General features: G+C 27.6%; 92 protein-coding genes, 3 tRNA genes and 1 other RNA gene (1 of these 96 running past the window's edge). 40 read left to right on the plus strand and 56 right to left on the minus strand.

The genetic code is table 4. The features are described 5' to 3' along the window. Window positions 1-54 precede the first annotated feature (54 nt). The 5 genes from dnaA (at window position 55) to AB5V95_RS00025 (ending at window position 3,731) form a co-directional block, all read left to right on the plus strand. A complete protein-coding gene (dnaA, locus tag AB5V95_RS00005; RefSeq protein ID WP_369085892.1) occupies window positions 55-1,410 on the plus strand; it encodes a chromosomal replication initiator protein DnaA in 1,356 nt (451 codons plus the stop codon). Window positions 1,411-1,426: 16 nt separating this feature from the next. Then, a complete protein-coding gene (gene dnaN / locus AB5V95_RS00010) occupies window positions 1,427-2,524 on the plus strand; it encodes a DNA polymerase III subunit beta (RefSeq protein WP_027123028.1) in 1,098 nt (365 codons plus the stop codon). Then, complete coding sequence (locus AB5V95_RS00015) at window positions 2,525-2,740, plus strand: RNA-binding S4 domain-containing protein (RefSeq protein WP_369085893.1); 216 nt, start codon at window positions 2,525-2,527, stop codon at window positions 2,738-2,740. A 74-nt stretch (window positions 2,741-2,814) separates the two neighbouring features. Continuing rightward, entirely contained in the window at window positions 2,815-3,012 is a 198-nt protein-coding gene (rpmB, locus tag AB5V95_RS00020; RefSeq protein ID WP_027122583.1) for a 50S ribosomal protein L28, read from the plus strand. Window positions 3,013-3,092: 80 nt separating this feature from the next. Continuing rightward, window positions 3,093-3,731, plus strand: coding sequence for a nitroreductase (locus AB5V95_RS00025; RefSeq protein ID WP_369085894.1), 639 nt, complete (start codon window positions 3,093-3,095; stop codon window positions 3,729-3,731). Between the two features lie 93 nt (window positions 3,732-3,824). Here the strand turns inward: AB5V95_RS00025 and AB5V95_RS00030 are convergent, their stop codons facing one another. The 8 genes from AB5V95_RS00030 to AB5V95_RS00065 form a co-directional block, all read right to left on the minus strand. Next, window positions 3,825-4,661: a hypothetical protein gene (locus AB5V95_RS00030; protein ID WP_369085895.1), complete on the minus strand. Its 837-nt coding sequence runs from the start codon at window positions 4,659-4,661 to the stop codon at window positions 3,825-3,827. A 1-nt stretch (window position 4,662) separates the two neighbouring features. Further along, window positions 4,663-6,150, minus strand: coding sequence for a hypothetical protein (locus tag AB5V95_RS00035; protein ID WP_369085896.1), 1,488 nt, complete (start codon window positions 6,148-6,150; stop codon window positions 4,663-4,665). Window positions 6,151-6,152: 2 nt separating this feature from the next. After that, complete coding sequence (locus AB5V95_RS00040; protein WP_369085897.1) at window positions 6,153-6,902, minus strand: phosphotransferase; 750 nt, start codon at window positions 6,900-6,902, stop codon at window positions 6,153-6,155. An 11-nt stretch (window positions 6,903-6,913) separates the two neighbouring features. After that, the gene (gene gyrB, locus AB5V95_RS00045) at window positions 6,914-8,878 is read right to left on the minus strand and encodes a DNA topoisomerase (ATP-hydrolyzing) subunit B (protein WP_027122578.1); all 1,965 of its coding nucleotides are present in this window, start codon (window positions 8,876-8,878) and stop codon (window positions 6,914-6,916) included. 129 nt (window positions 8,879-9,007) lie between these two features. Continuing rightward, window positions 9,008-9,670 carry a LemA family protein gene (locus tag AB5V95_RS00050; protein ID WP_027122577.1) on the minus strand — a complete coding sequence of 221 codons (663 nt, stop codon included), beginning with the start codon at window positions 9,668-9,670 and terminating at the stop codon, window positions 9,008-9,010. Window positions 9,671-9,731: 61 nt separating this feature from the next. Further along, entirely contained in the window at window positions 9,732-11,606 is a 1,875-nt protein-coding gene (locus AB5V95_RS00055) for a hypothetical protein (RefSeq protein WP_369085898.1), read from the minus strand. 40 nt (window positions 11,607-11,646) lie between these two features. Next, window positions 11,647-12,876, minus strand: coding sequence for a hypothetical protein (locus AB5V95_RS00060; RefSeq protein WP_369085899.1), 1,230 nt, complete (start codon window positions 12,874-12,876; stop codon window positions 11,647-11,649). A gap of 14 nt (window positions 12,877-12,890) precedes the next feature. Beyond that, window positions 12,891-14,552, minus strand: coding sequence for a ribonuclease J (locus tag AB5V95_RS00065; protein ID WP_369085900.1), 1,662 nt, complete (start codon window positions 14,550-14,552; stop codon window positions 12,891-12,893). Between the two features lie 149 nt (window positions 14,553-14,701). On the opposite strand from AB5V95_RS00065, the gene AB5V95_RS00070 reads away from it, so the two are divergent. The 4 genes from AB5V95_RS00070 to AB5V95_RS00085 all read left to right on the plus strand — a co-directional run bounded on the left by AB5V95_RS00070 (window position 14,702) and on the right by AB5V95_RS00085 (window position 18,343). Next, window positions 14,702-15,220 (plus strand): adenine phosphoribosyltransferase, encoded by a 519-nt coding sequence (locus AB5V95_RS00070; RefSeq protein WP_027122573.1) that lies wholly within the window; start codon window positions 14,702-14,704, stop codon window positions 15,218-15,220. Beyond that, complete coding sequence (pepF, locus tag AB5V95_RS00075; RefSeq protein ID WP_369085901.1) at window positions 15,220-17,055, plus strand: oligoendopeptidase F; 1,836 nt, start codon at window positions 15,220-15,222, stop codon at window positions 17,053-17,055. The genes AB5V95_RS00070 and pepF overlap by 1 nt, the downstream gene beginning before the upstream one ends. An 8-nt stretch (window positions 17,056-17,063) precedes the next feature. After that, window positions 17,064-17,252 carry a hypothetical protein gene (locus AB5V95_RS00080; RefSeq protein ID WP_027122571.1) on the plus strand — a complete coding sequence of 63 codons (189 nt, stop codon included), beginning with the start codon at window positions 17,064-17,066 and terminating at the stop codon, window positions 17,250-17,252. Between the two features lie 191 nt (window positions 17,253-17,443). Further along, entirely contained in the window at window positions 17,444-18,343 is a 900-nt protein-coding gene (locus tag AB5V95_RS00085; RefSeq protein ID WP_369085902.1) for a hypothetical protein, read from the plus strand. A gap of 60 nt (window positions 18,344-18,403) precedes the next feature. On the opposite strand, the gene AB5V95_RS00090 is transcribed toward AB5V95_RS00085, so the two are convergent. After that, window positions 18,404-18,931: an isochorismatase family cysteine hydrolase gene (locus AB5V95_RS00090; protein ID WP_369085903.1), complete on the minus strand. Its 528-nt coding sequence runs from the start codon at window positions 18,929-18,931 to the stop codon at window positions 18,404-18,406. A gap of 176 nt (window positions 18,932-19,107) precedes the next feature. On the opposite strand from AB5V95_RS00090, the gene AB5V95_RS00095 reads away from it, so the two are divergent. Further along, window positions 19,108-20,811, plus strand: coding sequence for an APC family permease (locus tag AB5V95_RS00095; RefSeq protein ID WP_369085904.1), 1,704 nt, complete (start codon window positions 19,108-19,110; stop codon window positions 20,809-20,811). A 111-nt stretch (window positions 20,812-20,922) separates the two neighbouring features. Beyond that, a complete protein-coding gene (locus AB5V95_RS00100; RefSeq protein WP_369085905.1) occupies window positions 20,923-23,814 on the plus strand; it encodes a cation-translocating P-type ATPase in 2,892 nt (963 codons plus the stop codon). 3 nt (window positions 23,815-23,817) lie between these two features. Here the strand turns inward: AB5V95_RS00100 and AB5V95_RS00105 are convergent, their stop codons facing one another. From AB5V95_RS00105 to AB5V95_RS00205, 21 genes are all read right to left on the minus strand, one after another. Beyond that, entirely contained in the window at window positions 23,818-24,696 is an 879-nt protein-coding gene (locus AB5V95_RS00105; protein ID WP_369085906.1) for a diacylglycerol kinase family protein, read from the minus strand. Window positions 24,697-24,786: 90 nt separating this feature from the next. Further along, window positions 24,787-25,497, minus strand: a complete 711-nt coding sequence (locus AB5V95_RS00110; protein WP_369085907.1) for a pseudouridine synthase — start codon at window positions 25,495-25,497, stop codon at window positions 24,787-24,789. Between the two features lie 49 nt (window positions 25,498-25,546). Beyond that, entirely contained in the window at window positions 25,547-26,863 is a 1,317-nt protein-coding gene (locus AB5V95_RS00115) for a M20/M25/M40 family metallo-hydrolase (protein WP_369085908.1), read from the minus strand. Between the two features lie 136 nt (window positions 26,864-26,999). Beyond that, complete coding sequence (locus AB5V95_RS00120; RefSeq protein ID WP_369085909.1) at window positions 27,000-28,493, minus strand: endonuclease; 1,494 nt, start codon at window positions 28,491-28,493, stop codon at window positions 27,000-27,002. Window positions 28,494-28,607: 114 nt separating this feature from the next. Beyond that, window positions 28,608-28,736, minus strand: a complete 129-nt coding sequence (locus AB5V95_RS00125; RefSeq protein WP_369085910.1) for a hypothetical protein — start codon at window positions 28,734-28,736, stop codon at window positions 28,608-28,610. A 52-nt stretch (window positions 28,737-28,788) separates the two neighbouring features. Continuing rightward, on the minus strand, window positions 28,789-31,596 hold the full coding sequence (locus AB5V95_RS00130) for a DNA topoisomerase (ATP-hydrolyzing) (protein ID WP_369085911.1): 2,808 nt from the start codon (window positions 31,594-31,596) through the stop codon (window positions 28,789-28,791). A gap of 6 nt (window positions 31,597-31,602) precedes the next feature. Beyond that, on the minus strand, window positions 31,603-33,525 hold the full coding sequence (locus AB5V95_RS00135; protein ID WP_369085912.1) for a type IIA DNA topoisomerase subunit B: 1,923 nt from the start codon (window positions 33,523-33,525) through the stop codon (window positions 31,603-31,605). Between the two features lie 103 nt (window positions 33,526-33,628). Then, window positions 33,629-33,787, minus strand: a complete 159-nt coding sequence (locus AB5V95_RS00140) for a hypothetical protein (protein WP_369085913.1) — start codon at window positions 33,785-33,787, stop codon at window positions 33,629-33,631. 84 nt (window positions 33,788-33,871) lie between these two features. Beyond that, on the minus strand, window positions 33,872-38,746 hold the full coding sequence (locus tag AB5V95_RS00145) for a valine--tRNA ligase (RefSeq protein WP_369085914.1): 4,875 nt from the start codon (window positions 38,744-38,746) through the stop codon (window positions 33,872-33,874). A 2-nt stretch (window positions 38,747-38,748) separates the two neighbouring features. Beyond that, window positions 38,749-39,756, minus strand: coding sequence for a hypothetical protein (locus AB5V95_RS00150; RefSeq protein WP_027122559.1), 1,008 nt, complete (start codon window positions 39,754-39,756; stop codon window positions 38,749-38,751). A 50-nt stretch (window positions 39,757-39,806) separates the two neighbouring features. Beyond that, window positions 39,807-40,931 carry a YhjD/YihY/BrkB family envelope integrity protein gene (locus tag AB5V95_RS00155; protein WP_369085915.1) on the minus strand — a complete coding sequence of 375 codons (1,125 nt, stop codon included), beginning with the start codon at window positions 40,929-40,931 and terminating at the stop codon, window positions 39,807-39,809. Then, window positions 40,931-42,343 carry an Asp-tRNA(Asn)/Glu-tRNA(Gln) amidotransferase subunit GatB gene (gene gatB / locus AB5V95_RS00160; RefSeq protein ID WP_369085916.1) on the minus strand — a complete coding sequence of 471 codons (1,413 nt, stop codon included), beginning with the start codon at window positions 42,341-42,343 and terminating at the stop codon, window positions 40,931-40,933. The genes AB5V95_RS00155 and gatB overlap by 1 nt, the downstream gene beginning before the upstream one ends. Beyond that, on the minus strand, window positions 42,336-43,658 hold the full coding sequence (locus AB5V95_RS00165; RefSeq protein ID WP_369085917.1) for an amidase family protein: 1,323 nt from the start codon (window positions 43,656-43,658) through the stop codon (window positions 42,336-42,338). Before AB5V95_RS00165 ends, gatB begins: the two co-directional genes overlap by 8 nt. Then, entirely contained in the window at window positions 43,648-43,950 is a 303-nt protein-coding gene (locus AB5V95_RS00170) for a glutamyl-tRNA amidotransferase (RefSeq protein ID WP_027122555.1), read from the minus strand. The genes AB5V95_RS00165 and AB5V95_RS00170 overlap by 11 nt, the downstream gene beginning before the upstream one ends. A gap of 7 nt (window positions 43,951-43,957) precedes the next feature. Next, on the minus strand, window positions 43,958-44,791 hold the full coding sequence (locus tag AB5V95_RS00175; RefSeq protein ID WP_027122554.1) for an RluA family pseudouridine synthase: 834 nt from the start codon (window positions 44,789-44,791) through the stop codon (window positions 43,958-43,960). Then, complete coding sequence (scpB, locus tag AB5V95_RS00180) at window positions 44,784-45,407, minus strand: SMC-Scp complex subunit ScpB (RefSeq protein WP_027122553.1); 624 nt, start codon at window positions 45,405-45,407, stop codon at window positions 44,784-44,786. The genes AB5V95_RS00175 and scpB overlap by 8 nt, the downstream gene beginning before the upstream one ends. After that, window positions 45,397-46,215 carry a segregation/condensation protein A gene (locus AB5V95_RS00185; RefSeq protein ID WP_036475900.1) on the minus strand — a complete coding sequence of 273 codons (819 nt, stop codon included), beginning with the start codon at window positions 46,213-46,215 and terminating at the stop codon, window positions 45,397-45,399. Before AB5V95_RS00185 ends, scpB begins: the two co-directional genes overlap by 11 nt. A 23-nt stretch (window positions 46,216-46,238) precedes the next feature. Continuing rightward, window positions 46,239-47,033 (minus strand): lysophospholipid acyltransferase family protein, encoded by a 795-nt coding sequence (locus AB5V95_RS00190; protein ID WP_369085918.1) that lies wholly within the window; start codon window positions 47,031-47,033, stop codon window positions 46,239-46,241. A gap of 9 nt (window positions 47,034-47,042) precedes the next feature. Next, a complete protein-coding gene (locus AB5V95_RS00195) occupies window positions 47,043-47,345 on the minus strand; it encodes a 4'-phosphopantetheinyl transferase superfamily protein (RefSeq protein ID WP_369085919.1) in 303 nt (100 codons plus the stop codon). Between the two features lie 153 nt (window positions 47,346-47,498). Next, a complete protein-coding gene (locus tag AB5V95_RS00200; protein ID WP_369085920.1) occupies window positions 47,499-48,827 on the minus strand; it encodes an aminopeptidase C in 1,329 nt (442 codons plus the stop codon). A 98-nt stretch (window positions 48,828-48,925) separates the two neighbouring features. Further along, entirely contained in the window at window positions 48,926-49,630 is a 705-nt protein-coding gene (locus AB5V95_RS00205; protein WP_027122548.1) for a TrkA family potassium uptake protein, read from the minus strand. 182 nt (window positions 49,631-49,812) lie between these two features. Here AB5V95_RS00205 and AB5V95_RS00210 point away from each other — a divergent pair, with 182 nt between their 5' ends. Then, window positions 49,813-51,381 carry a TrkH family potassium uptake protein gene (locus AB5V95_RS00210; RefSeq protein WP_369085921.1) on the plus strand — a complete coding sequence of 523 codons (1,569 nt, stop codon included), beginning with the start codon at window positions 49,813-49,815 and terminating at the stop codon, window positions 51,379-51,381. A gap of 9 nt (window positions 51,382-51,390) precedes the next feature. Continuing rightward, window positions 51,391-59,559 carry a hypothetical protein gene (locus AB5V95_RS00215; RefSeq protein WP_369085922.1) on the plus strand — a complete coding sequence of 2,723 codons (8,169 nt, stop codon included), beginning with the start codon at window positions 51,391-51,393 and terminating at the stop codon, window positions 59,557-59,559. A 53-nt stretch (window positions 59,560-59,612) separates the two neighbouring features. Here the strand turns inward: AB5V95_RS00215 and AB5V95_RS00220 are convergent, their stop codons facing one another. From AB5V95_RS00220 to AB5V95_RS00270, 11 genes are all read right to left on the minus strand, one after another. Beyond that, complete coding sequence (locus tag AB5V95_RS00220) at window positions 59,613-61,667, minus strand: Vmc-like lipoprotein signal peptide domain-containing protein (protein ID WP_369085923.1); 2,055 nt, start codon at window positions 61,665-61,667, stop codon at window positions 59,613-59,615. A gap of 258 nt (window positions 61,668-61,925) precedes the next feature. Further along, a complete protein-coding gene (locus tag AB5V95_RS00225) occupies window positions 61,926-62,762 on the minus strand; it encodes a hypothetical protein (RefSeq protein WP_369085924.1) in 837 nt (278 codons plus the stop codon). A gap of 197 nt (window positions 62,763-62,959) precedes the next feature. Further along, window positions 62,960-63,328: an ATP synthase subunit epsilon gene (locus AB5V95_RS00230; RefSeq protein WP_027122543.1), complete on the minus strand. Its 369-nt coding sequence runs from the start codon at window positions 63,326-63,328 to the stop codon at window positions 62,960-62,962. 4 nt (window positions 63,329-63,332) lie between these two features. Further along, complete coding sequence (gene atpD, locus AB5V95_RS00235; protein WP_369085925.1) at window positions 63,333-64,892, minus strand: F0F1 ATP synthase subunit beta; 1,560 nt, start codon at window positions 64,890-64,892, stop codon at window positions 63,333-63,335. 10 nt (window positions 64,893-64,902) lie between these two features. Then, window positions 64,903-65,778, minus strand: a complete 876-nt coding sequence (gene atpG / locus AB5V95_RS00240) for an ATP synthase F1 subunit gamma (RefSeq protein ID WP_027122541.1) — start codon at window positions 65,776-65,778, stop codon at window positions 64,903-64,905. Further along, on the minus strand, window positions 65,757-67,340 hold the full coding sequence (atpA, locus tag AB5V95_RS00245) for a F0F1 ATP synthase subunit alpha (RefSeq protein WP_027122540.1): 1,584 nt from the start codon (window positions 67,338-67,340) through the stop codon (window positions 65,757-65,759). The genes atpG and atpA overlap by 22 nt, the downstream gene beginning before the upstream one ends. A gap of 16 nt (window positions 67,341-67,356) precedes the next feature. Beyond that, window positions 67,357-67,896, minus strand: a complete 540-nt coding sequence (locus AB5V95_RS00250; protein ID WP_027122539.1) for a F0F1 ATP synthase subunit delta — start codon at window positions 67,894-67,896, stop codon at window positions 67,357-67,359. Beyond that, window positions 67,896-68,450, minus strand: a complete 555-nt coding sequence (locus AB5V95_RS00255) for a hypothetical protein (protein ID WP_369085926.1) — start codon at window positions 68,448-68,450, stop codon at window positions 67,896-67,898. Before AB5V95_RS00255 ends, AB5V95_RS00250 begins: the two co-directional genes overlap by 1 nt. Window positions 68,451-68,454: 4 nt before the next feature. Continuing rightward, on the minus strand, window positions 68,455-68,676 hold the full coding sequence (locus AB5V95_RS00260; protein WP_369086106.1) for a F0F1 ATP synthase subunit C: 222 nt from the start codon (window positions 68,674-68,676) through the stop codon (window positions 68,455-68,457). 94 nt (window positions 68,677-68,770) lie between these two features. Next, window positions 68,771-69,634, minus strand: coding sequence for a F0F1 ATP synthase subunit A (locus AB5V95_RS00265; protein ID WP_369085927.1), 864 nt, complete (start codon window positions 69,632-69,634; stop codon window positions 68,771-68,773). Next, window positions 69,612-70,031, minus strand: coding sequence for a hypothetical protein (locus tag AB5V95_RS00270; protein ID WP_245579824.1), 420 nt, complete (start codon window positions 70,029-70,031; stop codon window positions 69,612-69,614). Before AB5V95_RS00270 ends, AB5V95_RS00265 begins: the two co-directional genes overlap by 23 nt. A gap of 339 nt (window positions 70,032-70,370) precedes the next feature. On the opposite strand from AB5V95_RS00270, the gene AB5V95_RS00275 reads away from it, so the two are divergent. Both AB5V95_RS00275 and AB5V95_RS00280 read left to right on the plus strand, forming a co-directional pair. Beyond that, entirely contained in the window at window positions 70,371-72,521 is a 2,151-nt protein-coding gene (locus AB5V95_RS00275) for an ATP-dependent Clp protease ATP-binding subunit (RefSeq protein WP_369085928.1), read from the plus strand. Between the two features lie 68 nt (window positions 72,522-72,589). Continuing rightward, the gene (locus tag AB5V95_RS00280) at window positions 72,590-73,306 is read left to right on the plus strand and encodes a hypothetical protein (RefSeq protein ID WP_369085929.1); all 717 of its coding nucleotides are present in this window, start codon (window positions 72,590-72,592) and stop codon (window positions 73,304-73,306) included. A gap of 45 nt (window positions 73,307-73,351) precedes the next feature. Here the strand turns inward: AB5V95_RS00280 and AB5V95_RS00285 are convergent. After that, window positions 73,352-73,427, minus strand: a tRNA-Lys gene (locus tag AB5V95_RS00285). Between the two features lie 144 nt (window positions 73,428-73,571). Here AB5V95_RS00285 and AB5V95_RS00290 point away from each other — a divergent pair. Together AB5V95_RS00290 and AB5V95_RS00295 are read left to right on the plus strand one after the other, a co-directional pair. Continuing rightward, window positions 73,572-74,285, plus strand: coding sequence for a variable surface lipoprotein (locus tag AB5V95_RS00290; protein ID WP_369085930.1), 714 nt, complete (start codon window positions 73,572-73,574; stop codon window positions 74,283-74,285). Window positions 74,286-74,417: 132 nt separating this feature from the next. Beyond that, the gene (locus tag AB5V95_RS00295) at window positions 74,418-76,031 is read left to right on the plus strand and encodes an ABC-F family ATP-binding cassette domain-containing protein (protein WP_027122533.1); all 1,614 of its coding nucleotides are present in this window, start codon (window positions 74,418-74,420) and stop codon (window positions 76,029-76,031) included. Window positions 76,032-76,067: 36 nt separating this feature from the next. Here AB5V95_RS00295 and AB5V95_RS00300 read toward each other — a convergent pair whose 3' ends face one another. The 8 genes from AB5V95_RS00300 to rnpB form a co-directional block, all read right to left on the minus strand. After that, window positions 76,068-76,772 (minus strand): ribonuclease HIII, encoded by a 705-nt coding sequence (locus AB5V95_RS00300; RefSeq protein WP_369085931.1) that lies wholly within the window; start codon window positions 76,770-76,772, stop codon window positions 76,068-76,070. Window positions 76,773-76,786: 14 nt separating this feature from the next. After that, a complete protein-coding gene (locus AB5V95_RS00305) occupies window positions 76,787-77,758 on the minus strand; it encodes a Cof-type HAD-IIB family hydrolase (protein ID WP_369085932.1) in 972 nt (323 codons plus the stop codon). Between the two features lie 169 nt (window positions 77,759-77,927). Then, a complete protein-coding gene (gene upp, locus AB5V95_RS00310; RefSeq protein WP_027122531.1) occupies window positions 77,928-78,557 on the minus strand; it encodes a uracil phosphoribosyltransferase in 630 nt (209 codons plus the stop codon). Further along, window positions 78,526-79,215 carry a deoxyribose-phosphate aldolase gene (gene deoC / locus AB5V95_RS00315; RefSeq protein ID WP_369085933.1) on the minus strand — a complete coding sequence of 230 codons (690 nt, stop codon included), beginning with the start codon at window positions 79,213-79,215 and terminating at the stop codon, window positions 78,526-78,528. Before deoC ends, upp begins: the two co-directional genes overlap by 32 nt. A gap of 13 nt (window positions 79,216-79,228) precedes the next feature. Then, window positions 79,229-80,524, minus strand: a complete 1,296-nt coding sequence (locus AB5V95_RS00320) for a thymidine phosphorylase (protein ID WP_369085934.1) — start codon at window positions 80,522-80,524, stop codon at window positions 79,229-79,231. Window positions 80,525-80,533: 9 nt separating this feature from the next. Beyond that, a complete protein-coding gene (deoD, locus tag AB5V95_RS00325) occupies window positions 80,534-81,250 on the minus strand; it encodes a purine-nucleoside phosphorylase (RefSeq protein WP_369085935.1) in 717 nt (238 codons plus the stop codon). 82 nt (window positions 81,251-81,332) lie between these two features. After that, window positions 81,333-82,070, minus strand: a complete 738-nt coding sequence (locus AB5V95_RS00330; protein ID WP_369085936.1) for a DNA-processing protein DprA — start codon at window positions 82,068-82,070, stop codon at window positions 81,333-81,335. 147 nt (window positions 82,071-82,217) lie between these two features. Further along, window positions 82,218-82,525: RNase P RNA component class B (rnpB, locus tag AB5V95_RS00335), an RNA gene on the minus strand. 737 nt (window positions 82,526-83,262) lie between these two features. Here rnpB and tuf point away from each other — a divergent pair. The 6 genes from tuf (at window position 83,263) to rplA (ending at window position 86,879) form a co-directional block, all read left to right on the plus strand. Beyond that, window positions 83,263-84,456: an elongation factor Tu gene (gene tuf, locus AB5V95_RS00340; RefSeq protein ID WP_027122526.1), complete on the plus strand. Its 1,194-nt coding sequence runs from the start codon at window positions 83,263-83,265 to the stop codon at window positions 84,454-84,456. 120 nt (window positions 84,457-84,576) lie between these two features. Continuing rightward, the gene (locus AB5V95_RS00345) at window positions 84,577-85,281 is read left to right on the plus strand and encodes a hypothetical protein (RefSeq protein WP_369085937.1); all 705 of its coding nucleotides are present in this window, start codon (window positions 84,577-84,579) and stop codon (window positions 85,279-85,281) included. Window positions 85,282-85,417: 136 nt separating this feature from the next. Continuing rightward, window positions 85,418-85,491 (plus strand) — tRNA-Gly (locus tag AB5V95_RS00350). A 1-nt stretch (window position 85,492) separates the two neighbouring features. After that, a tRNA-Gly gene (locus AB5V95_RS00355) sits at window positions 85,493-85,566 on the plus strand. A 177-nt stretch (window positions 85,567-85,743) separates the two neighbouring features. Beyond that, the gene (rplK, locus tag AB5V95_RS00360; RefSeq protein WP_027122523.1) at window positions 85,744-86,187 is read left to right on the plus strand and encodes a 50S ribosomal protein L11; all 444 of its coding nucleotides are present in this window, start codon (window positions 85,744-85,746) and stop codon (window positions 86,185-86,187) included. After that, complete coding sequence (rplA, locus tag AB5V95_RS00365; protein WP_369085938.1) at window positions 86,187-86,879, plus strand: 50S ribosomal protein L1; 693 nt, start codon at window positions 86,187-86,189, stop codon at window positions 86,877-86,879. The genes rplK and rplA overlap by 1 nt, the downstream gene beginning before the upstream one ends. Before the next feature lie 95 nt (window positions 86,880-86,974). Here the strand turns inward: rplA and eno are convergent, their stop codons facing one another. Beyond that, window positions 86,975-88,345, minus strand: coding sequence for a phosphopyruvate hydratase (gene eno / locus AB5V95_RS00370; protein ID WP_369085939.1), 1,371 nt, complete (start codon window positions 88,343-88,345; stop codon window positions 86,975-86,977). Window positions 88,346-88,505: 160 nt separating this feature from the next. Between eno and AB5V95_RS00375 the strand changes: the two genes are divergently transcribed. From AB5V95_RS00375 to secA, 3 genes are all read left to right on the plus strand, one after another. Further along, window positions 88,506-89,210, plus strand: coding sequence for a hypothetical protein (locus AB5V95_RS00375; protein ID WP_369085940.1), 705 nt, complete (start codon window positions 88,506-88,508; stop codon window positions 89,208-89,210). 53 nt (window positions 89,211-89,263) lie between these two features. After that, window positions 89,264-90,688 carry a trigger factor gene (gene tig, locus AB5V95_RS00380; RefSeq protein WP_369085941.1) on the plus strand — a complete coding sequence of 475 codons (1,425 nt, stop codon included), beginning with the start codon at window positions 89,264-89,266 and terminating at the stop codon, window positions 90,686-90,688. Window positions 90,689-90,843: 155 nt separating this feature from the next. After that, window positions 90,844-93,513, plus strand: coding sequence for a preprotein translocase subunit SecA (gene secA / locus AB5V95_RS00385; RefSeq protein ID WP_369085942.1), 2,670 nt, complete (start codon window positions 90,844-90,846; stop codon window positions 93,511-93,513). Between the two features lie 60 nt (window positions 93,514-93,573). Here the strand turns inward: secA and AB5V95_RS00390 are convergent, their stop codons facing one another. Further along, window positions 93,574-93,993, minus strand: coding sequence for an NUDIX domain-containing protein (locus AB5V95_RS00390; RefSeq protein WP_245579813.1), 420 nt, complete (start codon window positions 93,991-93,993; stop codon window positions 93,574-93,576). A 15-nt stretch (window positions 93,994-94,008) separates the two neighbouring features. After that, a complete protein-coding gene (locus AB5V95_RS00395; RefSeq protein WP_027122517.1) occupies window positions 94,009-94,497 on the minus strand; it encodes a hypothetical protein in 489 nt (162 codons plus the stop codon). An 86-nt stretch (window positions 94,498-94,583) separates the two neighbouring features. Here AB5V95_RS00395 and dnaX point away from each other — a divergent pair, with 86 nt between their 5' ends. From dnaX to AB5V95_RS00430, 7 genes are read left to right on the plus strand one after another with little or no spacing between them, the layout of a single operon-like run. Beyond that, window positions 94,584-96,551 (plus strand): DNA polymerase III subunit gamma/tau, encoded by a 1,968-nt coding sequence (gene dnaX / locus AB5V95_RS00400; RefSeq protein WP_369085943.1) that lies wholly within the window; start codon window positions 94,584-94,586, stop codon window positions 96,549-96,551. 11 nt (window positions 96,552-96,562) lie between these two features. After that, complete coding sequence (locus AB5V95_RS00405; protein ID WP_369085944.1) at window positions 96,563-96,856, plus strand: YbaB/EbfC family nucleoid-associated protein; 294 nt, start codon at window positions 96,563-96,565, stop codon at window positions 96,854-96,856. 5 nt (window positions 96,857-96,861) lie between these two features. Then, window positions 96,862-97,455: a toprim domain-containing protein gene (locus AB5V95_RS00410; protein ID WP_369085945.1), complete on the plus strand. Its 594-nt coding sequence runs from the start codon at window positions 96,862-96,864 to the stop codon at window positions 97,453-97,455. Window positions 97,456-97,464: 9 nt separating this feature from the next. Further along, window positions 97,465-98,109 carry a dTMP kinase gene (gene tmk / locus AB5V95_RS00415; protein ID WP_369085946.1) on the plus strand — a complete coding sequence of 215 codons (645 nt, stop codon included), beginning with the start codon at window positions 97,465-97,467 and terminating at the stop codon, window positions 98,107-98,109. Next, entirely contained in the window at window positions 98,109-98,990 is an 882-nt protein-coding gene (locus AB5V95_RS00420; protein WP_369085947.1) for a DNA polymerase III, read from the plus strand. Before tmk ends, AB5V95_RS00420 begins: the two co-directional genes overlap by 1 nt. Beyond that, window positions 98,980-99,696 carry a 16S rRNA (cytidine(1402)-2'-O)-methyltransferase gene (gene rsmI / locus AB5V95_RS00425; protein ID WP_369085948.1) on the plus strand — a complete coding sequence of 239 codons (717 nt, stop codon included), beginning with the start codon at window positions 98,980-98,982 and terminating at the stop codon, window positions 99,694-99,696. Before AB5V95_RS00420 ends, rsmI begins: the two co-directional genes overlap by 11 nt. A gap of 48 nt (window positions 99,697-99,744) precedes the next feature. Then, window positions 99,745-101,046, plus strand: coding sequence for an aldehyde dehydrogenase family protein (locus AB5V95_RS00430; protein WP_369085949.1), 1,302 nt, complete (start codon window positions 99,745-99,747; stop codon window positions 101,044-101,046). Between the two features lie 48 nt (window positions 101,047-101,094). Here the strand turns inward: AB5V95_RS00430 and rpsT are convergent, their stop codons facing one another. Then, window positions 101,095-101,358: a 30S ribosomal protein S20 gene (rpsT, locus tag AB5V95_RS00435; protein WP_027123023.1), complete on the minus strand. Its 264-nt coding sequence runs from the start codon at window positions 101,356-101,358 to the stop codon at window positions 101,095-101,097. 196 nt (window positions 101,359-101,554) lie between these two features. Between rpsT and AB5V95_RS00440 the strand changes: the two genes are divergently transcribed. The 5 genes from AB5V95_RS00440 to AB5V95_RS00460 all read left to right on the plus strand — a co-directional run bounded on the left by AB5V95_RS00440 (window position 101,555) and on the right by AB5V95_RS00460 (window position 108,547). Beyond that, entirely contained in the window at window positions 101,555-102,280 is a 726-nt protein-coding gene (locus tag AB5V95_RS00440; protein ID WP_369085950.1) for a YgjP-like metallopeptidase domain-containing protein, read from the plus strand. A gap of 1 nt (window position 102,281) precedes the next feature. After that, a complete protein-coding gene (locus AB5V95_RS00445; protein WP_369085951.1) occupies window positions 102,282-102,920 on the plus strand; it encodes a hypothetical protein in 639 nt (212 codons plus the stop codon). A gap of 273 nt (window positions 102,921-103,193) precedes the next feature. After that, window positions 103,194-103,934: a hypothetical protein gene (locus tag AB5V95_RS00450; RefSeq protein WP_369085952.1), complete on the plus strand. Its 741-nt coding sequence runs from the start codon at window positions 103,194-103,196 to the stop codon at window positions 103,932-103,934. Between the two features lie 238 nt (window positions 103,935-104,172). After that, window positions 104,173-107,709 carry a hypothetical protein gene (locus AB5V95_RS00455; protein WP_369085953.1) on the plus strand — a complete coding sequence of 1,179 codons (3,537 nt, stop codon included), beginning with the start codon at window positions 104,173-104,175 and terminating at the stop codon, window positions 107,707-107,709. Window positions 107,710-107,803: 94 nt separating this feature from the next. Continuing rightward, the gene (locus tag AB5V95_RS00460) at window positions 107,804-108,547 is read left to right on the plus strand and encodes a hypothetical protein (protein WP_369085954.1); all 744 of its coding nucleotides are present in this window, start codon (window positions 107,804-107,806) and stop codon (window positions 108,545-108,547) included. A gap of 44 nt (window positions 108,548-108,591) precedes the next feature. On the opposite strand, the gene thrS is transcribed toward AB5V95_RS00460, so the two are convergent. Together thrS and trpS are read right to left on the minus strand one after the other, a co-directional pair. Beyond that, the gene (gene thrS, locus AB5V95_RS00465; RefSeq protein ID WP_369085955.1) at window positions 108,592-110,331 is read right to left on the minus strand and encodes a threonine--tRNA ligase; all 1,740 of its coding nucleotides are present in this window, start codon (window positions 110,329-110,331) and stop codon (window positions 108,592-108,594) included. Next, the gene (gene trpS / locus AB5V95_RS00470; protein WP_369085956.1) at window positions 110,318-111,328 is read right to left on the minus strand and encodes a tryptophan--tRNA ligase; all 1,011 of its coding nucleotides are present in this window, start codon (window positions 111,326-111,328) and stop codon (window positions 110,318-110,320) included. Before trpS ends, thrS begins: the two co-directional genes overlap by 14 nt. 159 nt (window positions 111,329-111,487) lie before the next feature. Between trpS and AB5V95_RS00475 the strand changes: the two genes are divergently transcribed. Both AB5V95_RS00475 and AB5V95_RS00480 read left to right on the plus strand, forming a co-directional pair. Further along, on the plus strand, window positions 111,488-111,859 hold the full coding sequence (locus tag AB5V95_RS00475) for a PTS glucose transporter subunit IIB (RefSeq protein WP_369085957.1): 372 nt from the start codon (window positions 111,488-111,490) through the stop codon (window positions 111,857-111,859). Further along, window positions 111,852-115,343, plus strand: partial view of an AAA domain-containing protein gene (locus AB5V95_RS00480; protein ID WP_369085958.1) — the 5' portion only. 675 nt of this gene lie beyond the right edge of the window; the window shows 3,492 of its 4,167 coding nt (coding positions 1-3,492); it begins with the start codon at window positions 111,852-111,854; the stop codon falls past the right edge of the window. The genes AB5V95_RS00475 and AB5V95_RS00480 overlap by 8 nt, the downstream gene beginning before the upstream one ends.

Consider the following 115,343-nt stretch of genomic DNA (forward strand, 5'->3'; position numbering starts at 1 on the left):
AAATTTATGTTTATTAACCAATTATTGAACCTCATTATTTATAATTATAAGACTATGAAAACAATACTAGAAAAACCTGCCTCACTAAAGCTTATTAATACTTCATTTCAAAATGAGCTGAAAAATAATGCTGTCGATCAAATGACATATAACTCATTTTTATCAACAATATATATTATTGAAGAATTGAATGATACGGTTTTTATTTTTGCGCCTGAGCCTATTATGCATTATGTAAAAACTACACAAAGTTCAAATATCGAAAAGGTTATTAAGAATATTTACGATAGGCCTATGAACATTATTTTTATTACCGACGAAGCGGAAATAAAAAGATTGGGTCAACAAAAATCGGAAATAAAGAAACCGCAAGTTGATAATTTGAAGCATGACTTAACTTTTGAAAATTACGTTAAAGGCAAATTTAATCACGTCGTTTTAAAAGCGGCAAAAACAATTTGTGAATCTGAAAATGTAATTTATTCACCCTTGTTTATTTATTCACCAAGTGGATTGGGTAAAACTCATCTGTTAAATGCAATTGGCAATGAGCTTGCTTTAAAAAACAAGAAAAGTTTATACATTAATCCAGATTTACTTACAACTAGATTAGTCGAGCAATTGCGAAATAAAAATCAAGCTGAAATTAATAGAATTGTAGAAGAATTAACTAGTTATGACTGTTTGATGTTTGATGATGTACAACAGTATGGCAATCGCGATAGCACATTGAACGTTTTATTCAATATAATAAATAGAATGATAACAAGTGGCAAACAGATTATTATTGCTTGCGATAAAAAACCAAACGACTTGGGCGGGTTTGAAGAAAGGTTTATAACTAGATTCCAGGCTGGTTTAGTAGTAGAAATAACCTCACCAGATGTTAATGATGTTATATCAATACTAAAATTTAAATTAGTAGAAAATAATATTAATCCTGAATTGTGAGAAGATGAATCATTGAGATTCATTGCAAGAAATTTTGGATCTTCAATAAGAAGTATCGAAGGTGCTATTAACCGGGTTAAGTTATTTTCAGAAGACGATGATTTTTTTACCTATGACATAACAACAATTCAAACAATTTTTAAAAATATAACTCAGATAAAGGATAATATTACACCAGAGCGTATTATAGATGCGGTATCAAAATATTATCAAATTGATAGAAAAAAAATTACGAGTACATGTCGTACTGAAGATATAGTTATTGCCAGAAGAATATCAATATACTTAATTAGAAATAACTTTAATTATACATTAGTTGATATTGGAAAAATGTTGGGTAATCAATCACATTCAACTATTCTTGTTTCGTTAAAATGAATAGACAAAAATATACAAACAAATTCAACATTGAAAATTGCAATTGAAAAAATACAGGAAAATTTAAGAAAGATTATTTAATAGTAGAGGGAAAATTATGCAGTTAAAAATCAATAAATTATTATTAGAACATGCAATAGAAAGAGTTGCAAAAGCAATTGATTCAAATCCATTTATACCATCAATGAAGGGTGTTTTAATTAGTGCACAAGATAATAAAATAACTTTTATTGGATCAAATGGGGAAATTAGTATTAAACATGAAGTTGAAACATCACTTGATGCTGAAATTACTGTGCCTGGAATTTTCTTAGTAGAGTTGAGTTTGTTTAGAAATATTATTAAAAAATTAGATGGCGATGTTGTTTTAGACAGCGATGATAAAATTTTGAAAATCAGCACTGAAAACGATGAATATTGTTTGAATTTGTATCCAACAAATGAATATCCTGATATAGATTTTGAAGTTTATGGTGATACACTAAAAATTAAGTGAAATGATTTTAAAGAAATGATAAGAGACGTTATTTTTGCTGCATCAAATAACGAGACAACATTAATTTTATGTTGTGTTAATATAATGGCTCACAACAATAAATTAAAGCTAGTAACAACTGATAGACATCGTTACGCTGAAGTTATAAACGATACTGAAAGTCCAGCCGAGTTTAATATTTCAATACTTTCAAAAAACTTGCGTGATTTAATGAATTTTGAATATAGTTCAGATGTTATTTTGCACATTTCAGAACATAAAATTTTATTCCAAATTGACAATACAATTATTCAATCTAAAGTTATAGATCAACCATATCAAGATGTTTCTAAAATTGTTCCCAAAGAATTTGAAACTGAATTAAAAATATCTAAAAAAGAATTGAATAACTTACTAAATAAGGCTTCTGTTATAATCACTGAAAATTACAATAAAATAAGATTCCATATTTTGGATGATACTTTAACGATTAGTTCGACTCGAGATGAAATTGGAAATGCCAAAGTTAAAACTCAAAAATTCGAATATAACGGTCAAGAACTGAAATTAGCATTAAACGGAAAATATCTAAAAGAAGCTATTGCTGTTTATGATGATAATTTGGTTATTTCATTTACAAAAAATAACTTAAGAATTGTTATTACTTCACCTTCTAAACCTAATGTTTTACAACTAATTACTCCACAGAAAGGTTTTTAGATGAAAGTAGAAATAACCGGCGAATACATAATTCTGAGTCAATTTTTAAAGAAATTGGAATTATGTCAGACAGGTGGAATGGCAAAGTTTTTTGTAAAAATCCATAATATTAGAATTAACGACAGAATTGCAGAAGGCAGAAATGCTAAGATAAGAGTAGGCGACACAGTGTGAATTGATGATAATATTTACATAATTGTTGCTAAAAAACAATAATAAATATAAAAAAAATTAATATTTAATATAAAATATTTACATACTAATTTAATAATTAAAGGTAAAGGAGAATTATGCCAGGAAGAGATCAATTAACAGGTCAAAAAGCTTTAAGCGGCAATAAAAGATCACACGCTTTAAATACTTCAAAAAGAACTTTTGACTTAAATCTTCAAAAAGTTACAGTTTTTACAGAAAACGGATCTAAAAAAACAGTTCGTGTTACTGCTAAAAACGCAAGAACTTTAAAAAAATATGGATTAGTAGCTTAATATTATATTCAACAGTTATATATGGTTGCCTATGGCAACCTTTTAATTGCTTAATTTTGATAAAATTTATGGGTGATATTATGGAATTTGATAAAGTATTAAGAAATAGAAAATCAATCAGAGATTTTAAAGATATTGATATTAGCAATGAAATTATTATAGATATTTTAAAAGATGCTAAAAGAACTGCTTCGTGAGTTAATTCACAACCCTGAAGAGTATTTGTTATTAAAGGAGAAATGCTTAAACTAGTACGAAAAGAGCATCTTAAGTCAGTAAATAACAACGAACCAATTAGCTCCGATTATAATCATATTGATCGTAATGAATGACCACAATACATTAAAAATAATATTAATAAGAGTTGGAACGCAAAGCAAAATATCGACTGAAATAAATTTATATCTGCTAATAATAATTTATTCAATGCGCCAGTTTTAGTACTGTTGTGCTTGCCGAAAAATTCGGTTGCTTGAAATATTCTAGATTTGGGGGCATTTTCTTCGACTTTATTGCTTGCTGCGCAAAATAGGGGAATTGATTCAATTCACGCATATCAGATTGTAAAATATGGTAAGAATTTACATAAGATAGCTAATATTCCAAATGACTTTGATATTGTTACAGGAATAGCCCTTGGGTATAGAAGTTATGATAGTATTAATGAATATCAATCGGATCGTATTGATGTTGATGATTTCTTAACAATAATTGAATAATATTATTAAAATTTTTATGAGATAGAAAAAAGAAAAACTAGCTTCAGGCTAGTTTTATTTATTAAAAAATCGCCACTAATAGGCGATTAAACATTAGATATTTTGCGAATTTTCTTGGTTTTCCTGAAACTCGATAATTATTTGGTTACTAAAGTAAACCGAATCAATTTTTTTGAATGTTGAATTAAATTCAATTGAAGCATCGATGTTGGCTAGCTTAATTTCGTATTTGACTGGGTTTTGTAATTTCTTTTCTTTTCGATATTCCTCTAATCAATTTGAAATTGACCTAAAAAAGTTTACTGTTGAATAACCACGATATCCTGGTGAATTATCAAAATAATAAACAATATCATTTTCTTGATATGCATAAGTCATTGAGGTAATTACTCTGTCAATACTTTTTATAAAAAATTCAGGAGAAACTTGATTCTTGTTTGTTTGACTTTTGTTAAATTCGTTTAAAGCGTTTAATAAAGAAATACTGAATATTTTTTGATTAGTTTCTCTTATTTCTGATTGATTGATTTTGTTGTTACTTTTTGCAAAGTGGTTTGAAAAGTTGTACCCACTATTGTTAAAGAAAAGAATTGAATTTTGATATACAAGCACATGATTTGCGCTTAATTTTTCATTAATTATTCTGGGGTTATCATTAAAAATTTTTGATAGATTTTCAGTTTTTTGTTCGAAAATAACCCTGACTTTACCGTTTTCTAATTTTTCTACTTGCGGATTTTTAATTGATTCATTGCTATCAATAAAAAAATTAGTACTTCGGTAATTATTTTTTTTATTTAATGCCAAAGGAACAGCAATCACGCAAACGGTTGGAATTAAAATGCCAGACATCATTAAAAATGTCTTAAAATACTTCATTTTTTTACTATTCTTTTTTACTGCTTTATTATCTTTTTGTTGTACTTCCATTTTAATGACCTTTGTACTGTTTTCACAATTCTTTAATTCTAGTTAAATTTATTCCTGCGCCTGTGTAGTCACCATTTAAAATTCTGTTATATAAATATGCTGTAAAGTGAACAATTATTCTATATTTATAGAAATCTTTTGGAGGATTAATATCGTATGTTTTTCAAAAAATATTTTCAATTAATTTTGATGTATTTGTGTTTTCAAAAAGCAGAGCAATATCTAAAAATCTTGAACTTTTATAAGCAACAGCTCAATCTATAATGTATAAATTTAGATTATCTGTAAAAAATATACAATCTAAATTTAAATTATTATGGCAATTTGCATCAGGTTTAATTTGTCTTATTCATTTAATAATTTCTTCAACCATCTGTGGATTGTTAAAATCTTCATTAAATTGTTTTTTATCAATATTTTTTACATATCAGTCAATCTTTTCTTCAAGTATATAACTTGGAAATTCAATATCTGAGTCATGGTATGTTCTCATTGCTTTTGCCAACACTTTTATTTGGCGTGAGTTAATATTTGTAGTGCTTGGGCAATTTAATCATCTTCAAATAATTCTATCGTTGTCTTCATATACGCAAATTGGCACAAAATAGAAATTTTCAATAAGCTTTGTATCTAGACGATTATCAAAACGGTTATTAAATTTTTGCACTATAAATCTATTTGGAACTGAAAAATCTTTATTATTATATTGATTCAATGATTCGCTAACTTTGGAATTTGGAGCTTTTATATTTGAATATATTTCTTTATATGAAGTTTCATTATAAACCTTAAACATGTATACATAATCGTCGAAAACTGCAGGGTCTAAATTAAAGAATTTAATAATTACTTCTTTATCAATTCCTAGAAAAATATGTAAAGATACTGGATCGGTATAGCGAGAATTCAAAGTGGCAAATTCGAAATCAACCAACTTAATAAATCCGTATTTATTAACTAAAATATTTTGTCTTTTTAAATTATTATGACTTAGAACATACGGCTCATCTTTATATTTTTCAACCAGTTCTAAGTATTTTTTATCAGTAATGTTATATTTTAATCAATCGAAACGATTTAATTCTATATTTATATTTTGAAAGTTTTTAACACAATTTAAAATTGCATTGGAAACTTTGTCATCAATTTTTAGCTTGAATAAATCTACACCGGGGAATCATTTTTTAATTATTACACCATTTTTTACATATAAATAATCTTTAAATGGTTTAATGATTTTTTCCTCATTGCTATGATCTATTTTAATTATATTTTTAGGTATTCTTATTTGAACTCATGTTTCGTTTATTTTTCCGATATAACTTTTGTTATGAAAATCTTCATAATATGGTCTTATATTTGAAATATCTTCAAATACCTGTGAACCAAAATTATTTTTTATTGTTTCATATACTTCATATATTTCACTGTTGTTTTTTTTGTTTTTAAACTGCGTACTGAAAATATTTTTGTTGTGATTATTGTTCATAATTAAATTTTATAAATATCGTTATACAAGGACATATAATAATCAACTCTTTTTAGATATTTTGAATCATCAAAAGGTTTGATTTCATGTTTATTTATTCATAATACAACTAGTGCGTTTACAATAATTTTGTGAACTAATAAATATTTGGGTTCAAAATCATCTCCATAGGCGTCTAAAAATACTTTTTCCTGTCTTTCATTTAAGTCGCTTGACTCAATAAAATAAGCTAAGTCAAAATGAATATCGCCCATTGATGAATATTCTCAATCGGTAATATAAATTTTTTCATCACTTTGAATCATATTAAATAGTCATAAATCGTTATGAACTGGCGCCGATGTGTCGATGTTTTTGATGAATAAATTTAGTTTTTTATAATGTTTATCTAGAATAGGTATTTTTCTTCCTAGTTTAGATATCATTTCTCGATAAACTTTAAATCTTCTTGCTATTTGATTTTCTTTAGCAAATTTTAATTTCGAATTATGTAAGGTTATTAAGTCTCGTCCGATCTCAGCTAATTGACTGTCAGTGATGTTATTAGGATTTAGTATGTCTCCGTTAATTCATTCTGTAATTAATTTTTCGTCGGTTTCTTCAATTAATGAAGGTGCAAATAATAAAGAGCTAATAATTTTATAGTCAGTTTTGTGATTAAAACTGTCAAACGATTTAATTTTAATAAATTGCTTATTATCGTCGCTTTGATATGTTTTATTAGTAAATCCTTGATTTTGTATTAATTTCATAAATGCCATCCTTAAAAATCAATATTATTTGCGTATTTAGCATTTTCTTGAATAAAGTCGTGACGTGGTTCTATTTCTTCACCCATCAATGTTGAAAATACAGTATCACATATTGCAACGTCTTCAATTTGAACTTGAAGCATTTTTCTTCTTTCGGGGTCCATTGTTGTTTCTCAAAGTTGTTCAGGATCCATTTCCCCAAGCCCTTTGTAACGTTGGATCGAAATATTTCTTTTATCTTCAAGAGTAGCTAAAATTTCTTCTTTTTGAGCATCATTGTATGCATAAGCAACGGTTTTTCCGACACTAATTTTATATAGTGGTGGTTGAGCAATATAAACAAATCCATATTCAATTAATGGTCTCATAAAACGATAGAAGAATGTTAAAAGTAAGGTTGTAATGTGAGCTCCGTCTACGTCGGCGTCAGTCATAATTACAATTTTGTGGTATTTTAACTTATTTATATTAAATTCTTCACTGATTCCTGTACCTAGTGCATGAACCATTGTGGCGATTTCTTTATTTGATAAAACAGATTCAACAGAATTCTTTTCCGCATTAATTACTTTACCACGTAATGGTAAAATGGCTTGAATAGAACGATCTCTACCCATTTTAGCTGAACCGCCGGCAGAATTACCTTCGACGATAAATAATTCTCTAAGTTCGGCATTTTTGCTAGAACAGTCTGCTAATTTACCTGGTAGATTGCCAATATCAAATCCATCTTTTTTTCTTGAAGCTTCTCTTGCAAGGTTGGCGGCGATTCTAGAACGTTGAGCTAATAATAATTTATTAACGATAGCTTTAGCTTGTTCAGGATTTTCGCTCATAAATCTTTCGAAAACAGCTGAAAAAATTTTATTAGAAGCGATACGTGCGTCTTTATTTTCTAATTTTCCTTTTGTTTGACCTTCAAAAATTGGGTCTGGATGTTTAATTGAAATTATTGCAACAAGCCCGTCTTTAATATCTTCACGAGATATTTTTTCATTATTATTTTTAAACAGTTTGTTATCTTCTGCATATTTATTGCAAATTCTTGTAAGAGAATCATAAAAACCTAATTCGTGGGTTCCACCATCTGAAGTTTGAATATTATTAGCATATGAAACTACATTGGCAATGTAACTTTCGTTGTATTGCATTGCTATTTCTACTTTTATTTCATTTCCTTCGATGATTTGATTATCTTCTTCTTTATCTTTATCCTTGAATATACCTTCGGCATAGATTACTTCGGGATTAATTAATTTTTTGCTTTTGTTTAATTCTTTAACATAATCGATTAGTCCACCCTCAAAGTGATATGTACGTTTATCATTTTTAGCAACATCTTCAACAACTATTTTTAGTCCTTTGTTTAAGTATGCTATTTGCTTAGAGTGGTCTGTTATATTTCCGAAGTCAAAATTTAATTTATCCATTATTGTAAAGTCTGGATGGAATTTTACTCTTGTACCTGTATCTTGTAAATCAACTTCACCTATTACTTCAAGTTCTTTTTCAGGGAATCCACCGTTACTAAATTTTTGATAATGCAGTTTTCCTTCACGTTTAACTCAAACTTCAAATTGATCACTTAATGCATTAACTACTGATGCCCCAACACCGTGAAGACCACCAGATACTTTATATGTCGATTTATCGAATTTACCTCCGGCATGCAATACTGTTAAAATTGTTTCAACAGTAGATTTACCAGTTTTTTCGTGAATACCAGTCGGTATACCACGACCATTATCGGTTACTTCAATAACATTGTTTGGATAAAGTTTAATATTTATTTCATTTGCAAAACCTGCCATGGCTTCGTCAACAGAGTTATCAACAATTTCTCATATTAAGTGATGTAAACCTTTAATTCCAACTGAACCAATGTACATTCCTGGTCTTTTTCTAACGGCTTCTAATCCTTCTAAGACTTGAATATTGCTTGATTCGTATTTTTGTACTTCGTCTTGTTTATTCATAATTACCTCTTATATTTATTAATATATAAAATATATTAATATTATATCAAATAGTGAAATTTATACGTCTATAAACTTAAACTAAGGCATAATAATTAAAAAATTGGCCAATAGCCAACTTTTTAATTATTAATATTTTCCTCTTAAAATTGATGTATCAACATTTTTTCTTTCTTCTGCTGAAGCTTGAAATAGAGGTTGATTATATGCGTTAATTTTAGCCGCAACACAATTTGTTCAGAATGTATAAATCGAAGAATTGAAACGGTTAACTTTATTGTTATAAATTCTAACCATTGAATAAATTTCGTCTTGTTGCATTGAAATTTCTGAGTTAAATTGTAAGTATAAACGATCTGCTTTAAGATTTGGATATTGTTCAAATTGCAAACTTAGACCAGCTTGAATTGCATTTAGTTGAGCATCGTATTTAGTAACATCCTTTTCATCTTTTAAAGAAGCTAATTTTGAACGCAATTCCGCTACTTTTGTTTGTGTTTCTCTTTCGAAACCTGTATAACCAATTAAAGCATCCATTTGGTTTTGTAATGTGTCATGTCTTCTTCTTTCTGCAGCTTGAATTGAAGAAGATGCAGCCTGAATATCGTTAATTTGTGAAAATAGTAAATTTTTTCTTTTGTAGTATGCAATTCCAAAAAGCCCAAAAGTTATTATAAAAAGCATTACAAATAAAAACTTTTCAAATCCAGTAGGTTTTGGAACTGTTACTGTATTATCTACATTAGGATTAAATCCTTCTGAGGTTTGTTGTGTTCTTGAGTCAAATAACATTATTTCTCCATTCTTAATTTTCTTTATAATATTATATTCTTAAATAAGACTTTCATATTAATTATTCAATTGAAAAAAGTTTTTTGACTTCTCTTTCTAACATTTCTAAAGCATTCTCATTTTGTTTGTTTACTTCATTAATATAAATTGCAAGACCAGTATCATCAATTTCAATGATTGCTTTATTTTTTAAGAAGCTAAACTTTGTGAATATTCAATCAATTAAAATCAAAGCATCTTTTAATTCTTCTTGATTTTCAGTCGCTAGTTTGTTAAAACTTATTTTATTATTGAATTTTAAATCATTAATTTTTCCATTTTCATCTTCTGATATGGCAATATCATAAATAAGAGTTTTAGTATTGTTTGCTGCTATTTTGGCGCCAGGAGTACTTAACTTATAGTTTAGTGTATATATAGTTTTTTTAGTTTCTTCAAATTCATAAAATCTTCTAAATGGAACGTGAATTGCGTAACCATCAACATAAACAGTGTCAATTAAGTCTTCTCCATAATATGATTTCATTTGAATATCTTGTTCACCGAATAGTGACATTTTTTTGTTTTGACCAACTTTAAATATTGCTCTTTTTTCTGGGTTTTTAGACGTTAATGAAAAAACTCCATTGGCAATTATCCTGTTTAATAAGTAAATGATATTTGTATTTTTTGTGTTGTCAACCTCATTTAAATCTTGATAAGTAGAGGTATAACTATCACCTAATTTTTCATAGTTTTCAGATGCTATATATTTGTTTGCATAAGCCAATACGATAGGTTTAAATATTGGCATCAGATGATCTGTTAAAATTTTAACTAATCCATTTTTAATATCTTCAATTTTTAGTAATGTTTTAGTATTAAAAAACACATTTACTCAATTATTGTAATTTGAAAATAGTATTGAATTTCCTAAATAATACTCCGTACTATATAACGAGTTGTTTATTTTGTTAACATAAGGCGGATTCGTTAGTCTAAGTAAAAAGTATTTATAAATGTCAATATACTTATCTTGCGTTATTCCTTGAAAATATGTGAAATAATCAACTTTATTGTTATATATGTGAGAATAAAACTTGTAAAAATCTTTGTTTTCTAATAAGTCTTGACCCTTTTTAACCATCTTATCATATTCTTTTTCGCTTTTAAATTTATCCATAGTTTCACTAAAACTTAGTTTTGGTAAGTAGTTTGTTGGTATTACTGTTGAACGTTTTAATTCGATAAAAGGTGTTTTTTCGGTGTGGTAAGCGGTCAAGGTTCTTGTGTAAACATTACCATTGGAGTCTTTTTCTCTAACTCTTATTGATGCCGAAGTAACAACATTCCTTCATTCTAGTGTTGAATATAGAAGGTCATAAAAATATGAGTTTCTAATATCATATTTATTTACACTGTAAAGCGAAGCGAAACTTTTATCATTTTTAATAACAGGTTGAATTTCGCGATAGTCGATATTATTAGTTTTTGTTATTTTTAATTCTTTTAGCGCTCCATCACGTAATTCCAATGGTGATATTTTTGAAAATGAACGAGTTATAATATTTGAATTTATTTTAATTGCTCTTTGTTTTCTTTCAAAATTAGCTTCTACAAATTGTTTATATTCTTTAATAATCTTTTTATTTTTAAGATATATCGAAAGGAAAAATAAACCAATAACAAAGAAAAAAAGAACGAATATAAAACTGTTTATACCAGTTCTTAAAGCTATTTTATCGCGTTTCTCCCTTTCTTTTAAACCAATCTCAATAGCAAAAGCCTCATTATAATTTCTTCTATAAATATTCTCAAATTCCGATGAAATTTGCGATGTTACTTTTTCTTCAATAACATTTTCTATTGCAGTTGGAATATTTTTTTCAATTTGTTCGAAAAGTTCGACTTTTGGATCTCTTGCGACACCGTCGTAGTTAACTTCTATTTTATTCATATTTACTCCTTTATTTAAATTATAAATAAAAAGAAGAAGATTAAAACATGTCTTCTTCATCTTTGATTATCGAATATCTTTGTTCATTAGTTTTTTCTTCTTTTAAATCATTTTCTATATTAGAGTTTTCTAATACTGAGTCATCAATATGTGTATTCTCTTCGTCAACTTTAATAATATCAATAATTTCATCATCATTTTCTTCTATGTTTCTATTATCATAGTCATAGTCTTTTTTATTTATATTATTTTCTTCAGTTTCATTTTTTATAACAACTTCTTCTGTATTTTTCAGTTCAGAAACTTCATTGTCTTGTTTAAGGAATGTCTGCGCATAAATTTCTTGATGATCTTCTTCGCTTAATTCTATGTTATTTTCTAATTTATCTTCTTCAATTTCAAAATCTGACAAATCGGCAAAATCGTCTACATTTTGGTCAATGATTTCTTGGTTAAGATTTGCATTATTGTCTTGAACTTTTTGATCGTTATTATTTTCAATTTGTTTAGTTTCTTCGCTGATTAATGCGACTTGGTTATCGTGATTATCATTAATATTAATTTTATTATTTGAATTATTATTGATATTTTTATTATTTGTAGTGTTTTTAGCTCTTTTTTCTCTAAGGCTTTTAATAGCTTGTTGTCTTTTTTTCTTTGAAAAGCTAATTAAATTAAAGTAATCATTATCAATAAATAAAAATGATATTGAAATAACTATTAGAATAATTGCAACTAAAAATCCTATTGCAATGCCAATACGATTTCCGGCAAATGTTAGTATTGAAAAAATAAATGCATTAACAACGCCCGCAGTATAAATATTAGGTAACAAGTTGTTTTTGGTGTTTTTAAATGAATTAAATCAGTCTTTATATACTACACTGAAGACATTTGAAGGTCCGTAACTTAATTTTTGTGTATAAAAAATCATAGTTCCCAAAACTGCAAAGCTTATAAATAAAAATGATATTCTATATAAATTTAAATGAAAAACTTTAACTGAAAATGTATTTCTGAGTTTGAAAACCTTTCAAATAGAAATAAGTAAAACAAAAATATATAAAAACGGCGAAAACATACCAAACAAGACATTAATTGAGTACGAGTGTATAGTTGTTAAGTAAGCAATATCAAGATATGAAATAGCCAACATAAATATTGCAATAATTCCAGCAAAAAATCATAATATACGAGTTGATTTGCTTGAATATATATCAACTTCTCTTGCTCTTTTTTGAGTGTTATTTACCTTTTCTATATTTTTCATATTCCCTCATATATTTAAATTTCGTATAGTGTAATGACAATCATTGGTTCTTTTTCAATGACTTTTGATATTTTTCTTTTAATTGATTTTCTTAATTTTTCTTGGATTTCTTTTAAATCAATTTCTTTTGTTGTTTTATTTTCAAATTCTTTATTAAATAAGTCGTTTATAACTTTGTATACTGCCTCTTTGTTATCTTTTGTGATAATTCCGTACGAAGCAATCTGTAGTTCATTAATTGGTTTTTTCTTTTTATAGTCAATTAATGAACTTAATGCTATGACGCCATCTCTTGCTAAATTTTCTCTTTCATTGATTACTTCGTGTGAAATATCACCAATTCCAAAACCATCAATAACAACATCTCCGACATTTCTAATTCCATGTTTTTGATTGATTAGTTCAGTATCTTCAAATTCTGCAACACGGCCGTTTTGTAAAACTAAACAATTATTTAAGTTCATTCCTGCTTCTCTCGCAATTTGAGTTGCAACAACTAAATAACGATATAATCCTTGAATTGGAATAAAATACTTTGGTTTTAAGCTCTTAATAATATTTCTTATATCTTCTTTAGCAGGATTACATGAATAATATTGATCTGAACCTAATTCAATTAAGTTAGCAGTATTTCTTGCTATTTCATCTAAAGTTAAAGCATAATTTACTTCTAGTCCGTTAACTGGTGGTGCCACAATAATTACTGCGTCAGATTGCTTTAATTTTAGATAAACATCATTATTTGATGCAATTCTAATAAATCTTAAATATAGTCTTTCAATAGCTCCGGTTACTAATATTACTGCGTTTTTAACATCGTTTGCAGCACGATAATCTATAAACTCAGGCAATTTTAAATTTTTGTTAATTTTTTTAACTAAATTTATCAATTGCGAGTAAGTTCTACCATACGTAATTACAGGTCTGCCATAACGCAAGGCCAAGGCTAAAACTTCGTGAGCTGTAATCATGTCTTCGTCATATAACCCAACAATAATTCTGCTGTCTTGAGACGTTTCTTTAAATTTATATTCAATTTTCTTTGAAATTCATAATTTATCAATACTGTTTCCAGGGTAAGCTGAATGTCCTGAATCCATAATTAAAGCATGTAATTCTTTGCCATTGTTTACAATATTTTTGATTTCTTGAATATCGGTTGTTCCGTAAGGCCCTAAAACCCCATCAACAAAATTTGTCATAAACAATATATTACCTTTTTCATATTCAAAATTAAACCCTAATTGTCCTGGCAATCCTCCAGCTAAATCAAAAGCAGTAACTTTAACGTTGATCTTGTCAAAATTAACGATGTTTTTTATTGTAATAATTTCAAAATTTGAATTTTCTATATTGTATTTTGAAATACGTTCATTTAAAACGCTTTTGTTAAAAAAGCTTGTATAAATTTTTAAATTTTTAATTTTCATTAATAATCATGGAATTGCTGAAAAGCTTTCATTATGAACATCTGTTAAAAATAAACCGACAATATCCTTTTGTCTTTTTTCTAAAAATTCATAATTGCAAATTAATGTATCAATTCCGTTGTGTGAGTTAATGGGAACCTTTGTTCCTGAGTTAATAATAAAAAGTTTGCTATTAATTTCTAAAACATAAGCGTTTTTTCCATTCTCATCTAAGCCGCCTAATCCAAAAAAGTTAATTTTATTCATTTCTCCTCCAAATTATTTTTTGAAATGTAAGTTAATTATTATTAATAATTACGGTCTTATTTTATCAATAATCTTGCCTTTTTAACTAAAATTGATTAAAAAAATTACTTATATTTATTAATTTAATAAATAGACTATAATATTTTATTATGGAATTAAAAAGACTTATTAGAACTGTGGAAAATTTTCCTAAAGATGGAGTTAAATTTAAAGATATATCGCTACTATTGGCGGATGGTGAAGCGTTGCATTATACTATTGATAAAATGGCGCAATTGGCAGAAGATGCCGACATAATTGTTGGACCAGATGCACGTGGATTTTTATTTGGTACACCAGTAGCGGCTAAATTATCAAAGCCTTTTATTATGGTAAGGAAAAAAGGTAAATTACCTGGCGAAGTTATAAGCTACGATTATGGCCTTGAATATGGTAGAAATATTTTAGAAATACAGAAAGGATTGGTAAAACCTGGCCAAAAAGCAGTTATTATTGATGACGTTTTGGCTACAGGAGGAACACTTGAAGCAATTACAAAATTATTGCAAGATCAAGGTGTTATTGTTTCTAAAATTATTGTTTTAATGGAACTTGGGGGCTTTGAAGAAGCTAGAAAAAGATTACCATTTGAAATTAACAGCTTAATATATATAGAAGAGGAAAAATAATGGCAAAATTAAAAAAATTTAAATCGTATAATGAAGTTGATGAGAATTTGAAATTTGATTTAGAAAACATTTTAGGTTCAAAAACTTACCAACAATTAGAAGATGAGTATTTTGACTTATTTGAAGATGCTATTAAAGTAAAAGATAGCAAGTATGAAAATATCCAAAATTATCAAAAATATATTGAATTATCAGAGAGAATGTTGATTCTATCAAATAAAATTAACAACTATTTGTCAAATAAACTAAATACAAATATTGTTGATTTTGAATGTAATACTTTAATATCTAAATTTCAAGCCAAGGTTGCTGATTATTCAAAAAGATTAGGTTCTGAAACTAATCGTATTGCTAAATATAGAGAAAAAATTGAAAAATGATTAAATGATGAATCGCTTAAAGAAGTTAAAAAAGACCTTGAAGCTACATTGAATGAATTAGATCATAAATTAGAGGACTCTGTTGAAACATTTTTAAATGCAACTGCAAGTGGCAATCCTTCTCCTGAAGAATTATTTTCAGTTTTAACAGATAGTGAAATCGAATATGGTTATGCACTAGATTCAAAAGGTAAAAAGCACAAAATTACTGACGGTACACGTTTACAACTTCTTAAATCAAATGACAGCGTTTTAAGAAAAAATACATATTTGAATTACAATGGCGCTTATTTAAAGCATAAACAATCGTTAAGTAAAATGTTATATCAACACATTAAAGAAATATCAGTAAATTCTTTATACCGTAAATATCAGTCATCATTAGATTCAATTTTAAGCGCTGATCACGTAGATAAAAAGTTACTTGAAATTATTTATTCATCAGTGCAAGAAAATATGGGCGTATTTAGAAAATATCATTCAGCACACAAAAAATTCTTTAAAGCCAAATTTAATAAAGAAATGGAAAAATGAGACGGTGCTGTTGATTTGGTAAAAGTTAAATCTAATTATACTGTTGAAGAAGCCCAAAAAATTTTAATTGACATTACATCAGTTATGCCTTATGAATATCCTGAAGTTGTTAAAAAAGCTGTTGAAGAAAGATGAATCGATTATATGAACGTTCCTTCAAAACGTAGTGGCGCATATTCGATTGGCGAATCATATGGACTTGACAAAAAGTATATTTTAATGAATTTTGACGGTACAATCAACTCAGTTGGAACATTATGCCATGAAATGGGTCATTCAATGCACTCATATTATTCAGACAAAAATCAATCCGTATTTAGAAGTCAATATCCGATATTTTTAGCGGAGATTGCTTCAATATTTAATGAGTTATTGTTGAATGATTATTTAATCGAAAGAGCTAAAACTGACGAAGAAAAGTTCTGATTATTATCAGAAAGCATTGGAGATTTTATTGGTACAGTTTTAAGACAAACTCAATGATCTAACTATGAGTTTGATTTATATAACATGATTGACAAAGATGAACCATTAAACACATATGAGGCTTTAGAAAAATTATATGTTGACAACGCTCAAAAATATAACACGTCTAAAAAAGCAATAAAAATTGGAGAACCATCTAATGTTTATTCGGTAATGGTTCCTCACTACTACTATTATTTTTATGTATATAAATATGCATTAGGTTACATTGTTGCCAATGTATTTTTCCAAAAATATAAAGAAGAGGGCAAGATTGCTTTAGAAAACTATGTAAATAAATTCTTAAGTGCCGGAGACAGAGATTGACCAGCCCAAATTTTAAAAGATGCCGGAGTTGACATATACTCAAAAGATATATACTCAAAAGCTTTCAAAGTTTTAAATGAAAAAGTTAATAAATATATTAAACTAGGCAAAAAGATTTTTAAAAAATAGGATCAATTATGAATGAAATTGCTATTAGAGAAGTTTTTTATAAAATGGCAAAAGAAGAACTTGCTAAAAAAGGTATTGAAGACGAAAATGAAATTTTAAAATTGGTTGAAAAGTATTTTCAAGATATAAAAAACATTAGAGAGTCTAACATTAAAGACCAAAAAGCAAAAGAACATGAAAAATTTTTCGATTTATAAAAAATAGCCAGAATTAAATAAAAATTAAAATATTGCTAAATTGAAGGCAATATTTTAATTTTTATTTAGATTAAGATGTATTGATAACAGCTCCCAAACATATTATTAATATATATAAAGTTTTAAATCAGAAACTAATCAATAAATACATTTAAAGAGTGCTATACTTTTTATTATATAAAGAAGGGAAAATGAAATTAGAAGAGGCAAAAGCAAAGAATAAAAGATTCAACTTGATAGTTAATGTTATTTTTGGTTTATTCGTAGCGTTTTCAATAATTGGAACGTTTTCATTTATAGTTGTTAACTCAATTTCAAAAAATAAGCTTTCGTCATTTACTATTATTATTTATCTAATTGCGCTTATTTTATTTATATTGTTAATGGTTATAGTTAGACTATTCATTATTAATGCATACTCATTTTATTCAATAAAAACTGCCGAGACATTAGAAAAATTAGAATCAAGAAAAACGAACATAAAAACTGAAATAATAAATGAAGATCAAATTAAAGCTGAGCTTGAAAAAGCCCAAGTAATTGAAACGGTTAAAGTTAATCAATCTGCTAATGTAGTAAAAAATAACAATGGAAAAATTAAGAAAATACTTGAAGATATTTTAGAAGACGAAGATGATTTTGAAGATTATTATAATGGTGAAATAGAGATAGATGATCCATTTTATAATAACGATTCATACAATCTTGAAGACAATGAACCGACATTCAAATTTATTAAACTTCCAAGCGGAAATAAGTTTGAATATAATAGAGAAAATTCCTCTGTTGAATTAGTGTGTTTGGGGAGTCCAATATTTGGGTCGGATATTGATATTCATAAATCAATCTTTTTTGAGATTATGATATATGATAACGAAGATAATAGTCTATTAGAAAAGAAACTTATTGAAGGAATGTGAAATTTAACAAATAGCTCAAGTTCCTTAAAAAATTCTTATTGTAATATAGATATAGAAATAATAAGCAAGCTATTTAAATACAACAGAAATTATAAAATTGAAGTTAAATCAATTATTCATAACAGTAGAAAATACATTTTTGAAGAAACTTTTAATATTAAACCTAGATAGATAAAAAAACACAAGATGAAGCTTCATCTTGTTTTTAAATATATTTTTTACAATATTGAGTTACTTAACTAATATACCACTATTTTTCATTAGCTTTATTCCTATATTGTTGAACTCTATATAGTTATGATTTTCCAAATCGAAAGTAGCAATCATGTCTTTATAAACAATTACATTTTTGTCAAGCTTATTTTGATTTAAATATGTTTTTAAACTAAGTGCAAATTGTAAGACACAAATGTCACTACAACAACCAACAACTTCAAATTCGTCGTAACTATTTCATATTTCTTTAGGAACAACTAAAAATCCATTAGTTGATTGTTTTTCAATTTTCTTCTTAATAAAAGGTTTTAGTTCATCAACAACTTCTGCTTCTTCACTATTTTTTAAGCAATGAACAGGATAAGATTTCATTTCAACATCTTCTTCTGAATGGGCATCGCAAATAAAAATATTGTCTATATCCTGATTTTTGGCTAAATGTTTTTCAATGTTGGGAATAATATCTTTGATTTTATCGCTTGATAATGGTCCAAACTTAGTAAAACCATTTAACATATCTATTACAAACATAATTTTTTTCATAATTTCCTCCTTCATAATGCTAATTTCAAAGAAAAAAAGTGATAATAAATATTTATTTATTACATATATTATATAATTTTATCGGATACATCTTAGAGGGACATATTTTTTTTAAATTTGTTGGTGTATCTAAAGTTCGAATTTTATTTATATAAACATATTAGAAAGGAAATCATATGGCCGAAGAACAATTAGTTGTTACTTCTAGTCCAAAGAAAAAGATTGGCTTTTTCTCTGCAATATTGGTTGTTTTAGGTTCTACAATTGGTGTTGGTATCTTTTTAAGATCTAAATCAGTTTTAGAAAGTTCAGCAAACAATATCGTATGAGCAATCATTGTTTGATTAATCGCTGGTTTCACAGTTATTACTATGGCTCTAGCATTAGTTGAAGTTGCTTCAGGACGTAATGATAACTTAGGTATGATCGGTTGAACAAAAACCTTTAGTACATTGTACTTATACAAAGGTAACAAATTCTTCATGACTTACCTATATCTACCTTTAACATACTTCTTTATGCCTTACTACGTTATACTTCAATTCCAAGATGGTATTAGTGGTTTTGGTGGAAGTACAAACTTTGGTGGAACTACAGCTGCACCATGAATTTATTTCGCAATTGGTTTAGCTCTTACTGTATGAATGCTTTTCTCAGCAGGTATTAGTGGACGTGCTGGAAACATTCAAAACTGAATTATTACATCTGTAAAATTCATTCCAATCGTTGCAATCATCGTTATTGGTATTGTATTTACAGTAATTAATGCAAAAGCAGAAGGTGCTTCATCTCTATGAACACCAGTTACAGCTTCAAGCTTGTTCGATAAAACTAAAACACAATTCTTAGGACTATCACCATTCCTAGGTGTGTTCGCCGCTTTAGGTGGTATCTTCTTTGCATTTGACGGTTTCTACGTAACTGCAGGTATGCAAAGTGAAATGAAAAACCCAGAAAAAACCCCAGCTGCTTTAGTTATTGGTTTATTAAGCATGACCGTTTTATACGTAATCATTGCTACAACAATGACATTAGGTGGTAAAACAGGTGGTTTCTACGGTTTTGCTGACCAATTAGCTAATGTTAAAGCCGGATGAGTATTCGGTGTAATTAACATTATGATTTCAATTGGTGTTCTTGGAATTTTAAATGGTTTCTCAATCTGAGCAACAAGATTTGTTGAAGACTTAATTAAAGAAGGTGAAATTTTTGTACCTGTTAAAGCATACAGATACTTAAAACACGCTAAATTACCAATCGTTGGTGCTTTATTCTGTTTAATTCTTTCACTACCATTCATGATTTTATTTACCGCTATCGGTGCATACGCATACATCGATGCAACCGGATACGGAGACGGTTACGGTTACAAAATCGGTGAATTATTAAGCTTCTCAGACTTAATGGCTAACTGATTAGCAGTATTCGCATTCGCTTACATTTGTGCTGCTATTATCGGTGCTATCCAAAACAGAAAGAAACATTTCGTTGCCGTACAAGAAAACAAACACACAATCTGAGCAGGTTACACATCAGTTATTATTATCTTAGTAACAATGTTCTTCTTAGTAATCGACCCATTCATCTCAACTGGAATTGCCGCAGTTAGATATGCACAAGGTGATGACTCAGTTAAAGATGCATTAATCGGTTATGTATCAACATCAATACTATTTATTTTCTACTTGATTGTTATGTTCTTATCAACACCAATCGAAAAAGCTATTGCTGTTAATAACAAGAAGAAATACGACAGAATCCTATCAGGAAACATTTGTCTATGCGAAAGACCAGACTGATGCCCATGCAGACTAGCTGAATTAAGAGAAAAAGCTGAATTAAACGACTTAGTTTTAGCTACATATGCACAAGCTCGTTAATTATAAATTGTTAATATACTAATTTATATGCCAGTAGTTTTACTACTGGTTTTTAATTTATTTTAATGATTTAGTTTAAAATATTTAAATATGTTAGGAAAGGAGAAAAAAATGAAAAAAAATGTAATAGTAAATAATCGGCCAATAATTACTGATGATTTGCTACAAACAAATTTAAAATCAGGATTAAGTTCTCAAGAAGCAAAATCAAGATCTGAAAAATTTGGTTTGAATGAATTACAGTCAGCTAAAAAGACAAATCCATTTTTAGTTTATTTAAGTCAGTTTAAAGATTTATTAGTAATTATCTTATTATTTGCATCTTTATTATCTTATATTTTAGCCATCGTAAGCGGTGTGCAAACTCATTGAGATTTTAAACATGATAATTACAAACTATTGATTGAATTTATTGAACCTAGCATAATTTTATTTGTTGTTTTAACTAACTCTCTTGTCGGAGCGGTTCAAGAAATCAAAAGTGAACAAGCTATTAATGCATTGAAAAAACTTAGTCCATTACAAGCTAAAGTAATAAGGGACAATAATTTAATAACAATAAACGCATCTGATATAACAATAGGTGACGTTGTTTTAGTTGAAGCTGGTGACGTAGTACCTGCTGATGGTTATTTGTTATTTAGTTCTAATCTTTCGTCTATTGAAAGCTCTTTAACGGGTGAAAGTGAACCAACACAAAAAGATTACACAGTATCAAGGGACTTAACTTTACCTATTGCAGATCGTAAATTTATGTTATACTCTTCTTCGATAATAGCGACTGGTACTGGATATTTTATAGTATCAGCTATTGGACAAGATACAGAACTTGGTAAAATATCTGCACTAGTTAATAAACAAGAAGAAAATTTAAGTCCATTACAAATTAAAATAAATAAACTGGGAAAAATATTTGGTTATGGAGGACTTGCACTATTTATTACAAGTTTTTTAGTACAAATAATTTTCCAGGCTATTTCAAAAGGATCATTTGCCTCTACAGTATTTTGAAGCACAACAGTAGTTAATGCGATTTCTTTAGCTGTCGCAGCAATTCCTGAAGGATTGATTGCCTTTTCATCAATCATTTTAGCTATTGGAGTTCAAAGAATGGCTAAAAAACGTGCTATCGTTAAAGATTTAATGGCAGTTGAATCTTTAGGAAGTTGTGCGGTTATTTGTTCTGATAAAACTGGAACATTAACACAAAATAAAATGACTATCGTTAATATGTTTTCTGATTCATCTGAAATGCAAGATACTGGATATGATGAAAATAAATATTTAAAATTAATTGAATATGGTTCATTATGTTCAGAGGCAAATCTAATAAAAGAAGATGATAAATATAATTTGGCGGGCGACCCAACTGAAATATCGTTTTTATATTCATTAGAACAATATTCAGCTTATAAAACAAAATCAAATATTTTAGATAATAATCCAAGATTAATGGTTATACCATTCGATTCTGATCGCAAATTAATGTCAACAATTAATAGAATAAATAACAAGAATGTTGTTATTGTAAAAGGCGCTCCTGATGTTTTAATTAATCGTTGCATTAATCTTTCTGAAGACAAATTGAAAGAAGCTAATTTAGTAAATGATAAATGAGCATCGATGGCTTACCGTGTTTTGGCAATAGCATCAAAAGAAATATCTGATTCTGAACTAAAGAAATTAGAAGATATGCCATTAGAAGAATCTCAAAAATTAATTGAAAGTAATTTAGAGTTTAATGGACTTGTCGCCATGATTGACCCACCTAGAGAAACTGCTAAAGACGCTATTGAAATGTGTAAAAAAGCAGGTATTAAGCCAGTTATGATAACGGGTGATAATATTAATACAGCAAAAGCTATAGCATTATCATTAGGTATTTTAAATGAAGGCGATAGGGCAATTACAGGATTAGAATTAGATGAAATATCAGATGAAGAGCTAACAAATAATATTGAACATTATGCAGTTTATGCAAGGGTTAAACCAGAAGATAAATTGAGAATTGTCAGGGCATGACAAGCTAGAAAGCAAGTTGTGGCAATGACAGGAGATGGTGTTAATGACGCTCCTGCACTTAAAGCTTCTGACATCGGTTGTGCAATGGGAATAACCGGAACCGAAGCATCTAAACAAGCCGCCAACATGATTTTAGCTGACGATAATTTTTCAACTATCGTTAAGGCTGTAGATAACGGACGTTCAATATATCAAAAAATAAAAAATGTAATTCAAAACTTATTAATTACATCTATTGCAGAAATAATTTTAGTATTCTTAGGTCTATTCATTTTCAAAGCAATTTTTTCAAGCGGTCAATGAAAAGCTATTATGGCTAATTCAGAGTTATATATTTTATCTGCAACGCAATTATTGTGAATAAACTTATTTACACATGGTTTTCCAGCAATTGCATTAGGCTTGCAAGATTCTAAAGAAAATTACATGAATAGACGTCCTATTTCTAAATATGAATCAATATTTTCAAATGGTATGGGCTGAAATACTTTATGACAAGGTATATTAGTTGGTATTTTATCGATAATTGGTTATTATTTAGGGGCATTGTACGCATTTAATCAACCAAATGCTACAGCAGATGATGTTCTAAGAGCAGCTTCAACAATGGCGTTCTTGATATTAGGTATTACAGCAACTTTCAACTCTATTAACTTAATGTCTAAAAAACCAATAATTATGTCAAATCCATTATTCTATTGAAAAGTATATGCATCTGTTATTTTTTCATTAGCGTTTTTAATATTAGTAGCATTTGTAAAACAAATCGCATTAGTATTCAATGGATATGAAGCATTAGCAGAATCTCCTGAATTAATAGGATATGGAATCGGCATACCATTTGTTTTAGTTCCAATTTATTTCACTCAAAAAATGATTGTATTATTTTTAGAAAAGAAAAAGAAAACTAGAGAAATTACAGACTTTAAACTTATTTTACCTCCTAAGGAAGCTAAGTTAAGTAAGACAAACAAAAAATAAGCACTAGTTGCTTATTTTTTTAATTATTATTGGAGATGTTATATCAAAAGATTCTCCATCAATTTGTGATAAGTTAATACCTTCGTGATATATTTTAATATTCTTTCCAAATAATTCTTTAACATATTTTTTATATTGTATATGTGTTCCTGTGTAAATAGATAAAAATAAAAGAGGCAAATAAGATCTCGAAATATTATGAACTATAATAAGGCTTACATAATCGCCTCTTCTATTTGCGTTCGGTGCAACTTGCATTCCACCGCCAAAATATTTGCCATTCATAACCGAAATCACTCAGACATTATTAAAATTATGAAAAACCCCATCAACTTCAATTTTTACATTGTTATACGTTTTAAAATTTTGTATTGTTGATAAAGTGACTCTTAAAAACGAAGATCTCCCCTTTAGTTTCTTTTCATCGTTAACAATTCTTGCGATGTTGGCTTCTATTCCAAAACCCACACCATTTAAAAAGGTTCGCTTATTATTATTATTAAATTCTATTATTGGTAAATTATTTATATAAGGTTTAATGTAATAAAATCTTTTATCCAAGATTTCTGTTGTTTTTATTTTTTTAATATCTCTTAAAAAATCGTTCCCTGTCCCGGCTCGATAAGCATATATTTTAGGTTTAATTTCATAACCATATATTGCATTAGTGATGTGCGTCAATGTTCCATCTCCACCGAGTAATAAAACAACATCTTGTTCAGACATCTTATTAATTAATTCATCAGGCTTTTTAACTTCAATTACATTAATTGCTTGATATTGTGCTTGGTTGAATACACTTTTAGCTTGTTGAATGATTTTTTCGATCCGTTTTTTGTTTGAACCACTTTTTGCTAGAGAATTATAAAAAATATAAAGCATATGCTTATTATATACAATAAATAACTTTGTTATTTATAAAGGCATGATATTTAACGATAAATTCAATTTTTATAGTAAAAATGACGGAATTTATCCGTCAATGTTCTCTTTTAATAATTTTATTTCTTCTTCGGTTAAGGGTCGAATATCGCCTAAATCTAAATCATTATCCAATTTAAGTGGTCCAAATTTAATTCTTTTTAAATAGGTCACATCGTATTCAAAAAATTCTAACATTCTCTTTACTTGATGGAACTTACCTTCGCTAATTTCTAAAAGACATTGATCTTCAGATATAAAATCAAATTTGTAATCATTAACAATCTCGCCTTCACCAATTTTTATCGGTTTGGGAAAATGGTTTTTGATATTGTCATTGAAAGGTTTATCTACTTTTACAAAATAAGTTTTTTTAACATGGTATTTTGGATTCAATAATTTATGTCCTAAAACGCCATCGTTACTTATTAAAATAATTCCCTCAGTATCCTTATCAAGTCTACCGTAAGCAAATAATTTTTCAGATCTTAATTCGGGTAATAAATCAAATATTGTCGCCTCGTGATAGTCATGATTTGCAGTTATATAACCTGCCGGTTTATTTAGCATATAGTATTTATATTTTTCATATTTTAAAATTTCATCATACAAACAAATTTCATCATCAATATTAACTGATGTTGATCTTCTTATAATTTCACCATTAACAGTGACATAACCTTCATCCATAATTTTTTTAATTTCTTTTCTTGTTAGGCTTGTAACATCGGCGATATATTTTTCTAATCTTATCTTTGCCATAATTATTTAAAATGATAATATATTAAATAAAAAATAAGCAAATTTTTGCTTATTTATCATAATCTTGCAACCTATTTAAGGCATTAATATAAATCTCAAGTGATTCTTTTATTTCTTTATGAGTAAAATTTTCGTTTGGCCCATGCATTAAGTGCATATATTTTGTTGAACCGAAAGCAACACAATTTTCGATTAACCTTGCATAGGTACCACCACCAATTGCTAAAGGAACTTCGTTTGTATGCATTCCTTCGTTGAATGTTTCCATTAAAATTGAAACTAATTTTGAGTCCTTAGGTATGTATTTAGGTTGCTTTGTGCCGATGATATTTAACTTAACGAGACCATTAAATTCTTTTTCTAAATAAGTATTTAAATCGTTTGTAACTTCATCAACGCTATGTGAAACAGGAACTCTAAAATCGAATGACAGTACATGCGATTGCTCATTTGTTTTAATAATTCCTAGGTTTGCTGATAGCTTTCCAGAAAAATCTTCATAGTTTTTAAAAATATTTTTAAGTTCATAATTTTCGTTTGACAGATTGTCTAAAATAAATTTAAATAAAGGTTCACTTTTTAATTCGAGATGTTTTTCAGGTAGTAATTTAATTGCTTTTATAATGGCATTTTGTCCTTTTTCAGGAGTTGAACCATGCCCGCCAATGCCTTTAATTATTTCATCGTTTCCTTGATATTTTAAATATAAATTATCTGGAATTTGATTTACAACTTCGCCCGCTTCTAAATATATGTCTTTTACTTTTGGAAATTCTAAATTAACGTGGTAAACCATTTTTTCAGCATATATTAATGGTCATTCGCCATCAGGTGTATATGAAATATAAGGAGCTCCGTGATCAGCTATGTAATATTTCATTGATTTCATATTGGTTTCTTCTGAAATTCCAAATACAATTCTTATTTTTCATTCATCTTCTAATAAATTATTGTCATTAATATATTTCATTGCATATAAATTAATAACACTTGGACCTTTATCATCTAATGAACCTCTTGCTATGATGGCTTCATTTGTTATTATTGGTTCAAATGCACTGGTATTTCATTGACTTTCATCGCCAGCAGGAACAACATCTAGGTGTGCTAAAATACCGATTATTTTATTACCCTTTCCAATTTCGGCATACCCGTAACGATTTTTTTCATCTTTATAGATGTTAAATCCAAAAGACTTAGCTAAATTTAAGGCATAATCAAGAGCGTTGTTTGTAGCTTTTCCAAAAGGGAAAACACTCGATTCTGTTTCATCACTTATAGAAGGTATTGCACAAAGGTTGGCAATATGTTGAGCCATTTGCTCATATTCAGACTCATTTTGTTTGTAGTTTATATATTTTTTCATATTTACTCCTAGCTAAAATTATAAACTTTTATGTTTAAAGATTTTAATTTGTGACTAAACACTCATTCTTTAATTAAAAGTAAGTTAAAACCTTTGTCTGAAAATTAAAACACGTTTGTTACAACGTGTTTTAAAATTATTTTTCCTTAGCAACAAGTTTTGTTGCGATTCCTTTATTTTTGAATACAAAGTTATTGTCGTTTTTAAATACAACATCAATTAATTCGGGATAATCAATAAAAGGATTTCTATTTCTTTGATGTTTAAATATGCCATTATTTCTATCTAAGTCAAACTGAGAAATATTATCTTTTTTAGCTCATAGCAACATCGTGTTTTTAAATGGTGTTCTGATTGTTGCTTCACCTTTTTTATTTTCATAAAATCTCGTAGCTGAATTATTATTGTATAAGTTTTGATCTTTATATGTTAATGTAAAGTATAAAAAGGCCCTTGCAACATCTCCTTTAAATTCGTCTATAACTTCAGCAACCAAACCACCATCTTCAGCAGATTTTCCGACTTTTGTTCCATTTACCGAAGTAAAACTTGCTTCTATAACAGTTCCAAATGGATAATTGCCGTGTCTTGCATTTACTTCTTTATCTGTTGGTCAAACATGATGAGCATCATTTCTCATTGGAGCTGCTTTTGCAAATCAACTTTGAGCAACTAAATGCTCACGATTCATTCCGGCTCCTTCTTTTTTTCCTTCATCTCTAAATTTGCCATGTCATTGTACATAAGTATCTATTGAATTTGGCATTTCTTCATAAATATCTAATACTGAGCCATCTTTTTCATAATAATTATCAACAAAGGCATCTCTATATGTTGAGAATAAATCGTTATAACTACCTGTTTTATTTCTATGACTTTTTTGCAATTTAAATAATTGATTTCTTAATTCTTCACCACTTAAACCGTCTAATGGTTGGTAAAAATCACTACTTTCATATTTTAGCTCATGATTTTCATCTAATGTTGCAAGTGATAAATGCAACTTTTTATTTTCATTAATTGGATTTGTTTGTTCTTTTTCTGTCTCTGTTGATTTTGAACTTGCGGGAGCCGATTTTAAATCGATTCGACTTTCATACACATTTTCGCTAATATACGGATCATTTGAGCCATTAAATTTAGCCATTCTGTAATTTAGAATCAGCATGCTGCCGTTTATCTTGAAATTAATTTTACTGTTTAATTTAACCTTGTTATTTTCTTTAACATAAGCTTCACCACTATCAATTACCACTTGGTAATTTTTTGGAATATCTCTCTTTGGTAAAATTAAATATTGCATTGACTCTCAAGCCTTTTTGTTAGGTTTTTTACCCTTTTGAATTAAACCAATTTTTGTTTTTGTATATGAATAATATAAATCAGAATTATTCAATTCATTTTTTAATTTAGCTAAATCCGACTCTTCTATTTTAAAAAGGTTATCTCCTTTAATTGCTCATGAAGCAAATTCGGGATCTTTTGCTTCTAAGTCTTTTTCAACCCTTTTAATTTTCACTTCATTTGATACTTTTGTATCCTCTTTAGAATTACATGATATAGCAATTAGAGGTAAAGTTGTTGTAAAAACTGCTAAACTTGATAATAATACTTTTGCTGATTTTTTCATTCGCATCCCCTTTAGTAATTTATATCATTATTTTATAATATTAATGGCTTTAATTATAAAAAAAGAAGGCTTATGCCTTCTAAATTATTTTAATAATAATATAAGATAACAAAATTAATTGTTTTCAACGTTTGCAGCAGCTTTTCTAGCAGCTCTTCTAGCGTCTCTTGCTCTTTCTAAAGCTAATTTGTGAGCTCTTTTTTCAGCTTTAACTTTATTAGCTAATCTAACATCTTTTCTCATGTGTACTCCTTTTGCAAAATTTTATAGATATCAATTGATGATAAAATTATATCTATTTTTTCTTAAATTGTTCAACTTTTTTCATTAATCCATCAACATCAATCTTTTCAATGCGTGCTAATTTTTCGTCTAGAGACAATTTTTCAGTAATTTTATCTTCTTTTTTATTTGTATCGTCACCTTTGTCATCATCTAAATCAAAAAGCGCTAATTGTTCAAAATCTTCATCTTCTTGAATTTCTTCTAATTCAATTTTTTTGCTATGATCAACGTCATAATTTCTTTTAATTAAAGCAGTTTCAATAGTTAATGATAAGTCATTATTATTTTGATTTTTTAAATAATTAGTTCTGATTTTTTGTTTTTCTTCATCATCTGGATCGATTAATTCATTTATCTTTATCGCTTGAATTAAATGGCCAGCATTTAAATAATCATACTCAAGTTTTATTAGTTTATCTTCTTTAGAACGATCTTTTAAAAGACTTAAATAATCAAACTTAACAAGAGCGTTGTCTTTATTGGTATATATAAATTCAAGGGTTTTGGTGATAACCTCTAATGATAAAGGTGCGCAATCTTGATTTTTTAAGGCATTGTATAGTTTTGACCCACGATTGAATCTGCCTACTTCTTCAATATCTTTTACATTTCATATTTTGGCAAGCCCGTCTTGGCATAATAAAATGATTGAATTGTTTTTATTTACAGTTGTAAATGCACTAACAAATACATTGTCTTTTATTAAAAGTTTAGGCAATAATTTTATTCCTTGAGCCTTTAAAGCAAGTGAAGTTGTAAAAACATTTTCATTTATTAAATGATAAGATCCATTTGTTAAAATGATTAAAATATCTTTTTCTCCATTGCTTATTCTTGCATCAACCAACTCGTCATCTGAGTTTTTGAAGCTCATACAGCTTCTCGTTTTATTGCTTAATTTTGAATTAAATTCTTCTAATTTTACTTTTTTAGCAAATCCATATTTTGAAATTAATATTATTTCAATGTATGAATTAAATGATGTTATTTCCATTACTCTAATTATTTTTTCATTAGCTTCTAATGAGGCGATAGAAGAAATGTGATTTCCTAAATCTTTTCATTGTGAATCTTTTAATGTATGGGCATCAATTACGAAATAGTTTCCAACGTTAGTGAACATTATTAGTTTTGAAAGTGAATTAATTTTGTCATAGTAAAGTAAACTATCCCCTTCTTTAACTTTATATGATGCTAATTCGTTAGATGAATAAACTTTCGCACTAATTTTCTTAATATAGCCTTCTTTAGAAATAAAGAAATAAAAATCTTCATTTTTGGTTAATAATTTTTGATCAATATCTGTATTTGCTTTTTGCTCGCTGATTAGAGTCTTTCTAGGCACTGAATATTCACTTTTGATTGTATTTAATTGTTTAATTAAATATTTATCAAATTCATAACTATCACTCAATAATAAGCTACAAAAAGCAATGTTTTTTTCTAATTCTAGCTTTTCATTCTGGAATTCAACTTGGTCCATTCTTGATAATTTATATAATCTAAGTTCAGCAATAGCTGTTGCTTGAATTTCAGTAAATTTAAATATTTGAATTAAAGCTAAAATAACCCCTTTTTTAGAATTATCGCTATTTTTAATAACTTTAATAACTTCATCAGAAATTTCTGCAACTCTAATAAAACCTTCAACAATTTCCAATCTTAGTTTATATTTTTGCAGATCATATTTAATGCCATTTGTGTTAACTTCTCTTAAATGACTAAGATAAGATAAAAGAGCAGTTTGTAAATTTAAAACAGTAGGTGCATTTTTGTCGATTGCAACCATATTATAGTTATAAGTGATTCTTAAATCAGTTTTATTCATTAAATAGGCAATAATTGCTTCTGCGTTGGCAAAGTCTTCTAATTCTAAATAAATCGATAAACCATTTCGATCAGATTGGTCTCTAACATCTTTAATACCACTGATGACTTTATCAATTGCTATAGTATCTATTGACGCTACTAATTTAGATTTAACGACACCAAAAGGTATTTCATATATTTCAATACCGATTATTTTTTCAGAATTTTTTTCATCATATATAAATTTGTATTTTGAAGATATGTATATTTTTCCTTGTCCAGTTTTCATGGCGTCGACAATGCCACTAACACCATTAACAACTCCACCTGTTGGAAAATCTGGACCCTGAACATATTGCATTAATGAGTCGATACTGATGTTTGGCTTTTTAATCATTGCAATAGTTGCGTCAATGACCTCACCTAAATTATGTGGCGGAATCTCTGTTGCAAATCCAGATGCAATACCCTTAGATCCATTTACTAATAGATTAGGAAATAAACTAGGTAATACAGTTGGTTCATATTCTGAGTCGTCAAAGTTAGGAGCTAATGTTACTACTTTTCTATCTAAGTCTTTTAACATTAGTTCTGCTATTTTTTCAAGTCTTGATTCAGTATAACGCATAGCAGCTGCTGGGTCGTCGTCAATCGAACCTTTATTACCGTGCATTTCAATTAATGGAAAGTTAGATTTCCACTCTTGACTCATTCTAACTAAAGCTTCATAAATTGAGCTATCACCGTGTGGGTGGTATCTACCAATAACGTCACCTACAATACGGGCTGATTTTTTAAATGGTTCTTTATTCTTAAGCTTTAAATTTCACATTGAATAAAGAATACGTCTTTGAACTGGCTTTAGACCGTCTCTTGAATCTGGTATAGCTCTTTGTTGAATAACATACTTTGAAAATCTACCAAAACGGTCGCTCATTAAATCGACCATGTTTTTTTCTATAATATTTTCTGTTATTTCATCAATTTCTTCTTTTCTGTTTTTTCTCATATTAACCTATTTCTTTATTTCAAAGTCATCTTCTACTGAAAAATTAACATGTGTATTAATTCAAGCTTTTCTGCTATTAGAATCTTGACCCATTAATGTTGTGACATTTCTTTCTACTAGAGCAGGATCATCAATTGTTACCTTAATTAATGATCTAGTTTTTGGATCCATTGTAGTTTCTCATAATTGATCGGCATTCATTTCACCCAAACCTTTATAACGCTGAATTTCATAATTTGAATATTTCGATGTGATTTCTTTTAATTCATCTTCATCTCATGCATAGAGTTGTTTTGAGGAAGCTCCTTTTATAGAAACTTTATAAAGTGGTGGCAATGCAACATAAACCATGCCTGCTTCAATAAGTTTTTTCATATATCTTCAGAAAAAGGTCAGTAGTAATACTTGAATATGCGCTCCATCAGTGTCAGCATCGGTCATTATAATAATTTTTCCATATTGAGAATTTTTAATATTAAAATCTTCACCAATACCAGCTCCAATTGTATTAATTATTGTTGCAATCTCTTCATTAGCTAAGACATCACTTAATTTTGATTGATCTGTATTTAAAACTTTTCCACGTAAAGGTAAAATTGCTTGTGTAACACGGTTTCTACCTAATTTAGCAGAACCACCAGCAGAATCTCCTTCGACTAAAAAAAGTTCTTTTTGTGAGCTTATTTTAGATTGCGCAGGTGTTAATTTTCCAGATAAAATCTTTTTGCTATCGAATTTATTTTTAGCTTTTCTAATTTCATTTTTAGCATTACGAGCAGCAATTTTTGCATCATATGCCTTTTTAATTTTTGAAATAATTTTATCGGCTTCCGCACGATTTTCATTTAAAAAGAAAGTAAATTTTTCGCTGAAAAATGCTTCAACAGTTTCTCTTGCTTCAGGCGTTCCTAATTTGTCTTTAGTTTGCCCAACAAATTCAAGAATTTTTTCAGGAACTTTTAATGAAACTACAGCAACCAACCCTTCTCTAACATCATTACCTTCAAATGTAACTTTATTTTTAAATAAATTTTGTTTTGCTACATACTCATTTATAGTTTTTGTTAAGGCAGTTTTAAATGCTGTTTCATGTGTCCCGCCGTCTCTGGTTTTAACATTATTAACAAAGCTATAAATATTCTCCATGTAGTTATCAGTGTAAACTAAAGCAATCTCAATTTCGATATCGTGTTGACCTAAACCGCCAGCATAAAATATTTCACTGTTTATAAAAGTTTTACCTTCACAAACAAATTTTATATATTCTTTAATACCTTCTGTTGTTTCAAAAATAACGTTTTCATCATCATTTTCATTAATGAATTGTATTTTTAAATTTGGTATTAAAAAACTTGCTTCTCTTAATTTTTCTTTAACAATATCGCTTGAAAATTTTGCTTTTTTAAATATAGAATAATCTGGTCAGAATTGGACTTTTGTTCCTTGCTTAGTTGTAGATGATATAAATGTTGTATTTTTTATAATATTATCTTGTTCAAAAATTGTTTGATATTCTTTTTTGTCACGATAAACAGTAACTTCAACTTTATCACTTAATGCATTAACTACTGATGCACCAACACCGTGAAGACCTCCACTTGTTTTATAAGCTCCATCTCCAAATTTACCACCAGCATGTAATTCGGTAAACACTAATTCTACTCCGCTTTTACCTTCGCTGTGTTTTGTTACGGGTATGCCTCGACCATTATCTTCTATTGAAACAGATCCATCTTTTTTTAATATTACTTTAATTTTATTGGCATATCCTGCTAGCGCCTCATCAATTGAGTTATCTAGAATTTCTCAAATTAAATGATGTAGTCCGTGCGAATCTGTTGAACCAATATACATTCCTGGTCTTTTTCTAACTGCATCTAACCCTTTTAATACTTTTAAATCTTTTGCTTCATAATTATTTGTACTCATATTAAAAAAATTATAAAATATTTAACTCTAAAACATAGTTATTTATTAATAAATTAATAAAAAAATAAGAAAATTGCTTTTCTTATTTGTCTAAATTAATATCTTAATTAGTTTTTTCTAAGTCATTTTCTGATTTATTATTAGCCAATTTACTTTTTATTTTCTTATATCTATACAATGTTATTGAAGAAATAATTGTTAAAATCAGAATAATTATTAAAACTGGTATTAAAAATGCTAAAAATAAAGATAATTTAATCATTTTTCCGCCTTTTCATTAGTAAATTTTACCAACTATATTTAATAAAAAAACAAAAATGCAATGCACATTTTTGTTAATTAATTATTATTTTTCTTTTTTAGAAAGTTCTTCTAAATAAAATTCTAAATTATTTCTATGTAATTCTAACTTATCATATTTTTCTTGAATTGTTTGTTTGTTTGCCTTGGCCATAAAGTTTGGATTATTGATGAATTTTTCATTAAATTCAATTTCTTGTTTAGTCTTTTCAATTAATTTTTTCAACTCTTCAATTTCGGCAGATTTGTTATCTTCGCTTAGTTCAATATAGATTTCTTTATTCTTTAATTTAATTGATAAGTCATGATTTTCTTTTCATTCAAAATTAGCTAATTTAAAAACAATTGTTAATTCGGTTTCTGAAGGTTTTTTATTTTCATCAAAGAAATATAAAACATTTGATTTTGAAATCTTTTTATCTTCACGGTATTTTCTTAACGTTGTGATTAACTCAATTTGATCATTAACTTCTAAACCTTGGTCTTCCAATTTATAATCTTGCATTTCGTTTAATAATAGCTCTTCAGCATAGATGTTTTCGAAAATATAATCTGTTGTAAACGGCATATAAGGATGCAATGTAATTAGAATTTCTCTGAATAAGTAATGAACAAAGTAATTATTATTTTTGAATTTTATAAATTCTAAATATCATGATGAATAGTCGTTAATAATAAAGTCTTGTATTGCTTTGTAAACAATGGTAAATTCATATTTATCCATTGCATTTTGTAATTGTGATTTAAAGTTATTAAATCTTGCTAATATTCATTTATCATATTCATCTAAATTTTCAAAGTTTATAGCCTCTAAATTACTGATATTAATTGATTTAATGAATCTAGCAATGTTTCAGAATTTGTTTAAAAATAGTCTTGCTGCTTGGATTTTTTCATCTCCGAAATTTATGTCTTGTCCTGGAGTTGAATTAAATATTAGTGACATTCTTAATATATCTGAACCGTATTCATCGATTACCTGAATTGGATCAATTCCATTTCCTAACGATTTTGACATTTTTCTACCTTGTGAATCTCTAACTAAACCATGAATCAGAACTTCTTTAAATGGTTTATCTTCCATAAAGTATAAGCTTTGGAAATACATTCTAGCGACTCAGAAGAAAATTATGTCATAACCAGTTACTAATAAATCAGTTGGGAAGTAACGTTTAATTTTAGTTTTATCTTGTGGTCATCCTAAAAATACAAATGGACTTAACGCAGAGCTAAATCATGTATCTAAAACGTCGGGGTCTTGTATTCAACCTTCACCCGGGCTATCAATTTGAACTAATATTTGATCATCTTTATATCATGCGGGAATTCTGTGACCTCATCAAATTTGACGGCTGATTGTTCAGTCATAAGCATTTTCCATTCACTTAATTAAAACTTCTTCAAATCTTTCAGGAATAAATTTAACTCCTTCATCAGATTTTAAATGTTTTAATAAATCAGAAGCTAATGAATTCATTTTCACAAATCATTGTGGTTGAACAAGGATTTCAATAGCTTCATGACTTCTTTCGCTATATCCAACATTCGATACTACATCTTCTACTTTTGCTATTAAACCCATTCTATTTAAGTGATTTGCAATTTCTTTTCTAGCCTCAAAGCGATCTAAACCTTTAAACTGACCAGCATTTTCGTTCATTTTTCCGGTTTTATCAATACTTTCAATTACCTCTAAGTTATATTTTTTAATTATTTCAATATCATCAACAGCGTGAGCTGATACTTTCATAACACCAGTTCCAAAGTTTAAATCGATGTGCTCTGAAGTTATAATAGGAATTTCTTTTTCTGTTAATGGATGAATAATTGTTTTATTTAATAGTGTTTTTGCACGTTCGTCTTCTGGGTTAATTGCTAAAGCAACATCTGATGGCAATGTTTCTATTCTTGTTGTTGCTACAATTAGATATTCATTACTATTTTTTATAGGATATTTAATGTAGTACATTTTTTGTTTTGTTTCTTTATTGACAACTTCGATATTTGATAATGCAGTTTGTAATTTTGTGTCTCAATTAATTGGTTTTGAGTCACGGTAAATTAATCCATTATTGTATAAGTCAATAAATACTTTTAATACAGCTTCATTAGCTTCTTTATCTAGTGTGAATCTTTCAGAAGGATAATCTAAAGCAAGACCTAATTTTCCTCATTGCTTAGTAATGTTTTGTGAATATTCTTCTTTTCATTTTCAAATTTCTTCAATAAATGCTTCACGTCCTAATTCATATTTATTCTTGCCTTCTAATGCCAATTTCTTTTCAACAACTGCTTGAGTAGCAATCCCAGCATGGTCTTTTCCAGGAACTCACATAACATCAAAACCATTAATTTTTTTATACCTAATTACTGTATCTTGAATATATGTATCTAAAGCGTGTCCGATATGTAATTTACCAGTAACATTAGGCGGTGGTAAAATAATTGTAAAAGGACGCTTGCTTTTATCGTGCGTAGAAAATGCTTTCATGTCAATTCATTTTTGATTTCTATTTTCTTCAACTATTTTATGATTAAATGCTTTTTCCATTACTTCTCCTTGGTTATTTTTTTCTTGATAAATATCAACAATTGTAGTTTCTTCAAATTCTTCTTTATCAATTATTTCATCTTCATTTTTTATTGTTCTTTGATGATCGAAAAAGAATATATTTTTTAGTTTTTTATTTATTATGTTACTTTCGTTTGCTCATTTATTTATTTCAACTCACGTACATCACACGAAGTGATTAGTATCTATTTCGTATTTAAAAATATTTTCAAAATTGTCAAGATATGACATATATTCGTGATATTGCTCATTTGTTTTTGAATCGCTATAACCTAACATCCTTTTAACAAGGGGGTTAATTGGGTTTTCTGTTATTTGTTTAGTCGAACCTTGTTCAATAACTTTTGAACTGTTAATAATATAGAGTTGCGAAGTAATTTTTTCGGCTAGCGATATATCGTCTAAAAAGTAAATGGCAATTTTATGATTTTGAAAAACATAAGTATTTAGTTGATTTAGGATATTAAATTGTAAATCTTTATTTAGCTTTTCAATTTCTGAGCCAATAATAATTAAATTTGGATTATTATTTAAGATTTTTTTAATTTCTATCTTTATTTTTGTATCTAAATCAATAAATTTTCATTCAGTTATTAGTTTTTTAAGTGGTATATTTGCTTCTAATAAAATATTATAAATCGTTCCTTTTTCAACGACTAATTTAACATATTCATAATTTGAAGGTTTGTAGTTTCCGACGACTTTATAATAATCTTTGTATTGTTTTTCTAAAGTAAAAATTACGTTAGCTGTATTTTTTATTTTTTCAATTTCATTAGACAAGTCTTGAATGTTAGCAATGTTGAATTTATTGCTATTTTTCTTGATTTTTTTCAATGTCTTATTAACAATTGAATTAGAAAGTTTAATATTTAATAAAATATTTTTAATGTTATTTTTATTTTTTAAAATCAAACTTTCAATTTCTTTGCTTAATAATTTAGTTTCACTTTGAAGAGTTTTCCCCTCAGTGTTTAAGTTTCAGAAATATTCATTTTTAGCATCTTTATAATTGGATTCTGCTAATTTTAATTTTTCAAATTGACTAATAGATTCTATCTGACTTGTTTTTTCAATATCTAATGATATTTGTTCATTAGTAAGTTCATCAATTTGCTTATCTGAATTATTTTTAGCTATTAAAAATCTTTCATTTATATTTGAGATTTCCATTTTAAAGTTTTTAGTAACAACTTCACGGATCATTTTCATAATTTTATTATGCGATGATTTTGGCGAAATAAGGTTTGTTTCATAACTTATATTAACTTTAAGTTCATACATGTCGTAAATTAATTTACTAATTTCGGCATGCGTCATTTTTTTCATTTCTTCATATTTTTCACTAATAAATTTTAAAAACAACTTATTAAAATAAAGATTTTTATAATGGTGAATGAATGAAGCAGATTTTGTTGAATTTTTTAATTCTTTTTTGTTAAAAGAAATTTCCCTTTTTAAATCATATTTTAATTTAATAATATGGTTTTTTATTTCGTTTGATTTTTTAAATTTTAAGCTAAAAATTTTTCTAATTTTTTTAATATGTAGCAAGAAATTATTTGGAATTTTATTCTTCTTATTAAATAATTTTAGTTGCTCTTCATAGCTTTTTTTAGCATCTAAATATTCACGAAAGTTTAAAAAAGAAGTTCCTTCTGAATATTTTTTAATTATTTGTGTGATCAATATAAATAATTTACTTTCGTGCAATTGATATGCGCTAATAATTTGTTGTTCTAATTTATTGATATCAACAATTATTTTGTTAACTTTTATTAAGTTATCCGTAATATCATAAGACTTAGTTTCGCTTAACAATAATTTAGTTAAATGATTTAACCGAATTAAATTTTCCTCATTGGCTTTTTGTAGAGAAGAATTGATTTTTACATATTGATTTTTTAAATAAATTTTATATTCTAGAAATATATCGCTTCAATTTTTAATAAATGCGTCGGCTTGACCATTTAATATACCGCTTGTATTAATGTAATTTTTTAGATAATGGTAAACACTTTCTTCGCTGTTTTCGGCGTTAATAATATTTTTATTAAAGCCAAATCCAATATTTTTTTGAAAATCTAAATTTGAATATATTGACTCATATTCGCTATTATTATTTTGAAATTCAATAAAGCCTTGATATTCACTTGGTTTAATATTGCTTCCTGTTAAATATTTAAAAATAAGGTTTTTGGTTTTTTCATCTTTTCCAACAATTCCTAAAACGGTATTAGAGAAAATTTCAAAACTTAAGTTATTTATAAACGTTTTATATTTATCACTTTCTTCTTTTATAGTTTTTAAATTCATTACTCTAAAAGCTGTTAGTATCGATTTTTTCATTTTTAAAACCTATCTCCTTCTTTTGATTTAACAAGAGGAGCAACTATTTTATATGTTGCCAATATAATAGCTAGGTTGAAAAATATTTTTACTGGGCTTGTTAGAGTTTGGGCGGTTATATTAACTCAGAAATCGGTTTTTAATGTTGATGTATCTGCTCAAGAAAGTAAAATAACATTAATGAATTCTAAAACAGCTGAAAACGAAATTATTGCCATAATTTCAATAAATGTTTGATATCTCTTTTTTAAAAATAAACGATAAATCACAACAAATATGAACATTGCGACAAATCCTAAACTTGTTAGAATCATATAAAATGATTTGCTTTTAATAAATCTGTTATGTTCGAAAACAGAGTTATCTAGTTTTGAAAAAACGGCTAGGATGATTAGCACTTGTAAACTTAAAATTATTAGTGTTGAAATGAATGAGAAGTTAATCATTGCGGTTGGTTTTTTCTTAACTTCAAGCAATACGGTTTTAACTTCATAGTATGCAATTTTTTCAGAAAAATATTGTAAGTCTTCACTATTACCACGTGCTAATGCTTCATCAAATTGAACCTTAAAATATTTAACGATTTCTTTAAATTTAAAAATACGATAATTTCTAGAGAAAAACAACTCATTGATGTTGAAAAAATAATATGCTGCTAACCCAGGGATAAATCCTGCAGTAGCAACCGCTAACGTGTAAAGGAAATTATAATAAGTAGGAACTAAAGCAAATGAAATTAAATCGGCTAAAATACCGGTAATCATTCCCACAATTGGGCCGAAAATAAAACCGGTAATTTTAATTGGAAGACCGATAAAGCTAAATTTAAAGCTAGGCAATGCTGTGATTGGCAAAATTCTCACACTAATTAAGAAAAACACAACTGAAATTGCAATTAGCACGCCGACAAAAGCGATTCTCTTGGAATTTCATTTACGGTATGAAATATTTGATTGAGATCTAACTCAATTTAAATAGTGTTTTAAACCACCGGGTAATTTAGATTCCATAGTTTCCTTTCTAATAACTTATTATAAGTTATATTTTAATTTTACTTTTTTTAAATTGAGACTTTTTTTCTCTTTAATCAACTATTTTTTTCAATCGTCGGCATGTTGACAAATGTATGATAAAAACTAGAATTTACAATTATGCCTGCATATATGAAATATGACATAATGCTCAATAATAAAATTACATACATAAATGAAGCGACGGTTCCGAATTTTTTATATGGTATTAACGATGTTAAAGAACCAAAAATTAAAATGAAAAGCGATGTAGGTATTGAAGCAATAAATGCTCCAGGATTTGCCTGAGAAATTTTTAATTTAAAACTTGGCGCATAACTGAAAAATAGTAAAAACGATAAATATGTGAATGTTGGTAGAAAAATTATGATTGTAAATCAGTAAATCATATAAAATTCCCACTCTAATTTAAAGTCAGCTAAAGACATTGAAGCAATATCACTTGTAAACTGACCTAGGCCGGCTTTTTCAATTAAAAATGTCATAAATGCAGTAAAACCTAATAAAACAACAGTTAAACCAATGCATATTAAAATACTCATGATAAAACCTTTTAATCTGGTTTTTCACATTCTATGTGGCGATTTATGACTATATAATGCATCTATTGAATCGATAAATTTTGAATAACCTTTCGATGCTATAAATAAAACTGATATTGCAAATAATGCAAAGGCAATTGCCCCTCCAGCAGAATCTCATAAAGAAGAAATTGAAGGTATAACTTGAGATATACCAGGAACAACTTGACCCAATATGATATGTTCTAATACAACCTCATATTTATCACTTATTTTGCCAATAATACCTAATGATAGTGATATAACGGGAACGAATGATAAAAATAAATACATTGCATAACCCGCTGGAACGAAAGCAAATTCGTGAGAACTTAATTTTCTATAAGTCGTGTCAACGATTTCTCTTCCTTTTGTTCTAGAACTTTTTAAATACCTTGGTATTGCGATAAATAAGATTCCAAATATAATTCACTTTATAAGTTTTTCAAAGAAATTTTTATTTGGTTTATTTTTTACAATTTGGCTAGAACTTACATTTAAATTATTGTTTTTCTTTTCTTTATCTAAACTATCGTTTTTATTATTTTTGGCTTCTCAACCAGTTTTAAGTTTATTGGGTTTTTTATTTCACATTATTGAAATCTTTCTGATATTTTTTTATTAAGTTCAGCAGCATTAGCTTTACCCATTGTTTTTTTCATTGCTTGCCCTAATAAAAACTTAGAAGCTCTTTGATAATTTTTACTAAATTCGTTTTCCAAATCGGGATTTTCTTTTAGTATTTCGTCGATTACATCATCTAGAGAGATTGAAATTTCTTTAATAAACAGATCTTCTTCTTTAATAATTTCATCGATATCTTTATTTGAATTATCTTTTAATTGAATTATTAATTTAAAGTCTGATTTATTGATTTTTGAATCAATAATGTAATTTATAACTTGTTGTGCATCACTTGGGCTAAATTTTAATTCATTGATTGTTTTATTGTTTTGATTAATGTATGAAACAATATCAGAGAAAAATATATTAGCAGATTTTTTAAAGTCTTTTGAATTGATTTTATCTAAATAATTAGCATATTCAAAGTTATTTAATAGTTGTGATATTTGCACTTGGTTTAGTCCATGAGAAATATAACGCATTTCTTTGTCATAAGGTATTTCTTCAATTTCTACTGCTTCAATATCTGCGTCAGAAAGTTGTATATAAGGAAGATTAGGTTCAGGGAAATACTTATAATCAATAGCGTCGCTTTTAGATCTCATTGAAACGGTAATATTCTTTTGCTCATCAAAACGTTTTGTTTCTTGAACGAAAGATTCGTTATTTAGATATTTATTCACTTGATAATTTGCTTCATATTCAATTGCCTTTTCAATATTAGAAAATGAATTTAAGTTTTTGATTTCAACTCTGGTGTTTAAATCATTGGTACCTTTTTTTCTTACTGAAATGTTAACATCGGTTCTTAAACTACCTTCGTTCATTTTTGCGTCGCTAATGTTTAGGGCTAATGCGGTTTGTCTAATTGCTTCAACATAAGCAATTGCTTCTTTAGCTGAGTGAATAACTGGACGAGAAACTATTTCGATTAAAGGCACTCCGGCACGATTATAATTTAAAAATGTTTCTGAACCTTCATGTAGTGATTTGGCAGTATCTTCTTCTAAGTGAATTCTCTCGATTGAAATTTCTTTTCATTCGTTGTCAACTTTGACTTTTATTTTTCCTTCTTTTCCAATTGGATTGAATTGTTGGGTTATTTGAAAACCTTTTGTTAAATCTGGATAAAAATAATTTTTTCTGTCAAATCTAACTAACTTATCAATAGACATATTTAATGCTTTTGCTAGTTTTATACCCTTGATAATGGCCTGAGAATTAACTAATGGTAAAGAGCCAGGATATGCTAAATCGATATTAGATACAGATTCATTAACTTTGTCTTCATAATTATTTGAAGCAGGAGAAAACATTTTTGTTCTTGTATTTAATTCAAGATGAATTTCAATACCGATTACAATATCTCAATCATTATTCATTATTATCTCCTATCAATTTTTCAATGTAAAGCGCATGTGAAAGCATTTTTTTATCTTGATATAATTCACCATCAATAGCAATATTAAAAGGCATATTATTTAAATCGTTTCCCATCTTTAAAGTTAATGAAGGGTTTCCAACAAGATTTGCATATGTTAAAATGAAGTCCATGTATGTTGATTCATATTTTTTATTTATTAGCGGAGCTGAATCATTAGAAGCTGGATAGATAAAAATATCAGCAGATTTATGTATTTTAGTGAAATATTCAGACAAGTAGCGTCTCATTTTTTTAGCTTTAACAAAGTATCTAATTTGATTTTCTTCTTTTAAAAAATATGAACCTAAAATTAAACGAGATTGAACCATTTTCCCTAATCCGTTAGATCTGGTTAATAAATAGGTTTCTTCTCAATTTTCGCCTTCTATTCTATTTCCAAATTCAGTGCCAACTAAATTTGCTAAATTAGAAGAAGCTTCTGAAAAAGCTATAACTTTGTAAACAACATCAATTGAATTTAAAAGTTGTTCGTCTGCTTCTACCTTGATTAACTCTATATCTTGTTTTTTTATTGATTCAAGTAATTTTAAATATGAATCTTTGACCGGTTCACTAAGTTTGTCAAAACAATCTAAATAAGCAACTTTTTTAGGTTTTGTTATTTCAATATCTTCTCTATTAAACGAAAGGTTTAATGAAGTTAAATCATGCTCTAAATCTTGCTTGTATAAAACGCTTGCTACGTCAATTGCATCGGATACGTTATGTGTAAAGTAAGCTACAGTATCCAATGAAGATGAAAATGCAAAAAGTCCATATCTACTAATTGCTCCATAGCTTGGTTTAAAACCGACTTTTCCTATATTTGAAGCCGGTTTTCTTACTGAATCTCCAGTATCAGAGCCAATTGCAAAAGCGACATCTTCATCAAAAGTTGCAGCAGCACCAGAAGAAGAACCTCCTACTAAATATTTTTCGTTTAATGGATTTTTTATCAAACCATAAACTGAATATTCGCCCGATCCACCCATACCAAATTCGTCTAAATTTGTTCTAGCAACACAAGTCGATCCTGATTCTTCTAGTAATTTAATTATTGTTGCTTTATAAGAAGGTCTAAAATTTGACAGTATTGAACTTGAACCTGTGGCAATTGTATTTGTATCTGCGTAATTATCTTTTACGGTAAAAACACTATTTGCTAATATTCCAGTATTTTTTAATTTAGCGTTTTCAAAAACATGCGCAACAGCATTATTTTTATTATTTAAAAGTTTTGAAATTGATTTTTCTAAATTGCCGTTATTTATCATTAATAACCTTTCTCATTACTACATAGTCATCATTACGATTGGCAGCATTGTTTAATAAATCTTGTTTTTTAATATTAAAAGATGTATCAACTTCATCTTTTCTTAGCATTGAAAAATCAATTGGTTTTTCATTAATATGAGATTGGGCTTTATAGTTGTCTAAATTAAAATTTTCCAAATCATCTAATTTTTTATCTATTGAAATTAGCATATTTTTAGCCAATTCTAAAACTTCGGGATTTGGGTCAAATAGTAAATTTTTAGCCAGTTTTTTTAATTCTGTTTCTTGCATAAATCCCCTATCATCTTGCTTGAGCAATAAAAATTTGTTCATTGTATTCTGAAAATTCTTCGCTTAATCCGTGAAATGTAATTGAATATGAGTGTAGATACATTCTCTTTGCTCATTTTCCGCCATATTTAATATCACCTAGAATTGGATATTTTAAATATGATAATGTTGCTCTTATTTGGTGTTTTTTTCCAGTTAAAATTTTTGCAAATTTTCTATTTCCTTCTTTATAAAAAATTGTGTGAGCCTTAATTCCAAAATTTTGGTCAACAACCATTTTCTCATTTTTTATATCCTTTTTTAATCTTACAGTTATATCAAGTAAGTCTTCGTCAAAATCTGAAACAAATTGGTAGACTTTGTCAAATTGATTTTGCTTTTGTTCGAATTCTACGAGGGTTTTATAGTTTTTTGCATAAACAACCAGACCACTAGTTTTTTTATCAATTCTTCCGATTGAAGCTGGCCTAAATGATGAAGTTTTCTTGTAATTTAAATATTTTAAAACTTGATCATCTAAGCAATTTTCTTCAGAATGCATTGCGATGTTTGTTGCCTTATCAATTATCATGATATTTTTATCTTCGTAAATAAGTTTAAAGTTAATTTGTGAAGTATTTTTTTCGGCAGGTTTAAATGCATCTTGCAACCCGTAAATTTCGATAACATCATCTAATTGAACTTTATATTGTTTATCTTTTGTTCTTACGCCGTTAACTTTAACGTCTTTTTCTCTAAAAATTTTTTCAATTCTAGAAATTGGAACATTATCTAATACTCTAACTAAATATTTAAATAAAATACGCCCAACATCATCTTTTTTTGCTTTAAGTTTAATCATCTTCACCGTCTCCTGCCACTAAAATTCCGTCATTGTCTGTATCTTGGCGTTGAGAATCAAATAAATTGAAATTTTTATCAAGTTCATCTTCTTCTTCGCTTGTGTAACGTCCAAATTCAGGAAAAGGTGGTAATTCAGCAAGTGTTTTAATTTTAAAATAATCATAAAATTTATTGGTAATTCCATAAAGAATAGGATTACCAGGAGTTGAAGCTACTCCAACTTCTTCAATTATCCCTTTTTCAAGTAGACTTGATACAATACCGTCACTAACAACACCACGAATATTCGAAATCATTGAACGTGTTACGGGTTGTTTATATGCCACAATTCCAGCAACTTCAATTCCTGCATTTGACAATCTTTGTTTTCTAGTTATAGTAACAAGGTCACTAATATATTCTTTAACACTTTCAACGGTTAAGAATTTAAATACATCATTAAATTCGTGCACTTTAATTGCTCTATCTTGTTTGTTAAATTCTTCTTTAAAATCTCTTAATAAACGACGAGCTTCTTGAACAGTATTTAATTTAAAAGTTTCCTTAGCTTGTTCTGAACTAATACCATCAGCACCTTGAATAAACAATAATGCTTCTAAAATTTTATTCTTCATATTCAACTCCTTTAGTGAAAATAATAATACCTTCTTCTTCTTTTTGCTCCATTACAATAATTTGCTGTCTAGCTAAGTCTAATATTGCTAGTAAGGTTATTACAAAATGACCAATTGTTGGAACATTAAATATTTCTTCAAACGGAACGGTTTGACGGTTTTTAAAAAGTTCAATAACACGCTTCTTTTGCTCTTCGGGACTTACTGCAATCGTTGTAATTGTAACGTGTCTAATTAACTGTGCATAGGTCCTTTCAAACATTTTTCTTAGTGTTACGACTAATTTAGAGCTATTAGAATGTCCGTCTAAAATACTTCCGTCAATTTCTCTTTCAAATTCTTCTGTGTCTTCTGGGTTTTTAGAATATAAGTTTTTTCTTTTTTCTTCTTGAATTTTAAGAAGTTGGGTTATTTCTTTAAACTTTTCATATTCAGCAATTTGTTCTAAAAGACGTTTTTTCTCTTGTTTAATTTCTTCTTCAGCTTCAGGATCTTGTAAAAGCATTCTAGCTTTAAGTTGCAATAAAGTTGCTGCCATTACAAGATATTCAGACGCAATGTCAAACTCATATGCTTGCAAATTCTTAATAATGTCTAAGTATTGATTAGCTAAATCAAATAAATCAACATCAAAAATGCTAATATTTTTTTCTTTTATCAAACTTACCAATAAATCTAAAGGTCCATCAAAATTTGCCAATTTAAAAATATGACGGTCTTCAGAAGTTTGAATTTGTTTTTTTTCTTTATTGTCTTGATTTTCTTCAATTGAAATTTCTCTTATGATTGGCTTTTCGGTTTTTTCCATATATTTCTTTTCGTTATTATTTTTTATTTTTTACTTTTTTTAGTGTATGTGTTTTTGATAGTTTCTTTTGATGTTATTATTTGGTCAACATAGTTTGAAGCAACGATGTTTTTAACTTGTTCAGCTAATGTTTTAGTTGGTATGGTTTGGAAAGTTTGAGACTTAATTAATTTGTGGAAGGTAACAGTAACAACTATTTTTTCTTTTCGATTTCAGTCAAGTGCATTAGCCGCATTGTTAATTGTGGTTGGGATGATTGGTAAAAATGATGATTGCGCTAATTTAAAAGCTCCGCTATTAAATTGACCTATTTTTCCGTCTTTTGTTCTTGTTCCTTCTGCAAAAATAACACCTGATGATTTATTTTTCTTTACAAATTTACCAAATTCAGAAAGAATTGTCAATGCCTCTCTTGGTTTTGATGGGTCAATAAAATGAGTGTCTGCAAATTCTGCAATTTTTTTAACTGATTTTTTTCTTTGAGCTTCAACTCTTGCTACAAAGTTAACAACCTTACTTGTTTTGTGTCCGTCGCCGTGGTTATATAATGCTGATAGCATAATTAGGGCATCTAAATAAGTTGAGTGGTTAGGTATTATTAAACATGGTCCATTTGGAACGTTTTCAAATCCTTCAACTTTAAGTTCAATATTTAAATGCTTCAAAATATTTGACACATGTTTTTGTAAATAAAAATTACGCTCTGATACTTTGTAATATTCTGGCATTCTTTTATGACGAGAAGCTTTTGATTTTAAAATGTTAATATTTGTTAAAAGTGGTATTAATCTTCAAAATGCTCTAGTTTTTAGTTTCATATTTGTCTCCTATTTTTTTAATACGATTGCTATTAATAAATTTCCTTCATCGGAAGTCGAGATTTCAAAATCTAAGAATACATAACGTCCTTCCGAGCTTTTTTTAATTAAGACTTCATTAAAACACGAATATTTATTATCGGCTTTAAATAACGCTTCTTTGATTGCTCACCTTGTTGCCAAAAATTTAGGCTTTTGATCAGATTCGAGTTTATCAAACTCTTTTATCTCATCTTGGTGCAATACATTTTGCACAAATCTTTGGCTAACTTTTTTAAAGCGACTAACTCTTGTGATGTCAATTCCTATCATATTTTCTCCGTTTTTTGTCTTAATATTGTTAATTATAACAATAAATGCATAAAATCTCTTGAAATAAGAGGTATAAATCGTATATATTTTTTACCCTAAAAATTAAAAAATATGCTCACTTTTTTAACAAAGTAAGACATATTTTTTAATTAACTATTCTTCACAAAGTGGGTCAAAAATTGGAATTTCAATCGCAGTTTTATTTAGTGCTTCTTGAGCTTCTTTTGATAAGTATTTTTTATCAACTATTGCCATGTAATTATACTCTGTAAATCATTCATCACTCATTGAGAAAAATCCTTTTTTACCTTGAGCTTCGCCTCAACTATTTTCAACTTTTCAGGTTAAAGGCTTGTCATTATTATCTAAGTTAACCCCGACCATATTCATTGCGTGGCTAATTACTGATGCTCTTGATTCAAATTTTTCTTTTTTGCTGAATTCAGGAGTTTGAGTTAATGTTAAATCGTAGTTATATAATTCTGGATCCATAACTCCATCTGCTGATGAATATGTTGAAACATCACACCCGAATCACACTGTTTCACCAGCCTTCATTTGGTTAATCATCACCTTTTTCATTTCTTCAATTGAAACATTTAACATTGTTAAAGGTTTCCCGCCTACTTGATTATTTACTAAAGGAGCCACAAGCAATTGATTATATGGAAAAACTTCACGAGGATCAGATACTAAGTCAACTTTGTTTTTCAAAAAGTCGCCAACATATTTTTTATAGAAATCAATAGGTGTAATTTCTTCTAATCTTGTAAATTTTTTATCTTTGTCCATGTACTCGAAAGTAAATGATTTTGGAGGTTTTCCAAGTGTTTTAATCAAAATGTTATAAACATCTTCTAAAGCCGAAATTCTCAACTTTTCTACATCGGCTAGGTTATGTGTTTCGGCAAAAACTTTTCTCATTTTAGCAGTGTAAGCTTTTAATCTTCAATTAATTTGAACAACCATATCATTAGTTGCTTCACTATGGAATGATTCATTCATAGCATCTTTTGGGCAAACACCATATTTCTCAATTAAATTAACAAAGAATTCTCAATATCCACCATCTTGAACAGGCGATGAGTTAATTGCTCTGAACAAACGGTCTTCATTGTCAATTTCTAGTCCATTTTCAATAATTCAGGTTAAATAATAGTTAGCTTTTTCTAGTTTGTCATAGAAGTGTAAATAGTTTTGTGAAAGTTCTAAATTATCAATATTTAATACTTCCATTAATTTAACCCTAACTGAGTTTAAAGCGGCGAAAATTCAACATCTACCACTTTGTTTTTGGTTGGTTATAGCTCCATTTTTTGTTTCTAAAGAGAACATGAAGTTGTGTTTTTTTACAACTTCATTATTTGTTGAAGCTTTTTTAATTCCATTTTTAAAAATAGCGTTTTCTACAACTTTATTAATAGGATTTGAGTCGTATTTTTCTTGCATTTGTTTTAATAATAAATCATCAATTTTTTTCATATATACTCCTTGATATTAAATTGTATCATTTTTGCAAAAATATTGTTTTTTAGCATTTTTTTAAAATAAAAAGTTGCTTTTTAGCAACTTATAAATTTTTATTTTTTACCTTTTTTATCAACTTTAGCGCATATTTCAAAAACTTCGGTTATGTTTTCTAATTTTCCGATAAAAGTTAATAAGTCATCATCTTTGATTTCAAAATCACCCTCTGGTATATAAGATTTGTGATCTCTTTTTATCATGGTTATTGAAACACCATATTTATTTCTAAACCCTAAATCACTAATTTTTTTGCCAATCATATCTGGGTTTTTGATTGTGATTGAAGCACTCACAAAACCGTCTTGCAATTCAACCATGTGTTCTGAATAAAGTGTAAGGGTTGGATTAGCAACTAACATAGCTGTTTTTTTACCAGTTTCGACTTCAGGCATAACAATTGATTGAACGCCAATTTGTTTTAGAACCTGAGCATGACGATGAGAAGTAGCTCTTGCAATAATTGATTTGACTCCGACTTCTGCTAAAGCTGCAACAATTTCTATATTGTTAGATGCGCTGACAATAACAGCATCAAAATCCTTAACATTTATTGATTCTAAAGTTTTTTGTTCGGCACAATCTGCGACATAAATTGATTCAACTTCATCTTTAAAAGGTAGCAAATGTTTTTCATCTTCGTCAACTAAAACTAGTCTAATGTTATTTTCACGATCTTCTAATAAAGTTTTGACAATAGCGCTTCCAAAACGACCCATACCGATAATACAAATTTCACGTACTTTTTTAAATAATCTCATTTTTAAATCCTCCTAAATAATTTTTAAGGATATAAATATCTTACCATGATAGCAAAAAAGTGAATAAAATGACTATTATGATTTTTAAAATTTAGTTTTTAAAGTGGTTAAAAATTGCAAAATTATTACCCCTATATTATTAATAATAATATTTTTAGCTAAATGCGGTATAATTCTATGCTATGAAAAACGAAAAAAAGCAAAGTAAAGGATCTAATCTATTATTTAAGTTTTTAAAAAAAATTGGAACCATTAGATATATCTTCGTTATTTATGTATTATTTACAGTTTTAATGTCGCTTTTGCTATTTTGAAATGTAACACATAATTATAAAGAAGATGGAACGAAACATCAAGTTAACTACTTGGACGCTTTATTTATTGCGGCTTCAGCATTTAGTGACACAGGTCTCACCACACTCGTTATTGGTGATGTGTTTAACGAATTTGGACAAGCGATTATTGCAATTTGTATAGTGTTTGGAGGAATGGGAATATTTACTATAAAACTTTACTTATTCCAATCAATTTTAGGTTTAAAAGCTAACATATTTTCAAATCAAGTTTCTTTAACAGAACGTGGTGGAAATTCAATATTTGAAACTAAGAAGATGATTAAAATATCAATTAGTTTTCTAATTGTTGTTGCAATAATTTCATCATTAGTTTTCACTTTGATTTTTTATTACAACCCAAGTGAATATTTTAATAATGAAAAAGCAAATCAAGTTTTTAAAATGGGTGAAAGCTTTGAACAATGAAAATTTAATCCTTATGTAGCTGAAAAATATAATCCTTATCAAAACTTTAATTTATCAATCAAGTATGGGGTTTTCCATGCATTAAGTTCATTGAATAATGCTGGATTTGATATTATTAGTTCAAAAAGTTTGCAACCATATTACAAAGATTTTGCTTTTCAAATTTTAACCATTACTGTATTTTTAATTGGAGGAATTGGTTTTCCTGTAATTTATGATATTTGATTAAAAATGAAAAGTATTTATAAACGTAATAAAAGACACTGCTTTACTTTATTTACTAAGTTTACTTTAATAACTTATTTTACAACTACTATAATTGCTCTACTAATGACAATTGGTTTTGAAGTTAATGCAAAATCAAATCAAAATTTCTGAAATCAAGCAGAATATGGAAGTACATGAGATAAACTATTTGCAATTTATTTCCAAACCAAATCAACAAGATCGGCTGGATTTTCAACAGTAAATTACCATAATTTTACTCAACCAACTATTGTTTTACACGGAATATTAATGTTTATAGGTTTCTCTCCAGTATCAACTGCCGGGGGAATTCGTAATACTACTATAGCTGTAATTTTTCTAAGTGTTTTAACAATGATAACAGGAAGAAAACGTATCAATGCATTTAAACGTCAAATTGGAAAAGAAACTTTAATTAAGGCTATAAACGTATTTATCATTGCCTTGTTAATGGTCGTATTATCAACTTTAATTATTTATGCATCTATGCCAGAATCAGCAAGATCTGTTTATAATTTACCGTTTCCAATGACATATATAATGTTCGAGGTCTGCTCAGCATTCGGAAACTCAGGTTTGAGTGTGGGATTAAGTAATAATTTGAATATTTTAAGTAAGTTAGTAATCATTTCGGTTATGATAACTGGTCAATTTGGTATTCCACAAATTATAAAAATTTGAGGAAAAACAAAAAGCACACCTGAAAACTATCAGTATATTTACGAAGATGTATCGATAGGATAGGAGAGATTTATGAAAAAAATTAAAAAGACACTTGTAGCTGTTAGTTCGGCGGCTTCAATAGCATCGCTGGCTACTACAGCTATTGCCTGTCAAACAACAAAAATTGAAATCGATGATAATAAAAATAATAACGATTTTCAAAAAGCAATTTCTGCAAGTGTAAAATACATTGCAATTGGGGATGATTATGCTGCGGGTAATAACCATGGCAATAATAACTTCGTCTTAAATTACTTTGACAAAGAAAATAAAAATATCTTCGGTATTTCATATGCGTCATATTTGGCAAATTCAATTAATTTATTAGATGATGAAAAAACAAAGCTAGAATCTTATGAAAACTATGGACTATCTGGCTCAAATTTAGATCAATGATTATATATTTTAAATTCTGCTGATTATCAATTAACTGATAATATTTTACGCAATGTTGCTTACAATAAAAACTTAATGGCTAAAAATAATTCTACTAAGTTTAGTCAACAATTTGGAAACTTTGAAGCTGGAGATTTTAATAAGATTATTGAGAAAATTAAGGACTCTAATTTAATTACTATTTCATTAGGATTTAATGATTTTTTTGATAGTAAAAGTTTATTAGATATTATTTCGGTAGCTTCAGAAAAAAGCGAAAATAAAGAAAAAGTTAAAGAAAAATTAAATAATTTATTTGCTAATTTTGAATTTAAACTTGAAGCTATTGAATCAAAATATAATGAATTAGTTCAAAAAATTAGAGCATTGAATGAAAATATTAACATTAACTTAATTGGATATACAGCTCCATTTTTATCTCTTAACTTAATTTTAAAAAATGAATATGGCAATGATTATTTAGGAACAGCAATTGCTTCGTTGAATAATTTGATTAAAAATGTTGCTTTTAATAATAAAGTAAACTATTTTAATTTTAATAATGAAAATTATATATTAGCTAATCCAGATAAGTTTAGCGTTAATTTATTAGATATTTATCCTTCTGACAATGCTTATAAAAAATTAGCGCAAGATGTGTTTATGAAAATGGCTTTATCAAAAGATTCATACAATACAATTGTTGGTCAAAGAAGTTTGGATAGTGATATTAATTCTTATCAACAAACAATTTTATTCAATACCAAGTCAACAACAATAAAATCATTAGTTTTAGGCTTAACTGGCCAAAATGTGGATAGTTTTGAAAAAAGTTATCAATTTGAAACAATTGAAGAAAATGCGCAAACAATTGCTTCGCAAAATAAAAAAGCTTTCAACAGAGATTTCACTGGTCAACTAAAAGCTTATTTAAATAACGGACTAAACTTTAGCGTAGAAGAGCTAAAGAATTTTATGATATCGGTGATTAGAATTTTCAATATTGATAGTGGAACTTTTAAATTAACAACTGAATATATTTCAAATTTATTTAATGATCAAAGTAACATTGAACCTTTAGTTAAAATTTTTAATGTTATATTAGATAGTAAAACAATTAATTTAAATATTAATAAAAGTAACTATTTAATCAATAAAAAAATCGCTGAAGAATCTTATTCAAATCTCACATCAAATCATGTGCTATCACTAATAACTGACATTATTTTTAATAAAGATGTTTTATATAATTTACTAAGTGATATTTCAAATAGTGATATTTTACTAGAAGAAAATGTTAAGGCTTTATTTAAAGAATTTTCAAAGAAAGTTATTGAAGATTTTGTAAATTCAAAATCTTATCGTCGCTCTCTTGGAATTGATATTTCTGATACATTAAACTCAATTTTAGATAATGAACAAATTAAATTATCAATTAAACAATTGTTTTTTAATCTGTCAGATAAAATAGTCGAAAATCCAAGTTATTATTTTTCAAAAGAAGAGCGTAGTGATCTTTTATCTAAAGCAATTAAAACATCTAAAGATGATGTAAAAGAAGTTATTAAGCAAATTATTTCATGAATGAAAAATAATGAGCAATCAATGAATGGATTTATTGAGATAATTTCAAAATCAATAAGTGAGCTATATGAAATTCCTGAACAAAGTCACGAAGAAGTTAGATATTTTATTGCTAATTTAATTTTAAATCTTGATAAATTACCTAATCAAGAAAAACTAATTGAATTTGTTATTTCAACAATGATAAGTTCTAAAACATCAACTGGATCTTTTGATTTAAAACTATTTCTAAGATCTTTTGTTAATAACGTTGTATTTGATAAATTTAGTAATGATAAAAACAATGATTTACTATTTTCAATCTTGTCATTTATTCCTGAAGATAACATTGACAAAAAACGTTACGAAAATGGCAAAACCATTTTATCAACTTATCATGTAAAATACGAAAATGTCTTAAATCCTAATAACATTAGTTCAATTCTTTCAGAAGAAAAACGTTCTGATATCCTAAGGGTTATTAAAAATATAGTTTTAAATAAAAACAATCTTTTAAATGAATCAGCTAAAAAAGTTCTTACTGGTGTTACTGACAATTTAATAGATGCAACATTATCTGATAGAAGTCTATTATTACAACTTGTAAATCAGGTTGCTAATTTCATGATTACTCAACCAGCAATTAATTTAATTAAAAACAATGATTTATCAGCGATTATTGGAGAGCAAGACATTACTAAATTTTCACAAAACATTGTTAGTCAATTGATTAATTCTGTTAAAAATGAAAATGTAATTAATGGCTTTAAAAAGGTATTTAAAAACTTAATTTACAACGGTTCTAATTATAATTATGAAAGTTTTGACAAGTTTATTATTTCGTTTTTAAAAGACGCAAATAATAATGGCGTTCTAGATTTAATTAAGCCTTTGTTGCAAGAGATTTCAAGTCAAGACACACTGATGTTTGATTCAATAAAAATTGGAGCAGCGCTTTTAGAAAAAGATAGCGGAGTAAAAATTAGTTTAGAAGAACAAGAGATTATTTCTCATTATTTCAATGCAGTTTTAAAAAACTTGGCCAATACAAAACTTTATGATTCTTTTAAAGAAAGATTGGTTAACACATTGAACAATTTAGATGAAACAAAAGTAACTAATTTTTCAGAGTTTTCAACCTATTTATTCAATAATGTTAAAGAATTTTTCAATTTAAAAAATAATAAGAAATTAATTATTGAAATTATTGAAGCGGCAACTGTTAAGAATAAAAATGGCGAATCTAATTTTGATTTTTCATTATTAATCAAGAGTTTAAAAGCAATATTTAGTAAAGAAAAAATCATTGACTATATTTTAGAAAAAATTGATATTAAAACATTAGTATTAAATGAAATAAACGCTATTAATTTAGACAATTTAGATATAGAAGATCCAAACTCTGAAATTAAAAATAATTTAAATATAATTTTAAATAGTGCCAAAGCTTTTGCAAACGAAAGATGAGATGATTTTATTATTGTTAAATTTAAAGAGATAATTTCGCAAGTTTTAAATAATGAAACAGTTCAATCATCTCAATCATTACAAGAATTTGTATCTAATGCATTACTTGCTAATAAAGAAACATTGAAAAGTTTAATTACTGAACTTGTTTCTAATTTATTAACTGACAATGAAAAGAATATTACTGCTTTAACTGATATTTTAATTTCATTTTTAAACCAAAAAGTTTCTAATTTAAATATTTCTGAAGAAAATAAAAGTGGAATTACAAAAGTTGTTAAAAGATTAGTTGAAGTAATAAAGGATAATAATTTAGCGTCAGGATTGGCTGATAGTTTAGTTATAAATTTAGCAAACTATGTAAATAAAAACGCTTTTAACTTTGCCAATTTTAATTTTTTAGAAGCCTTAGATTTAAACAAAAATTTAGCCAATATTTTAACTCAGGCTAACATTGAGAACTTAATTGATTCATTAAATGAAACAGAAATGTATTCAATCTTAGTATTAGTAATTAAAAACGCTAATGTTTTAGTGAATGCCTTTGTTTCTGAAAGTAGTGGTCCAGTTTCTGACAATAATAATGAAACGGTTTTATCGACAGAAAGTCAAGGAAATAACAAAGCTAACAATATTCAGACAGAAAATATCTTGAATAAAATTGATTGAAATATTATTGCCAAAAAAGTCTGAAATAAATTATCTGTTGAAAAGAGAAGCAGTTTAATTTCACTGTTTATTGAAAGTATAAAAGAATTAAAATCTAACCATAATTTATCATCATTATTAAGCAAGGTATTGGCTAAAGAAATTAAAAAATTAAATGACCCTGCTCTAAATGATTTATTAACTAACCAAAATTTAGAACTTTCTGAATTTATTAAGGCAATTTATAATGAATTGAGCACAGAAGTTATTGATGATCAATTATTGAATAAATTAGCTGAAGTTTTAACATCGATTAATCAAAACTTTGCTTTATATAATTCAAATAGTTGAGAGGAATTTGCTTCAAATGTTATTAAACATTTAGACGCTAATAAAGGTAAAGAATTACTTCAAGCTGCAGTAGATAAGCTATTCGATAATAGACTGATTATTGACCATTTAGTCGACTATCTTGTTTCATATTTAAAATTAAATGCAAATACAACCTTAAGTCAAGATGAAATAAACAAGTTAAAAGATTATATTTTTAAAGTTTTATCAAATGCCAAAAATAGTCAACTTATCACTGGATTAATCAATGCTATAAAACAAGGATTTGCAAATCATAACGGTCCCATTTCTTCTAAAGAGTTGGCTAATAAATTATTAGAAAGTGTAAAAGGATATTTTGATTTTGCTAATAAAACTTTACTAGATAATTTAGTTGACTTTATTTTAGTAAAAAACGTTGAAGGAAATCATTTATACACAAGCGGTGACTTTATTAGGATTTTAAAAATATTAGTTGGCAAAAAAACCTTTGTTGAGTTTTTAGTTAAAAAAATTAATGTTAAGAAATTTTTAAATAACTTTATTTCTTCAGTTAAATTAGATGAAGTTCGTTTTGGTAAACCTATCCAAGATAGTTTTAATGAAATTATTAGTTATTCAACTGAATTTATTAATGAAAATTTTGATAACTTTGTTTTACCTTTAGTTTATGAATTAACAGAGAAATTATTTGACGATAGCACTACTGATAATATTAAGAATGCTTATGAATGAATTGGCAACTTCATTAAAGGAAATGTTCCATTATTATTGAATAAAGTGAATGAAATTTTTGCAACGTATTTAAATGGTGAAAAATCTGAAAAAGTGAAATCAGCTATTGCTAATTTATTAGTTGAACTAATGGATCAGGATTTAAAAAATATTAACTGGCCAGATCATGGAAAAGAACAACTAAAATCAATGATAAAAGGTTTAATTACTAAATTGCCATCATTTAATGTTTTAGACCATGTTGTTACTAATTTGTTGAACATTCTAGCAAATAATATTAATCATTATGGATTTGATTATAAGCAATATAATTTCAATGGATTAATTAATATTGTAGAAGTAATTAATACAATTAATTACGATAATATTGTTGAATATATCAAATCTCTAAATAACGAACAAATTAAGAATCTTGTCATTTTAATAATGAATAATAGTTCACAATTCTCAAATATTATTCCTGATTATGAAGATGTTACTTCTGAAGGTGCTGATAATAGTTCACCATCTGAAAATGAATTGGCTGAAGATACAAGTTCAAATAAGAATAAACAAATCATAGTTGCAAATGGACAAATTGTAATAAATATCAATATTTATTTAAAATTGTTCAAAGCCTCATTCTCTGTTTTAACTGATCAAGATAAAGAAGAAATTAAAGGTATCTTACCAACAACAATTGACTGATTGAAGACAGATAAGAAAGTTAAAAACTTTGTTAGACATTATTTAAACATTTATGTAAAAGATTTAATTTTAAAAGCCAATCCAAATGCTACTGCTTTTGCTAATGGAGTTGTTGATTTATTGTCTAGAACTTTATTTGAAACAAATACTGCAAGTAATATTCTTAACTCATTAGTAACATCATTGCTTGATTTAAATTCTGAAAAATTAAATAAAATTCAAACGATGAATGACTTGCTTAAATATTTAATTACTGCTAATAAAGAAGCACTTAAATTATTTGTAAATCAAGCCCTAAGTAATCTATTTGGCGATAAACAATTAGTTAAAGATGCATTAAACTTCATTATTGAATTTGCAAATAAAAAAATAAATATATCGCTAAGTTCAACAGACCAAGAAAATATGGTTAATTTATTGACTAGAATTGTAATGAAGTTGTCTGATTTTAACGTTGTTAATAGCGTTTTAGACACAATTATTGACTCGATTGCAAATGTTAACATATTAGATGAAGAAGGTCACTTCGATCAAAATGAATTTGGTAAACGTATTTTAAATGCTTTAAAAACTATTGAGTATGATAAGTATTTAACTACAGAAAATATTTCAGATTTACTTGAAACTATTTTAGATAAAACTATTGAAACTGTCACATTAGAAAATGAACTTATGGCAATATATAGATATGTTGTTGATAATTTATCTAACTTTAAAGACGCTTTTGTTAATGCGAAAAGTAAAGAAAATATCGAATCTGGTGCTGGAGATACATTATCATCTGAATCTGAAAATAGTGAGATTGTTGATGAAGCAAATAATGTTGAAAGAAAATTCTTAGAAAATCTTGAAAAATTAATTTACAATACATTACAAGCATTAAATGGTTCAGTTAAGGCTGATAATATTAATGGAAAAGAAGCCTTGATTAACTTCTTATACAACGTTACAAAAGATCAAGTTTTAAAAATTGACTGAACTCAAATTAAACAAAATATTTTCCCTAAAGAAAGAATGGAATGAATTGCAAGTAAGTTTGTTAATTATGATGAAGTTAAACAACTTATAACTTCACTTGTAAATGACTATGTGGCTGGCGAAAAGATTCAATCGACAAATTTAGGTGACTTAATTAGTAAGGTCATTTATAAAATTAAGGATAATTTAAAGATTAATTTAAAAAACTTTATACTGGCAGCTATTAAAGATAGAGATGTTGTCGGCGCTGTTGTTGATGATATAATGGCTTATTTAAGTTTAGAAAACACAACACAGGATGATAAAGATTTCTTAATTGAATTAGTTCAATTATTGCTACCAGAAATTGTTAAAACTGACTATTTCTCAAGAAAAGTATTGAATAGATCGGTTGACTGGGTTGCTAAATATGCAAAACAGTTTGATATTAATGACGCAACAAAATGATTGAATGATGCTATTATAAAAATAAAGAGCGGATTTAGTTTAAATGATGCTGTTTTATTAGCTCAATTTATCGGATCTAATAAAATTATTAATGGACAAAGATTAGTTAAATTGATTAATTTATTGTTTGGTAAAAGTAATTTACAAAATTCAATAATTTATAATGGTTTAAGAAACATTAATAAATCAGGAAATAGAACTAACATGACAACTTTAAATAACGCTGTAAGTGGAGCTATTTCTTCTGCATTTGGTGGCGGGGGATCGTCATCAGGAGCAAATGATGACCCTGATAATATCACACCTGGAACAGATTATTTAGTTTTAATTGACACTGTTTATAAAATACTGGCAGAAGCATATAACGCCGATCCTATGGCTTCAAATAATGCATTTAAAATTAGAGCACAAAGTGAAGCTTGAAAAGCCGTATATCGTTTTAATGTTGTATTAGACTGAATTATTTTCGAAGCATTTGGAAGGGAAACCAAAGAATCAGAACGTGATCCCGGAAGATGATATAACACTAAGATAAGTTTATATGCAGGAACACGTTCAATTTTATGAGAATTACAAGAGGGCACAAATATTAAAGCTATACCTGGTGTTTCTTCAAAATTTGCTGGTATGCAATATTACTTTAGCAATTCTGATATTAGAAGACAATTTACTAATTATGTAATTGCAGATAGTTGAAAAGGTGCTACATATTACAACGAAAATAATTACACGCCTGATGCTATTATCTATATAATTACTTCGAGTGGATATCATGATTCCGAAAAATCTAGAACTAAACAATTTAAATTTAAGGTTACTGAAAATGGCCAAGCAAATGAAATATCAAAAGCTGAGTATATTTTATTAACCATTAAAGAAGGTGGTTATTCTAAGTTTATGAATTTAAATAATGTTCAATCGATTAGCGGATGAAGTGGTTTAAATAGAGTTAAATTAGATGATTTTTAGCATAATAAAACAGAGCCTATAATACTGGCTCTGTTTTTGTTTTTGTTTAAAATTTATTCGGTTGCATTTGATGCTTCTGGTTCGGTTAAGTTAATATATAGAACTTCACCATTTGCATCATCTTTTATTTTGAAAGCAATTGCATATTGTCCGTTTTCTCTTTTGGCAATTCTTACGTATCTTTGTTTAGCAGGCCCAATTAAAGATTTAGATTTCATGGCATCTATAAATTCTTTACTGAATGTTACACCATCAAAAGCATTTGTTGCTTTAGCTTTGCTTTCACCAAATTTAGGCAATTTATCTTTTAATTCTACTCTTAGTTTATAAATATCTTCATTTTGGTTTCTTGTTTTATTATAAACATCAACTAGTTTAGCTTTTGCTTCAGCTGTTAAATAACCTGAAGCTAATTTATTTTCTTTTGCTAACTTAGCAATTTTTGATTCACTAACTTCTGAAGCTTTTAACCCTTCAAAAACAACTTTGTGTTCATATCTTTTGTTGGTTAATTCGTTTTTAAATTTGTAAACTAAAGTAGCTTTTCCTTCTTTGTTTAAATCTTTTTCTTCTTGTGATTTTAAATTGTGATAAATAACTTCAAATTTAATAAACTTAGGATCGTTTAGATAACTTCCTTTATTTATGTTTAAAGTAATATTGCTATCGTCCAATTCATTAGCAAATATTTCTGATTTTTCACCCTTTATTTCTTTTCCAACAAGTTCAACGTATTTATCTAATTCTGGAGCTTCACGAGTAATTACTGTTGAAACAACATATTCTTTACCATTTAAATTCATTGTTGCTTTTAATGTTTTTGTTGATTCTTCAAATGTTACTGTATATAACTTTTCTTTATTAAATTCTGTAATACCATTTTCATATAGTAAACCAGCTGTTAAAACATTTGGATTGCTTAAATCAATTTCATTTTCGCCATCTTTGATAAATAGGTCATAATTTTTTTCTTCATCTTCTTTAATTTCATTTACAAAATAGAAATCTCCAAAAGTTAATTTATTAACGAATTCATCAACTTTTTCTGTAGACACTTTTTCAACAGGTTTAAACCCTTCGATTGAATAATCTTCAATTCCAAAATCTACACCTTCAGCTTTAACTTTGAAAGATATTGAGTTTTTAGAATAATCTCTGTCATTTATTGTAACTGCAGTTATTCTGATATTGTGTTTGTTTAAAAATTCTTTTGTTTTTTCAACAGTTGTTTCTTTGTCTTTGAAAATAGGTTGAATTTTTTCTAATTTTTCAGCTGGTAATTCACCATCTTCAAATGAATTTACAGAAATTGTATTTTTATCTTGATAATCAAATGAAAGTTTTTTATATTTTGTTAAATAATCTGCGCTAACACCTGATGCAATAGCTTTTTCAAATGATAAAATTTTAGGTTTTGAATTTGTGCTGTTTTTATAAACCAATTTAGCTGTTAAATCAACGTCTCCTGAAAACTTAGAATTCTTTTCGCTTGTTTCGTCAAATTCATATTCAACTTCTAAGTCATTTAATTCAGGGACAAACATTTCAGTATTTTCAAGTTTTATGTTAATTGTATTTTCGTCATTAACTAAATAGTAGGCATCTAGTGTTTTAACGCTTTCTTCGCCGGCATCCGTATTACTTGAATCAACTAACTTAAATACAGAATGTTCTGAATTTAATAATGCATCTAAGTATTCGCTATTTATTGCAAAATCTGAAATTAAAAATACTTTTGGATCAGATTCTAGGTCTTTATGGCCTTCGTCTTTATATTTGGCTACTAGAGTAACTTTGGCATTATTTAATAATTTATTTGGTTCAAATTTTGTTATTGAATACTCAATATCATTAGAAGAGTTTTCTATTTTTACTCCTTCTAATTTTGCATCAATAATATTTGTTGTTTCTTTGTCTTTATATGTAATTTCTGCCAATCTTATAGCTTCGTTTAATGCATTTTTTGAGTAATCAGTTTTATCCTTTTCTTCATTATCCTTTTCTTTATCGTTATCGATGTTCCTTGAACATGATGCTGCGATAATCAACGGCGCTGATGCTATAGCAAAAGAACCTAAACTTAAAAATAGCATTTTAGCTTTCTTCATTTTTATATATATTTCCTTCCTTAATTTTTTTATATATTATTATTTTAACTGTTCAGTTGCTAAATAATTTAATTTTTTTATTTTTTGTATGTTACCAACCTTAAAATGCATATTTCGCTTATTAATAGCTGCAATGAAGCAAACTTTTGCTATGATAAATTTCATTGTATTGAGATTTTTTACAAAATTTTTTTTCAATTACTTATACAAAAGTTTCAAATAAAAAAATATAACCCAGAACCGTATCTGGGTTTGATATTAATAATCAAGTGTGAAAAGTTTATTTTTATGAGTTAATTTTCTTACATCAATTTTATATTTTTTTATATATTCATCGTCACTTTGATTATCCGTTTTAGGATAATATCTTTCAAAAACAGCAAACACCTCAGCTTCTTCATGAGTGTTAATAATTCATATTGCGAATGCATCAATAACGTCAATAGATTTATCTGGATTATATTTAATTTCGTTTTTTCTTAAAACTTTTAAAAGCGACCATTTTCCCTCACCGGGATATCATGTATGAAAATATAACGGATTTCTAAATTTCGTTTCACCATTGATTGTAGTTGCATTTGATGTTGGTATTATAAACTCTTTAATTTCTTTAATAGGAGATGCAAAATAATCACTTGTATTATTAAATTGGTCAGGAATTTCTAATTTTATAGAATGAGGAAAGTATAAAAATGTAATTTCTTTCGCTTTTGAAAGTCAATTTTTAAATTCTTTTTCATATCCTTCTTTGCTGTTTATAGTATTATTTTCTAATTTTACATTTATGCCAAGCATATAATAGTTTTCAACTTTATTTTCATTAACAAAATCCATTAATTCTTGGTATTTATTTTCTGTTTTAAAAGTTATTTTTCTAAAAGGATTGTTAATTGTTTCGTTTTTATCTTTATTGCGAAGTTTTGAATATAAAAGCGGATTTTTAGAATATTCATTTTTATAAATTCCGCCAGGTCTTACAATTTCATCTTTTTGTTTATTATCTTCAATTTTGTGATTCATACAGCTTGTAGATAATAAAATAGTACTTATAAATGGAGGAATAGTTAATATTTTTATTCATTTATTTTTTTTCATTATTTTATAAATTCCTTAATTCTAATAACACTGAAACATTTGTGCTATTTCTTTTTATAATGCTTTATGTCCTTATTTTACTATTTTTAAAAGAAGTGTTAAATTTATAATTTTAAATACTTATATATTTACACAAATAATTTACATATTTATTTATTTTCTGTGCAAAGTAAATAAAAACCGAGATTTACTCGGTTCTATTTATTATTTTCAGCAAGTTTTTTCTTAAGAACAATCTCTTCAATGATTGTATATTTCTTTTGATCGGCTTGAACAAAATTTTGAGTAAGGTCAATCGGTTGAGTGCTAATTTGATTTACGATTAAAGAAAGGACATTATTCTTAAATTGTACTATACCTTTGTCAACATAAAATTTTTTAAGTTCAGGCGAATTTAAATGATTGATATAAATTTCAGAAGGGATTAAGGCAGCCATAAATTGAGGACCGCCTGCCATTAGACCAATTTGTCCTTCGGTTGTTCTAAAAGTACAAATTTCAGTTGTATCATCGAAATAAACTCCAAGTGGTGTACTGATAATAACTTGAATTTGATTAGACGCCATATTATTAAGAAATTGTAGCTCCTAATTTTTTAGCTTTTTCAATTACGTCGTCAATTGTTCCGACATATAGAAAAGCTTCTTCTGGTAATTCATCGTATTTACCACTTAAAATTTCTTTAAATGATCTTATTGTATCGGCAAGGTTTATATATTGTCCTGCGATACCAGAGAATTTTTCAGCAACGAAAAATGGTTGTGAAAGGAAGTTTCTGATTCTTCTTGCTCTTGCAACAACTTTTTTATCTTCTTCACTTAGTTCGTGCATACCAAGAATTGCAATAATGTCTTGTAGTTCTTTAAATCTTTGTAAAATATTTTGAACTTCACGAGCAGTATTGTAATGTTCTAAACCGATAATATTAGGGTCCATCATTCTTGAATTTGACCCTAATGGATCGATAGCTGGATAAATACCTAATGCAGCAATATCACGGTCTAAAACTGTTTTGGCATCTAAGTGAGTAAATGTTGTAGCTGGTGCAGGGTCAGTTAAGTCATCAGCCGGCACATAAACTGCTTGAACAGATGTAATTGACCCTTTATTTGTAGATGTTATTCTTTCTTGTAATTGACCCATTTCAACAGCAAGTGTTGGTTGATATCCAACGGCTGACGGCATACGTCCTAATAAAGCTGAAACTTCAGATCCGGCTTGTGTGAATCTAAATATATTATCAATGAATAATAAAACGTCTTGACCCATTTGATCTCTAAAATGTTCAGCCATTGTTAAAGCGGTAAATGGTGCTCTCATACGTGCGCCAGGAGGCTCGTTCATTTGTCCGAATACTAATGCGGTTTTATCTAAAACACCACTAGCTTCCATTTCGTGATATAAGTCATTTCCTTCACGGGTACGTTCCCCAACACCAGCAAAGACTGAAAGTCCGCCGTGTTGTTTAGCAATATTGTTAATTAATTCTTGAATTAAAACGGTTTTACCAACACCAGCACCACCGAATAGACCAATTTTTCCACCTTTAATATATGGAATTAATAAGTCAATAACTTTGATTCCAGTTTCAAAAACTTCCATAGTTGATTTTTGTTCTTCATAACTTGGAGCTGCTTTATGAATTGGCATTCTTTGTTCGAATTTTCCACCTTTTAAATCAATTGGTTCTCCTAAAACATTGAACATTCTTGATAGAACACCTTTTCCGACTGGAGTTGTAATTGGCGAATTTAAGTCAAGAACTTTCATTCCTCTACGTAGACCAATAGTTAAGTTCATAGCTATTGTTCTAACGGTATCATTACCAATGTGTTGAGCAACTTCTAGAATTTGTTCTCCCAAATTCTTTTTATCTTTTTCATCGATTTGAACTTTAAGGGCGTTAAGGATTTTAGGTGCTTTACCTTCTTCAAATCTTACGTCAATAACTGCACCTAAAATTTGAGTAATAACACCATAATTTGGCTCTTTATTTTCAGTTTCTTTTTCAGATTCTAAAACGTTTTCTATTTCTTTTTCAGAGAATTTTTGTTCATTATTATTTTTTATTGTTTTTCTAGTTGTATTCGTTTTTTTTGCAACTAGTTCTTCTTGATTTGTTTTTTCCATAGTTTCCTTTCTATGAATTTGAACCATTTACAATTTCAGTAAGCTCTTGCGTAATTTTTGCTTGACGTGAACTATTGTATTCAACTTTTAATTCATCAATTAGATCTTCAGCGTTGTCACTAGCTTGTTCCATAGCTGTTCTTCTTTGGCTCATTTCTGATAATTTAGCATTAGTTAAAGCGTTGTAAATTGATGCTTCAAAAAAGATGGTAAAAGAATTTTGCAATATTATATCTGGGTTAGGTTCAAATGAATCGGGGTCAATTGATTCTTCTTTATTTTCATTGGCTTGTGATTCTGAAATTGTTTCGGCTGATATTGGAAATATTTCTTGAACAATTGGATCAGCTTTAATTGGATTTATATAATGGGTGTAAATTAACTTAACTGATTTTAATAATGATATTTGTAAAACATCGTATATTTTTTGAGATATAACTTGAGCTATATCATATGACGGATTGTCACCAATTTGAGTTAGTGTTTGAATAACATGCATAGATCTATCTTTATTAATTAAACTTAATAATTTAGATCCTATAACAATTAATATATCGTCCGGTCCGATTGTGTTTTTTATTGTTTTATACATTTCTGAATTATAGGCTCCGCATAAGCCTAAATCGCTACCGAATACGATGTATAAATTTCTTTTAACACTGAAATTTAAAGAATGTTCATTTAGTAATTTATCAATATCTTGATTTGAATTTTTGACTAGGTTAATAAATAATTTTTGAACATTTTTATAGTAATTTTCAACATCAACAAATTTATTTTTTATTTTCGCAAATTTTGATGTTGCTACTAATTCCATTGCTTTTGTAATTTTTTTAGTTGAATTAACAGAATTAATTCGATGTTTTATTTTTTGTAAGCTTTCCATGGTAATTCAGGAACTGGTGTATATTGGTCTGGATTATATAGTGGAATGGTTTTTACAAAGTTATTATTAAATTTAATAACTTCATTATAAAGCATCTCGGTTAATTCGTTAGTTCAATCTGTAGCTTCATTTAAACTTCTAACAACTTTAATTGCTTCAGTATCGGTTTTAAAGTAAGTTAAAATATCATATTTATATTTTGCAATACTATTTTGTGGAATAACATTTATTAAACGATATTTAATGCAAAATAGAATGATGATTTGTTCAACCGGAGCATATGGGCTATATTGAGCTTGTTTTAATAGTTCATAAACTTTAGCACCGTGATCTAAAACTACTCTTGTTGCTTGATCTAGATCTGAACCGAATTGAGCAAATGCCAACATTTCATTATATTGGGCTAGTTCTAATTTGAGACTTGATACAGTCTTTTTCATTAATTTAGTTTGAGCTGCAGAACCTACCCGGCTAACTGAATAACCAATGTCAATTGCTGGTCTTTGCCCTGAATTAAATAGAGCCTCTTTTGTAAAAATTTGACCATCAGTTATAGAAATAACATTAGTTGGTATGTATGCCGAAATATCTTCTGCTTGAGTTTCGATAATTGGTAAAGCAGTTATTGAACCACCACCATAATCTGAGTTCAATTTTGCAGCTCTTTCTAATAATTGTGAGTGTAGATAAAATACGTCTCCAGGATAAGCTTCACGACCTGGTGGTCTTCTTAATAGTAATGAAAGTGTACGATATGCGACGGCGTGTTTTGATAAATCATCATAAACGATTAAAACATCTTTACCTTTTGACATTCATTCTTCACCAATTGTTACACCTGTATATGGTGCTATGTATTGAAGTGGAGCACTTTCTGATGCTGATGCAACAATAACAGTTGTGTATTTTAAAGCATCATGTTTTTCAAGTTGGTCAACAATTTGAGTAACGGTTGAATTTTTTTGACCGATTGCTACATAAATACAGTATACATCTTTACCTTTTTGATTAAGAATTGCATCAATAGCAATGGCGGTTTTACCTGTTTGACGGTCACCGATAATTAATTCACGTTGACCTTTTCCAATCGGAATCATGGCATCAATAGCTAATAAACCAGTTTGTAATGGTTCGGTAACTTCTTTTCTTGTCATAACCCCCGGAGCAATTTTGAATATTGGTCTGGTTACATCAAAATCAATAGGACCTTTACCATCGATTGGTACTGATAGTGCATTAACAACACGGCCTAATAATTTATCTCCGACCGGAGCAGATATAACGTGTTTTGTTCTAGTAACCGAGCTATCTTCGACGATATTTCTATCATCACCCATAACAACGACACCAACTAAATCTTCTTCAAGATTTAATGCCATTCCGATAATACCAGAATCGAATTTAACTAATTCTCCATATTCTACATTAGTTAAACCACTAACTAAAGCAATACCGTCACCGACAGTTATAACTCTCCCAACTTCTTCATATGAAGTGTTTTCATTAAAGTTTTTGATTTGCGCTTTAATAATTGCTGACAAATCAGTTGGTTTTAATGACATTAATTCCTCCTTTCATTTAATTATTATTAATTGATTTTAAAATTTTTGTAAGTTGTCCGTCGATAGAATTATCAATAACATAATCTTCGACTTTAATTTTTATACCAGCAATTAATTCTGGTGAAATTTGATTTACTAAATGAACTTCAGCATCTAGATCTAAAGAAAGTTTTTTTTCGAATTTTCTAATTTCATTTTCAGAAACGGGTCTAGTGCTAAATACTGTCCCGTACTTGATGTTAAGTTTAGTATTAGAAAGCTCGACAAATTTATTAAGAATTATTATTAAATACTTAACTGTGTGTTGCTTTGCTGCTAATTTTATTGTATTTATAATATAGGGATGATACGAATTGAAAGCTTGTTCAATGAATTTATTTTTTTCTTTATCATCTACATTGTAAGAGTTCAAAATTTCGATGTATTGTTTGTTTTTTTTCAATACTCTAACAATGTCTGCGGCTTCGTTGGTGATTAAAGGTAGTTCATTGTTATCTTTTGCAGCATCATATAAAGCAAATGCTCAGTTATATATTAATTCGCCTAAATCTGCCATTATTTTTTAGTTTCCATAACTTCTTCGATCATTTTAAGATTATCCTCATCTTTTATTTCACGAGCAATAATCTTCTTTGCTAGTTCAACTGCATTTTCCATAATGATTTTCTTTTGTAGTTTTTCAAATTCAGCTTGCTTTTTATTTATTAATATTTGAGTTTGTTCAATCATCATTTCAGCTTTTTTCTTAGCCATAGCTTGTCCACTATTAACAATTCTTTCACTTTCAGAACGAGCATTATTAATAATTGTGGTAGCTTGTTGGGTTGCTTCAATGATTTTTTTGTCATTTTCTTCACGGACTTTTAAAGCATCTTCTTTTGCTTTAATTGAATCATCAATATTACTTTGAATAAATTTTTGACGAGCTTTAACCATTTTTTTAATTGGTTTATAAACTAAAAATGTGATGATTACTGTCAAAAACGCAAGGGTTATTAATGAAGCTACAAAATATGGTCAATTGAATGTAAGTCCACTAAATGCTTTATTTAACTCATGTTCAATAGCAGAACCTGCTGAAGCATTTATGACTTGGTTTAAATTTTGCATATAATTAAACGAATATTAGTAGTAGAGAAACAACTAAACAGTAAATTGATGCAGTTTCAACGATAGCTAATCCAAGTAGTAAAAGTGTACGTACTTTTGATAATGTTTCTGGGTTTCTTCCAACAGCTTCACAAGCTTTGGCAACGGCAACACCTTGTCCGATAGAAACGAATCCTGCTCCGGCAACGGCGATACCAGCGCCTAACATTGTTAAACCGTATGCTATAGGATAATTTCCATCTTTTTCTTGAGCGGTTGTTGAATTAAATGCTTGAATAAGTGAATTTAAATTTTCGTTCATTATTATCTCCTTATTAATTTTATGTTGTTGCAATTTCTTGAGCAACTTCTTGATTTGCCCCTATATCAATAGAGGAATTTTCTTCTGTGTTTGTATTTTTAATAATTTGTTTTTTTCATTTTTTAATTTTCTCTTTATGTACTTCTTTTACTTCTTGTTCAGCAGCTTGATATCAATATGAAATTGTTAAGATCATAAAGACAAAAGCTTGAATCGCATCATCAAAGATATCAAAATACATATTTAATGCAGGTAAGAATAAGACACCTATAGGATTTATTTGAGCAGCTGTTGAATCAATTGTAGTTCCAATTGTTTTTGCTCATATATTATCTAAAAATAAACCAAATAGAGTAATTAAAACAACACCACCAATGATATTTCCATACATACGGAAAGTTAAACTAATTAACGGTGAAAAGTTTGAAGCTAATTCTAATGGGTTTAGTAATTTTAATAAGTATTTTCATTTGTTATAAATTAGTCCTATGATAATAGTTCCAAATCAAGTCACTGCTGTTGCGGCAAATATTATTGCTAAGCTAGACCCGATTGGAGCCAAGCCAAGTAGCGAAATAACATTACCGAACATAAAGAAAATAAATATAGTTATGAAATAAGGATTTGCCTTATCAAATTTATTCTCATGTGTCTCTGATGAAAAATTATCAGCAACCATAATTGAGGATTCGACCATAATAATCGCAACATTGGGCGCTTTATTAACTTTTTGACGTTTAACTGCAATATAAATTAATACCGAGACTATCAAAGTTAAAATAGCTAACATAATCAAACTGAATATATGATTATCATTTAAAAAGTTGCCTTTCGTGCTGTCGGCTGGTCCACCAAATCAGTTAAGATGAAATAGTTTGTCCATTTTCCTCCTTTCTCTTTTTATTGCTTTTACGTTCGTTAACAAAATTATAAAAACCAACAATGACTATTTGAAAACTAAATAGTACATAAGGAGTCATAATTGTTAAAACATTAAATGGCGTAAACGCAACGCTTGCATTTGGATTTGAGTTTTTATATAAATAGTTGAAGAAAACAAATAATGCAATTACTCCCAAATTTAAAAAAGCAAAAACTAAAAAAAGCATAACTGCGCCAGCCTTAACTTTTTTTAATCCGAGATTTTCTTGCTTAGTTTTTCCAAAAACTATCTTAAAAAATAATAATATTGAACCGATAAATATCCCAAAACTTATAATTCCAACTAAATTGCCTAATAGCAACTCATATTTTCAAAATGCTATAGAGCTGAAAATCATAATTGAAATTACATTTATAGTAATAAATACGGTCCAAAATTTTTTATTTATAATGTCCTTCATGATAACTCAACCGGTTATTTTACATACTAGAAATAACCATTTATTATTATAGAACTTTTTAAAAATTGCTGGCATGAAAATATTTTTTTATATAAAAAAAATAAAATAATAAATTGACTACAAAAATAGTAAATGTTATTATAAAAGCTGGCATTCAATACCTTAAAAACAGAAAATTAAAATTTAGCACTCTTTTACTTAAAGTGCTAAAAAAGTGTTATAATTGTTTCAGAAGATGGATAATCTTCTTAATTATTAACTATTTAAGGAGGAAATATGCAAGCATCATTTACACCTAATGAACAAAATAAAGACCCATTAAAAGAGTTTGGTAGAAACTTAACAGAACTAGCTTCGCAAAACAAATTAGAACCAGTAATTAATCGTGATGAAGAAATTAGATCTTTGGTAAGAATTTTGAGTCGTAAAACTAAAAATAATCCAGTTTTAGTAGGCGAACCTGGCACAGGTAAAACGGCCGTGGTTGAGGGCTTGGCAAGAAAAATCGTTGAAAATCAAGTTCCTGAAAACTTGAAAGGAAAACAAGTTATTGAACTTGATTTGGCAGCATTAGTAGCTGGGACTCAGTATAGAGGTCAATTTGAAGAAAGATTAAAATCAATTATTAAAAAAATTGAAGAATCAAATGGAGAAATAATTTTATTTATTGATGAAATTCATATGCTAGTAGGTGCCGGTGGAACAGGCGATGGCAATATGGATGCTGCTAATATGCTAAAACCAATGATGGCAAGAGGCCAATTACATTTAATAGGGGCAACTACATTAGATGAATATAGAAAATATATAGAAAAAGATCCAGCATTAGAAAGAAGAATGCAAAAGGTATCGATATTAGAACCTTCAGTTAAAGATACAATAACGATTTTAAGAGGTATTAAAGAGCGCTTTGAAGCATATCATGAAGTTAAAATCGAAGATGCAGCTCTAGTAGCTGCTGCTAATTTATCAGCAAGATATATTTCCGATCGTTTTTTACCCGATAAAGCAATTGATTTAATTGACGAGGCAGCTTCAAATATTAAAACTGAAATGAATTATATTCCTGAGCCACTTGAAAACATAAATCATAATATTGCTAAAAGGGAGATTGAAAAAGCAGCACTTTCAAATGAAGCTGATAAAAATTCAGGAGATAAAAATAGCGAAAGACTTGAAAACTTAGACAAAGAATTACATGATTTAAAAAATGAAAAATTAAAATTAGAAAGAAAATGAAAAGAAGAAAAAGATGATATTCAAAGATTTGCCTCAATTAAAGAACAATTGGATGACTTAAATCGTCAATTACCACTTTTACAAAGTGAAGGTAAATATATAGAAGCATCTAAAATTATGTATGCTTTAATCCCTGAATTAACTAAAGCTAAAAGTGAACTTGAAAATAAAATTCAGAATCGCAAAGATAGATTAATTAAAGAAGTTGTTGATGCTGAAGAAGTTGCTGATATTGTAAGTAAATGAACTAAAATTCCAGTTTCGAAATTACTTGAAACACAAAAAGATAAATTGATTAATTTAGAGCAAACTTTATCAAAGAGAGTTAAAGGACAAGAAAATGCAATTAAATTAGTGTCAGAAGCTATTCAAAGATCAAAAGCAGATATTAATGACCCTAATCGTCCAATCGGTTCATTTCTATTTTTAGGCCCAACAGGTGTCGGAAAAACTGAATTGGCAAAAGGGTTAGCTCAAGCGTTATTTGATGATGAAAATAAGATAATTAGATTAGATATGTCTGAATATATGGAAAAACACTCTGTATCTAAACTAATTGGTTCACCTCCGGGGTATATCGGCTTTGAAAACGGCGGTCAATTAACTGAAAAAGTAAGACAAAATCCTTATTCAATTATTTTATTTGACGAATTAGAAAAAGCTCATTCTGATGTTTTAAATTTACTATTGCAAGTTTTGGATAACGGTTTTCTAACTGACAGTAATGGAAGAGTTGTAAACTTTAGAAACACAATTATTATTATGACTTCTAATATTGGATCAAACGAAATTATTAATAAAAATTTAACTGAAGATGAGTTTAAAAAGTTATTATTAAAGAACTTTAAGCCAGAATTTATTAATAGAATCGATGAAGTTATTCCTTTTCAAGCCTTGTCGCATACTGTTGTTAAAGATATTGTGTCATTGGAATTACAAAAGTTATCAAGAAGAGTAAAACAAAGCCAAAATATTACTTTAGAATTTGATAAAGAGGTCATTGAATTTATTGCGAAAAAAGCATATGATCCCGCTTTTGGCGCTAGACCAATAAAAAGATATATTCAAAAAAATATTGAAAATAAATTGGCTATATTAATCATTGAAGGTAAAGTTCCGGTTAATGGTGAGATTACAGTAATAATTGATAAAAATGATCAAATTTCAGTTGATTGTCAAGTTAATTAAATATTTTTAAGCGATGAAATACTCGCTTTTTTATATAATTTTACTATATAAAGTAAATGAGGAATAATATGAAAAAATCTAAAAAACACTTATTATCAATACTAGCTTTGTCTTCAATGACATTATTATCTACCACTGTTGCAATTTCATGTTCAAATGCAAAACTTGAAGATGAAACAAGAAAAGATAAAGAAGAAATCAAAACTGAAGATGATAAAAAAACGGACCAAAAATCTGATGTAGAAAATAAAGAAGATAAAAAAGAAGGTCAAAAAGATTCGACAGATAAAGATCAACAAAACCCAGGCACTACAGGCGATTCAGATAAACCTGCTGACAAAACTGGTTCAAATGAATCAGGTTCTCAAGATAAAGATGGCGCAAATGGTTCTGGCGACTCATTCCAACCTATTGGGGGTGGCAATGGAGAAGGTGAAAATCCAGGCGAAAGTGACCCAAATGGTAGTGAAGCAAAACCTTCAGAATCTAATAAAGAATATTTCTTTAGTAAACCAGAATTTAGCGACATTAATTCAAAATCATTAAAACAAATACTAACATTATTATTACAAAATAAAGCAGGATTTGAAGAATTTAGAGATGATAAAATTAAATCTAACACTGACGGTCCTGAAGTTAATGAATTAGGTGATGTTTATTTATATTTAACTGAAGCTGAAATTCAAAAAATGACAGATGATTCACAAGCATTTAGATATGGACACGGCACAACAATTGGCAAAGATAGAATTATTGCAATTTTAGATAGTTTTAAAACAATGTAGTTATGTTTAATAAAAAAAGCAAGCGATGAACTTGCTTTTTTTATATGGTACATCCTGTGGGGTTCGAACCCACGACCCAGGGATTAAGAGTCCCTTGCTCTACCGGCTGAGCTAAGGATGCATTGCTAATTTATTATAAATCAAAATTTATTTTTTTTCAAAAAAGTGCAAAATTAACCTTTTTATTAATCTCTTAAGCTAAATGAGGTTCTTTATTTTATATAATTTAGTTAATACATAATTTTTTTTAAAAAGGGACGTTATTATGAAAAAAATAAATAAATTATTAATTACATTGTCATCACTATCAGTATTTTCAGTGTTACCAATTATGTCAATTTCTTGCACAAAAGAAAATGCAAAAATAAAAGACGTAGACAATAATAAAGATAAAAACATTGATGATAAAAAAACTTCTGATGAACCAGAAAAAAATATTGACACAAACGAAGTTAGCGAATCTCCAGATTCAAAAGCGGAAACTAATGAAAATTCAAATAGTGCAACGGCTGACAATGCAAAAACAAATACCTCAGAAAATAGCGATGCTAAAAAAACTGAAGCAGCAAAAATTATAGATATCATTAAGGCTTCTAACAAAAATTTATTTGTAGATCAATCAGATGATATTAAACAAAAATTAGATGCAGAATGAAATAAAAAATCAGAATCTAGAGATAGTTTGTATGTTAGAAGAGAAACGTTTTTATTTGGTATTAATTCCAATAATGCAAAAGATAAAAATCGTCAAATTTCATTAGAATGAAAAGACAAAGAAGGTAAACCTTCAATAGATATTTTAAAAAATATGTTATATCATTATGAATATGGTCCAAAAAAGACTAAATACATTCCACTAATGAAAGATGAAGCTGGTAATTATTTCTTTAGAGTTAAATTACTAGGTGACGAAAAAAATAAAAACGTTGACCAAGAAACTGCTAAAAAAGTGACTGAAACATTTGATATTTATTTATAAATTTTTAGTTAAAGAGTGGCTTTCCGCTCTTTTTTGTATATTAATATAGATAATCACGTTTTATTGTTATAATAGATAATTATTTTTAATAATTAAAATAAGAAAAGATATAAGAAAATGATGGAGGATTAAATGTTAGATGTTTGTGGAATTAGTAAAATTTTTCCTGATAAAAAATTATTTTCAAACGTTAATTTAAAGTTTTTACCTGGTAATGTTTATGGAATAATAGGTGCAAACGGTGTTGGAAAGTCTACTTTTTTAAAAATTTTAAGCGGTGAAATAGAGGCTTCTGAAGGCCAAATAATAAAAGAAAAAAATGCTCGTATGAGTGTACTTTCTCAAAACCAAAATGAGTATGATGATTATAATGTTACCGACGTTGTTATTATGGGTAATAAAGAACTTTATGAGCTAAATATTGAAAAAAATAAGATATATGAAGATCCTAATGCTACTGATGAAGATTACGAAAGAGCAAGCAATTTAGAAGCAAAATATGGTGAAATGGGTGGTTGAAGCGCTGAAAATGATGCGCAGACACTTTTATCTAACCTGGGCTTAGAACCAGAAAAATGAAATATGCAAATGAGCGAATTAAAAGCTAATGAAAAAGTTAAAGTTTTATTAGCAAAAGCACTATTTGGAAATCCAGATATTTTAATCATGGACGAGCCTACTAACCGTCTAGATTTAAAAACAATTAAATGATTAGAGAATTTCTTAATGGATTATCCAAACATCGTTATTGTAGTGTCTCACGACTCTGATTTTTTAGATGCTATATGTACTCACATAATCGATATTGATTACTCTGAAGCTAAACAATTTGTTGGTAACTATAGTTTTTGAAAATTATCAAGCCAACTTTTAATTGATATGCAACAAAAACAAAATCTACGTAAAGAAGAACAGGCGCAAAAATTGCGTGAATTCATAGCTCGTTTTTCAGCAAATGCGTCAAAATCTAAACAAGCAACAAGTCGTAAAAAGTTACTAGAAAAAATTGTTATTGATGAAATTAAACCATCATCTAGAAAATATCCATATATCAATTTTGAACTAAATAGAATGCCTGGCAAACAAATTTTATCAGTTGAAAATTTAACTTATGTTAATGATGCTGGCGAAACATTATTTGAAAATGTAAGTTTTGTTATTAGACCTGGAGATAAGATGGTTATTATTGGTAATGATGATATTGCTAAGACCAGATTATTGGAAATTTTAATGGGCAGAAGACAACCTACAAGTGGCACTGTTAACTGAGGAATAACAATAACACCAAATTATTTCCCTAATAATAACTTAGAGTATTTTAAAGAACCAGAAACTATTATTGAATGAATTAGTAAATGACCATTAAATAATTCAACCCAAGAAACCAAGGATAATAGTGATTCAAGAATGCGTGCATTTTTAGGAAGAATGTTATTTTCAAATGATAGTGTATTTAAAAATGTTATGGTTACTTCCGGTGGAGAAAAAGTTCGTTTAATGATGTCTAAGCTAATGCTTGAAGAAAGCAATTTCTTAATTTTTGATCAACCATTAGACCATTTAGATTCCGAATCAATTGATAGCTTAATTGAAGCAGTTAAATCATATAAAAGCTCATGTATTTTTACAACATATAACAGAGCTATGATTAAAGAATGTGCGTCAGTTATTTTGGAAATCAAACCTAAAGCAAGTTTCTTATTTTATGGAAGTCTTGAAGAATACGAAGAAGCAATGGGTTACTAAAATTAATGTAAATAAAAAGCAACGAAATGTTGCTTTTTATTTAACTGATTTAACAATATCAAGAGCTTTTTGTGTTGTTTTGAATGATATTTTAGCCGCATCAGCCAAAACTTCATAGCCATATAAACTTAGAAATTTAGCAGCTAGCAAATCAACATCTTTTCCAGCACCTAATTTAAATTGAAAATCAAATTTACGATTTTGATATTCCATGTGGTCTAGTAATAACTTTCTGGCAATGATTGAAGCGCAAGCAACGCTTAATGATTTGTCTTCGGCTTTAGTTTCTAAAATAAAATTTGTTTGCGGAACTTGAAAGTCTAATCAGTTAATTGTTTTTAATTTTATAAAGTGTTTTTCGAATGTTTGATATGAATTTGTATATTGATCAATAATAACGTCAATTGATTTACCCATTGCCCTAATAATTTGATTAATTGAATTCATATGGATAAGTGTTTTTATTTCGTTATTATTTATTTTTGAATTAATTAAATTGTTATATCCTTTTTGTGAAAGAATAGTTTTCCTATAGATTACTAACGGTTCGAGTTGTTCGAATAATTTATAAATATTTTTATCAGTTATCTTTTTACTATCTTTAACACCTAGGTTTTTAACTTTATCAAAATTTTCTTCCGGTATATAACAAGCAACCGATACAACTGGTGTAAAATAATCACCAACACCAGTTTCATCTACGCCTATTAATTGATTATAATTCATATCTTTATTAGTCATATATTCTCTTTATACTATTTTTTATTTGCTTCGATTTCTTCTTTTGTGTGAAAATTATCTGCTTTAACTGTCTTTAAATTTTTTTGTTGTTCTCTTTTTTTATTGCGACCTAGTTCAATGTATTTTTCAGGGTTATCTAAAAATGTATCTATAAAATAACCAACAGCACCTTCTTTATTTGTTTCTTTCATAACAACTGTTGATAATTGTTTAATTTGAGCTTCAGCGTTAGCTGGAGCAACCCCAACGTTTCCGATTTCATACATGCTTAAGTCGTTGTATGAGTCACCCATAACAACAGTATCATCGATGTTGATGTTGTAGTATCTCATCATTAATGAAATAACTTTACCTTTATCAACCCCGATAGATGTAATGTCAAATACTGGACTTAGTCCTTCACCTTTTGATCATGAAGAGAATTCACCTAAATCACCATATCTTCTTTTTAGATATGTTAGTAATTCTAGAACGTCTGTTGTTGGTTTAGCATCAAAAACAATTCCAGTTGGTTTTAGAGGAAGTTTTTCTAAGTTAATACTTTCTCTAAATTTTGTTGCTTGATTAAATCCAAAAACTTTTTCTAAATTTGGATCTCTGTGCATTAATTGAACTCAATCTGGACCTTCTATAGCATAGTTAGAAATTTCTTTTTTAACTTTTTCATCACCAAGAATGTATAAAACTTCATTTAAGTCTAAATATGAAATTGTTGGTATAAAAAATGGATCAGCAGGGTTGTGAATGTGAGCACCATTATAATTACCAACGATTGCGTTTAGTCCTAATTTTTCGTAAACTGGCATTGTACTTCTTCAAGGTCTACCAGTAATAATTGATACAATATGTCCTTCTTTAACTGCTCTTTTAATAGCCGCTTCAGTTTTTGGGTGAACTTCACCAGTTGCAGAGTTAGATAAAAGAGTTCCATCAAGATCTAATGCAAATAAAAATCTTCTTTGATTTGATTCTTTATTAAAAGCCATGTTTGCTCCCTTCGTATATACTTTATTATTTTACATTTTTTTATGCTATTTTTCAATATTTGTATTGCTATAAATACATAAAAATAGCTTTTTTAGAAATATTTATAGTTTTATATGTAAATTGTTATTTTTATTTAAAATTGATATAAAAAAATAAAGACCAAGGTCCCTATTTTCCCTTTGTTCCAAATATTCTATCACCTGCATCGCCTAAACCGGGAATGATATAATTATTCTCGTTTAAATATTCATCTTTTGCTGCTAAATAAATATCAACATTAGGATGATTTTCTTGAATTTTTTCTAGCCCCTTATCAACACCAACTAAACAAACTAGTTTGATATTTTCGAAGCCTAAACTACGTAACTTGTAAATTGCATCGCTGGCAGAAGTGCCTGTTGCTAACATTGGATCAACAACAATAATTGTTGATTTTTTATCAACATCCGGAATTTTAAAGAAGTATTCAACAACTTTATTTTCTTCTTCGTTACGATACATTCCTATATGCCCAACTCTGGCTTGGGGTACTAAATCTAGAATGCCGTATAGCATTCCTAGTCCAGCCCTTAAAATAGGAATAATGACAATTTCTTCGTCAAATGTTTCGCCAATATATTTTTTTTCTAGAGGCGTTGTTACTTCAATTGATTTTGTTTGATAATCTCTTAATGTTTCATAAACCATAAGAGAAGCGATTTCGTTTAAATTCTGTCTAAATTCTTGGTGATTAGTTTCTTTGGAACGCATTGCAGTTAATTTAATATTAATAAGCGGATGATGAAGAATCTTCAACATTGTTGCCTTTAGATCCTTCCATAATAATAACTGATTTTGACGTTCCTAGACGGTTAGCACCCAATTCAATCATTTTAAGTGCATCTTCGTATGATTTAATTCCACCTGATGCTTTGATTAATAAATCATCTTTACATACTGATTTCATAATTTCTACGTCTTCAAATGAAGCTCCACGGTATGAGAAGCCTGTAGATGTTTTGATAAAATCAGCCCCTGATTGCATAACTATTTCAGTAATTTTAGCAATTTCTTCGTTTGTTAGTAAAGCAGTTTCAACAATAACTTTTAAAACTGTTTTGCCGCAAGCTTCTTTAATTGCTTTAATTTCGTTTAAAACGTATTCATATTGTTTATCTTTGAAACGACCAACATTTATAACCATGTCAATTTCATCTGCTCCGTGTTCTAGAGCAATTTTTGTTTCATAAACTTTAACACTGGTTGCATTGTAACCAAGTGGAAATCCAATAACTGTACAAACTAATACATCTGTACCTTTTAATTGTTCTTTTGCATATTTAATATATGATGGTGCTATACACACTGATTTGAAATCATATTTTTTAGCTTCATCAATTAATTTGTCAATGTCTTTATGTGTTGCTGATGGTGCTAAATTTGTATGATCAATATATTTATTAATTTTTAATTCCATAATTCCTCGATAATTAAAATAATTTTGCAAACACTTCTTTAATTTCGTGTTTTTCGGCACTAAATTCAATAGCATTTATTAATTCATTTTCCAATTCTTTATTAATTGGTTTTGATGAATAAAGTGTAAATAATACATCGCCTTTATTAACATAATCATTTGAAGCTTTATTTAAATAAATTCCGGCTTCGTAATCAATTCCATCTTCTTTTTTGGCTCTACCTGCCCCTAATTTCATTGCTACTAAACCAAAATCAATTGCTGATTTTATTTTTAAATATCCTTCTGATTGAGCAATAACTTGGTGGCTATATTCTGGTTTGAATCAGTTAGGATCATCTAATAATTCAACTTTTCCACCTTGAGCGATAATTCATTCTTTGAATTTTGCTAAAGCTTCGCCATTTTGAATTGATTGTTTAATTAGTTCTCTGGCTTCTTCTTCTGTTTTAGCTTTACCTGCTAATAATAGTAAAGTAGAACCTGAAGAATAAACAATTTCAGTAAAGTCTTTAGGACCATTTCCCTTTAAGGTTTCTAAAGCTTCTAAAACTTCAATTTTATTACCGATTGTTTTTCCTAAAGGTTGCTCCATATTGGTAATTTCTACAGCAATTTTACGACCTAATTGTTTTCCAATTTCAATCATTAATTGACCAAGTTTTTTAGCTTGTTCAATGTCTTTCATGAAAGCTCCATTACCGCATTTAACATCTAATAAAATACAGTTAGAACCTGTTGCTAATTTTTTAGACATTATTGAAGAAGCGATTAGTGGTATAGATTGAACGGTCGCTGTAACATCACGCAATGCGTATATTTTTTTGTCAGCTGGAACAAGTTTTGTGTTTTGGCCAACAATAGCAATATTGTGCTTTTCGACAATATTTTTAAATTGCTCGTCGCTTAATAAGAAATTATAACCTTCTATAGATTCTAATTTATCTAGTGTTCCTCCAGTATGTCCTAGGCCTCTACCTGACATTTTTGCCACTGTTAAACCTAGTGAAGCAAGAATTGGGCATAAAGCAATACTTACTTTATCACCAACACCACCAGTTGAATGTTTGTCAACGATTGTTTTTCCTAAAAAACTTCAATCAATAACATCACCTGAGTGCATCATTGCGTTGGTTAAATAAGCAGTTTCTTCATCACTTAATCCGTTAATTCTTATTGCCATTAATAAAGCAGATGCTTGATAGTCATGGATTTCTCCACTAACATATCCATTTATAAAGAAATCAATTTCTTGTTTAGAAAGTTTAATGTTTTCAACTTTCTTGCTAATAATATCGATAATTCTCATAATTAATTCCTATTGAAAATCTTCAGCTAATGAAAGAGCTAATTTCATCATTTCATTAAATGAGTTTTGTCTTTCTTCACTTGTTGTGTATTCTTTTGTAACTAGGTTGTCTGAGATTGTTAAAATTGTAGCTGCTTTTTTGCCTAATCTTTCAGCAACTGTAAATAATCCGTAGGCTTCCATTTCTACACAAACTGATCCACCTGATTTTGCAACTCTATCTTCGATTGAAACTTCTGAATAAAAAGCGTCTTCCGATAGAACTCTTTCTTCGTGAATGTTCATGTTCAATTTTTCAGCGTGATTTTTAATTAATAGATTTAATTCTTTATTTGGTTTTGCAACATTATTTTCATCTCCTAAAATAATGTTTGATCTGAATGCTGTGTTTTCGCTATATGCAGATTCAGCTAAAACCATTTCATAATTTTTGATGTCTGCTCTGAATGAACCGGCTGATCCAATTCTTACAATAGCTTCAACACCATAAAAATTAAATAGTTCGTATGAATAAATACCAATTGAAGGAACTCCCATTCCTGATGCACAAACAGAAATTTTATTACCTTTGTATGTTCCTGTGTACATGAAAACGTTTCTTACGTTTGAAACTAATTCAACGTTTTCTAAATAGTTGTCAGCAATATATTTAGCTCTAAGAGGGTCTCCTGGCATTAGAACCAATTTTGCAAATGCGCCTTCTTTGGCATTGATATGTGGTGTCATATTTTTCTCCTTTTATGATTTTTTAATTACATACATAAATATTTTACAATAAACTACTAATTTTTAGGTGTGTTTATGATATTTAAATATTGTTTAAATCGTTTATTAAAATCGCACCGCTATTAATTAATTCGATATTATCATTATTTGTTTCATTTTCATCCGGTTTAACACAGTTAATTATTTTATTTTGTTCAATAAAATTATCAACTAATGGCATCATTTTTTTATTTTGTGACGCTAGTATAATTAGGTTATCCGCTAAACATGCGACAATTCTATTTCTAGCATAAATGGCTTTTCTAGTAACATGATATTCATTGGGATATTCACTGATTAATAGAAACTTTTTCTTATCGTAATTAGCGAATAATTTTTCTTTCTTACTGTTCTTTATTCCTGAGGCTAAAACAATAATAATGTTTTTGTTTTTCTTTATTAAATATTCAACAATTTTATTATCAAAGCCAACTCAACCTTCACTTATAAAAACATAATCATCACTTAATGTGTCGATTTTTGATAAAAAATCCTGACCACTTTTGTTTTCTAAATTGCCAGTGATACAAACAATTTTTTTATTTAATAACCCTTTATTTCCTTCGTAATAAATTGCAAAAGGGGGTTTATATAAAGTGTTAAACTTTTTAGGATAATCTTCATCTAAAATGGTTATATATTTTTTATTTTTTATTTCTTCTTTTTCTTTAAGTAACTTAAGTATTTCTGAATTAACTTTTTCAGTTTTTTTAAAAGCTTTGTAAATCAAATCTCAATCGCCTTTGTATTTTTGCGTAAAGTATATTAAAAATTCATTCATATTTTCCTCCAACTTATATTTAATATTTATGTTTGATGTTTTTTCTAAACTTAAGAAAAATAAAAGAAAATATTGATAAAAAATAGTGAAAGCATTTTTATCATTTGGATTAGAATAAAAAAATAAAAAGAGGGAAGACCCTCTTTGCATTATAAACCGCTTTCTGTACTGTAATTAAACAGCGCTAACTATTTATCTAAGTTATAACTAATTAATTATAACCTTCGGACATAAGTTCATTTCCGCCTGTCCGATTCCCCCACCAAAATTTGGGTTTCTAACTCATGGAGTTTACATCGTTGCATCTTAACTTAATAAGCTCGTCTCTGTTGCACTAGTCGTCACATTTCTGTGCCTAGACTTATTTGGTCTAGCATGATCACTACTCGCATCGCAGCGAGTGCTAGAGCGGATTTTCCTCTACATAATTAAATATGCAGCAGTTAGCCATGCATTACTATTTTAGCAAAATTTAAAAATATGACCAATATTTAGCTTTATTTTAATTTATCTTTAAGATGAGCTTGCCGAAAAATATTTAAATATTCATATGTTACAATAGTACAAAAATGATATTTATAGTCTTAAAATGATTAAAAATAAAAAAAATAAGAAAATTGTAAATATTTAAAAAAATAGTATACAATATTATACGCAAAACGCAAATATATCTTACGCTTTGCCGCGAAAACTCGCGATAATAGAGCTGTTATTAGTCATATATTTTATATATATTCATCATATAACCCTTTTATTAGATCCCTTATTCCTTAATTTTTTTTGAGAACGTCAGTTCACTTCTTTCAATAATGTATATAATTCATTATTTATTTTTATAACAGCTTATATTTATAATAAAAAAATTAATTCCTTTCAGAATTGTTAAACAATTCAAACAAAGCATGTGCTTTGTTTTTTTATTTTATTAATAAAATTAATATAATTACGCCTTTTATATGTTATAAAACATTAAAAAATATAAATTCATTTTATTTATATTGATTAATAATTGAAAAAGTATGGCAAAATTAATAATAAATATGTAAAAAAATTTTTTTTTGTTAAAATTAAAATTACTATGAATATGCGCGATTGGACAGGACATAGATGAAAGGCTATGCTTAGGTAGGTTAAACGCGTTTAATCAAAAGATTATATCTAAAAAAACAACATAAAAACGAAAGGATTTATTATGGCAAAATTAGATTTTGACCGTTCAAAACCACACGTAAATATCGGTACAATCGGTCACGTTGACCACGGTAAAACTACTTTAACAGCTGCTATTGCTACAGTTTTATCTAAAAAAGGTTTATCAGAAGCTAGAGACTATGCTTCTATCGATAACGCACCAGAAGAAAAAGCACGTGGAATTACAATTAACACATCACACATCGAATATCAAACAGAAAACCGTCACTATGCTCACGTTGACTGTCCAGGTCACGCTGACTATGTTAAAAACATGATTACCGGTGCTGCACAAATGGATGGTGCTATCTTAGTAGTTGCTGCTACAGATGGTCCTATGCCTCAAACACGTGAACACATTCTTTTAGCAAAACAAGTTGGTGTTCCAAAAATCGTTGTTTTCTTAAACAAAGTTGATATGTTTAAAGATGACGAAAGAGAAGAAATGATTGGTCTAGTTGAAATGGACGTTCGTGGATTATTATCAGAATACGGTTTCGACGGAGACAATGCTCCAGTTATCGCCGGATCAGCTCGTGAAGCTTTATTAGGTAACCCAGTTTACGAAGAAAACATTATGCAATTAATGGATGCTGTTGATGCTTACATCGACGAACCAAAACGTGAAACTGACAAACCATTCTTAATGGCAGTTGAAGACGTTTTCACAATTACAGGTCGTGGAACAGTTGCAACAGGTAGAGTTGAACGTGGTGTTTTAACACTAAACGAAGAAGTTGAAATCGTTGGTCTAAAACCAACCAAAAAAACAGTTGTTACTGGAATTGAAATGTTCAGAAAGAACTTAAAAGAAGCTCAAGCTGGAGATAACGCTGGTTTATTACTACGTGGTGTTGACAGAGATGACGTTGAACGTGGACAAGTTTTAGCAAAACCTAAAACAATTATTCCTCACACAGAATTCGAAGCTACAGTTTACGTTCTTAAAAAAGAAGAAGGTGGACGTCACACTCCATTCTTCCAAAACTATAAACCACAATTCTACTTCCGTACAACAGACGTTACTGGTGGAATTAAATTCCCAGCAGGACGTGAAATGGTTATGCCAGGTGACAACGTTGAATTAACAGTTACTTTAATCCAACCAATCGCCGTTGAAGAAGGAACAAAATTCTCAATCCGTGAAGGTGGTAGAACAGTTGGTGCTGGATCAGTTACAAAAATTGTTAAATAATTTTTTACTGATTTAAATTCAAACCCGCATGTGCGGGTTTTTTCTTATATAATTAAGGGTATAAACTTAAAAATAATAAGCAAGCTGTATTTAAATTGGTTTATGAAATTTGGAGACTTTATGTGATCATTTTTAATTATTGTTCCTGTAAGCATCATAATACTATTGGTAATATTTATCGTTGCTAAAAATAAAAAAAAGTTGGATAAAACAAATGAAAAGTCGAAAATAAATTTAGCAAAAGAAGAATTATTTACATTAAAAGAACAAGAAATTTTTAATCGCCTTATTTCAGAAGGTGCTTTTAAATTCTTAAATGAAAAATTATTATTTGAAAGACAATTTAAATATCTTTTTGATGAAAATTTCTTTAAAAAAGACCAACGTCAAAATTTTTGAGTAAGAAAATATTATGAAATTATAGAAAAATTTGAAGAAGAAGGCTGTATTATTGGACCTTACAATGAAATAAAAATATCAAAATATCATACAAATTTCAAAAATGAAGTTGGTCAATCAAATTATTGCAAACATCATATTGATGAAATAAAAATAAGTGAAGCAATTTACAAATTTCATCCAGATACAAAGGAACTTTATAAAACTGGCAACTCAATATTAATAACATTTGATCAGCATTTATTTTTACATTATTTAATTGTAATGGCTTCAACAACTAAACCAAATAGTTCGATGATTATGCATTTGAATTCATGATTTAATGATTTAAATAAATGTATTGAATATTGAGATAAAAAAAATCGTGAAATGTGTGTGAAATATTCTGTTCCTTATATTAATCAATGATTCAATAAATTGCATTAGTAAAAGATTATTTATGGTAAAAATGAACTACCGGTTAGGCCCGATACTTAAAATAAAAAAGATAATTTATAGAAATATAATATTTTTTTTAAAAAACTAATTTTTTTAGTTATAATATATTACGCAATTAATAAAAGCGAGTGTAGTTTAATGGTAGAACTTCAGCCTTCCAAGCTGAATACGTGGGTTCGATTCCCATCACTTGCACCATGCGGATGTAGTTCAATGGTAGAACATCAGGTTGCCAATCTGAATACGAGGGTCCGATTCCCTTCATCCGCACCATATGTAAGAAAAAAGTGAAATCCACTTTAAACTTAGAACTGAAGCCTTTTGGCTTCTTTTATTTTATAAATAAAAATATTTTTTTGTTATAATAGTAAATGCAATTATATATTGCCTCTTGCAAGTGGGAGAATTTAAGAAAATTCATTTGCACCACATTTATCGAAAGGATACAACATGGCTAAAAAAGTTGTTAAAAGAGCAAAATTACAATTCGCAGCTGGTCAAGCTAAACCAGGTCCAGCTTTAGCGGGTGTAGGTATTAACATGCCTGAATTTACAAAGGCATTTAATGACAAAACTAGAGAAAGAGGCTCAGAACCTGTTCCTGTTTTAATTACAGTTTACGAAGACAAATCATTTGACTTCAAATTATTTACTTCTCCAACATCATACAAACTAGTACAAGCTGCTAGTGTTAAAAAGGGAAGTTCAAAACCAAACAAAGAAAAAGTTGGTTCAATAACATTAGAACAATTAAGAGAAATCGCTGAATACAAATTACCAGATATGAACTCAGTAAAAGTAGAATCTGCTATGAGACAAATTGCTGGTACAGCTAAAAACATGGGTATTACAGTTGAAGGATATGAAGAATGACTTAAAGGCGGTGCAAACTAATGGCTAGAAAAATTTCTAAAAACGTTAAAGAAGTAAAATCTTTAGTAAATAAAAAAGACGTTTATCCTTTAGTTGAAGCTATTGACTTGGCTAAAAAAGCATCATTTGCAAAATTTGATGAATCTTTAGACATAGCAATTAGATTAAACCTAGACACAAGAAAATCAGATCAACAATTACGTGGAGCTGTTGTTTTACCACACGGTACAGGTAAAAATGTTAAAGTTCTTGTTGCTACAGACGAAGTTTCAGCTCAAAAAGCTGCTTTAGAAGCTGGAGCAGATTACGTTTATTCATCATCTGAATTACCTGAAGTTTTAAATCAAGATAAATACGATTTCGATGTTATTGTTGCTGACCCTAAAATGATGTTAGTTTTAGGAAAATACGGTAAAAAATTAGGACCTAAAGGTTTAATGCCAAACCCTAAAACTGGTACAGTTACTACAAATGCTGCTAAAGCAGTTGAAGAACTTAAAAAAGGTAAAGCAAACTACCGTGCTGATAAAGGTGGAATTATCCACGCTTCAGTTGGTAAAAAATCAATGGATTCAAAAGTTCTAGCAGAAAATGCTGAAACTTTAATTCAAACAGTTAAAAGATTGAAACCTCAAACAGTTAAAGGAACATATGTTTTAAACATTACTGTTTCAACCTCAATGGGTGCTGCTGTTAAAGTTAAAATCGATTAATATTAATAATTAAATAACTCACCTTTTTTTATTGGTGAGTTATTTTTTTGCAAAAATAAAAGCCCCAAGTTTAAATTGGGGCTTTTATTAATGAATTATTTTAAGTTGTGGAATGTAGCTCTTCCTTCGTATTTGCCTTTTTCGGATAATTCATCTTCGATTTTTAGAAGTCTGTTGTATTTAGCAATTCTATCTGTTCTCGACATTGAACCAGTTTTGATTTCACCTGTATTAAATGCAACAGCTAAATCAGCAATAAATGTATCTTCAGTTTCTCCTGAACGGTGTGAGATAACTGGAACGAAGTTGGCATCTTGTGATAATTTAATAGCTTCAATTGTTTCTTTTAAAGAACCAATTTGGTTAATTTTGATCAATGAGGAATTAATTGCGTTTTTCTCAATAGCAGTTTTAATGTAAGCTGGATTTGTAACTATTAAGTCATCACCAACAAGTTGAACTTTTTTACCATATTTTTCATTCATTTTAACGAACCCATCTCAGTCATTTTCATCGTGTGAATCCTCGATTGAAATGATAGGGTATTTAGCAATTAAATGACCATAGTAATCTACAAATTCTTCTGATGTGAATTCATATTTCATATCAGCTAATTTTTCAAAACCAGGTCTTTTTTCATCAAGTGCTTTTTTGAATTTTTTAAAAATATACATTTTTTTGTCAGCATTATATAACTCTGAACTTGCAGCATCTAAACAAATAGCAACTGCTTTTTCTCCTGAAGTTGCTGGATTAAATCCTGCTTCTTTAATAGCTTCAACTAAAAAGTCTAAAGCTTCTTCATGAGTTCTTAGATTTGGTGCGAAACCACCTTCGTCACCCACTTGTGTTCCGTGCCCTGCTTTTTTAAGTAATTTAGCAAGTGTATGGAAAACAAAGTTTGCCATTTGCATTGCTTCTTTGAATGTTTTTGCTCCTAAAGGCATAATCATAAATTCTTGGAAGTCAATTGTGTTTGAAGCGTGTTCACCACCATTAATAACATTTAACATTGGAACTGGTAATTTATATGCTACACGATTGTCTAGTGTTGCTAGATATTCATATAGAGGTAGTTTCTTTTCTTGCGCAGCTGCTTTGGCTACTGCTAATGAAACTGCTAATATAGCGTTAGCTCCTAATTTTGATTTGGTTGGTGTGCCGTCTAAATCTAACATGATTTTGTCAATTTCAAATTGTTTTGAAACTTCTTTACCAATTAAAGCTTTAGCAATAATGTTATTTACATTATCACAAGCGGTTTGAACACCTTTTCCACCGAATCAGTTTCCTTCGTATTTAGTTCCCTTGTCTCTTAGTTCTAAAGCTTCTTTAGAACCGGTTGAAGCTCCAGAAGGTACTAAAGCTTCTGCATAAGTTTTTTTAGTTGTTAGTTCAACTTTAACAGTTGGGTTTCCACGACTGTCTAAAACTTCGTATGCATATATTTTAATTATTTTTGACATTGTGCTCCTTATTTAATATTTAATAAATTACAAATTTTTATAAAATACACTTATATTATAAATTAAGCTTATACATTTTTATTAAATTATAATTTATCTTATATTAGCAAATAGTATAAATGAGTGCTAAAAAATAAAAAAATGGTGTAAAATTTTATTTATGAGTATACAAGAAAATGAATTTGATAAACTATATCAACAAGTTGAAGAAATAAGAAAAGAAGATCCATTAAGAGCGATTTATTTAATTGATGAGAATAAAAAAAATTTTGTCACAAGAAACGAATTGGCGGATTTAGATAGTTTGCGTGAAAACATTATTTTTCAAATTAAAAAAAATAAGTTGATCACCAACACAAAATTAGATACATTATCTTTAATTAATTCTTTAAAAAATAAAAGAATGGATTATGTATTTATGCTAAATTATAACGAACTTAAAAAACGTAATGATTTAAAAGAATATTCTTCTGAATTTCAGTACTTTTTTAACTCTGAAGGTTTCGATAATGCGGGATTTCAAACGTTAATATACGATTTGCTACACAATTGTCATATTGATTATGATTACAAGGTAAATGGCAATGTTATTAACCCTGAAAAAATGGGATCATTTTTAGAAAATGAAGAAATTTTGAAAATGCAAAACGAGATATTTGCAACTTTCGAAAAAGATGTTGCAAAAAATAAAATTGCAAGACAAGTTTTCTCGGCTTATTTATTCCAAAATTGAATCGATATATTGCTAAAACAAACTAAAAATGATTATATTCAAATCATAAACGTTGTTAAAGTTTTATATGGAGAAAAAAACGTTAATGAATTAACAGAACAAGAAACAAAACTATATAATATTTTTAAATAAAAACATAAATTAATTATAATAATTAAGATATTTATTTTTAAGGAGAAAAAAATATGTCAAGATTAGTAAACAAAGAAGCAGCTGAATTAAAAATTACTTACACACTTGAAGGTGAAGAATGACAAGCAGCTTTAGAAAAAGCAAAAGTTGAATTAAGAAAAAACGTACAAATTAAAGGTTTTAGAAAAGGTAAAGTTCCAGCACGTGAAGCTGATAAACATTTAAATCCAATCGATATTGCTGATAAAGCTTTAAGATTATCATTGGACAACGTTTATACAAAACACATCTTAACTCAAGTTGAAAAAGAAGATGAAATTATTGGAGAACCATCACTAGATGTTTTAGAAATGGCTTTAGATAAGGTTACTATTGAAGCAACATTTCTATTATTCCCAGAAGTTAAATTAGCAGACTATAAAAAATTAGGTATTAAATTGTCTGATTTAACTTTAACTGAAACTGACATTGAAAATGTAAAAAAACAATTAGCATCAAATTATGTAGTTATGATTGATTCAGAAGAAGCAATTAAAACAGGAGACACAGTAAACTTTGATTTTAAAGGTTTAATTGATGGTAAAGAATTTGATGGTGGTTCAGCAGAAGGGTATGAATTAGTAATTGGATCAAATCAATTTATTCCTGGTTTTGAAGATCAAATGGTTGGATTATCAAAAGGTGAAAGCAAAGATTTAGATTTAGCATTCCCTGAAAACTACCACGCTAAAGAACTAGCTGGTAAAAAAGTTATTTTTAATGTAAAAGTTAACTTTATTAAAAGCCCTAGCTATCCAACAATTGATGAAGAATTTGTTAAACAAATTAACTTACCAAACGTTAAAAGCTTAAAAGAATACGAAAAATTTGTTGAAATTCAAGCTTTAAAAGAAAAATCATCAAGAGTTCAAAACGAATTTGTTGAACTTGCATCTCAAAAATTAGTTGATGGATCACATGTAAATGTGGCTCATTCATTAGTTCACGAAGAAGCATCTAAATACTACCAAAACTTTTTAAACAATTTAAGACAACAACACATCAGTGAAAAAGAATATTTAGAATTTAGCAAAAACACAAAAGAAGATGTTATGAAAACATTTGAAGAACAAGCATTACCAAATTTAAAGAAAATCTTTATTTTTGGCGCTATTGCTAAAGCTGAAAAATTAGAAGTAACTCAAGAAGATTACGAAAACGAAGTTGCTAAATTAGCACAAATTTATAACTTGCCAGTTGAACAAGTAAAAGGTATTTTAAGATTTGAAAATGTTCAAACAAACTTAATCAATGAAAGAATTATTACTAAATTAATGCAAGTTAATGATTCTAAAGGTTATGAAAAAATTGAAGCTGCTAAAAAACAAGTTTCTGAATACGAAGATGCTCAAACTAAAGCAATTATTGAAGAAGTTAACAAAAAACGTGAAGCTGCTAAAAAATCAGAAGAAGCTTTAGAAGAAAAAGAATCAAAATAATAATTAAAAATGTCGCAATTTTAGCGACATTTTTAATTTAATAAAAGCCTGATATTTAGCAATAAATCGCATTAAGAAATGATTAAACTCAAAAAAGCATTATGAGCTTAACTATTTTGTTTTTATATTAAATATTTAATATAAAATATAAGGTTATGAAGTTATTTAAATTTAAATCAACAGAAATGAGAATTGCGGAAGCTACATTAAGGAAAATTAATGCTTTAGAAAAAACAATATCAAAATTAACTGACGAAGAACTAAGAAAAAAAACTAATGAATTCAGAGAAAGATTAAAAACAGGTGAAACACCTGATCAAATTCGTCCTGAAGTTTTTGCAGTTTCACGTGAAGCTACAAAAAGGGTATTAGGTAAAAGACCATATGATGTTCAAATGATTGGTGGAATAATTTTAGACTTAGGATCTGTTGCAGAAATGAAAACGGGAGAAGGTAAAACGATAACATCAATTGCACCCGTTTATCAAAATGCTTTAACTGGCAATAGTGTTATTGTTTCAACAGTTAATGAATATTTAGCTGAACGTGATGCTGAAGAAATGGGTCAGGTATTTAATTTTTTAGGTTTGACTGTCGGTATTAATAAAGCACAAATGTCAACAAATTTAAAAAGAGAAGCATATGCTTGCGATGTTGTTTATTCTGTTCACTCAGAATTAGGTTTTGATTATCTAAGAGATAATATGGTCATGAGCAAAGAAGAAAAAGTTCAGAGAGGGCTTGACTATATTCTACTTGATGAGGTTGATTCAATACTAATTGATGAGGCAAAAACCCCGCTTATTATTTCCGGCGGGGACAATGAAGAAAGCAATTTATATAGTAATGCCGATTTATTTGTTAGAACATTAAGCAAAGACGATTATTATATAGATGAAGAAACTAAATCGGTTTATTTGACTGATAAAGGTATCGAAAAAGCTAATAAATATTTCAATTTTAAAAACTTATATGACATTGAAAACTCAGAACTTGTGCATAGAATTCAAAATGCTTTAAGAGCTCATAAAGTTATGAAGTTAGACGTTGAATATATTGTTAGAAATGACAAAATTGAATTAGTCGATTCTTTTACGGGGCGTATAATGGAAGGTCGGGCATATTCTGAAGGTCTACAACAAGCAATTCAAGCTAAAGAACGTGTTACTATTGAAAGTGAAACAAAAACATTAGCAACTATTACTTATCAAAACTTTTTTAGATTGTTTAAAAAAATTAGTGGTATGACTGGTACTGCCTTAACCGAAGAAAAAGAATTTATTGATATTTATAATATGCGTGTTAATGTTGTTCCTACAAATAAACCAGTAATTAGAAAAGATGATAAAGACGAAATTTACGTTGACATGCATTCTAAATGAAAAGCCGTTGTTAGAGAAGTGAAAAGAATTTATAAAACAGGTCAACCGGTTTTAATCGGAACTGCGCAAGTTGAAGACTCAGAAGCATTACACGAATATTTATTAGAAGTTGGGGTTCCTCATACTGTTTTAAATGCTAAACAAGATGCTTCAGAAGCTGAAATTATTGCTCGTGCTGGTCAATTGGGTGCTGTTACTATTGCAACTAACATGGCAGGTCGTGGAACTGATATTAAACCTTCTAAAGAAGCTATTGAAGCTGGTGGGCTATATGTTTTAGGAACTGAAAAAGCTGAATCGAGAAGAATTGATAATCAGCTAAAGGGTCGTTCTGGACGTCAAGGTGATGTGGGATATACAAAGTTCTTTTTATCACTAGATGATCAATTAATTTTAAGATTTGGTTTACAAGATAAGTGAAAAGAAATTTTTAAATCATATGGTGAAGACCAAATTGCTGAAGAAAGCATAAGAAAAGCCTTTATTGCTGCTCAGAAGAAAATTGAAGGATTTAACTATGATTCACGTAAATCAGTCCTTAACTTTGATGATGTTATTAGACAACAACGTGATTTGATTTACGAACAACGTGATTTGATTTTAAATCGTGATGATTTGGGATCTATTATTAAAAAAATGATTTCAGTGGCTATTGAACAAACTGTTAATAATCCATATTTTGTAATGAAAAATAACACAATGGATTTTGACACATTTGTCTTGTATATAAATCAAAATTTCATGAGATTAACTCAACATAAATTTGAAGTTAATGAGTTAAGAAAATTCGATAAAGAAGAATTAATTAAGTATATTAAAGACGTTTGATATTTAGAATATGATAAATTACGTCAAAATATTATTGATAAATATGGTATTTCAGCCTTAGCAAGATCTGAAAGAGTTATTATTTTAAATGTTTTTGATAAAGCTTGACAAGACCATATTAATATTATGGATAAATTAAGAAGAAGCACAAACTTAGTTCAATATGCACAAAAAAATCCATATCAAGTTTATACTCAATTGGGTTCAAAAAAATTCAAAGAACTAACTAATAGAATAGCATTAGAATCAACTGTTAATTTATTTAATAATTATGATGCTTTACCAAGTTCTAATGCTTCAATTGATTTACCATGAATGATTAATCCTAATGAAAGTAACGAACAAAGTCTTCAATCTCAGCAAGCAATAGATTTTATTAAATATTTAATTTCAAATGAAAGAGAATTTTTAGCTAAACAAGGTTTTTCTGAAAATGAAATCAATGAACAAATAGAAGCTAAAAAGGCAACGATTGCTAAAGAATTAAAAATTAAAATTGATGAAATTTCTGTTGCCGAAAATCTAGAAGTTAATAATTTAGAAGATGAAATGGCAGCCATTGAAGCTGAAATAGATAGAATGAACGCTGAAAAAGACAAACTAAATAATCAATAAATAAAATGCAAATTAGCCTTTTTAAAAGTCTTAATTTGCATTTTTTATATACTTTATTTTTTAATTTTTGTTAAGCTGTAGATAAAATTTAATCGCTTTATTAAAAATTTCTTTTTGAGTATCAAAAGGTAATAATTCGTTAACTTTTTCAATATTAAATCAACCAAGTGATTGAACTTCTGTTTCTTGTTTTATTAATGTATTATTAATTGGTTCAGCAACGAAAAATACAACTGTTTTTCAAGCATTTTCGAAAGGTTGATATTCAATAATTTCCCTGAAATTTTCAATTATTTTAACATCAATATTAGTCTCTTCTTTAACTTCTCTTAAAGCGGTTTCGATTTCGGTTTCATTTTCTTCGACATGGCCCTTAGGGAATCCTCAATGCCCAGCTTTTTGTTCAATTAATAAAACTTTAATGACATTATTTTCTTTTTTGAAGACTACCGCCCCACAAGATTTCTCGTATTTAATCATAATAATGTTTCCTTTTTATTTACTTAATTTTTTATATAACTTATGTGAAAGTATTGTTAATGGAATTGAAATTGAAAAAAGTGCAATGTTTGTTATATAGGTCTCTATTTTAAAAATATTAATTTTTAGCAAGTTTTCATTGCTAAATGTTGCCTTGTAATTTTCAGTTAATGTGTAGTATAAAAATGCGTTAATTATACTTAAAATTGAAAGGGTTAAAGTAATGATTGATAAAATTAAAATAGATTTTGGTATTCTTCGAATTTTAATTTCGTCTCTAAATTTATAAAAGCTTATTGATTGAGTAAAATATACAACTCCATAAAAACCTATTAAAGCATTTAAAATTGATAATGAATATATTAAGGGTTTTGAATTTTGGCTGTATAAAAATGATAATATCGCGCCTATTAAGGTTATCGGAATTAGACAACAGCTCAGTATTCAAAAATTTTTAAGCGTAGATTTTATTTTTTTATCGAAATAATATTTGTCATGATTCATAACTGTCACCGATATTATTATAAATAATAAAACTTGTTAATATTAGTTTTTGGTAAAATATAATTATTATTTAAATAGGAGGAATTGTGTCATTGTCAGATAAATATATTGCACTATACCGTCAATATCGTCCAACTCGTTTTGATGAAATAAAAGGGCAGGATCATATTGTTAAAACACTCGAAAATATTATCTTAAATAATAAAATAAGTCATGCTTATTTATTTTGTGGACCACATGGAAATGGGAAAACAAGTACTGCAAAAGTTTTTGCCAATACAATAAACTGTTCGCACAAAAGCGACCCACTAATTCCTTGCGATAATTGCATTTTAAATATAGATAGAAACTTAGATATTATTGAAATTGATGCTGCATCAAATACAGGGATTGATGATATTCGTGAATTAAGAGAAAAGATTAAACATTTACCAACTCAATCTAAATATAAAATTTATATTATTGATGAGGTTCATATGTTATCAAAAGGCGCATTCAATGCTTTGTTAAAAACATTAGAAGAGCCACCTAAACATGTAATATTTATTTTAGCTACAACTGATCCACAAAAAATTCCATTAACGATTTTAAGTAGAGTTCAAAGATTTAATTTTAAAAAGATGGATTTAATCACATTGATTAGCCAATTAAAAGTAATTTTTGAAAAAGAAAATATTGAAGCCGAAGAATCAGCATACAAATTAATTGCCGAGCTGGGAAACGGAAGTTTTAGAGATACATTATCAATTGCCGACCAAGTTTCGATATTTAGCGCAGATAAAAAAATTACTACCGAAGTTATCGAAAAGTTTTTTGGAATTTCAAATCCTAAACAATTATTAAATTTATTATCACTAGCTTCTAATCACGAACTTAAAAAAGTGTTAGCTCTAAAAGAACAACTTTTAAATAATGGAGCTGATATTGAAAGAATATTAAGTCAATTGATTTCATTAATTAAAGATTTAATTATATTCATGAAAACAAATGACGAAAGTTTATTAGAAGTTTTAAATAAAGAAGATGTGAAATCTTTGAGTTTTTCAGAAGACAAACTTTATAGGTATTTGTCAATGATTAATGAGGCAAATAAAGAAATTCGTTTCGCTGATATCCCTCAGCAGCTATTTGAATTATTATTAATTAATTTATCTGAATTACATCTTTCTAACGAAAATTATAAACATGTTATCGAGATACCAAAAACAGATGAAAGTGTAGATTTTGTTGTTTATGATCAAGAAGATAAAAATGACAATAAAGAACAAAAATCAAAAATAAAACAAACTAATAATGAACAACTTAATTCCGTATTTGATTTAGCGAATATTGCTAACTCTTATCAAACCCAAGAAATAAAACAAAGTAAACCAATTGAAATTAAAGAAGTTGATGTTGATGTTATTTTAGAAAAAACTCAAGAAATATTATTAGCAGAAAATGATAATAGCTATCAACAAGATGATATAACAGATGAAATCATAACTTCAAATTATGACGGAGATGATGATTTTGTTTTAAATGAAGAGTTTAAAGAAGAAAATCTGAATACCGATAAAAGCATATCAATCGACAAAATTATTGATTGTTTATTAGTTAGACAATTTTCAAAAATAAAAGCGGTTGGATTTGAAAATTCTGATTATACTAAAGAAGATTCAATTCATTTTGCAATGCTAAATATTAAATTACCAAAAAGCGATCAGAGATTAATTACATTATTTAGTAATTTAAGAATAATGTTTTCATCAAAGGATTTTATTTTGTTTACAAGCGAATTTGATGAGAAAGTTCATCAATTAAATCAAGAAGCTTACACTGATGATGTTATAAGCGCAACTAAATTAATATTTGGAAGATATGTTCATTTATTTGCCATTACAACAGAAGAATTTAAACAAGCTAAGCAATATTGAAGCGATCATTTATCAGAAATTAGAAAACGTAAAATTGAACCTCTTGAAGACTTATCATTGAGATTTAGCTCAAAAGAAAAGAGTGCAATTGAATGAGCTGAAAATGTATTTGGCGACCGCTTTAAAGTTAAAAAATAAAAGGAGAAACTATGAATATAAATGAAATGTTAAAAAATGCTAAAAGATTACAAGCACAAGTTGAAAAAGAAGAAAAAGAAATTGCAGGAATGGAATTCGTTGTTGAAAAACAAGGAATTAAAGTTGTTATGAATGGAAATAGAAAAATTAAATCTATTGAAATTAACGAAGCTTTAATTGATCCAGATGATCCTGAATTAATTCAAGATTTAGTTATGATTGCTGTTAATGAAGCAATTGAAGTTGTAGATCAAAAATACGAAGAATTAAACTCAAAATTTTCTAATTCAGGAATGCCATTTTAATTATTATGAATGACTCAAAAATTTATGAGCTTGAGTTATTATTAAAAAAAATACCTGGCTATAGTAAAAGACAAATATCAAAAACTATTACTTATTTCTTAGAACAACCAGTTGAAGTTGCTGAAGAATTATTCAATGCTATAAAATCATTAAAAGAAGCAATTAAAAAATGCGAAGTATGTAATGCATATAATGCAAATCAAATCTGTGAAATATGTCAAGATGTTCTAAGAGACAAAAAGCTTATTGTAGTAGAAAATTCAAATGAAATTGCTAAATTTGAAGAGCTAAATATTTTTAAAGGTAAATATTTTGTGTTAGAGTCGTTATACGATATCAAAAATCCTAGTGATTTGGTTAAAAAAAATATTGATAAATTGATAAATCTATCAAAAAATCAAACTGAAATTATATTGGCCTTGTCAGCAACAATTGAAGGTCAATTTACGATGGAATATATTAAAAAATGTTTAAGAGATAAAATTAATCATGTTAATGTTTATCAATTATCGATGGGTATACCTATGGGAGCCTCGGTTGAATATATTGATCCAATAACACTTAAACAATCATTAATAAACAAAACTAAAATATCTTAAGAGGAATTTATGAATAAAAATAAGGGAAAATTTATTGTAATTGAAGGAATGGATGGTTCAGGTAAGTCAACTATCGTTCAAATGTTGAAAGATGATTTAATTTCAAAACATAAGATTGATGATTTTGTATTTACTAGAGAACCAGGTAGTGCTTTTTCTAAAGAAGCTGAAAAAATAAGACAGTTAATTTTAGACAATGAAAATGATTTTAGTCATATGGTAGACGCTTTATTATTTGCTACTTCAAGACGTTTGAATTTAGAAAAAGGTATATGACCAGCACTAAATTTTGGTAAACATGTTATTTCCGATCGTTATTGAACATCGTCATTTGTTTATCAAGGTATTTTAGGTAATGTTGGTTTGGAAAAAGTTCAACTAATTAATGAAATAGCGACAGATAATACCAAGCCTGATTTAGTAATATTTTTCGATCTACAACCAGAAACTTCTGTTGAAAGAATTACAAAAATAAGAGGTGAAGCTGACCGTCTAGAAAAAACTGATGTTGCTTATTATGAAAATTTAAGACAAGCTTACAAAACAATTATTAATAAAAACCCGGAACAATTTAGAGTTATAAATGCAAATTGTTCAATTATTGAACTTTATAGAAAAGTCGAAGATATTTTAAAAGAGTTAGAAGTAATTTAATGGAATCGAAATCAGTATTTTCACAAATAATTGACAATAGTATCTTAAATAACAAACTCCAACAGGTTTATTTACTTTCTTCGACAACATTAAAATCCTTCGAGTGATATTTAATTGAATTTATTAATAAAGTCAATAAAACCGAATATAAAAAAATTTCTGATTTAATTTTCGGAGATTTATATTTTTATATTGATGGATCTGAAAATACTATATTAAAAGAAGACATTTCCAATGCTATTAAATTGTCTTCAGAAACTGCTAATGCTTCAAGCGATAAAATTAAGTTTTTAATTATAAATAATATAGAAAATTCAACCCCGCAAAGTTTAAATAGCTTACTAAAATTCTTTGAAGATCCGCCTAAAAATTTAATGATTTTACTGACTACAAACAACAAAAATTCTGTTTTAAAAACAATTAAGTCACGTTGTTTTATTATTGATTTAAAAGACTCTCATTTATTAAATAACACTAATAATAAGTTAACTAATTTTTATACATTTTATAATAAAAATATCCAAAATATCAATGAAAATTTACTAATTGAACTAAAAAACTTAGTTTTAAATTCAGTGTATAAAAAAACCAATTTTTTTACTTTTTTAATTAAAGAATTCAATAAAAATAATGCTAATGAATTTCTAAATTTTTTAAAAGTGATATATCAAGATTTATACAAATTTAAAAACAACTATGATTCATTTTTTGTAATAGATTATACTGATATTAATAAACAAAATAAAAGCATTTTGGATTTGGATTTAATTAGATTAATAGATCTTTTAGATTCAATAATTAAAGCACTTAATAGCAATAGTTCTTTTTATATTCAAAAAGCAAAATTATTAGTTGAATTGGGAGGGATTTATGGATTATAAATTATCTATAGTAGGCACACCGATAGGCAATTTAGACGATATAACTATCAGAGCATTAAACACTTTAAAAGAAGCGGATATTATTTTATGTGAAGATAGCAGAGTTAGTGCAAAGCTATTAAAACACTTTGAAATAAATAAACCTAAATTAATTTCTTACCATAATTTTAATGAGAAACAAATTAGCCCAAAAATTATTGAATATATTAAAGAAAATAAAAAAGTGGCACTAATTTCAGATGCAGGCATGCCATGCATTTCTGATCCTGGATTTGAAATTGTAAAATTGGCTAAAAGCGAAGGAATATTTATTGATGTTATTGGTGGTCCAACTGCATTAATACACGCCACAATCAAAGCTAATTTTAGCAATACATTTACTTTTCTTGGTTTTTTAAAAGATAAATCAGGAATGAGAAGAAACGAACTGTCTTCATTATCATATGGAACATATGTGGCTTATGTATCACCACATAAATTAATTTCAACAATTGAAGACTTTTTATATGTTTTTAATGACTCGGCAAAGCTGTTTTTAATTAAGGAAATGACCAAACTTTATGAGCAATCTATTGAAGGTAGCCCACAAGAAATTTTAAATATTTTAAAAGAGCAAAATATAAAAGGCGAGTTTACACTGGTATTTAACATTGCAAAAACAAAACATATTAAGGTAAATAAATACGAGAAAAATAAGGGAAAGTAACCTTATTTTTTTCGTATATAATTTTATTATCAAATTTAGGGGTTAGAAATGATTAATGTAAAGACAAGAATTTATTATTTAAAATTATTGAAAAAATGAATAAAGAAAAATCGTGAAAAAATTTATGACGCTTTATATTTAGATTTAAATAAATCTAAAGTTGAAGCTGAAATAACTGAAATTATTCCGATTATTAAAGAACTTGATTTATATATTAAAAAAGTATCTTTGTGGGCTAAGAAAAAAAGAGTTAGAGGATCTTTAGCAACGTTGGGAACAAAATTTTATAGTTATCCACAACCTTATGGAAAGGTTTTATTAATATCTCCTTGAAATTATCCTTTTAACTTATCATTAATACCTTTTATTAATGCATTTGGAGCTGGTAATTCTGTTTATTTAAAACCATCCGAATTCTCTTATCACAGTTCAAAATTATTGCTAGAAATGGCTAACGAACTTTTTCCTAAGGAAATTCTTTCGGTTCACCTAGGCGATAAAAATGCGGCAATAGATTTATTAAATAAAGATTTAGACTTTATTTTCTTTACGGGCAATAGTAATATAGGCAAAAGAATATATGAAAAAGCTGCTGAAAAAATGATTCCTTGTGTTTTAGAATTAGGGGGTAAATCACCGACAATAATTGATAAAAATGCAAATATTGAACTAGCCGCTAAAAGAATTATTTTTGGTAAGATGATGAATGGCGGACAAACATGTATTGCTCCTGATTATATTTACGTTCATAAAGATGTTAAATTGCCGTTATTAAGATCACTTAAAATGAGATATCATGAAATTTATGGCAAAGAACCATTGGATAATGATGCATTACCAAAAATAATATCAGAACATCATTTATCAAGAATTAAAGAATATGGCTATCCATTAGAAGTCAATGAAAAACGTCAAATGAGTTTATTAATTAAAGAAAGTAAATGAACTGATAGAGAAATGCAAGAAGAAATTTTTGCACCTATCTTACCAATACTTCAATATGATAATTTAGAAAAAGTAGTTCAAGAAATTAATCAACACTCGACCCCATTAGCATTGTATATTTTTAGTAATGATAAAAATAACATCGACTATTTATTAACTAATATAAAAAGTGGTGGGGTCGCCATTAATGATACAATTTTGCAAGTTTCCAATCATAATTTAGGATTTGGTGGAATTGGTTTATCTGGAATTGGAAAATATCATGGCAAGGCGGGTTTTGAAACTTTTAGCTCGATTAGAAGTATTGCAAAAAGTTCATCTTTTGATATTTCTTTAAGATATAAATATGCATCAAATGATACAAAGATTCTAAAAATTATAAGAAGATTAACAAGAACAAATTAAAAATGCCCGCACGCGGACATTTTTAATTACTTAAATTCATCTTAATTATTATTCTTTATTTTTAGCAATAAATGCATCTAAACGGCTTGCTTTTCTTGCGCCATTGTTTTGGTGTAAAACACCTTTTGAAACTGCTTTATCAATTTCGTGGTGAGCTTTAGCTTTTAATTCATCAACTTTAGGATCGTTTGATTGTGCAGCTAATTTAGCTTTTTTGATAGCTGTTTTAACTGTTGATTTGATAGCAGAATTACGCGCATTTGCTTTTTCGTTAGATAATATTGCTTTTTGTTTTGATTTAATATTTGCCATTTTTTTGCCTTTCTTGCTATTAATAATTAGCATTATTTATTTTATAATAAAATTAAGTTTTTTTTAGTTTTTCTTTAAAAAATATAATTTTTTACTAAATCGTTGATAATTTTACTAAATTTTGCAATTTTTGAATAACAATTTATCTAATTTTATTTAAATTTAAAGCTAGTAATTTAATCTATAATTAGATATCATGAACGAGACTAATAAATTTGATTATCTAGTTGATAACAAAAACTATCAAGTTACTGTTGTTTTTAAGAAACGAAAAACCTATGCTTTGAAATTTGATAATTCACTAGGCTTACAATTATTAATTTCAGAAGAAAATTGAAAAAAATATCGGCCTATTGTCGATCTTTTTATTATTAAAAACATACCGAAACTGATTATTAAATCTCGCAATTATCTAGATATTGATTTATTAAATAATTCATTTTATTTATTCGGTAAAAAAGTTAAGTTCACTATTCTTGATAGCTTTATTTATTTCACTTATGAAAATGAAGTTCATTATATAAAAATTAAAAAGTCCAAAAATTTAGATGTTGGTAAAGAAATTAAAAAGTATTTGAAAGAGCTTTTATTAAAAAAAGTCACAGAATATAGCCATTACTATTGGAAATTGATTTATGGAAAAGAAACTACTTATGAAATAAAGATTATGAATAGTAAAACTGCGTGAGGAAAACATAACTTCTTTAAAAAAATTCTTAGTTATGATTTAAAATTAGTACATTTTAAAGAAGAAGCTATTAAAAACATAGTAGTTCATGAGGTTGCGCATTATCGCCACCATAATCATAAAAAACCATTTTATGATTTAATATTAAAATACAAGCCTAACTATAAAATAATTAAAAAATTTATTAATGATAAAGATATTTATCTAGGCGAAAAAGATGAGGAGGACATGTAATATGTTATTAGAAGATAAACCTTATATTATAGGCATAGCTATAGGACTTTCTGTTTTATTTATATTAATATTAGTATTTTCGATTGCAATGCTTAAATTAATGAATAAAAACAAAAAAAATTTTATTCAAAAAGCATTAGTTGATCAAAGTGTTTCTGAACAGATTCTTAAAATATCTAAAGAAATGGAAAATGCCGAAGTTATTTCTAAAAATAAATATCGCTTCGACAAATATATCGATTTTGAAATTAACGATATCTTAATATCAAAAAAATCTATCTATTTAATAAATAATATTTATATAACAGAAGGAAAAATCTTAGGCTCTGTAAAAGATAAATATTTAGATATTAAAATAAATGAAGAAAAATATAAAAAATATCAAAATCCTTTTCTAAAGGGTAAAAAACTAATCAAAAAAATTCATAGAGTTTTTAATAAAGAGACACCAATTAAATTAATTTATGTAATTAATAATAGTGTTGAACTTCAAATCGAAGGTATTTTTGAAGATATTTACATGATTAAAGAAGACCAAATCAGAGATTTTATTTTTGATTTAGAAGACAAAATCGAACATGATTATTTAAAACAAAAAATTGGCAATGTTAGCTCAGTATTTAAACAATATATAAAATAGTTTTTGAATATATAAAGCAACATTATTGATTATTAAACTTTAATCACTGATTTTTATACATATATTATTGATTTTATCTAATATATTTTTTTCAATATGTTGACAGAATTGTTCGTGAAAAGATGCGTCAAATTAGAAAAATGCTAAAAAAATATCTAAAAAGTTAATTTTTAGACAAATTTAGTGTAAAATAACGGCATATTTTATTTTATAAATTTATATTTTTGTTAAAATAGAATTGAAATTATTAATAATTTAAAGAATGGAGTTCGTATGAAATCACAAAAAAAATCGACTTTAGAAAAATACTATATTTCTGAAGCGTTTGACAAAGATAGAAATGTTTCATTTAACTTTAAAAAAGCTAACCAAAAAATTTCTGGAAATTTTGCAGAATTTACAGATGCTGTTGAAAAATACATTCAAGTTAGTGAATTAACACAAAACGATACAAGAGTTTGATTCCACCGTGACGGTGCATACCGTGGAAGTGTTGGTATTGAAAAAGCTCGTTTAATCATTGAAAAAGTTAAAGAAAAACAAGTTAAAAACCAAGATGTTATTACATACATCGAACAAGAAAATCTTGTTGACAAACCAGCACCTAAAGCAGTTGACCTAGATGAAAAGGCTTCAGAAGTGTCATTTTATGTAGAAAACGTTGAAGGAAAAAAAGCTTCAGAAGTTAAAGCCGAAGACATCAAAGCTGAGTCAGAATACCCAGTTGTTGTAGAAAAAATCGTTGCTAACGAAGAATCATTAGATATCTACTACCACATCAAAAACAAAAACAAAAAATCAGCAACAACAGTTTCAACATTAACAGGCTTCTTAGCGGAAGAAAAAACTGAAGTATGCGAATGCGAAACAGTGGCTTGCCACAATACAACTGATGCTATCCAATACACAGGTAGAAGAAGAAACAAAGGTTTCTGAGTACTAGTATCAGCATTAATCGTATTAATTTTAATAAACATTATCTTAATTGCATTACGTGTTTCACAAGTTATTTAATGACCGATTTTAAAATCAAAAAGCTTAGTTCTTTTTGATTTTTTTTATAAAAATATTGAAAAATCGAACTTTTTTTATAAAAAAATAAAATAGTGTATAATTATAGGCTGTAAAATTAAATATAGATTTATTTATTACGAATAAATAAAATTTTGTTAGATCAATTAAAAATATTAATTAATTAAAATATAAGATTTAACATTTAAAATAAATTATTACTAATTAAAATGAGGTAAATATGAAAAAAAATAAATTAGTGTTAAAAGCTCTATTAGGAGGAGCTTTATTGACTTCATTATCACCTATTGTTTTATCGGCATCAACTAACGAAAGTGCTGTTAATTCAACATCTGATATTGAACATGTTCACAGTTCATCTTCTCCAAAAACAGCGTTACAACTATGAGAACAACAATATGCTGACTCATTAAAAGATGGTTATAAGAAAATGGTTCAAAATGCTGTTTGAGATAATTTTGAAGGTGGTTTAACCGCTTCACAAGTTGAATACTTAAACAAGAAGATTGAATCAATGACTTTCGCAAATCACAATGATGTAAGAAAAGAAATTTTTGAATTATCTTCAGAAACAAAAGAAGCTTTTAGTAGATTAATTTCTTATACATTTGGTGGAACATATTTCAATAATTTAATGAAAGAACAAGGAAACCAAAATTTAAATGAAACTATTCAAAATGGTTTTGATTCTTTAAGAATCTTTTCAAGACCTGAATTATTACAAGATGAAGATTACGAAGAAGAGTTCACAAGATTCCAGGCAACAGCTGATGAATTATTTTCTGAAATGAAAGATGGAAATAATTTAAATGCAGATGATTTATCAAAAATTGTTAAAAAGGCATTAAAATCAAAAACAGATTTTTTCAATTTTATATTATCAAAAGAACAACCTGCGTTTTCAAAATTGAAGGATTTTGTAAACTACCACAATTTCATGATCAATTATTTTTATAAACAAAATACAACCAAAGTAGAAGGAAATCCTAATAATTGAACAGATGATTATTATTTTGTTGGTTTAGTTTCAAACTGAACAATGCTAATTGGTAATTTAGCAAGTGATGCTGAAATTGATAACCTACTATTTCACTTTAATGATAAAGGAAAAAATCACTTTGAATTAAAAACAGCTGATGGAGTACCCGGAAATAACTTTAAAATAATCCAAAGCAATGATTGATTTGTTAATAGTGGTGAATGAAATCTTTATCCAAAAGCAAACATCGATTCATTTATTGCACTTTCAAAAATTTATTACGATAATCCTGCCGATTTATCACAAACTAATGAAGCTTGATTAACAAAAATTAATGAAGGCATGAATGACATGTATAGAGTGTATAACACAAACAGAAATGGACATAAATACTTTATAACAAACTTTAACTTCAAACCTGCAGATATGCCAATTTCTATCTATATGATGAGAAAAGGTACATATTCTAGAGGGGCATCTAAATTTACAGGTACTTTCTATGATAGACAATATAACAATGTTACTGCATGAAAAACTGAAGCACTTACAACCGAAAACGGTTGATTTTATGGAACAATAAATAACTATTTGAACAATAGAATTTATAACGTAATTGCGGTTGACAAAAAAGCATTCCTTTATAATGAATTTAAAGCTTTAGACGGTGCTAAAAAATTAGCAGAATTACAACCTAAAATTGATGCACTTAAAGAAGAATTAAATCAATTGAAGACCTCAAATCCGGAGCTTGCAGAAATTGTTAATAAATGATTAGCTGATATTGATAAAGCGGTGCAAGGCGGGCTTATAAATGTTGTAAGTTCAGTAGTCGATAAAAATAAATACATTAAAGACTCTATTGCTACAGGAGCTATCGGAAATCCTGTTGCTTCAAAATTGGAAGCTGCTGCAGAAACAAATAAAGATAATTTAGCAGAAGGTTTAAAGGTTTTATCTGTATTTGATAAGTTAAATACTGAAGCCGCTGGTGTTGTTGAAGCATTGGATCACTATAATGAGGAAATTAAAGAAGATGCTACTGCAGCTAATGCTTCAGCATTAAAAGCAGCTGAAACTGCTAAAATTAAAGAAGTTTCTTCAAAGATTACAAATGGTAAATATTCAATTGACTTGCCAGAAGGATTTGATTTAAGCAATCCAAATGAAGAACAATTAAATAAAGTTGCTGCAAAAATAACTGAAGAAGAAGATGCTGTTAAAAAAGCGGTATTTGATGTAAGTAAAGCAACATATGACAAATTAATTAAAGATTTAAATATTCCACAAGATCTAAAAGATCAAGCCGTAAATGCTAATAATGAATTTAATTACGAAAAAGCAAACTTTAAAAATAGCGCTAAACCAGTATACAAAGCTTTTAAAGAAAGAGCTAATGAATTAGTTCCTTTATTTGAAAACATTAACTCTGCTCATTCAGTTGGAGAAGTTTCTAATCCTGAAGTCGCAGATCTTAAAGCTAAATATGATGAAGAATTAGGAAAATTAGAAAAACTTGGCAAAAATGCAGAATTAGCAAAAGCTATTGTTAAGGGTTTATTAACCGAAAAAGCGGAAGCGGAAATTAAAAATGCATTTGAAAATTACGAGGAAGCAAAAGAAGATTTATTAAATAAATTGAAAAAAGGTCCAATTGCACAAATTAAAGCTTTTGAAAAAGACATTAATTCAGCTTCTAATGATGCTTTAGCTGAAGATAAAAGAAACTCATTATTAAAATCTTTATCAGAAAGAAAAGAAGCTATTAATTCTGCAAATGAAGTAAAACCTATTTCAGATAATTTAAACGAAGCTACAAATATTTATAACGAAGCATTAACTGCAATTAAAACAGATAATAAAAACAAAGTTTTAGCTTATAAAGAAGATATAGCTAACGTTCCATCTAATTTATTATCAGATGATCAAAAAACAGCTCTTACAAATCAATTTACACAAGATGCTACAGATATTGAAGGAGCTAACAGCTTTAAAGAATCTTCAGATAATTTAGCCGAATCTAAATCAAAATATGATGAAGCTTTAAACAGCGCCAAACCAACAGCTAACGAAGAATTAAAAGCTTTAAAAGATAAAGTTCAAGCTATTTCAGATGATTTATTAACAGCTGAACAAAGAAATGAAATTGCTAATAAAATTGCTGAAGAAATGAAAAATGTTGAAAATTCAAGTACTTTTAAAGGCGTTTTAGATGCTATTAATAAAGCTAAAGAAGCAGATGCTTCAGTATTAGGATTAGCTAAAGAAAATGTAAATAATAAACTTGATGAATTTAACAACATTATTGCTAATTTATCAGATAAAATTGCTACACCTGAGCAAAAACAAGAATTTGCTTCTACAATTGAAGCATTAAAAACAGCTGTTAGATCTGCTGATAATCTTGAAGAAGTTGCTAATAAATTAAAAGAAGCTACTGATAAATTTAACGAACTACAAAAACAATTATTACCTAAAGTTAAAGAAGAAGCACTTGATGATTTAAATAAACAAATTGACATTGTTTGAGAAAATCATAAGCTACCTAAAGAATACAGAGAAGGTATTATTAAAAAATTACTTGAAGCTAGAGAACAAATCAAGAGTTTAGATCAAATTAAAGATGTAAATCCTGTTAAATCTGCTGCTATTGAAAAATCAAACCAAGAAGTTGAAAGTTATAAAAAACCAGTTGATGCACTTGTTATAACCTTATCAATTCTTACCTTAGCTTTATTAGGTGTTCTAATCTTTTTATTAGTAAAACGTTTTAAAAAATAATTTATAAATTTTTAAAAAGTTAAAAGCAAAAAAATACTCAGAAATGTCTGAGTATTTTTTTGCTTAAATTTGAAAACTAATTTAAAATTATTATATGTATAGAATTTTAGAGGGTAAAGTTGTTTTAGATAGAAACGATATAACTTTATTAAAAAGTAATTTTTCAAAACTCAGCCCAGTTTTCAAAACTAAGCTCGAAATTTCTGATAGCCAATTTAATCAAAGTGTTAAATCTCAAGTAATAAATATCTATAAAAAAATAGCGCAAAATGGTCCTAGAGAATTTTTGAAGTCTGTAGACCAACAAGAATACTATTCATCAATTAGTGATATTATTAATGACTTATTAAAAACCACATATGGCCTTTCATTTTCTGATCTTAGAGCGGTAAGTAAGTATTTAAAACAAATTAAATATGAATTTTTATCAGCTTTTATAAGAATGTATGAGTTTAAATTTCATATTGCAAAAGACCCAAGAGAACTTTATTTTACAGTTTCTAATTATTATAAAAATGGTAGCGGATATACGAGCATAGAAAGAATTAAGCAGTATTTCGTTCAAGGAATTATTAATTTGTTAAAACAAAGAGGATTAAGTATAAATTGAGATGAGCAAGCTATAAATAAATTCGAGTGAGAAATATTTGAGATTTTCAAATATTTTAATGAGCAAGTTATTTTCAATTTTTTTAAAGATAATATGGTGCCTGAGTTTAGTAATAATATTTATACAAAAAACTATATTTATAAAAGAGTCGACGATAAATATATAAGTACCATAATTGATGTGTTTAAGTATATGGAATACTTTGAAACTGATTTAATTTTTTATTAAAAAAATATTATAAAAACTAGAATTTGATTCTAGTTTTTTAATTGCTATTTAAGTGATTTTTTAAGATTTTTTAACATTGAAATAAGCTCGTCTTTTGTATAAATAACAGTTTGATCTGAGCCATATTCTCTGATTGCGATTGTGTTATCTTCAACTTCTTTACGTCCGATAATTGCAACGAATTTGGTTTTTTGCAATTGTGCTTCACGAATTTTTTTGTTAATTCTTTCGTTTCTTAGATCGATATTAACATTGATATCTTCATCTAATAAATCTTCGTATAATTTTTGGCAATATTCGTTTAAATCATCGCTGATTGGCATTATTGTTACTTGGCGAGGACTTAGTCAATATGGCAACGCACCTTTAGTTTGTTCTAATAAAATTGCAATAAATCTTTCATATGTACCAATTAATCCTCTGTGAATTAAAACAGGTGTTTGGAATTGTTCATTATCATCAACGTATTTCATTTCAAAACGAGTAGGTAATAGAAAGTCAAGTTGCAATGTTGACATGGTAATAATTCTATTTAAAACCGTTCTAATTTGGAAATCGATTTTAGGACCATAGAATGCAGCTTCTCCAATAAACTCTTTATATTCAATATTAAGCTCTTTTAAAACGTCTCTTAAATCATTTTCAGCCTTGTTTCACATTTCATCATTTTGGAAGAATTTTTCTTTATCTTCTGGGTCTCTTAATGATAAAGAAACGTGATCAATTTCGATATTGAAATCTTTTAAAGCTTGTAAAATCATTTTGTATAAGTGTTTAAATTCAGCTTTAATTTGATCTGGTCTAACAAAAACGTGTCCTTCTGTTAAATCCATTCCTCTAACTCTTTCAAGTCCAGTTAAAGCGCCTGATTTTTCATAACGATATAATCTTGATTGTTCTGAATATCTAATTGGTAAATCTTTATATGAACGACGAGTTGAATTAAATAAAATAATGTGATGAGGACATGTCATAGGTCTAGCAACTAGCAATTCATTATCCATAACAATAGGCTTAAACATGGTGTCTTGATAATGAGCTCAGTGTCCACTAATTTCATAAAGTTTCTTTTCTCCAAAATGAGGTGTCATAACTTCTCTAAAACCATATTTTTTATCTAGTTTTAAAACATATTCACGAATTGAGTTATGAATTTTCATACCATCTTCTAATCAAATTGGTAAACCTTGACCACTTAATTGTGAAAATGAAAAGATGTTTAACTCTTTACCAATTTTTCTATGGTCACGTTCTTTACGCTCTTCTAAAATGAATAAGTATTTATCTAATTCTTCTTTAGTTTCTCAACTTGTTCCATATATACGAGTTAACATTTTATTATTTGAATCGCCACGTCAATATGCCCCAGCAACTGATAAAAGTTTAAAGTTTTTTATCTCTTTAGTATTTTCAATATGTCCACCAGCACATAAATCTGTAAATAATACTTCGTTAGTTTTTGGATGATAGTATTGGAAAAAAGTAATTTCTTTGCCTTGAGCTAAAAATTCGTCATATAACTCTTTTTTATATGGTTGATTTTCAAATGAATAATCTTCGATACCAACTTGACGCATTACATAACCTTGTTCGGCTAGTTTTTTCATTAACTTTTCAATTTTTGGTAAATCAGATTCTAATAAGGGTTGTTCGAATTCAAAATCATAGTAAAATCCTTCTTCAATAGCAGGACCGATTGCTAATTTTGTATTAGGATATAATTTTAAAATTGCTGCTGCCAATAAATGGCTTGTTGAGTGATTTAATTTGCTATTTGCTTTCATTATCTAATCCTATTCCTTTCATAAGTGATTTAAGATTTTTATTAGCTGTTTCTCTTGCTTTTATTGCGCCTTTTTTAGCTTCAATGTCAATATTTTTAATTGCTTCAGTATATTTGCTTTGAATTTCTATTAAAAATAATTTAACTTCTTGGCCAACAGCTTGTTTTAATTCTCCATAGTTTTTTTCTAAAAATAATTGTTCTGTTTCTTGCAATGATATATTTTTTAAAGCTGAATAAATAGTTAGTAAGTTTTTTATTCCTGGTTTATCATCTGATAAATAAATTTTTCCCTCAGAGTCAGTTACTGCTTTCATAATTTTCTTATAAGCAACTTCAGGATCGTCTAAAAGATATATTGAGGCTTTTTCATTTTTATCTGATTTAGACATTTTTTTGGTTGGCTCAACTAAAGACATAATTTTAGCTCCAACTTCAGGAATATAGGGCTCTGGAACTTTGAAATTTGTCTTAAATTTATTGTTTAATCTTGTGGCTAAATTTCTTGTTAATTCAACATGTTGCTTTTGATCGATACCGACTGGAATAACATCAGCATTATACAATAATATATCAGCAACCATTAGTGTCGGATACATTAATAAACCCGTTGGAATAGTTTCCATTCCGTTTGCGGTTTTAATTTTTGATGATTTATCTTTAAATTGAGTCATTCTTGATAACTCACCAATTGTCGTATTGGTTAATATTAATCAGTTCATTAAGCCGTGTTCTAAAACATCAGATTGAAAAAATAATGTGCTTTTATTTGTGTCAATTCCGCAAGCTAAAAATAAAGCAAAAATATTTCTTCGATTATTTTCTAATTCTTTAGGATCAATTGGTAGAGTTAGAGCATGCAGATCGGCAATGAAAATATAATTTTCATATTCATCTTGCAATTTAACCATGTTTTTAATTGCGCCAATGTAGTTTGCTAATGTTAATTTTCCTGTTGCAGTGATTCCACTTAGCAATATTTTTTTATTACTAACCATAAATTTACCTTTCTAATAAATAATATAGATAATTATATTACATTTAGGTTATTAATAATCATATTAATAATTAAGAAATGAAAGCAGAAATATATAAATAAAATATAATTATAATAACCTATAAGAAAGGTATGTTAATAATATTAAAAGAGGTGAAGAATGAATAGTAAACACAAAGCATTGTATATTTTTTTACTAATTATTACGTTTGGTTTAATAAAAATATATTGAAATAAAAAATATCGTAAAAACGAAGTTCAAACGTCGTTGAGCAGAGAAGAAAAACTATCTTTTGATTATGATAAATTTATTTATCTGTTAGGGGGAAAAAGCAATATTGAAGATGTTGCTTCAACTCAAAAAATTATAAAAATCACATTTAAAGAAAGAACTTTGATTAATTCAGAGGGATTGAAAATGTTAGATGGCGTATCTGGACTTGCTTTTCAATCAAAAAGTATTTCATTGGTTATTGGCAATTCAGCTAGATTTTTAGAAAATAAAATAAAAGAGGATATCGAAAATGAATAAGAAAGACATTAAATATCAAACGATAATGGCAAACTTGCTAAACATTGATACATTTGATACTTCATTATATAGTGCAGTTGATAATGAAAAGTTTTTTGATGTTTACAAGAACTTTGGTGAAAAAACATTTGATAATATTTTAAACAATTATCGTATTGATACAGTTTTGACTGAAATCGGAAATCAAGAATTGGCTAAAAAAGTTTTAGCTTCATTATCTAAACAAGATGTTATTAATTCTTTTAAAGAATATGAAAGAAGAATTGATGACAATATTTTTAAATTGTTATCATCAGATCTAGAAAAGGCTAAAAGATTAATTGTTAATAAATTAGACACAGAGTTTCAAAAATCAATAGTCAAGTGAAAGAAAATATTAAACAAAGCTCAGAATGTTAATATTGAGTCAAACATTTGACCATTACATATTGGATTTTTCTTTATTTCAATTAAAACAGAAAAGAAGACTATTTTTGCACCATTATTTTTTAAAGAAATAACTTTAGAAATTAAAAATTCGCTTGTCTATCTAAAATCAAATTCAGATATTAGAGTTAATAGCAAATTAATAACATTTTTAGGCCAAGAAGGCTTTATGTTAAATGTTGATAATTATGATTTTGCTAATCTTTCTATTCAAGAGGTTTTTGACTTTTTTAAAAAAGAATGAGCTCCAATTTATAAAACACCTGAAAATTTAAAAGATAAACTACCTTCATTAACACAAGATACAATTATTCATTCATCAATTGAGTTTCACCCTGGTATGGTTTTAGGTTTTTATAATGTTTCGTCTGGTTATTTATGAAACCAAATGAAAAAGATTATTGAAAATGATGAATTTGAATACATTTTAAACCCTGAAATCAATAAAACAATTTATCAAGATAAGGTTAAAAGAGTTATTTTTGATAATAAATTTAAGTTATTTAAAATTCAAAAAACCAACTTTTCACAAGATGTAGCTACAATTTCAGCTCTATATCAAGATACGATTATTTGAGGCCCTCCCGGAACAGGAAAATCACAAACTATTAGTAATTTAATAGCTAATATTATTGCAAGGGGATATAGTGGTCTTGTTGTTTCTCAGAAAAAAGCTGCTCTTGATGTTTTAAAAAACCGTCTAAAAAAACTATCTATCTTTTGTTTATTTGCCTTAAATGACAAAAACTTAAGAGATGAGGTTTTCTATAAACCGTTAAGAGAATTTATTGAATATGTTGAAAACTTTAGAAAAAATGACAGCCAAGAAGGTATTCAAATTTTTTCTAATGACGATAAAAATTATGTTGATACTGTTAAAAAAATAAAAGGAACTAAAAATTTAAATAATATTATTAATTTTTACTCTTCAATTATTAATTATGACCTAAGTCAACAAGAATTTGAAAGTTTGAAATTACTAGGCAAAGAACTAAAATATAATTTTGAAGCACCTTTAAATGATAAAAAAGAAATTAGAAAAGTTTTATACGAAATAAATAAAGATAAAAAAGCAGGTGTATTTACAATTTATCCTAAAAATATTAAAGAATCTGCAGATATTTTATTTGAAAACCCTAATTTATTTAAAATCGATATTAATAATGCAATTAAATATGTTGATTTAGTTGATTATGAATCAATTAAAGAGTTTGAAAATGATTATAAAAACATTTTGGATAAGAAAACCATTGAAGTAAATGATGATATTGTTTTAACCAAGATGGTTTTACAACAAACTATTAATAAAATGTCAAACTTCGATAAAGAAGAATTGCGTCAATATAATGCCTTTGCAATGGCGATTAGAACAGGTCATTTAAAACCTTATAAGTTCTTCCATAAGCATAAAGAAATGATTAAAAAATTATTTCCAATTATTGTAACTACACCAGAACTTGATTTATCAATGTGAGAAAAAGGTGAATTTGATTATGCAATTTTAGATGAATCTAGTCAAATATTTATTGAAAAGGGTATACCAATTCTATATTTGGCTAAACGCAAAATTCTAGCGGGTGATAATCAACAAATGCAACCAACCAGATGATTCTCAGTTTCTTATAATTTTGATGAAGAAGATGATTTTGGTAACATTGAATCACTTTTAGATTATGCTAAAGCTCGTGGGGTATATTCAATTCTATTAGATAAAAACTATCGTTCAAAACAAGCTTCATTAATGACATTTAGCTCTAAACATTTCTATAATTCTAAATTAGATGTAATTGATGATTATTCATTGTCGATATCTAAAAATAAAGCAATTGAAGTTATCCAAGTTAACGGTAGCTGAGATAATAGTATGAATGAAGCTGAAGGAAAAGAAGTTATTCAAATTGCTAAGGATAATTTAGATAAATATAATAAAATCATAATTTTAGTGTTTAATGCTAAACAACAAGATTATTTAATTAACTGTATTTTTGGAAATGAGCCTAGATTAGAAGAGGCCTTAAATAAAGATAAATTAGTATTAAAAAATATCGAAAATATTCAAGGTGACGAAGCTGATTTAGTTATTATGTCTGTAGTTTATGACAAAAACACCGCTCTATACGGTACATATGTTGCTCGTCAAGGTGGTAAAAATGCCTTAAATGTTGCAATTTCACGTGCTAGAGAAAAAGTTATTGTTGTTAAATCTATTTATGCAGATGATATTGAAATAACTGAGCGTTCAACAACTGATATGGTTACTTTTAAAGAATGATTAAAATTCTTAGACCTATCTCTTGAAGAGCAAAAAAATTATCTAGATGAAACAGAGGATTTTTTAGCAACAAAAACAATTTCATTAGGCGATATGAGTGAATTTAAAAATGATGTATTTGTTGAATTAAACGAATTTATTAGTCATTATTCTGATCTTAAATTACAAACAAATTACTCAATAGGAACTAAAACCATCGATATTGTTTTAATTAACGTATTATCTAATAAACTTGTTCAAGGTTTTATTATTGATAATTATAATTATGCAAACGGTGAATTAGATAATGTTGATGAATATAAAAAATATCTTAAATTTAAGGATAATTTAAAATTTTTAGATTCAAAATCTTATCCAATTATTATTCTTTCTGAAATTTTATGACCAATTAATAAATATAAAATTTTAAGCTATATTAAAAATAAAATTGAAGATGAAATCTTATCTAATGCAAATTTAAAACTAAATGAAAAAATATTGCAAAGACAAATTTTAGAAACCACCATAACTGCTGAATTTGATAATATTGAAAATCCTAATTTAATATTTACAACTGAAATTGATTTATCTTCAATTGATGAAAGCAAATTACAAGTAAATAATTTCGAAGTTGTAAATTTAAATAAAGAAGAAGATGTAGAAATGTCTAATGAAAATAAAACGGATGAAAATACTTTAGTAAATTCAGACATAGAAGATTATGAAGATATAGCTGCTGTTGAAGGAAAAAATAATTTAGCTCACGAAGAAGCAATTGACGATTTTGAAAATTATCATGAAAAATTA

Source organism: Metamycoplasma spumans, assembly GCF_041026625.1.
Classification (GTDB): Bacteria; Bacillota_I; Bacilli_A; order Mycoplasmatales; family Metamycoplasmataceae; genus Metamycoplasma; species Metamycoplasma spumans.